We start from the raw sequence: 115,343 nt of genomic DNA on the forward strand, positions 1-115,343 counted from the left end.
ATTGATGGTGGATCTACTACTGTGTATCCAAGTGATTCTGCTCTTTCACGCTGACTTTCTGTAATCCAAATAGCTGGAAGATGGAATGAAGGCTCAAAAGTAGGAATACCTGTAATTTCCTCTTCTACGTAACCTGGATTCATGGCCATGTAATGATCAAAAAGGATTTCTCCTTCTGTTACCTGTATACCCTTAATCTTAATAATGTATTGATTTGGATTAAGCTGAATATTATCTCGCAATCGAATAATTGGAACTACAGTACCTAATTCAAGTGCAATCTGTCGCCTAATCATAACAACTCGGTCCAACAAATCGCCGCCTTGATTAACATCCGCAAGTGGGATAATACCGTAACCAAACTCTAGCTCGATTGGATCAACCTGAAGCAATGAAACAACATTTTCCGGCTTTCGAATTTCCTCTGCCTCTGTTTCTTCTGCAGCAACCTCCTGCTCTATCTCCTCCTCGCCAAGAGTCTTTGAAATAGAATATCCTGTGATAATAAAGGCTGCACCAAATGCAAGGAATAATACCCAGTTAAGAGGTGTGGCTATTCCTAAGAAAACCATAGCTCCACCAACTATATATAAAACCTTTGGTATTCCAAATAACTGCTTTACCAAAGTGCCAGAGAAATCTGCTGCCTTTGAGCCCTTTGTAACAAGAATACCTGTTGAAAGAGATATCAAAAGTGAAGGAATCTGAGATACAAGGCCATCACCGATTGTAAGAATACCAAACTGCTGAATTGCCTCAGCAAATGGAAGGCCCTGGTTCATAATGCCAAGTACTGTACCACCAGCAAGGTTGATAACTGTAATAATAAGACCTGCTGTAGCATCTCCCTTTACGTACTTTGTAGCACCGTCCATAGCTCCGAAGAATGCTGATTCTTCTTGAATCTTGTCTCTTCGTCTTTTGGCCTCTGCATCATCAATGGCTCCGGTGTTCAAATCCGCATCGATAGCCATCTGCTTACCAGGCATAGCGTCCAAAGTGAATCGTGCTGATACTTCAGCTACACGCTCAGAACCTTTATTGATAACCATAAACTGGATGATAATCAAAATAAGGAAAATGATGGCACCAATGACAAGGTTATTACCACCAACGAAACTACCGAATGTTGATACAACGTTTCCTGGATCACCTGTTGAAAGAATCAATCTGGTAGATGAAACGTTAAGTGAAATTCTAAAAATAGTAGTAAAAAGCAAAAGTGTAGGGAAGAATGACATATCCAAAACTTCCTGCACAAACAATACATTCATCAATATAATGAGTGCTATTGAAATGTTGAAAGCAATCATTATATCAAGGATAAAATTGGGGATAGGAATTACAAAGAATGTAACTGCAGCTAGCAAATACAATGCAATACCAACGTCAGCCTTTTTAACTGAAGCAGTTAAATCCATAAGCATCCCCCTTTCTCAAAAATTATTTCTAAACAGCTTTATTTCGCTGTGTATATACAACTGCAAGGATTTCAGCAACAGCCTGATATAGCTCTGGAGGAATAACCTCATCCACATCTACCGTTGCATATAGCGCTCTGGCAAGTGGCTTATTTTCCATGATTGGGACATCATTTTCTGCTGCCACTTCTTTGATTCGTTTTGCTAAATAGTCTTCACCTTTAGCCACAACCTTTGGCGCTTCATCCTTTTCATTGTCATATAAAATTGCAACAGCCAAGTGTGTAGGGTTTGTAATAACTACATCAGCCTGAGGCACATTTTGCATCATACGCCTTTGCGAGCTTTCCATCATCCTACGTCTCTGCTGTCCTTTAATCTGAGGATCTCCCTCGGAATTCTTATACTCATCTTTGACTTCTTGCTTGGTCATTTTCATATCATCATTAAATTTCCAGCGTTGATATGCATAATCAGCAAAGCCAAGAACTATATACACTATACTAATCTTCATACCAGTATCCACGATAATCTGGAAAATAAGGCTCAGCGCTTGTTTTAAAGCAACATCATATAAAATAAATAAGTTATTAGCCTGATCCTTAATACTGGTATAAGCAATATAAACTATCAAAAATATCTTTGCCAATGCCATCAAAAGGTTAACAATTGATTGCTTTGAAAAAATACGTTTAAATCCACTGACTGGATTAAATTTATTAAGCTTTGGTTCCAATGGTTTCATAGTAGGCTTCCATCCTACCTGCACAAGATTAGCAACAAATCCTGTCACAAAACCTATAGCTAAAAATGGTAAAAGAACAATAAAAGTCTTCGCTACAAGGATTCTAAATATTCCACTTATTGTGCCAATAGTCATACCATCACCATTCATAGCTACTATATCTGGTATTATAGCATATATCCAAGCAAATATATCTTCTATACGTGTTCCAGCAAATCCAAGGAACAATCTAAGTCCCAAAAAGAATCCCAGCAACGCAATACCATTAACAATTTCCTTACTTTTTGCAACCTTGCCTTCTTTTCTAGCATCAGAAAGCTTTTTACTGGTAGGTTGTTCAGTCTTCTCTCCGCCTTCACCATCTGGAGCAAAGAATTGAAGATTATATGGAATTAAAACCTGATAATTATCCCTCATCAATAAAGCCCCTGAATAAATAGAGTTTGCATCTTTTTCATTTCTTTGAAAATAAATGCAGCAACGTCTGGTAATAGGAAAATTGTTAAGAACAATACTACAAAACCAACGATAATTTTAAGCTGTGCACCAACAGAAAACATATGAATCTGTGGAGCAACCTTAACCATAATTCCAAGTATTGCATTAAGTATCATAATTACAGCAAATACTGGAAGAATAATTCTAAATGCTATTACAAATATTTCTGTAATAAACATAATGGTAGAACTAAGAAGGGAATCCCATCTAAAAATTGTTCCACCAATTGGAATCAGTGTGTACGCATCACAAAATGTCTTAAAGATATATCTATGCATTCCAGACAATACAAGAAAAATCATAATGAAATTGTTGTATAAGGTACCTGTAACAGAAACCTCTGTCTGAAGTGTTGGATCATACTCCTGAGCCATAGATAGACCTATATTCATGTCTATCATGTTACCAGCCAACAGGATAATGAAATTGCAGCAATATGTACTGAATCCAATTAATAGCCCTGTTATTGCTTCTTGAACAACTAAAAAAGCATATCCTGTAACAGTAGAATAATCCAAGGCGCTAAAATCAACTACGAAATAAAGAAGCAGTGAAACAAGTGCCGAAAAACCAATTTTTACTCTGGCCGGCGTATTACTTGTGTTGAAAAAAGGCGCCACTACTACAAACATGGATATGCGGGTAAGGAGCAATAAAAAGTATTCAAAATTTTGTAATGTAAAATCAATACTAAACATCCATCTAGCCTAAGTAAATACTAAAATTAGCCCATAATTGTGTGATATATTCCGTCAAAACTGTAAGCATCCATGGGCCGAAAAACATAAGCGCAGCAAATACTCCTACTATCTTTGGAATAAAGGTGAGAGTCTGCTCTTGAATAGATGTGACCGTTTGAAAAATACTGATTATAAGACCGATTACTAGAGACACTAGTAAAAGTGGTAATGATGTAATCAGAAGAATGTATATAGCATTCCTGATAATGTCCAAGACCTGTCCTTCAGTCATAACCTATTCTCTCCTTAATAATTCTAATAGAATGTCTTGACTAACCCGCCAATAACAAGATTCCATCCATCAACCAATATAAACAACAATATCTTGAAAGGTAAGGATATTGTGGTAGGCGGAAGCATCATCATACCCATTGACATAAGTACAGATGCAACAACCATATCTATAACAATGAATGGAACATAAATTAGAAATCCAATAATAAAAGCTGTTCTAAGCTCAGATAAAATAAAAGCTGGAACAACGACAGTAAATGGTACAGAATCGTAGTCATCTACCTCATACGAAATGCCAGCAATGTCACAGAACAAATCCAAATCCTTTGTCTGTGTCTGACCATACATGAACTCCCTAACAGGTGCAATTGCATTGTCTATTGCTTCATCCTGAGTGATTTCGCCTGCATCAAATGGATCAATCGCTTCTGTCTTAATCTGCGTAAGTACAGGCGACATAATGAACAAAGTTAAAAACAACGCCAACCCAATCAAAATCTGATTTGGAGGCGCTGTATTGGTTCCAATAGCAGCGCGGACAAAATGTAAAACAATTACGCATCTGGTAAAGGATGTTAGCATTATCAGAATCGAAGGGGATAACGTAATGATTGTAAGAACTAACAGCATTCTAAGAGTAGCCGTAAAGTTTCCATCTTCGCCATCAAAGCTAAGCGTAAATCCTCCGCCTCCAACAACCTCGTCTGAAGCATTTGGTGCATTATCTGTTGCACCGTAATCCTCATTGTCTGCCCCATATTCTGCACTATATTCAGTTGCATGTACAGTTGTACTACTCATAAAAAGGGCGTAACAACCAACCATAGCTGTGATGACCAAGCTAAAGATTACGTACGCCTTCTTGAATTTACTCATAACATTCTGCCCAATCAGTTAATTTTTCTTTCTTGAAAGATTATCTAAAATCGATTTGAAATCTACCGGCATCTGTACAGATGTATCAGTAGCATCCAGTTCTTTAAGTTCAGATGAGGATAATTCCCCTAAAAGGGTAACTTCGTCTTTGCCAACTGCAACCACGAAATATCTATCCTCACCTGCCCTAATAATCTGAACATATTTATTGGTTGCAAGTCTGATGCCCTCTACAATCTCAAGATTTCTATTGAGACCCTGGGACTTTTGATAACCTGCAATCCACTTAGTGACAAACGCAGTAAGTGCAAGCACTCCTACGAATACCACTAAAGCAAAAATCAATTGAAAGATGCTCTCTCCAACCGCTGAAAGAAATAGCATGATTAACCGATAACCTTCTTAACAGCCTCAAGAACACGCTCAGCCTGGAATGGCTTAACGATGAAATCCTTGGCACCAGACTGAATAGCCTCGATAACCATTGCCTGCTGTCCCATTGCAGAGCACATGATAACGCATGCATTAGGATCCTTTTCCTTGATAGCCTTAAGAGCCCCGATACCATCCATTTCTGGCATTGTGATGTCAAGAAGAACGAGATCTGGAGAAAGCTCTGAATACTTTTCAACAGCAATCTTTCCGTTCTCAGCCTCTCCGACTACGTTGTAGCCATTCTTTGTGAGAATGTCCTTAATCATCATTCTCATGAAAGCAGCGTCATCACAGATTAAAATGTTTTTTGCCATGTCTTCATCTCCTTAAATATATTTATTCTTTGATAATTTCTGTTATTCGTACGCCAAAAGACTCTTCGATAACTACTACCTCGCCTTTTGCCACATACTTGCCATTAACAAGTACATCTATTGGTTCACCGGCTATTTTATTAAGCTCGATGATGGTACCTGGTGCAAAATCCAAAATATCTTGGATTGTTTTGTTTGTACGACCTAATTCTACTGTAACTTCCAAAGGAACGTCAAGAATCAAGTCGATATTCTCCTGAGCGAACTGAGCTGCAAAGCCTGGTCCAAACGGAGTAAACTGTGCCGGTTGTACATTTACCTGAGGTCCAGGAGCGTACATATATGGCATCATAGGTTGTCCCTGCATTGGCTGTCCTTGCATCATATTTGGGTCCATCTGAGGTGGTGCCTGCATTTGAGGTGCAGCCTGTGGAGCAGGTGCTGGTTCTGGAGCAGGTGTTGGTGCTGGTGCAGCTTCTGCAACACCGTCATCAACTGTCGAATTGGAATCAGATTCCATATTGTTCAGAACAGAACCACACATTTCCTTGGCAAGTGAGATTGGATACAACTGCATCATCTCACTGTCTACCAATGTTCCAATTTCCATCTTGAAAGCAATTCTTACGAAATTGTGTTTCAAGAATTCATCTATCTCTCCACCGTCTATCGTAGCTAAATCTGTAAGCTGCGCTGTTGGTGGTGAAATATCTACCATTTTGTTCAGCATTGATGACAGTGAGGTTGCACTAGCTCCCATCATCTGATTCATCGCCTCTGAAATAGCTGATAAATGAAGATCAGAAATTTCACCATCTGTATTGGTTCCATCTCCGCCCATCATCAGGTCGGTAATGACCTTAACATCATTTTCTTTTAATACAAGAACGTTGCTACCATCAATACCCTTTGTATATCCAATACGAACAACTACACAAGAGTTGTCGTAACCAGATGCTAATTCCTGCCAGTTTGTTTCGCTAACAACTGGTGTTGAAATCTCAACCTTTTGATTAACAAGAGAAAATAAAGTTGTGGCCGCACTTCCCATGCTTATGTTGGCAACTTCACCGATTGTATCGATTTCCTGCTCTGAAAGCTCTCCGCCACCAGATGATGGCTCGCCAGCAGGGGCATCGGGGATTCCGCCACTAAGTAGTGCATTTATCTCATCCTGTGATAATACACCATCGCCCATTCTACTGTTCCTCCCTTATAATTTGTGTCACTCTAACCGCATAATCTTTGCCTGATGCTCCCGGAAGGGCTTGGAACTTCTTAATATCTCCCACGAAAACATCCAACTCATCGTCGACTTTTGTATCAAGTCTGACTATATCTCCAACCTGAAGCTGTGAAAAATCCGCAACGGTAATTGTGCTATTGCCAAGAACTGCCTTTACAGGTATCTTAGCATGATTAATTAAAGCTTCCACAGCATCTGAATAGCTTTCACCTGTTTTCTCCTTCTGACTACTATACCAGAACTTTGTGTTCAATTTGTCCATAACTGGCTCTAATGTAATAAAAGGTAAACAAATATTCATAAGACCTTCTACATCGCCAATTTTAATATTGACTGTAACAATAGCAATCATCTCTGAAGGAGAGATAATCTGAGCAAACTGTGAATTTGTTTCAATTCGCTCAAGTCTTGGATGTACATCCAAAACGTTTTCCCATGGTTCCCTAAGCAAGTCTACGCATGATGTCATTACTCTCTCAATAATGAGAAGCTCTATTTCTGAAAAGTCTCTAATCTTATCAAGAGGTTCGCCCTCTCCGCCAAGCATTCTGTCTACCATGGCAAAGCCAAGATTAGAAGCCATTTCTACGATAATATTTCCCTCAAGGGGAGAAAAATCTACAATACCTAAAAGAACTGGATTTGATAGAGAGTTTGAAAACTCCATGTATGTAACAGCTTCCGAGTTCATAACCTCTACCTGTATATTCTTTCTGAGGAATATAGGCAAGTTTGTTGATAACAATCTGCCATAATGCTCAAAAATAATTTCCATTGTTCTAAGGTGTTCCTTAGAAAACTTAGAAGGTCTAGCAAAATCGTAGTTCTTTACTGGTTTTTCTTTATTATTTTTAATCTCCTCGGCGTCAAGCTCACCGCTGGTCAACGCATTAAGCAGATTATCTATTTCGTTTTGTGAAAGAACGTCTCCCAAGCTTTCTCACCACCATTCGTCCCAATAATTTCTACTTACAGATTACTGTTTCTGATAAGTAGCACTAGAGAAGTTCACTCTAACGATAAATGAAGATTTAAATAGAGTCTGAAGCTCTTCAAGAATCTCTTCTTTGATTTCATCTTCATTATCTATCATTTCCTGAACTGTATGCTTTTTGATAACTGAATTTATTTTATCACTAATGATATTATCCTGGGCTGTTAAAGTTCCATCAGCTGCATAAGTAGCGTAATCTTCGTTTGTGCTGTCAAGTGATAATGATATACCAAGCACTGCATATCCATCAACAAGGTTGATTGTAAGTGTCTCACCACCATTAACAGGATAATCTACCATATCAGCCACATCAATACTAAGAGATCCAGCTGTATCTCCTGCTTGCAAATCCAAATCGATTGCAGAGCACACCTTTGTGATCAGCTCATTGGCCTTTTGTGTCTCAGGAATAATAGTAATTGTAAGAACCGCTGTAAGAACAAGATTCACAACAACAAGTGCCAGTATAATTACTGTAATCAAATTCTTTTTCATGATTTGCCTTTCTACTCGGCTATATCTGACGAGTATGAATTATATATTTTGATTTCAACGCGTCTATTTCTAGCGCGTCCTTCTGCTGTACTGTTGTCAGCAATAGGTACATACTCTCCTCGTCCAGCTGATTTGATGTATGCTGGATTCAAATCTGTGACTTCTCTGATTCTATCTGCAACATAAAGTGCACGATACATTGAAAGCACATCATTGTTTTCATAAGTTCCAGATGACATTGGAACATTATCTGTATGACCTTCTACCTCGATGATATTGTTATCATACTGAGCGAGTATCTTTGAAAGATTATCTACAATAGTAAGGGCATCATCTGTAAGAACTGCCTTACCTGAATCAAACAGTAACGCACCATTGATGGTAATCATTACATAGTTTGCATTAAAATCTACTTCTACCTGGTCTTGAAGACCATATTCACTAAGCTGAGACTCGATTTCTTCTGCGATCGATTCGCTTTCGCCTGCACCAGCTTGTTCAAGGGCTTCCTGAGCTTCCTCTACAGAAACTCCATTAGAACTAACATCCCCTTCATTTGTAGCGGAGCCGTCCTCTGATTGTTCTCCCTCGTTTTCATTTTCACTTGCGCCTTCTTTTTCATACTGTTCATCATCACCATCATGAACACTATTGAAATAGTCGTCAAACATCTCAAGCTGACTGATACCTGATGATATCATCTGGCCCTCACCAATTGAGGTGCCGCCCTGAGAAAAAATACTAAAGCTAGACTGAATACTTGCAATAACTTCCTGAAACTTTTCTGTATCTGTACTAGACATAGAGAAAAGTAATACGAAGAAACATAGTAGCAAGTTCATCAAGTCTGAGAAGGTGGCCATCCAGGCAGGAGAACCAGCAGGAGCTTCCTCTTGCTTTTGCTTCTTTGCCATTAGCCCTCACCTCCTCCTTCGCCTTCGCCGATAGCACCACGAGATGCAGGTGGCAAGAAGGATTTAAGCTTTTCTTCTATTACACGTGGGTTTTCACCGGCTTGAATTGAAAGTAAGCCTTCCACAGTAATACTCTTTGTCATAACCTCGAGAGAATGATTAACACCAAGCTTTGTACCAACTGGGCCTGTAAGCCAGTTTGCAATCAGTGAACCGTACAAAGTTGTAAGCAACGCAACCGCCATGTTAGGACCGATTGTTGATGCATCCTCAAGGTTCTTTAACATGTTTACCAGACCAACCAGTGTACCAATCATTCCCCAGGCAGGTCCCATTTCACCCCATTTAGACCAGAAGTTAATAGTTACTTTATGTCTATCCTCCATACAGTCCAAATCAGTTTCAAGAATAGCACGAACCAATTCAGGATCAGTACCATCTACAACCAGATTGATTCCCTTTTTAAGGAACTCATCTTCTATTCCATTGGCAGCTTCTTCAAGTGCCAATATACCTTCTTTTCTGGAAATATTTGCAAGATTTATAATCTGAGATATGCTATCAGCTGGGCTACCAACCTTTGGTTCGTTGATAGCTAGTGTGATACCCTTTAATCCTCCGATAAAGTCCGGCATTTTGTTACATGCCATACAAGAAGACAAAGAACCACCGATAGTAATAATAACTGATGGAACATCTATGAAGTTTGCCATGGCTGCGACACCACCAGAAGACACGATACCGAAGATAACCATTACGACACCGAGTACTAAACCAGCTAAAGAAGCTATATCCAAAGCAATCACCATCCTATAAAAAATTGAGTAAAAACTAGTAAAATGTATAGAAATACACGGTATACACTTTTGTGATTATTTTACTAGATTTATAAATTATTGTCTACTTTTATCAGTAAAATCGTCTCATATTATTGTGTTTTTTCCATGTCCAAACCACAAAATATAGTTTCTTCACAGAATTTTTAGATTTTCAGCAAAAAAGCCAAGCCTTAACGACTTGGCTTTTAGAGACTATAAATTATTAACGCTTAAGATTAATAAGTTCCTCAAGCATTGTATCTGATACTGTGATAATACGTGAGTTTGCCTGGAAACCACGCTGTGTAGTAATCATATCAGTAAACTCTGCAGACAAATCAACGTTAGACATTTCAAGCTGTCCTGTGTTCATTGCAGAACCATCAGCTGAAACTACAAGTCCAATACCATCGAACTCGCCTGAGTTAAGTGTTGTCTTATAGCAGTTATCTCCCATTTCCTCAAGACCAGATGCGTTAGCAAACTGCGCCACTGGAATCTGTCCCAAAAGAACTGTATTACCATTGCTATATGAACCATAAATTTCACCATTGCTTGAAACAGAAAGACCTGTCATTGTACCAAGCTTCTTACCTGCTCCATTAGAAGCATCCTCAGATGTACCTCTGTTACCAACTGCTGTAGATGTTCCACCGTTGTCGTACATTGTAAGAAGTGAAAAATCAATTGTAACATCTGCTAATGCAGCATCAGCTCTATTAGGTCTATTAGGTCCAAGTAAAGAAGTGTTCATTACAAGCTGTGACTGTCCACGTTCTCCTGCAAATGTAAGATCACCTTTGCTTGTATCAAACTTAAGATCATAGCTTATAGTAGTTGTTGTAATAGTAAGTGTAGAATCACTTGCATAAGCAACTCCTGTAACAGTGTCATCAGCTGACAAACCTGCTACTGCAGATGCCAAAGGAATTGTTGTAGTTCCATTGCTAAATGTCTGAGAAGCTGCATCGTAAAGATATGGAACAGTTGTATCTCCATTTACATAAAGAGCTAAATCGCCAGTAGTAGTGTTACCGAATGTGTAGCCACTACCATCTGCTGCCGAATATATATGATCTACAGGGTTTGTAGTACCAAAAATATCTGACTTGTTTCCGCCAGCAGCTACATATTCTGCAAGCAAATCATTATTATCCTGATCGTATAAGTTAGTAAGCTCTACAGTGTATTCGCCTGTTGTTCCATTTACAAGCTTAAATGAGAACTTAGCTGTGTATGAATAACCAAGGTTATCATAGATAGTAAATGAACGAACATAACCATTTGTAGAGCTAAACTGTGTATCATTCTTATCGATTACACCGCTGAAGTTAGCCTGTGTTGTTGCTTCTGGTGCACTTGTAAGATTTTCAGGGGCCATAACTCTAAGTGGAGAAACTGTATCTTGTACAATAACAGGTGTACCACTAGAAGTATCTGTCTGCCATCCCATTACAAGATAGCCTGTTGTTGTCATAGCAAGGTTACCATTTCCATCAATATAGAATGAACCAGCTCTTGTAAATACGTTTTCAGAACCGTTATTAACGATAAAGAAATTTGTTGAGTTTGTATCAGAAAGTCTGATATCAAGAGCATCACCAGTAGACTGAGCAGCACCTGATGAAGTAATGGAAATCTTTGTAGCTCCATTAGTAACACCAAGACCTATTTGCTTAGCATTTGTACCACCACGGTTTTCTGTAGCGCCTGATGCCTGTGAAGTTGTCTGATACATAATATCAGAAAAAGTGGTTGAAGATGATTTGAACGCAACTGTGTTTACGTTGGAGATGTTATTACCAATAACATCCATCTTTGTCTGGTGTGTCTTAAGACCTGCAACACCAGAGAAAAGTGATCTCATCATAATGAATGACCTCCTCAAAGCATAATGCTATTGAGGTGACTGTTTGTTCCTTCTGTCAGTCGGGAACAATTAGCTTCCATAAGGTCCAGCTAAACTATAACAGCACCGTCAATATTTGTAAAAATGTTTTCGTCTGATTCAGTCTGATCCATAGCTGTAACTACGGTTTGATTAGGTACATTAACGATAAATGCCAATGTATCAACTAATACTAAAGAATCAGTAATTCCCTTTTCTGAGGCTTTCTGTACGCCTTCTTCAAGTCTAAGGGATTGTTCCTCAGAAAGCTTAATATTTCTATCATCAAGTCTCTGAGTGGCATGCTTTGAAAACTTAAGCTCTGAAGCGCTTTCAAGCTTCTGCTTAAAAATATCCTCAAAGGATGCACCGTTAAGGTTGCCCAGTGGTCTGGACTCTTGGGCTGGATTAAGATATGTTCCAGCTACCTGCTCAATGGAGGTGAAATTTGGATTAATATTTAAATTGCTCATTTTATCCCTCCTAATTAAGCTTCTTCTACTGCCGCCTCTTCACTTTCTTTATCGGCAGCTTCTTTTGCAGATTTTAGTTTTTCAAACTGTGAAACTACTTCGTTGTACTTTTTGATTAAGTCTTCGTTAACAAATGAAAGACTATATGCATCCATTGCATTAACGTAACCAGTTGCTGTAGCAATCTTCTCTTCGTCCTTGAGAGTAACTTCCTCTACCTTTGGAAGTGCATTAATAGCATCTGTCAAAAGACTTGAAAGATACTTAGCAGTGTAGTACTCCTCATCAACAACAGAATCGATTTTAGACATGTCATACAACTTTCCATTTACAGAAACCTTCATGACATCATCATCGTCTTTTGTGACGTAATCAACCTTGCCTTCAACAGTTTTACCATCAGATGTAAGTGAAACAACCTTTCCAACCATACTGTTGGCCTGAAGGCTTTCCATACTAGATTTAACTGTCTGAAGTGTTTCAATCTGTGTAAATGATGCAAGCTGTGTAACGTACTGACTGTTATCTGTTGGCTCCAATGGATCCTGATACTGCATTTCTGCTGTCAAAAGCTTTAAAAACATTTCCTGATTATATTCAGTACCGTTGTTTTTAGATGCTGTTTTTGAAGTAGAATTTGTAGTTTCGCTTTTAGTTGCTTCTGTTGAAGCAGTTGTCTTTTTGTACTGCCCATTAGTAAGCGCACCAACTAATAAATCTTCCGCCATTTATTTCCTCCTCCCGTTATGCTTGGAAATCTAATGTATTACCATTATCTTTCATCATCTGAGCTATAAGAATATCTTCTTCCGACATGAGCCCTGTCAAATCATCCATGCTGTTAAGATTAATTCTGTTGCTTCGTTTTTCTGACTGATTTGCCTGTTCATCACGTCTTTGCTCATTTCTAGCATCTTCTTCAAGATTCTTTTCAAACTCATGTGTTCCAACCGAAACCTCAATGGAAGTAACCTTAGCGGAACTATTCTGAGTCATCTCTACACGAAGATTTGCCATTTGAGACTCTAGCGCCTGTTTAACTGCATCGTTCTCAGTGAAAATTCTTGCAGTTATTTCATCACCCTTTTGAGTGACCTCCATGAAAATCTTTCCTAATCCCTCTGGGTTAAGAGTCATTTCCATTGTTGTAGATTCTGCCTCATTAAGAATTCTAGCCTGTTCAACTAACTGGTTAACAATTTCCTCAGATGAAACTGTCTGACCTGTAGGAAGTGATACCAACTGTTCTTCTGGTGAGAATTGAATCTCGATTCTTGGCTCTCCAAAAATCATTCCATCATTTCGAATAATTGGTTCTGAAGGCTTTGTAGTCTGTCTTAAAACTACGTTTTCTTGAGTTTTAGCATTAGGCTGTTCAAAAGATGAATCTTCTGAATCAGACTGCTTTGCATCAACATTTTCTTTTAATGTGATTTGCTGACTTGGCTCTGCATCTTCTGATACAAAATCTGTACTTTCAGAGCTATCCTCAGGCTTAACAATAGTTGTTTCAACCTGAACTGCCACTGACTCCTCTGGAATGTCTTCAGCAACCTCAAGAACCTCTTCAGGATTAACCTGGGTAAGGCTTTCGTCCTTAGGCACATCCACATCAATCATTTCCTGTGAAGCATAAGAAATAACAATATCCTTTACCTCAACAAAGGAAATACCTGTTTCTTCAAATAGCTGATTTGTGAGTTCATTAACTACATCAAGAATACCTTTAAATTCATCGCTCATTACTAATGCGATAGAATCATCCTCGCCTGTAAGTGTAGCTACAAGCTGAGCTAAATCCTGAGGATTTAATAAATCGATAACCGTAAGCCCTAAAGTTTCCATTGCTTTTTCAATGTCTTCTTCAGTAACATCCAGCTCTTCCTCAATCACCGCCTTAACTTTGTCTACCGCTTCATTTACCTTCTCAACAACTTCTTCATTTACTGTATCAGGCTTTTCTTCGGCTTTGATAACCTTTGGTTCCTTTGATACACTGAAGGATTTGTTGCTTGCATCTGCTTGACTAGAATTATCCGCAGGTGCAGGTACATCACTAGGCTTGATGGCATTCTGCAATGTTTTGTCAAATCCAAATCCTGATTTTGGAAGCTCTGTTTTAGCATCCACAAGATCCACATTGACATTTCCCACTTGAACCAGCAAGTTAGAAACATTGCTACTTGTCATGTGTTGTCCTCCTTTCTTATATTCTCTTTTCAAATTGCAAATATAAGACTAAGGCTCCATCATCTTGGTTATAATAGCTGCATTTTCTTCGGACATAGCAGCTAAAATATCTGCCCTTGTACTAGCGTCCATAGCTGAGAGAATCTCGCATACAAGATCAAAATCATCTGTCATAGTATCAAATATGGCAGCTGCATCTTTGGCTTTCATGCTTGAATATGCCTTAACATAATCTTCGATTTCTTCATCCGTTTGGATTTGAGAAACCACCTGTTTATAGATAGCTTCAGCATTCTCAGGCTCTATAGACTCATAGTAAGTCTTATATTCATTTATATCGGGTGCATTATCCGAAAAAACAACCTCTTCATAAAATTTTTCTTTAGTTTCTTCGAATGCTGCCTCGTTGGCCTTGTATTCAGCAAGTTCTGCTGAAGCCGCCTCTAATTCTGCAATATAATCACTATTTTGTGTGCCTGTTTCCTTGAGTTCTTCTATTTCCACCTCAAGCTCTTTGATTCGATCTACAGCCTCTTCAACTGTAGTATAAGCTGCATATTCATCTTCTTCTGCCGGGATATATTCCTCAATACCAGGTAAGATTCGATTAACATATGGTACATCCTTTAAAACAGGAAATAGCACTGTCGAACCAAATCCACCAACATCCATCTTTACAAGGAACGCAAAAATAACAAGCCAAATCAGAATAATCAACAGCACAACAAAGCCCATGATAAGTTTTCCGCCAATACCTAAGCTTTCCTCATCATCAGCTCCCTCTTCGCCGTTATTCTTAGCATCTTTTTTAGCCTGTTTCTCAGCTTTTTTTGCTTCTTTTTCAGCTTTCTTTGCAGCCTTTGGATCTTCTTCAGTAGTGCTTCCTACTTCTTCTGTTACATCTGCCATAACTTACTCTTCCTCTTTCTCTGCATTAAAATATGAATAACTAACCAACTCATCTGTAATCTTGCTCTCTTCATAATCAAGCTCATCCAGGAACTCCTCAAACGCATGCTCTCTAAGCTTTTCATGCATCTTTCGCTCCATCATAACTTCATTAAGCTTTTTTCTAGCAACTTCCATTGCTTTTTGGGCCTTTGAAAGCTCTATCATTTGATCACGAAGGGCAACCTTCATCGAAGAAATTGCATTTTTACAGGTTTTGATTTTACTAATATCAATATCACCAATAGAAAGCTCTTTTAACTGTCTTTCATAGCCTGCCTGCTTAATCATCAACTCTCGTAGCTTTTGCTGCTCTTCGTTGAACCTGGCAGTAGCCATTCCAAAATTAGCTTTCTCTTGTTCTTCGATTTTCTGTTTTAGCTCTAGAATGTTTTGCATTCTGTAAACAAACTTCGCCATAATTCACTCCTTATTAATCCTGGAATATAGCTGTCATTTGCTCAATAATATCATCATACTCAAATCTATCGTGTGTCTGCTGTAACAAGAATTCGTTAACAGCATCAATCTTTTTAATAGCATAATCAATAGATTTGTTTGAACCATTTTTGTATGCACCAATATTAATCAAATCTTCTGCTTCCTGATAGGTGGCAAGAACATTTTTAAGCTTACCTGCCACAGCTTTATGCTCTGGTGTAGCTACAGCAGACATAACTCTGGAAATAGACTGCAGCACATCAATAGCTGGGTAATGATTCTTTTGAGCCAACTTTCTGTTAAGCATAATATGTCCATCCAAAATTGAACGGGCTGTATCAGTGATAGGTTCGTTGAAATCATCACCATCAACAAGTACGGTATAAAGACCTGTAATTGAACCAACAGCAGAATTACCTGCTCTTTCCAAAAGACGAGGCATTTCAGAATATACTGAAGGTGGATATCCTCGTGTAACAGGAGGCTCACCCGATGCAAGGCCGATTTCTCTTTGTGCCATAGAAAAACGAGTCAGTGAATCCATCATAAGAAGGACGTCTTTTCCCTGGTCTCTAAAGTATTCAGCAATAGCTGTAGCTGTCAATGCAGCCTTCTTTCTGATTAAGGCCGGCTTATCAGAGGTAGCACAAACTACTACGGAACGAGCCATGCCTTCTGGGCCCAAATCATTTTCTACGAATTCTCTAACCTCTCGTCCACGCTCTCCAATAAGAGCGATAACATTTATTTCAGCCTTTGTATTTCTAGCGAACATACCCATAAGTGTAGATTTACCAACACCTGAGCCAGCAAAAATACCAATTCTCTGTCCCTTACCTACAGTAATCAAACCATCAACGGCCTTTACTCCTAAAGACAAAGGCTCCTTTATGATTACACGAGACATTGGATCTGGTGGATCAGCTTCTGCTGGATAATTAACCATGTTGTCAAACTGAGTTAAATCATCAACATCCGATGGCACTCCAAGTCCATCAACCAAATGGCCTAATAACTCATTTCCAACAGCAACCTCCAGAGGATGCCCGGTATTTTCAACCATACATCCTACGCCGATTCCCTCTACATTCTCATAAGGCATCAAAAGCAGACGTTTATCTTTAAAACCGACAACCTCTGCTTTTATTCTTTCCTCAGAGCCTTCTACAATGATTTCACATAAATCACGTAGCTTGGCCTCAGGCCCAACTGATTCAATTGTAAGTCCAACTACTTTAACCACCTTGCCGAGAGATTTAAAATAATCCTTTTCAACAAGCTGCATTAGTGAATTTTGGTCCAAATCATTCTCCTTAGTTCAAGGCTTTTATCTCTCTAATAAGATTGTCCAGTTCGGTATCGATACTACAGTCGAAAATTCCACCATCAGTCTCGATAATGCACTGGTCATCATTCAAAAGGGGATCTGCGATAATATCAAGTCCTACCTCAGCTCCTACCTTTCCTTGAATCTCATCTTTTTTGCTCTTTATATATTCTGCATTTGCATCGCTGACCTTGATTTGCATCTGGCCAGTACGCTCAATTTTCATAATACAATGATCTAAAAGATGATATATTACATCCTTTCGACCTGACAACTCTGCAGCAAACACATGCTCAAATACAGGAAGACACATTTCAACGATTTCGCGCTCCATTTGAAGCTGACGCTCCATATACTCATTTTGAACACGTTCAACCTCTGCTCTCATTTGAACTTGAGCATCCTGAAGCTCCAACGCCGCTCTTTGAGTACCTTCGTTGTATCCTTCCTTTTCTCCATCCTGACGAGCAAGATTTTTCATAGCATCAGCATTAAGCTGAGCTGCATTGAGAATCTCCTGTGCCTGGGCGTTAGCATCATCAATAATAGCCTGCGCTTGATTTCTGGCATCTTCTAAAAGCTCTTCTACCTGAGCAGATACATCCGGCTCATCCTTTTGCATGATAGTATCGGCTAAGCCTAAGAACTCATCAGCATCCATTCCATCAGGAATTTCCTCGCCAGCTTCACGCATAGCAGCTAAACGACGCTCTCGCTCTTCTTCGAGAAGCTTCGCTTTATATTCTCTTTCTTGTTTAAGAATCAGCTGCTTAGCTAATTCATTTGAGTCAATTACAAGCTGCTCAGTTTCGCCTTCCTCATCTGGAAGATTTGGTGCAACCTGGAAGCCGTAAATGACATTATTACTAGACAACAAGCTCGTCTCCTCCACCTCTTGAAATTACAATCTCTGCGGAATCCTCCAGCTTTCTGATTATACCTACAATCTTCTGCTGTGCTTCCTCTACATCTTTCATACGTACAGGGCCCATGAATTCCATATCTTCCTTGATCATTGCAGCAAGACGAGAAGAAAGGTTCTTGAATATAGCCGCCTGAACCTCATCATTTGCTCCCTTAAGAGCCACACCAAGATCAGAGTTATCAACATCCCTAAGAACACGCTGAATAGCTCTATCATCAAGAAGCAAGATATCCTCGAATACGAACATCTTCTTTCTGATTTCTTCAGCAAGCTCTGGCTCTTCGATTTCCAGAGACTCCATGATACGCTTTTCTGTACCACGGTCTACTGTATTTAAAATGTTTACTACCGCATCTACACCGCCGGCGATAGTGTAATCCTGATTGATAAGTGAAGAAAGCTTTCTTTCAAGCACTCGCTCAACCTCTTTAATAACTTCAGGACTGGTTCTATCCATCATAGCAATACGCTTTGCAACATCAGCCTGCTTTTCTGGAGGCAAAGCACCGATAATAAGGGATGCCTGACCAGCAGACAGATATGACAGAATCATAGCAATTGTCTGTGGATGTTCGTCCTGTATGAAGTTCAACACCTGAGAAGGCTCGGTCTTTCGAATGAACTCGAATGGTCGAACCTGCAAAGATGCAGTAAGCTTTGTGATAACGTCCTGAGCCCTGTCGTCGCCAAGAGCCTTTTCCAAAAGCTCTTTTGCGTAGCCAATACCACCTTCTGCGATATATTGCTGTGCAAGACAAACCTGATAGAACTCTTCTATAACTTCTTCCTTCAAGGCAGGAGAAATGCTCCTGGTATTAGCAATCTCAAGTGTTAATTCTTCGATTTCCTCTTCCTTGAGATGTTTAAATATCTGAGCAGACTTCTCCGGACCAAGAGCGATGAGAAGTATAGCCGCTTTTTGTACGCCATTTAAATCTTCAGTAGCCATAGCTTATCCCCAATCCTCGTTTAGCCAATTTCTCAAAAGCTGTGCTACAGCCTCTGGTTTTTCGTCTACGAATTTTTCTATTAATATTCGAGCTTCGGACTTCTCTGTATAACCGATATCCTCAAGCTCTTCTTCCTCTTCCTGTGTAGAAGCAATCAAATCATCAATTGTAAGCTCCTGCTCCACAGGCTCCTCTTCTTCTGTACGAATACTTCTGAATACAACAAAGCCAAGCATTAAGAAGATAAGTGCTGCAAGTACAATCTGAAGGATATCTGTAAGCCCAATTCCTGAACCCTCAGAATACTGGAACATTGGAATCTCGTAAGCTACGATTTTAACGCTTGATGTTGGGAATCCTGTAGCCTGTGCAACTACTTCCACAATATCATCTGTAACCTCAAGCTGAACTGGATCAGAATTTTCTTTTACAAATTCATCAAATGTCTGTCCCAATTCCTCGAGAGTACCGTCGTCTTCCATCTTGTCCTGATTGTAGATTGCATATGTTTTACAGGTAACAGAAATTGAAGAATTATCAAGCTCTCTCTTACCCATTTCATCTGTGTGATTTGTGATAGTTTCATCTGGAAGATAATCTCTGTAGAATTCTTCTGTTGTGCTTTCAGACTGAGTACCATCCTCGATTACATAAGTAGTATCGTCGTCATTTGAATCTGTACCAGGCACGCCACCAGCACCTGAAGTGTTGGTTGAGTTTGAACCTGACTCACTATCTAAATAGCCTTCTGTACGACCTTCATCTACTGAATAATCGTAAGTAACAGAGCTATTTTCATCGAAATTCATTGAAAGATTAACGCCTACAGAAATATCATCATAAAGGTTTGTGCCTTCCAAAACAGTATGTACTCTATCTACGATTTCATTACTAGCTCTCTCTCGAACATCCTGATTTGCGCTAGCATTTCCTGCAGCTGAAACTGCGTCACCACCGGAGAATAAAACATTACCATTTGTATCCATGATAAAGATATTCTCTGTATCATCATTTCCAAGATTGACAGCAAGCGCTCTAGCTAAGCCAGCAGCTGTATCTCCTGAAATCTGTGAATTTAAATCAAGTGTAACATTGGCGTATGAATCTGCTTCTCTAGCAAGAATTGTTCCATCCTGCTCAGGAATAGTAAGAATAACTGTTGCAGAATTAACAGCAGTCTGAGACTCCAACATTTCCTCAAACTGATTTTCAAGATAAAGCTTATATTTCTTTTGTTTGTCAGCCTCGGTTGTAGAAAAGCTTCCGTCTACAACATCGTTGATAGAGTATCCTGAACTAGGAATGTCATTAGATCCAAGTAAAACATTGGCATTAGCTTTATCCTTGTCCTCAATATAGAAAGTAAAGCCATCCTCACTTGTCTCGTATGCGATTCCTTCGTCGTCAAGGAGCTGTTTAACCGATGCTGCCTGCACTCCGTCCTCACACTGGATTAACTGAACCATAGTAGGACGAGAAATAATCACTCCTAATATTATAAATGACACAATAACAACAGCAGTAATTGATACTATCAACACCTGCTGTCTTCTAGTAAACTTTCTCCACCATTCAAGTATTCGATTAATGATAGCTTGAATTTGTTCTGGCATATTGTTCTCCCTTTAATAATACCTAATTAGACCTGCATCTGCATAATCTGCTGATAAGCCTCAAGCACTCTATCACGAACTGCTACAGTATACTGTAATGCAATGTTTGCCTTCTGCTCTGCAATCATCAAATCATGAGTGTTGTCTGTCTCACCAAGCTGAAACGCAACTTCTTCTTTATGAGCCTGTTGAATCTGTGAGTTTGTATCCTCTAATAAGCTCATAACAGAATTAAGCATGCTTTGAAATCCTGTATCTGCGTTTACTTTTGTTTCGCTTGATGTAACTGGCGTTGCGCCATATAAACTCTGAATAGAACTAACGTCCATTTAATTCTCCTTTAATATCATCCCTGTCCAATTGAAATACCGCTTGTCGCCATTGACTTAATAGCCTGGAATGCAGTGGTATTTGCTTCGTATGCACGGCTGGCATCGATAAGGTTAGTCATCTCTGTAACAGTGTTTACATTTGGATAGCGAACGTATCCATTTTCGTCAGCATCTGGATGAGATGGATCGTACTCCATGATGTAGTCTGTCTCTGTATCCTCAGATACCTTCGAAACCTTTACACCATTTCCATTGTATGCAGCTGTACTCTCTTTGAGAATATTTCTAAAAGAAGGAGTGCCTGCCTTTAACTGTTTTTCCTGAAATGTAACTATTTTACGTGTGTAAGGGCCACCATTCTCTGTACGAGTGGTGTTGACATTTGCAATATTTTCAGCGATAACATCCATTCTGAAACGCTGTGCTGTCATACCTGATGCAGCAATGTCAAAAGGTTGAAATAATCCCATAGCCTTTCCTCCGTTTATTTAACAATCATGCTTATGAAATAACTGACTTGAAACGTCCAACTTCGTTGTTGACACTAGTTGTAAGAGTTTGATATCTGATTTGTTCAGAAGCAAGCTCTACGTTTTCTGTGTCCATGTCAACATTGTTGCCATCAAGTCTGTAAGAATAATTCTCGTAATCTGTATATTCAATGCCATCAACATGATTTCCATCATCGTCTAAGACATTAACCGCTCTTTCCAAGGAACGCTCATGAGTATTGATAAGTTCTTTTCTAAGAACACTCTCAAACTCTATATCCTGTCTCTTATAACCAGGAGTTGTAGCGTTTGCAATGTTATTCATAATAAGTGTCTGGCGCTGCCAGCTCACATCTGCTGTATTATCAAGTAAGTTGATATATCCAAATGCATCTGAACTAATCATATATACAATCCTCCTAGACTAATTTAATTATAAATTATATGTAAAAAAACACAAGGCTTTTTTACATCATGTAGTATATTTTATAAAATCTAAACACAAGAAATAGTGTCCTTCATTCATTTACTCAATTGCCATTAATAGTGTTGTATTTCGCGAATATTGTGGAAATATAGAATACAAATCTCCATCTTATAATCACTTTCATCATAAAATAATTTTGTGTTTAAGTTATGAATTATAACAAAAAAGGGACCTACAAATGTAAGTCCCTTTAAAAGAATCCTAATTATTTATTTTTCTTGATCTCGTTAAGCTCATCAAATACAACGTCGTTGAGAACCTTGATGTATGTACCCTTCATACCAGATGAACGAGATTCAATTACACCAGCTGACTCAAACTTACGAAGAGCATTTACGATAACTGATCTTGTTATACCAACTCTGTCAGCAATCTTTGAAGCAACGAGAACGCCTTCGTTTCCATCAAGCTCATCAAAGATATGGATGATAGCTTCAAGCTCTGAGTATGAAAGTGTAGAAATAGCACTCTTAACAACCTGGAGCTTTCTGTTCTCTTCTGCAGACTCTTCGTTTACTGAACGCATCATCTCAAGTCCTACTACTGTTGTACCGTACTCTGTAAGGATGATGTCATCGATATCGTACTGCTTATCGAATCTGTATACAAAAAGTGTTCCAAGTCTTTCACCAGCTATATCAATTGGTGCGATGATTGCTGAGTACATATCAATATCAGACTTTTCAAAACCTAATGTCTTTAAGTTAACATTTTCCTTTGTTGAAAGAATTGAAAGTAATCTCTCGTTTAAAAGTGGATCAATAAATCCGCCAACCTCGTCAACGATTAACTCACCGATTTCTGTTGTGTTTGGTAAGTGTGAAAGTCCAAGGACCTTACCCTTCTTAGAAATAACAAGTACTGAAGAATCCAAAATCTCTGTAAGTACAGAGCAAATGTCGTTGAAAACAACCTTTGATGAATTGTTATTGTGAAGAAGTTTTCCAATCTTTCTTGTCTTGTCTAATAACTGTACGCTCATTTAAAATGTATTCCTCCTGAATCTAAACACTGTATTGTGCCAAATCAATCTAACTGACGTCCCCGAACTAATGTGAAATTTGTACCAATTATAGCACCGATTAGAACAAATCGCAATAAATTTCAGAAAATTTACTACTATTTATTCTGATTTTCTACAAATCTACAATCATCATTTGCACAAACAAGTTTATTACCCTTTTCCACCATATAAGTTCCGCACTTTGGACACTTCTCAGTGGTTGGCTTTGACCAGCTAATAAAGTCACATTCAGGATGATTTGCACATCCGAAGAATTTTCTTCCCTTTTGAGACTTTCTAATAACTACATCGCCGCCGCACTTAGGGCATGGCACTCCTATCTTTTCAAGGAATGGTTTTGTATTTCTACATTCTGGAAATCCTGGACAAGCTAAGAATTTACCATGAGGCCCAAACTTAATTACCATGTTTCTTCCGCACTCTTCGCAGATAACATCAGTAACTTCATCATGAATCTCAACTTTTGCAAGTTCCTCTTCTGCCACTTCAACTGCCTTTTCAAGGTCTGGGTAGAAGTTTCTTACAACAGATTTCCATTCAACTGTTCCCTCTTCAACACCGTCAAGCAGTAATTCCAAGTTTGCAGTAAATTTATCATCAACAATTATAGGGAATGAAGCCTCCATAATTGAATTGACTACTTCGCCAAGCTCTGTAACAAAAAGGTTTTTAGCCTCTTTGGTAATATAATGACGCTTTAAAAGAGTTGTAATGGTAGGTGAATAGGTAGATGGTCTACCGATTCCAAGCTCTTCCAATGTCTTTACAAGAGATGCTTCTGTAAAATGAGGCGCTGGCTGTGTAAAATGCTGCTTTTCCTCAAAAGAATTAAATCCAAGCTTTGTATCTTCTGTAAGCTTTGATAATGGATGTGTCTTTGACTCTGCCTCATCATCTGCTGAAACATAAATCATCATAAATCCATCAAACTTAATTGAAGAATCAGATGCTGTAAATACATGATTCTTTGCTTGAACATTTAATGAAACTGTATCATAAACAGCATTAGCCATCTGGCTTGCCACAAATCTCTTCCATACAAGCTGATACAATCTAAACTGATCTCTAGTAAGACTTTCTTTAATCTCAGATGGAATCAATTCGATATTAGCAGGACGGATTGCTTCATGAGCATCCTGAACCTTGCCATTATTTTTCTTACCTGCATTTACAGGGGCTGATAAATATTCCTGACCGTAATTGCCAGTAATAAATTGTTCTGCTGCTGCTCTTGCTTCATCTGATACTCTTGTTGAATCAGTACGAAGATAAGTGATAAGACCGATTGTTCCGTGTCCCTTAACGCTAACACCTTCATAAAGCTGCTGAGCAACGCTCATTGTCTTTTGAATTGAGAAATTCAAAGCCTTTGATGCCTCTTGCTGCATTGTAGATGTAGTAAAAGGTAATGGAGCTTTCTTTTCCCTTGTTCCACGCTTGATTGAAGCAATATTAAAATCAGCGCCCTTTAAATCAGACATGATTTTATCAAGGCTTTCCTTGTCAGAAATATCCTTCTTGCCAGATGTATCACCATAATACTTAGCCACTATAGGCTTTTTCGCATCCTTTGCATCAAGCAATACATCAAGAGTGTAATATTCCTGTGGAATAAATTGTTCAATTTCCTTTTCTCTGTCGCAAATAATGCGAAGAGCAACAGACTGTACACGACCTGCTGAAAGGCCACGTTTAACCTTTGCCCAAAGAAGTGGTGAAATCTTGTATCCAACCATTCTATCAAGCATACGTCTCGCCTGCTGTGCATCAACTAAATCCATATCAATTTCTCTAGGATTCTTAAGTGAATTCTTTACAGCAGTCTTTGTAATCTCATTAAAGGTAATTCGATATACCTTTTTATCTTGTAAGTTGAGTGCGTGAGTAAGATGCCATGAAATAGCCTCTCCCTCACGGTCGGGATCAGTTGCGAGATAAATCTTATCTGCTTTCTTCACTTCTTTACGAAGTGCAGCAAGAAGCTCGCCCTTTCCACGAATTGTTATATATTTAGGTTCAAAATCATTCTCAGGGTCAAAGCCAAGCTGGCTTTTAGGCATATCACGAACGTGGCCCTGGGATGCCATTACCTCGTAATTGCTACCTAAAAACTTTTTGATTGTATGCACCTTTGCTGGTGACTCCACAATGACTAGATTTTTTGCCATGTTTTTTGCTCCTATTCACAAAGAAATCGAAAATCACTATACAACATTATTTTTTTCTTTTCAAGGAAAATTTTACCTATTGACAAAACAATTTAATAATTTTCATATAAAATCCATCAACAAATCACGCTGTTTTTACGTAATTATTTTTGAACACTTCAGAAAGCAATTCAAGCCGTTCTAACGAAAGCACAACAGACAATAAATTGAGATAATCCATGCCACTTTCCTCTATAACTGTGGAAATGCTTTTAGGATAATCATCAAACAATTTATATACCCTTTTCTGCTCCTCCGATAGAATAATTTTAGGCTTCTTTTCGGTGTTAATTTTCTTCGGATTTAGTCCATAAAAATTTGTTATATCAGCTATAAACTGATCTGTGTCGTATATGATTCCTGCCCCTTGGGCAATAAGTTTGTTGGTTCCAGCGCTTAATGAATCCCCTATTCTTCCAGGAGTAACAAAAATATCTTTGCCTTGCTCTAATGCAAAATCTGCCGTAATTAAAGAACCAGATTTCTCTCTTGCTTCAATTACAACAACAATATCTGAAAGAGCTGAAACTATCCTATTTCGTCTAGGAAAATTCATTGCTACCGGGCTTGTTCCCATCTGATATTCAGAAATAATTGCTCCACCAGATGAAACTATCTCTTCATATAATAATCTATTAGCAGTAGGATAAATCACATCACAGCCACTTCCTAAAACTGCTATAGTTTTACCCCCTGCATCTATACATCCTTTATGGCCATAAGCATCAATTCCTCTGGCCATTCCACTAATAACAGTGTATCCATTTTGTCCAAGCTTCTCTCCAATTTGGAGAGCAAGTCTTTTGCCGTAAGCGCTACATTGCCTAGCCCCTACAATGGAAATCGCCCTTTCAAAAGAAGGCATTTTCCCAACATAATAAAGGCCATATGGCTTGTCATAGATGTTTCTTAGCTTATCTGGATATGTCACATCCTCCATCGTTACAAAAGAAAAAGGTGAATGCGAAAACTCCTCATACTCTTTGGATAAGTCAAACTTTGCTCGATTGTTTATAAAAACATCGGCTGTTTTATTATCCACAAGTCCTGAATCCACCAAATCCTTTTTCGTTGCAAAATAGATATTATAACTATCGTAGAAATAATCAATAAGTTTATGCTTCTTTGAATACGTTATATCTTCGTTTCGCATAAACCAATACTGGTAAAGGTGTTTATCCATCAGATTCCCTCCTCCCAGTAATGCTTATCTAGGCCTCGATAGCAAATAGCCTCTTGAAGATGTAAAAGACTAATGTCCTCGCAGCCATCCATATCCGCTATAGTTCTAGCCACTCTCAGTACCTTGTGATAGGTTCTGGCTGTAAGGGAGTACTTTTCATACATCTCTTCCATATATTTAGCTTCTTCAGCCTTCAGTGGACAAAACATATCTATATGGCTACTAGGAATCTGACTGTTAAACTTAAAGTCATAATTCTTGTATCGCTTACGTTGAATTTCGTGAACACGCTCAACTCTGAGTCTTATATCAGCAGATGATTCGTTTTTCTGACGTAAGGCAATCTGTGCAAAATTCAAAGTAGGCGCTTCTACACAAATATCTATTCTATCAAGTAGCGGTTGAGATATCTTGGCCAAATATCTTTGAATTGACATCCTGCTACAATGACATCTGTTCAAATCCGGATAATATCCGCAAGAACAAGGATTCATTGCAGCCACCATTACAAAATCTGCCGGGAAGGTGAAGCTTCCTGATGCCCTAGAAATATTGACCTTTTTATCCTCAAGAGGCTGTCTAAGCATTTCTATGGTGGACTTTGTAAACTCAGTAAGCTCGTCTAAGAACAGGACGCCTCCATGAGCCAAGGATATTTCCCCTGGTTTTGGATTCTGTCCTCCACCAACTAATCCTTGAGGGGACACTGTATGATGTGGGCTTCTAAATGGTCTTTTCTTCATAAGACCGCCACGCTCATCAAACATACCACACACAGAATAAATCTTTGATAATTCTAACTGCTCATCTGAATCCATAGCAGGTAATATAGAAGGAATACATTTCGCTATCATGGATTTCCCTGCTCCTGGCGGTCCAACCATAAGCATATTATGCATGCCTGAAATAGCTACCTCGCAAGCCCTTCTTAAGGCCTGCTGTCCATTAATCATGGAAAAATCGTACTCCATGACTTCCTGAGATGTTTCTTCTATTTCAAGTGCTTCTCCTTTAGCTTCGAAGACACCTTCATTTAGTAGCTCGATTACCTCTGAAATCTGGCTTACGCCAATTGTTGTCAAATCGTTTACCAACCTAGCTTCCACTAAGTTATCTTTAGGAACAATCATTATCTGCAAATTATTCCTTCTGGCCTCCATAGCCATGGATAATACGCCATTTACAGGCTGAATTTTGCCATCTAAGCCTATTTCACCACACAGACATATAGATGGAAGCTTCTCGCAATTAATTATTCCAATAGCAGATAAAATAGCCACAGCAATAGGCAAATCAAAGCCTGCTCCTGTTTTTCTAATACTTGCTGGTGATAAATTGACCGTGATTCGCTTTATAGGAAGTGCATAGCCTGCATTCTTTAATGCAGCTCTCACCCTTTCCTTCGCTTCCTTCACTTCTGATGAAAGATAACCCACCATCTCAAAAATGGGCATACCTTCAGATATATCTGCTTCCACAGATATAAGTTTAGAATCAATACCGAAAATAGTAGCGGTATTTACAATACTATACAATTAAACTCCTCTGGAATTAAAATTGAAAATAGAAAAAGACAGGAGCTATCATAGCACACTCCTGTCTTAAAAACAATATCATTATTATCTAATCATCTCTGTTAAACCAAGCTTCTTGTGAACCTTGCGAAGAGTTTTATTTGCAAAATAAGATGCCTTTTCAGCGTTCTCCTTAATGCAACCGTCGATATATGCCTTATCCTTCTCAAGCTCTGCACAACGAACATGGAATGGTTCAAGCATATCTGCTACTGCTTCACCAACAGCAAGCTTGAAATCACCGTATCCTTTGCCCTCAAATTCCTTAGCAACTTCATCCATAGACTTGCCAGTAACAACGCCGTAGATTTCCATAAGATTTGATACGCCTGGCTTATTTTCAACATCATATCTTACTTCAGCATCTGAATCTGTAACAGCTTTCTTAAACTTACGGATAATAGTATCCTTGTCATCAATAAGATAGATTGTAGCATTAACATTCTCGTCTGACTTAGACATTTTCTTTGTTGGCTCAGCAAGAGACATAATTCTTGCACCTGCCTTAGGGAAGTACCCCTCAGGAATAGTAAATACATCACCATAGATGTTGTTGAAGCGCTCTGCAACGTCTCTACAGATTTCCAAATGCTGCTTCTGATCTGCCCCGATTGGAACTAAATCAGCCTGATATAAAAGAATATCTGCAGCCATTAATGCAGGATATGTAAATAGACCAGCGTTGATATTATCTGCATGCTTTGCAGACTTATCCTTGAACTGAGTCATACGGTTGAGCTCGCCCATGTATGTGTAGCAGTCAAGAATCCAACCTAACTGAGCATGTGCTGGCACATGTGACTGAAAATAAATACAGTTTTTCTGAGGATCAAGTCCTGCAGCCACATACTGTGTATAGATTCTTCTTGCATTTTGTCTAAATTCTGTAGGATTCTGTCTAACTGTAAGGGAATGTAAATCCATAACACCAAAGAAGCAATCATAATCCTCATGAAGATTTACCCAGTTCTTTAATGCTCCTATATAATTGCCAATGGTAAGCTTTCCTGTTGCCTGCATACCTGAATATAATACTTTCTTCTCTTTTTCCATAATGTTATCTCCAAATTACTTTTTATTCTTTAGTATATTTTTACGAATGTATTCGTTTGTCGCACTCTCACCGTGTTCAGCAAGATATGTAAGCATATCTTCCAATAAAGCCGCTGTTTTAGGATGCATCATATATCGGCCCTTGCCCCTATTGTAGTATTCCAAGGCACTAGCATCATTATACTTTTCCTTTTGATAAGTTTTGCAGGCTGCCACTCTATCACAATACATTTCAACCACGTATTTAACAGGCATTTCCATGCCAGTCATGTGATGATGCTCATCTAAACTATAATCTATCCAATATTCAAAGTGATGTTTGTTTCGACCCTTGTGATGAAGCCAGGCCATAGAAACTCCTGTCTCTAATCTTTCAGCATTATTAGGGCTTTGTGTCCCCTGATAATACTTAGCTCCCACTCTGAATTCAACCCATGAATACTTAGATAAATCATGTAGAAGCCCTTGCATATATAAACCTACAGCAAAGCATCCTTTTCTAACTAAACGACGATGATGGGTGATTGTTTTAAAATGCTCCCAAGCCTTCATTAATTACCTCTTTCCTAGCTTTACCCCAACAAGCACGCTGATGGAATTGCCTGGAACATTGATTGACTGTTGGTCATGTATAGGCTTTGGTTCAAAATCATCAGTATATTTAGCCGTGTTAAAGCACAAACGCCATCGTTTTCCTGGAGCCAAAAGCGGAAGTGCCATATCTACAGCATCATAGTGGAAGTTATAGCAAACAAATACTTCCTCTTCTTCATCAACATAAGCGCCATTATAAAGGACGCCCAATGCCTTTTGCTCCTCACCGATAGACATCATCCATGGCTCAGTACCATGAAATGACATATCTGGAAGACCTAAATGTCTGTAGTCGTTCATTAAAAATGGACTTTCAACTCTAAGACATTTATGGTTCTTTCTAAACTCAATTAAGTTTTTGACAAAGCTTGTAAGTGAATCCTTGCTCTTTGTCTTCGTAAAACAAGTGTATCCAACCTTATTATCCTGGCAATATGGATTGTTATTTCCAAGATGTGTAGCTGCAGCTTCATCTGCTGCCACAAACAATGGAACACTTTGAGAAAGCATCAACGCTGCAAAAGCATTTCGCATCTCTCTGAATCTATTAGCATTGATGGTCTTGTTTGTAGTCTTTCCTTCAACTCCATAGTTGAAAGAATAATTGTTGTTAGTACCATCTCTGTTATCTTCGCCATTATCCCAGTTGTGTTTTTCACCGTATGAATATGAATCCCACAATGAGAATCCGTTAACATTTGCCATGTAATTAACAAATCCATAGGCACTGTTTTGTCTGCGCATATGATTTGCAAACTGAACCATACTTCCGTTCATATGGTTTTCTATCTGACGAGTCACATTCATAAATGAATCGTTGTATACAAACAAATGCTTTTTACCTTTTTCGTTACAAAGGATTTCCTCTGGAATAAATTCGTAGAATATCTTTGTATCTGCTAAATAAGGCTCAGATGCAATACGTCCTATTGGAGCATTACATCCTACTATATGAAATCCATCTATGTGGAAATACTTAACATAATATTTTAAACATTCTAAGATAAGATCATCTGATGTTTCAGCAGCAAAAGCCATCTCCATAATGACTTCAAAACCACTGTTATGAAGATTGCTCACCATGTTGCGCAGGCCTTCGCATGCATTGGAAGCCCCACCAAAATAAGATGCCTTTGGTGCAAAATAATTAGCAATTCCGAATCCCCAATAGTTCTTCTTACCAGAGAATTCTTTTGTCTCGGTAATCATTCCCTTTGAGGATATCAGCATTTTATTATCTAAAAATAGCTCTTCAAAATCATAGAGAGGCATAAGCTCAATACTGGTAACGCCAATACTTTTCAGATAGGATTTTTTCGAAAGGAGCCCATTGAAATTGCCTACCTTAGATGCTGCCATATTAAATCCAGCAGTAAATCCGCGCATATGAAGCTTATAAAGAATCATATCCGATGGTGCAACCTCCACCTTTGTATCCTTCCACTTCTTCTCCACATGAGAGATTCCAGAATATACCGCAAACTCTTTTGTCTGACGCTCTTTTACATCTCCCCATTTATCGCGGCCTACAACTGCTGTGCAATATGGATCAAGTGCAGTTTTATCATCTTCTTTTATGAGATAACAAATCTTATCAATCTCTATACCAGTAACCTCAACAGAATATACTCTTCCAACGGCAAACTCTGGTAAAAGCTCTATTTCATGTAGCTGCTTTTTAGTCTTAATATCAAATAAAAGAATGGATGCTTTTTCCGTAGTAGATTTGATTGCTACTGTGAAAACAACACCATCCTTTGAACTTATCCTTGGACCATATTCTCTAAAATCGCCCCTCAATACCTTCATAACTATGCCTCGATTCCAAAAAGCTGTATATTAAACTCAATAAATAATTAATTTTACTAGACAATATTCCTGATGAATTATATCATAAGGACATGCCTTAAACAAATAAAATAAACAAAAGGAGTATAGAATGGACGAAAATCAGGTATTTCCAGTTGACAATGAAGATGATGATGTTGTTGTCACTTTAAGTTTGGATGATGGCTCAGAAGTAACATGTGAAATTCTCACAATCTTCGACATAGGCGATCAGGACTATATTGTACTTCTTCCTCTCGATGAAAACGGCGAGGAAAATTCTGAGGGACAGGTTTACATCTATCGTTATTTTGAGGATGAAACAGGCGCTCCTTCTCTTGACAACATCGAGTCTGATGAAGAATACGATGCTGTAGCTAAAAAGTTCGATGAGCTTTACGGTGAAGCATTAGACGAAGAATAATTCAGCTCATCTAAGAATCGGGATTTATCCCGGTTCTTTTTATTTGTATAGGTCAAATACAGATTCCTTTTTGTCCTGGTAATTCCAACATAGAACAATCGACGCTCTGCCTCCATCTCCTCCTTAGAATCAGCTTTATTGCTAGGGATTATTCCATCATTTACGCCTATTATAAATACATTTTCAAACTCCAAGCCCTTGCTAGAGTGCAACGTATAAAGTCCGATTTTATTCTTTTTATCTATCACCTTTGTCTTGTTTTCATAATCCACTTTAAGCCTCATAATATTTAGCTTATCAATCGCCTGCTTTATAGTCTTGCAGTCCTTTGTCATTTCAATAAAAAAATCCAAGACATCATAGTATTCGCTAACATCTGCATTCTGCTTTACTGCCTCTTCCCTCAAGAAGCTATCATAGCCCATCACATTCTTTATGTAATTAACAGCAGCGCATGGGGACATTTTACTTATCAAATTTACGTCCGCGATCAACGCTTCTGTAGCCCTTAGGCAGCCTGGATTATCGTTATAGAAGGATTTCATCCCCTGTAAATTTCCTCTGTACTCTACACTTCTTCTGTGCAGGAAGCGATTTGGGCGATTAAGGATAGATAAAAGCCTGGCTCTCGTTTCATTTCCAATAGCAATTTGAAAATATGCTTCCAAATCTGAAATGATGAAATGAGAATAAATATTAGGCATTTTCTCTTTTAGATAAAATGGTATTTTTGACTCCAGTAGTTTATCAACTATGTACCTTGCGTCAGAATGATTACGATACAGAATTGATATTTCATCAAAGGATGTTCCCTTAGCAGAAAGCTCATTAATCTTTGAAATAATGTATTCTGCTTCATCGCCCTCGGATTTAAGTTCTTTAATACACAAATTCCCCTCATCAGCAGTAGCCATAATTTTCTTTGGAAAGCGCATTGTATTTTTTGATATTAAATTTCCTGCTTTTTCCACAATATTGGTAGGATTTCTATAGTTGTAATCAAGTACCACAACCTTAGAATCCGGATAATGATTTCTAAAATCCTCCATTAATTTAGGATTCGCACCTCTGAAGCCATATATAGACTGGTCATCATCTCCAACGCAAAAAATATTATTAGTCCTGGCGGATAACATTTTAATCAGTTGAAACTGCAAATCGTTCATATCCTGCATTTCATCTACAAGAAAATATGAAAACCGATTCTGCCATTTTTTAAGAATTTCTGGTTTTTGTAAAAAAATCTCGTAAGCCTTCTTTAGCATGTCATCAAAATCTATGACATGATATTTAGCCTTAAGATTTTCGTAGGCTAAAACAAAATCTCTAAGTTCTTTCTTATCAACAGCCTTTGGCAGATAATTATCCATTCCTCCCACTCGATTATTTATCACCGATAGTTCCGACGAAAAGCTTTTTACAAGCAAACTATCATCATGGTCCAAGTTAACCTTTGCCATTGCCTCTCTGATAATTTTCGTTCTGGTATTTCCAAGGATAATATCTGTAGATTTAAAGCCAATTTCTTTTTGTAGAATTCCCCAAAATAAAGAATGGAACGTTCCAAAAGTCACAGGATGAATATCATCTGATAACCTTTCGAAACGTTCCTTCATTTCTAAAGCTGCAGCCTTGGTAAATGTAATCACCAGGATTTCTCGAGCCGGTACACCAGATTCTATAAGAGCACAAACACGCCTTGTAAGCACAGCAGTCTTGCCACTGCCTGGACCTGCCAAAACAAGACAAGGTCCATTCTTGTGTGAAACTGCTTTTTGCTGGCTATCATTAAGATTCATAATTTATTGATAACCGTGTTTCTATATAGAGGTTTCCCAACTCTATCTGCAAGTATTTAATTATTTAGACAGCTTCTCGATAGCTGCTTTGATTCGTTTAATTGACTCTTCTTTTCCAAGAATCTCCATGAGCTCAGTTGCACCACCAGGAGTCATCTGCTTACCTGAAACAGCTGTACGTACTGGCCAAAGCACATATCCATTCTTGTATTCATGCTCTGTAGCAAATCCAGAAAGAAGTGCATATAAAGCATCATTTGAGTAATCATCCTGTGCCTCAAGTACAGGAAGAAGCTCTTTCAAAACTGCAAGTGAAGACTCTTCGTTTGTCTTCATCTTTTTATGAGTATACATTGAGCTATCATACTCAGGTACTGCATCGAAGAAATCAACATGATCCTTGATATCAGGGAAGATTTCAATTCTAGTCTGAACCATCTTTGCAATCTTCTTTAAATCATAATCACCCTTGATGTATTCCTTGAGATAAGGCTCAGCCATCTCATAGAACTTATCAAAATCCATAGCCTTCATGTATTCGCCATTCATCCACTTAAGCTTTGTAATATCAAAGACTGCTGGTGACTTTGAAATACGATGATAATCAAACTCCTTAACAAGCTCTTCTAATGAGAAGATTTCGTTATCATTTTCTGGTGACCATCCAAGTAGAGCAACAAAGTTGACAACTGCTTCTGTCAAGAATCCCTGCTCAATTAAATCTTCATAAGATGAATGACCTGAACGCTTTGAAAGCTTCTGGTGCTCCTCATTTGTGATAAGTGGGCAGTGAATATACTTTGGAACTTCCCAACCAAATGCTTCGTAAAGACGATTGTACTTTGGTGAAGAAGAAATATATTCATTACCACGAACAACGTGTGTAATACCCATAAGGTGATCATCAACAACGTTTGCAAAATTGTAAGTAGGATATCCATCAGACTTGATAAGAATCATATCATCAAGCTCTGCATTATCTACTGTAATATCTCCGTACAACTCATCTACAAATGTAGTTGTACCTGTACGAGGATTGTTCTGACGAATAACATAAGGCTTTCCAGCAGCAAGATTTGCTTCTACCTCTTCCTTTGAAAGGTTTAAGCAATGCTTGTCATAAATGTGGATTTCCTTACCACCAATAACCTGCTTGCACTCTTCAAGGCGCTTATCATCACAGAAGCAATAATATGCCTCTCCTTTTTCAACAAGCTGCTTTGCATATTCAAGATAGATGCCCTGTGCCTGACGCTCAGACTGAACGTAAGGGCCAAAGCCTTTATCCTTATCTGGTCCCTCATCATGGATAAGACCTGTAGCAGCAAGTGTTCTATAAATAATATCTACAGCACCTTCAACAAGACGCTCCTGGTCTGTATCTTCGATTCTAAGAAGAAAATCTCCTCCCTCGTGCTTTGCTACTAAGTAAGCATAAAGAGCTGTACGAAGATTACCTACATGCATTCTTCCTGTAGGTGATGGTGCGAAACGTGTTCTAACCTTACTCATTTTATACCTCGCATAAAATCAAATTAATTTAAGACTTACATAAAATTGCAGTCCTAAACTATTCTATACTAATTTTGTAAATTTTCAAGTATATACCGTTACGTTATATAATGTAACGTTGTGTATAATAATATCCTGTCGTATAATCAGATTTATGGTGACTCGTAAAATTAGAAAAGATGAATTGAATAATTTCTACCAATCCAAATTTGATTATTTCAGGGTTGTCAGTGGCTATTCCGCTATCTTAATTGGTCTTTTAGAGATGACCTATTTCATCTCCGATTGCATTTTATATGGAAGGTTTGCAACAGAAACCGTCATCCCTCGATTTTCAATTGTAATCCCTCTTATCCTATTTCTGATTTTGTATCCAAGGATAGTTGATTACAAATGGGGAACTCTCCTATATTATTTGATGCCACATGCAGCTATGTGGTGTACAATATGGGCCATTTATCATCTTGAAAACCGAGACTATGCTCGTGAAGGCTTCATCATTATGCACTTTGCTTTCCTGGCCATTGGCTTTGCTACACCTCTGAAGTACCACATAGTTTTGCACGCTCTTTTGATGGCCAACATCATCGTTTCAAATATGTGGAATCATTATGAGTATTACACCATCATGTTAGCACTTGCAATTCCGCTTTATATCGGTGTTGTTATTATGCTTTGGATTTTGGAAAACTCATACGCTGATCAATACCTTGTTAAAAAGCAGTTGGAAATAAGCTCTGTATCAGATGAGCTCACAGGCGTAAATAACCGTTACATTATCAATGAAATAATCGATAATAAAACAGACAGAATTATACTCAACAAAGACATAGTAATTCTTATGTTTGATATAGATTTCTTCAAAAATGTCAACGATACCTACGGTCATGAAGCTGGCGATGAGATATTAAAATATGTATCAGCAAAAATTAAAAATCAACTTTCAAAAGATGATTATATTATTCGTTGGGGCGGAGAAGAATTCATAATAATCCTTGTAGATTACTCAACGGATAAAGCCCTAGAGCTAGCTGAAAAACTTCGTTCTGATGTTGAACAATCAGATAATGGCATTTGCCCTGTAACAATCTCTATGGGCCTTTGCAAATACAATAAAAACGAAACATATCATCAATGTGTGGACAAAGCCGACAAGGCTTTATACTACGCAAAGAATCACGGTCGTAATCAAATTATTAACTATAATGACTTATAAAACTAAAGCCATCTAGCTTCTAACTAGATGGCTTAATTTATATCATTATAAAGTATTTACAAATCTCATAAATGCTTCCATTCCTTCTTCTGTGCACTTATATACTCCAGCACACTCAAGAACTTCACAGAAGACCTTACCAATCTCCTGCTGAAGGATTTCATTTACATTGCTTTCATCAATCTTATCGTAATTCTTTGAAAAGCTTTCAACCCAATCAGCATGTTTTTCAAGTGCTTCATCTGCTCTTAAATCCTTGCCATTAACAATATAATCAGCAAGCTGCTCCATTTCACCTTTAAGACGGCTAGGAAGAACTGCAAGTCCCATTACCTCGATTAGACCAATGTTTTCCTTCTTAATATGATGTAAGTGAGCATGTGGATGATAAACTCCAAGAGGATGTTCCTCTGTTGTAATATTGTTTCTAAGAGCTAAATCAAGCTCAAACAAATCTCCTCTTTTTCTAGCAATAGGAGTAATTGTATTGTGCTTTTCTCCATCTGTTTCTGCAAATATAAATGCTGATTCGTCTGTATATCCTCTCCATGCATTTAAGATATGTTCAGCAAAATCAATGATTCTCTTTTCATCCTTGCACTGAAGACGAATAACTGAAAGTGGCCACTTAACTATGCCTGCTTTCACATCCTCATATCCCTTTACAGAGAACTCCTTAATAATAGGAGCTTTTTCCATTGCAAATGTATAATGACCACCCTGGAAATGATCATGGCTAAGGATAGAACCACCAACAATAGGAAGGTCTGCATTACTTCCAAGGAAATAATGTGGGAAAAGCTTTACAAAATCAAAAAGCTTTACAAATGTAGCACGTTCGATTTTCATTGGTGTATGCTCACCGTTGAATACGATGCAGTGCTCATTGTAGTAAACATAAGGACTGTACTGGAATCCCCACTTGCTATCATTAATAGTGATAGGAATTATACGATGATTCTCTCTAGCAGGATGATTTGTACGTCCTGCGTATCCCTCGTTTTCCATGCAAAGCTGACACTTAGGATATGCTGATTGCTTTGCATTCTTTGCAGCCGCAATAGCCTTTGGATCCTTTTCAGGCTTTGATAGGTTGATAGTGATATCAAGTGTTCCGTAATCGGTTTCTGTGGTCCACTTTAAATCCTTCTTTACTCTATATGTACGAATATAGTCAGAATTACGACTCATATTATAGAAGAAATCTGTAGCAGCCTCTGGCCCTTCGTTCTTATATATATCATTGAATTTATCAATAACCTGTGATGGTCTTGGGCAAAGCTGATTCATAAGCTTTGTATCAAACAAATCTCTGTATGTAATGGAATCTTCTATAATTCCTCTTTTGACCGCTTCATCAAGTAAATCCTTTAACACATCTTCTAATACTATATTAGATAAATCACAATCAGGATCAGTGTACTCATCTTCCTTCATGCACTCTAGCAAAAGATTTGTTGTGTAGATTCTTTCACTCTCTGGTGTAAGTCCTGTATCAATTCCATACTGAACTAATTTCTTTATACTTTCCTGCAACATATTTCCCCTCCGAATCTAATGAAATAATAACTATGAAGATTGTCCATCTGGAAACTATTTTACACCTTTTCGGTTTTCTACTTCAAGTATTCTTGCAGGGAAAAATTGCAAAAACGACCATTCAAAAAATCCACTCATCAACTCGCAGTTGAGCAACATAAACAAATTGGAGATAAAAAATTGTGCAAAAACACTATACATAGTTATAAAACCATGTTAATATTGCGACTCGTGTTTCAAGTATAACTTAAAACACTGATAGCAATAACATGTTCATTATTCACGGAGGAATAAAATGAAAAAAACAACAACACAGAAAACAAAACAACAGAGCGTAAGAACAAAACTTATCTCTGTTATGCTCTTAGTATCAATTGTTCCTTTGTTAGTTGCCGTAGCAATCAGCTATAACAGCTCAACTAACAGTGCAGAGGAAACAGCAAAGCAGAATTTGAACTGGCAGGCAAAATACATTGAGTCTGAAGTAGACAAGATGTTAATCAAAGCTGAGACTTCACTTGGAAGCTTCGCTTCTTCTCCAGAGACAATCGCTTTCTTAAAGGGCGAGCTTGAAGATTCATCAGTAGTAAAGGCTCAGATGGTACAGATTAATGAGTCATTCAACGATGACAATACTATCGTTATGTCAAATGCAAACGGTGATATGGTACTTCGTAGTGATGATGGCGAATTAAAGAACATCGGCGAAAGAGATTACTTCCAGGCTGCAATCAAGGGCGAAACTTACGTATCAAATGTATTCGTAAGCTCAGTTACAAACTCAAGAAACATTTGTGTAGCCGTACCTATCTATGATACAAACGGTACTACAGTTCTCGGTGTTGTACATAAAACATTAAACCCAGATGATATTCATACATTATTAGCAGAAGAAGCTGATGAAGCATTCGTTGTAGATAAAAACGCAGATATGGTTGCTCACTCAGATTTCGAAATCGCAGCAACAGACGAAGCACAGAACTTCTCTTCTTCACCATATATGACATCAGAAGATGAAACTGGCTTCTATATTAGTACAGCAAAGGGTTATCCTGTATATGTAAGCTATGTAAGAAATGCTTCATCAGGATACGTAATCTGCGCAGCTGAAGCTCAGAAGGACATTGTTGCCGAAGCTAGACAGGGCGCAATGATAATTATTATGACTGGTATCGCTATGGTTATAGCTGTATTAGTTCTTTCTATCATTATTGCAAACAACTTTACAAAGCCAATGCTTGAGGTAAACAAGTTATTATCAGCATTAGCTAACGGTGAGTTTAAGAAAACAGATAAATTTACAAAGCGTACAGACGAATTTGGTCAGATGATCAACAACGCAAACTCTCTTATTGATAAGCTTTCAGCTATCGTAGGTCATATTAAGGATTCTACAAACACTGTAGGCGAGTCATCAGACGAGTTATCAGAGATGGCAAACCAGATTGCTGCTACTACAGAATCAGTTGCTGTTGCAGTTCAGCAGATTGCTAGTGGCGCTGTAGAGCAGGCTGAGGAAATCCAGTCAGCTGCAGATAGCACAAACCAGATTACAACAGCTGTAGACAACGTACAGTCTTCTACAAACGATATGTCTAACCTTGCAGATCGTATGAAGTCAGCATCAGAAGCATCAAGCAACTCTCTTGCTACACTTCAGGCTACAAGCTCTGAAATGACATCTAAGATTGAAGAGATTTCTTCTAAGATTTCTTCAACACAGAACGCTGTTGCAAACATCAACGAACGTGTTGAGGGTATTTCTGGCATCGCTGCTCAGACTAACCTTCTTTCACTTAACGCTTCTATCGAAGCTGCAAGAGCTGGTGAGGCTGGTAAGGGCTTCGCAGTAGTTGCTGAGGAAATCAGAAAGCTTGCTGATGATTCAGAAAACCTTGCATCAGAAATTAGAATTCTTATGGATCAGCTTTTAGCTGAGGCTGAGCAGGCTGTTACAGCTGCTGCTCTTGTTATGAACGGAAATGAAGAACAACAGAAGGCCCTTGGCGAGACACTTTTCGCTGTAGAGGGAATGCTTCAGGATATCGAAGAAACTGTAGCTAGCGTTTCAAAGATTTCTGGTGAAGCAAATAATTGTGTAAACTCAAACACAGTAGTAGCAAACGCTATGTCATCACTCTCTGCTATTTCAGAGGAAAACGCAGCATCATCAGAAACAACAGGTGCTTCAGTTGAAGAGCTTTCAGCTACAGTTACAAACCTTGCAGAATCTGCAACTAATCTTAGAGACATCGCTGAGCAGTTAAATGAAGAGATGAAGTTCTTCAAGTAAGGTAATTATAGTCATTTGGAGGATTAGAAATGTCTAATTTAATTACTAAAACAGATAATAATGTTGACGAAAAGCAATATATTATTTTCACTTTAAATAACGAGTTTTACGGTATCGACATCATCAATATCAACACTATTATTATGATGCCAGAGATTACTGATGTACCTCTCGCTCCTGATTATATTAAGGGAATGATTAGCTTACGTGGACACGTAATTCCTGTAATTGATTTGCATAAGCGTATGAATTACGGCGAAGAAATCATCACAAAGGATACACGTGTTATCGTATTCAACATCAACGAAAACGAGCAGGTTGGCATCGTAGTTGATTCCGTTAAGGAAGTAATGGTTATTTCTGGTGAAGAAATCGATTACCCATCTCCTTTTATTAAGTCTGATGAATCATTCATCTCAGGTGTAGGTAAAAAGACAGATATGCTTATATCTATTCTTGATATCAACTCACTTGTTGATGAAAAGGCTATTGAGGAATGTGTAGCATAATATAAGAAAAACGCCTAGAGCAAATGCTCTAGGCGTTTTTTATATTATGTTCATATTATTTACTATCATAGCAATTCCAGAGATAATCAAGAAAATAATTACAAGCTTCTTTATCAGCTTTTCATCCATGATATCTCCAGCCTTCATGCCCATCCATAAACCAATAATCATTACAGGAACAAGGCATATTGCCTTTATAAGGCTATCAAAAGTCATTACACCTAGAAATATGTATGTAATAAACCTAAAGGTGTTTTCTGCTATGAATACTAGGCTTAGATTAGCTTTAAACTCTGTGCTAGTCTTTGTAACTTTGCTTACAAATGCTGCCAAAAGCACACCTACACCGAACATTCCACACATAGCACCTGCAAGAATTCCTATTACAATATCGAATACTTTATGACTCCTTCCCGATGATGGCTTGTACTCTCGGTACATCATATTTATACCTACAAGTGTAACCATAACACCAAATATCATTTTAACGATATTCGCATTTACGTATCTAAGAACTACGGCTCCAGGAATGCTTCCTAATATAACTACTATAATTAACGGAATTACGATATTTTTATTAATATGTTTTCTATTTTTATAAACTAATGTGATATTTGCAGGATACCCTAGAATAAGTTCCACTGGAGAAATATTTACATTGTTTACTCCAAATCCCAGGATTGTATCGAATACTAACGTATTTGCGAATCCACATAACCCTTTAACAAAGAAAGCGCAAAAGGCTGCTAAAATCCATAAAAACATTTAAATAACCACCTAATCTATATTAAATCAAAAATGCTCATCTGATTATCAATCCAAGACTTTTGATTAGCCTCATGGATTTCATCTCCCTCTCGAAATCCTCCAATTAAAAATGGAGAATTAACGTCGTGGAGTTTTTCATTTATTCTTACCTGACTTAAGTCATTATTTGCATAACAGTATTTGCAAAAATGTCTGCAAGTATCGTATGCTCCTATGTCCGCACCAAGGTAACAAGCACAAGTTGCTCTGGCAGGCTTAACATTTGATTTAGGCACATTCAAATGAGCAGAAATGGCCTTTTCATACATATCCACAGTCATGCAACCACTGCAATCAGCTCCGTATTTAGCAAGGAAATCTCCTTCGGCGCATGGCTTTACAACCATATTGTTGGCTTTTGCGATACGAATAATCTCCTGTCCCAAACGTATCTTATCCTCTGCAGATACAGCCATTGCGTCAGGAAAGTTCTTCTTTACCTTTTCATAAATATCAATAAAGCTGATTACCACATGATTCGTATATCCTTTAAGATTTTCAGCCATCTTTGTGAAGGCTTCAATATGAAAATCGACTGTATATTTTTCATTTACAAAGATTGGATCATATCGCCAGCCAATGCGATTAATCCCCAACGTTTTAGAGAGTAATTTAAAGGACTCCATTACCTCTTTTTTATCTGGAACACCTGGCTCAATATCCTTGCCATAGGGTGTGATTGTCACATACCAATACTGACCATAGTCTTTTACTAAATCCAAATACGAAAAAAAAGGTGCTGGATTCTTTGTGCAAAAGCCAATAGCATCCACCACCTGTGGGTTTAAAATATATTTATTTACTGAACTTTGATTGTAAGGATTGCGCACACATACATAGCCTTCTTTCAAGCGATTGGCAAACCATTCCGGAAAGAATGCAGGTATGTCAGTGCGCTGCCCTGTATTAATAATCATTTATTATCCTTTATAGATCGTCGATAGCGTCCTTTATTTTATCAGCAAAGCCCTTCTTCTTTTTCTCAGCCTTTACTGACTTTGGACCGCCAACTGTTGTGTTGCCTGTAAGCTCATCGAACTTGCGAAGTGCTTCCTTAGCTTCCTTAGAAAGTCCTGTAGGAACCTGTACAACAAGTGTAACATACTGGTCACCACGAACATTTCTATTTCTAAGTGAAGGAATACCCTTTCCACGAAGTCTGATTGTTGTATCAGTCTGTGTACCAGGCTTAACCTCGTATGATACCTTGCCGTCGAGAGTATCAATGATAACCTCTCCACCAAGAGTAGCCTGCGCAAATGAAATAGGTGCTGATGAGTATACATCCATATCTCTACGCTGGAAAATAGGATGATTTTTAACGATTACTTCTACAAGTAAATCACCTCTAGGGCCACCATTTCTACCTGGCTCACCCTTCTCACGAATACGAACGCTCTGTCCGTTGTCGATACCAGCTGGAATAGAAACAGAAATCTTCTTCTTGCGAGCAACATATCCAGTACCATTACAATCAGGACATGGAGTATCAATAACCTCACCTGTTCCCTGACAATCAGGACATGTTGTAACATTCTGAACCATACCAAAGAGTGATTGCTGAGACATCATTACACGTCCCTTACCACCACACTTTGTACATGTACGCTTGCTTGTACCAGGCTTTGCGCCTGTGCCATGACAAGCTGCACACTCATCCTTAAGAACGATTTCAAGCTCTTTCTCACAACCGAAAGCTGCTTCTTCAAAAGTGATATGCACTGCTGCTCTAAGGTTGGCACCACGCATTGGACCATTTGAAGCACGGCCACCGCCGCCTCCAAAGAAGCTACCAAAGATGTCGCCAAAGATATCGCCGAAGTCCATACCAGAGAAATCAAAGCCACCAGCTCCGCCACCGCCGTTTTCGAATGCTGCGTGACCAAACTGATCATACTGACGTCTCTTGTCTGCATCAGAAAGAACAGCATATGCTTCAGAAGCTTCTTTGAATTTCTTCTCAGCTTCTGCATCACCTGGATTCATATCAGGGTGATACTTCTTAGCAAGCTTTCTATATGCACTTTTGATCTCACTATCTGAGGCTGTCTTAGAAACTCCAAGCACCTCATAGTAATCACGTTTTTGTTCTGCCATTTTTATCAATCCTTTATTACACTATAAGCTCCCCCGAAGGGGAGCTATTATTTATTATTTAGACTTCTTTGAAGTCAGCGTCTACGACATCGTCGTTTGCTGGACCTGACTGTGCACCTGCACCAGCGCCTGCGCCTGTGAACTGGCTCATATCTGGGCCTGCACCAGCTGCTCCCTGAGCTGCCTGTGACTGCTCATACATCTTTGCAAATACCTTCTGAGCTGACTCTGTAAGCTTCTCCTGAGCTGCCTTAAGCTCACCAATCTGTGAATCGCTCATCTCCTCTGGAGTCTGGTACTGATCAAGAAGCTTCTGAGCGGCTTCGATGTCAGCCTCAACTGCTGCCTTGTCAGCTGCATCAATCTTATCACCTACTTCATCAAGAGCCTTCTTTGTCTGGAATACAAAGCTCTCAACATCGTTTCTTGTATCAACAGCTTCCTTACGCTTCTTATCCTGAGCCTCATACTCCTGAGCCTCTTTAACTGCCTTATCGATATCCTCATCAGACATGTTAGAACCAGCTGTAATTGTGATGTGCTGCTCCTTACCTGTTCCAAGATCCTTAGCAGATACGTTTACAATACCGTTTGCATCAATATCGAATGTAACCTCGATCTGTGGTACACCTCTCATTGCTGGTGGGATACCATCAAGTCTGAACTGTCCAAGTGACTTGTTATCCTTAGCGAACTGACGCTCACCCTGTACAACGTTGATATCAACTGCTGTCTGATTATCAGCTGCTGTAGAGAAAATCTGGCTCTTCTTTGTAGGGATAGTTGTGTTTCTCTCGATAAGTCTTGTAGCAATACCACCCATTGTCTCGATTGAAAGTGAAAGTGGTGTTACATCAAGAAGAAGGATATCGCCTGCACCGGCATCACCAGCGAGCTTACCACCCTGGATTGAAGCACCGATAGCTACACACTCATCTGGGTTAAGAGTCTTGCTTGGCTCGTGACCTGTAAGAGCCTTTACCTTATCCTGAACTGCTGGGATTCTTGTAGAACCACCAACAAGAAGTACCTTTGAAAGGTCTGAAGCGTTAAGACCAGCATCCTTAAGTGCCTGGTTAACAGGACCTGCTGTAGCTTCTACTAAATCATGTGTTAATTCATCAAACTTAGCACGTGTAAGGTTCATATCAAAGTGCTTTGGACCTTCTGCTGTAGCTGTGATGAATGGAAGGTTGATGTTTGTAGTTGTAGCAGATGAAAGCTCTTTCTTAGCCTTCTCAGCTGCTTCCTTAAGTCTCTGAAGTGCCATCTTATCTGTTGAAAGATCTACGCCCTCAGCTGCCTTAAACTCTGCAAGCATCCAATCTGTAATCTTCTGATCGAAATCATCACCACCAAGTCTGTTGTTACCAGCTGTAGCAAGTACTTCGATAACGCCATCACCGATTTCAATGATAGATACATCAAATGTACCACCACCAAGATCGTATACCATAATCTTCTGCTCCTGCTCGTTATCAAGACCATAAGCAAGTGCAGCTGCTGTAGGCTCGTTGATGATACGCTTTACATCAAGACCTGCAATCTTACCAGCATCCTTTGTAGCCTGACGCTGAGCATCGTTGAAGTAAGCTGGAACTGTGATAACTGCCTCTGAAACTGTCTCACCAAGGTAGTTCTCAGCATCACTCTTAAGCTTCTGAAGAATCATAGCTGAAATCTGCTGTGGGCTGTACTTCTTATCGTCGATGATACGACCATTGTCTGTACCCATATCTCTCTTAATTGAAGAGATTGTCTTTTCTGCATTTGTAACAGCCTGACGCTTTGCTGGCTCACCAACAAGTCTCTCACCTGTCTTTGTAAATGCTACGATAGATGGTGTTGTTCTAGCACCTTCTGTATTTGCGATAACGGTAGGCTTTCCACCTTCCATAACAGCAACACAGCTGTTAGTTGTTCCTAAATCGATACCAATAATCTTTCCCATGATTTATATCCTCCTAAATTACTTAATTTGCAACCTTAACCATTGAATGACGAACTACTGAATCGTTGTACATGTAGCCCTTTTGGAATTCTTCTACGACGATGTTCTCGCCAACTTCCTCATCCTCAACATGCATTACTGCATTGTGGAAATCAGGATTGAATTCCTTTCCTACAGCCTCGATAGGCTTAACACCTGCTTCCTCGAGAGTTGTAAGTAACTGCTTGTATATCATGAGCATTCCATCAGCAAATGGATCTGCTCCCTCCTCAACTGTAGCAAGACCTCTTTCGAAGTTATCAACTACAGGAAGAACCTTTTCAATGATGGCCTTTGCGCCATTTCCAAACATCTGAGCCTTTTCCTGCTCTGTACGACGACGGAAGTTTTCGAATTCTGCCATCTGACGAGTAACTCTATCAGTAAGCTGCTCTATCTGCTCATCACGCTTATCTTTTTTCTTTTCTTTTTTCTTGAATGGCTTCTTGCCATCCTTTTCCTCTTTTGAAGATTCTTCTGAAGTGTTTTCCTCAGAAGCTTCTGTCACTTCAGCTTCGGCTTCTTCAGCCATCGCTTCCGCATTTTCCATAGCTTCTTTAACTGCTTCTTCAGTAGAGAACTCTTCCATTTTTTCTTTATTCTCTGCCACGAATTTACATCTCCTTAATTTCTTTTATCCTTTATTTCTGTCAGCTTCCTGTTTCAGTAATTTATCTAGCTGACCTTTAAGACTTTTTATATTGTCAACAACATTTTCGTAGTCCATACGCTTTGGACCAACGATACCAATTGTACCTTTGACTCCATCGCCAAGCTCGTATGTTGCTGTAACAATCGAACAATCCTTCATAGTTGATATTGGAGATTCGTCTCCGATATATACCTGAATTCCTGTGCTCTCATTTTCACTTGAGCTATCATTAAGAAGCTCTATAAGTGATTGTTTTTCTTCGAATGTATCTAATAATTCAGAAGCCTTCTTTGAATCTGCAAGCTCTGGATACTTGAAGATGTTGGTAGCACCTGAAGTATAAACCTGTAAATCATCGCCTTCAGTGATTGTCTCTGCTACGGTATCGAGTACCTGCTCTACAATCTCATCATGGATACCTGCCTGCTCCTTTAATCTGGATATAACTGCCAGATTAATCTGGTCAACTGTCAGGCCGTTAAGATTTGTGTTAAGAAGCATGTTAAGCTTTAACATTGTTTCATTATCAAGTGGCTTATCCACATTAATGATTTTGTTCTTAACGATGTTGCCATCCATGACAACTACTGAAAGTACCTGGTGTTCATCAACAGCTGAAAGCTGAACGAACTTTAATCTATTTGAAACAACTGAAGGAGCTGAAACTAATGTGGCATACTGGGTATTGTTTGCAAGTGTTTTTGCTACATTCTTGAGAAGGCTTTCCATCTTTTCAGTCTTCTCAATCATCCACTCCTGCATGTCAGCAACTTCTTTGTCCTTCTCAGCTATCAGGTTGTTTACGTAGAATCTGTAACCTTTATCTGAAGGAATACGACCTGCCGATGTATGTGGCTGAACTATATAGCCTAAATCCTCAAGATCTGACATCTCGTTTCGGATGGTAGCTGAACTAAGATTCAAATCAGTGTATTTTGATATTGTTCTTGAACCAACTGGCTCACCAGTTTCAAGGTAATTCTTAATGATTGCATTTAAGATTTTAACTTTTCTCTCATCTAGTTCGATATCAGCCATACATTCACCTCACTCCCACTCAGTTTTATGTTGTTAGCACTCATCTGATTGGAGTGCTAATCATTTTCTGATGTTAATTTACACCTAGGGTCCCCTTTTGTCAACCGCCTTAAGATATTTTTTATACTTTCTTTATTAATGTTATATAATTGTTATTTTTCCTAAGCTTTGGTAATATATGAGGGCAATCATTTTTGTAAATATCATCGTTTTTTGCAAAAATAATTACATTAATATAGAGGTGTTTTATGGATCAAAGTAAAATCAGAAATTTTTGCATTGTTGCACATATCGATCACGGCAAATCAACCCTTGCCGATCGTATCATACAGATGACTGGCACTCTTACTGAGCGTGAAATGCAAGCCCAGGTCCTTGATAACATGGATTTGGAGCGTGAGCGTGGAATCACAATCAAATCACAGGCTGTACGAATCATTTATAAAGCCGATGATGGAAATGAATACATTTTCAATCTTATTGATACACCAGGTCACGTGGATTTTAATTACGAAGTTTCTCGTTCTCTCGCTGCTTGCGATGGTGCGATTCTCGTTGTTGATGCAGCTCAAGGTATTGAAGCGCAGACTCTTGCCAATGTTTACCTTGCACTTGATCACGATTTGGATGTTATTCCTGTCATCAACAAAATCGATTTGCCATCTGCAGATCCTGAACGAGTAATCGAAGAAATTGAAGATGTCATTGGTCTTGAGGCACAGGATGCTCCACAGATTTCTGCCAAGACTGGTCTTAATATACATGATGTTCTAGAAGCAATAGTTAATCAATTGCCACCACCATCAGGGGATGTTAACGCACCTCTTCAGGCACTGATTTTCGATTCACTGTATGACCCTTACAAGGGCGTTATCGTATTTTGTCGAGTAAAAGAAGGCACATTAAAGGTTGGCGACAGCGTCAAAATGATGGCTACTGGTGCAGAATTTGATGTTGTAGAAGTAGGCTACTTCGGTGCCGGTCAGTTCATTCCTTGCGATGAACTCCCAGCTGGAATGGTAGGTTATATGACTGCTTCCATCAAAAACGTTCGCGACACTCGTGTTGGTGATACAATCACTCACGCTGATGCTCCTGCTGCCGCGCCACTTCCAGGATACAAAAAAGTTAATCCTATGGTTTACTGTGGTCTTTATCCTGCAGATGGCGCTAAGTATCCAGATCTTCGTGATGCACTTGAAAAGCTTCAGCTTAATGATGCAGCTTTGCAGTTCGAGCCAGAGACATCAGTTGCACTTGGTTTTGGATTCCGTTGTGGTTTCCTTGGACTTCTTCATTTGGAAATCATCCAGGAGCGTCTCGAGCGAGAATATAATCTAGACCTTGTTACTACTGCTCCAGGCGTAGTTTACAGAGTTTACAAAACAGATGGCACAATGATAGAGCTTACAAACCCAAGTAATCTCCCTGATCCTAGTGAGATTGAATACATGGAAGAGCCAATCGTTGAGGCTGAAATCATGGTTACTAGCGAATACATTGGTGCAATCATGGACCTTTGCCAGGAGCGCCGAGGCCAGTATATTTCAATGGAATACATGGAAGAAACCAGAGCACTTATCAAGTACACTCTTCCACTCAATGAAATTATCTATGATTTCTTTGATGCTCTAAAGAGTCGTTCTAGAGGATACGCTTCATTTGACTATGAAATGAAGGGATACATGAAGTCTGACTTAGTTAAGCTTGATATTCTTATTAATAAAGAAGAAGTTGATGCACTTTCATTCATCGTCTTCTCTGGTACTGCTTACGAGCGTGGACGTAAAATGTGCGAAAAACTTAAAGAAGAGATTCCACGTCACCTTTTCGAAATTCCTATCCAGGCTGCAGTTGGTTCAAAGGTTATTGCCAGGGAAACTGTTAAGGCTATGCGTAAGGACGTTTTAGCAAAATGCTACGGTGGTGATATTTCCCGTAAGAAAAAGCTTCTTGAAAAGCAAAAGGAAGGTAAAAAACGAATGCGTCAGGTTGGCAATGTAGAAATTCCACAGGAAGCCTTCATGAGTGTTCTTAAATTGGACGAGGATTAAAATGACTCCTATCGAACTATATATTCATATACCATTCTGTGTAAAAAAATGTTTATATTGCGACTTCCTTTCAGGAGTGTTTGATGAAAAAATGCAGCGGCGTTATGTCGCTGCTTTGTGCACTGAAATAAAATATATGGCAAGCCAAGTCCACGGTGTTGAAATAGCTACTATTTATGTTGGCGGTGGCACCCCATCTTGGCTTTCTGAGGATTTGATGGATTCAATTATTACCACCGTCAAATCATCCTTTAGAGTCAATCCATTGGCTGAAATATCTGTTGAGTGTAACCCGGGAACATTATCAGCTGAAAAGCTCAATGTATACCGTAGCGTCGGAATCAACAGACTATCCATTGGTCTGCAGTCAGCAAATGACGATGAATTAAAGGAGCTTGGACGAATCCACGACTACAATCGTTTTCTTCACACATTTGATTTAGTTCGAAAGGCAGGTTTTGATAATGTAAATGTGGATATCATGACAGGATTGCCTCACCAGACAGTGGAAAAACTCGAACGTACCCTAAACGCAGTCACTATGCTTCGACCAGAACATATCTCTGCGTACTCTTTGATTATCGAGGAAGGCACTCCATTCTACGATAAATATAAGTTTGATGCTGTTAAGCAGCATGCAGGCATGGAAACCGAGGATTTACCTACCGACGAAGAGTCTTATCATTTGTATAAATACACAATGGACTATCTTGAAAAGAAAGGATATAAACGTTACGAAATCTCCAATTATGCCCGCGGTGGAAAGGTTTGCCACCACAATATTGGCTATTGGGACCGTGTTCCTTATTTAGGACTTGGCCTTGGCGCTGCTACCCTGTATCAAAACAGACGTGCAGACAACATTCGTGACATATACAAATACTGCGAAATTGCCGAGCAAATCGCTGAAGGCAAGGAAATATCTACTGAGCTTTCCTCTCCTTTCTATGACAATGAAGAAACCCTTTCCAAAAAAGAGGCCATGGAAGAATTCATGTTCCTTGGTCTTAGAAAAATCGATGGTGTCAATCGTTCTGACTTCTTTAATATGTTCGGAATTGATATCGAAGCAATATATGGTCCAATCATTACTGCCCTTAGAAACCAGGGATTTATGGACGCAAAAGAAGGTCGTTTGTTCCTTACCGACATAGGAATAGATGTAAGTAATCAGGTTCTTGCCCAGTTTTTATTAGATAAGTAGAAATATTTACATTATTTCAATAAAAATATTCTCAAACTATTGACAACTTGGGATTCATTAACTATTATATTTGAGTATGCGTTGAACTGTCCGTGTCCGGCTACAACGTATTTAATTTGAACATTTTATAATTATACAAATTGGAGGTGTAGCAACACATGGCAAATATTAAGTCTGCTAAGAAGCGTGTTCAGGTAACAGCTATCAGAACAGAGCGTAATAAGGCAATCAGATCAGAGGTTAAGACATACGTTAAGCGTGTTGAGGCTGCTGTAGAGTCTGGAGATAAGGCTGTTGCAGAGGCTGAGCTTAAGGCTGCTATCAAGGTTATCGAGATGGCTGGTTCTAAGGGCGTTTACCACGACAACACAGTTAGCCGTAAGGTATCTCGTCTTTCAAAGCTTGTAAACACACTTGCTTAATTTAAATACGAAATAATAAAAAGCATCGGTCCCGTCAGCCGATGCTTTTTTTTGTTGTTATTTTATTCTTATTCTTCATCTTCTTCAGATTTACTAATCTCTTCTGCTATATCTTCTTTCCAGAACTCTCCTGTTTTAACACGTTTTATACCTGACTGATTGCTCTTTCCTCTAATAGCCTCTATTTGCTTTGTTGCAATATATCTTTGTAGAAAAGCTGCATGGTCTGATGAAATAGTGCATCCACTAAAAACGCCACCATTCTCATCTTCCTTTTGATTGATAATCCTTCCAAAAAACTTTCCTACTTCTCTCTCTCCATCATCTGTATCCTCAAGAAGATGCAGTATGAACTCTCGATTCGGGTCAATTTGAGAACCTAAAGGCTCCACAAAGCCCACACCGCAATATGATAAATCTCGAACGATAACCGAATACGTTATATCGTCCTGCTCTACATCCATTACCTTATCAATATTGATGCGCACTCCACGACGTCGATTATATTTATTTCCCTCTTCTAATAATGGTAATACAACGTGGATTGCACGACCTGATGAAAATGTAAATTTATATATTTTAATATTTTCCCAAATAAAAACACCTTGATCATTCACTACAATCAAATCAAGTTTTGAAACGCTTCCAGTAAAATCTACTTCTCTAACTGAGTTTTGCCACATCTGAATAATATTCTCAATAGGAATGCCCTTATTGCCAAACTTAGTAGTAAACTCTTCTTGCTCCTTTTCATCTAAAACAGCATACTCTGTCGGCAACTCCAACTTTTTATTTTCAAGAGTTGCTTGCACTGAGATGCGCGCCTTTTCTGTCACCTCTGAAATATGTAATTTCGTAATTGTTTTTTCTTTATTCATACTTTAATTTTAGCAAAGAAAAAAGTTCCTGACTACTAAAGAATTACCGGCAATATATGGTTTCTTTCGTAACAAATACTTCACAAAATTTGCATGATTTATCGTACAGTATTATGTATATTTAAAGAGGGAGTATAAAAACGCAATGAGGGCGATAATTTGAAACAATATAATTTTGAACTAGAGAATATATCTCATCTAGAAAATGCACTCGATTCTTTACACAAAGACATCGACAATGATTCATATTCATCTATTCTATTCCATATATATACAAACGGTATCGACAAATCAGAAATAGACATTGTTAAATCTGAGATTCTTGATGCTTTTCCAACTGCGTCTATTGGTGGAACAAGTACAAATGGAGGCATTTGCGATGGCCATCTAGTTGACGAAGGAATGGTTATTTCTGTCTCCGTTTTTGAAAGCACCTCAACTCAGGTCAAATTATTCAATTGCATTCCAGGAAATGAAGACATTGTAGGGAAAAGCATATCAGATTTTATAGATTCAACGGAAAATATCGTAGCAGCAGAATTGCTCATAACACTCAAATCAATTAACAGTCATATTATTTTAAATAATGTAGAAAAGTGTCATAAGGATATTTTCGTATTCGGCGGAGGAAGTGCCGCCGTCACAATATCTGATGAAAATACCTGTGTAATAGATGAGAATGACATCTCTCCTAATGGTGTCCTTGTGATAACCTATTCCGGTCCAGATTTTCATATCGATGTGCACCATGCAATAGGCTGGAAGGCATTAGGCAAGGAATTAAAAGTCACCAAAATAAAGGGCAAACAGCTATTTGAAATCAATAATACCCCTGCCGGCAAAGTATATAGCAAGTACTTGGATATCCAGGCTGACGAAAACTTCTTTTCAAACATACTTGAATTTCCAATAATGTCTCATCAGCATGGCAATGAAGTATTACGATTACCATTTTCATGTAATCACGAAGATAACTCTATTATTCTTGCAGCAGATATCGACCCGGGAACTCCAATCAATCTTTCCTACGGAGACCCTGATGTAATCAAGGAAGACGTAATTGCTCTTATAAAAAAAGTAAAGGCCTTCGCACCACAAGCAATATTCTTGTACAGCTGTGGTGTACGACGACTCTATTGGAAATACCTTATAAACAAGGAAACAGCTCCATTTGCAGCCATCTCTCCAACCTCTGGATTCTACTCAAGCGGAGAGATTATGCGTATGGGAGACCACATCATCGAGCATCATGTCACACTAATAGCAATCGGAATGCGTGAAGGTGAAAAGGCTTTTGTTCAGCCATCATTTAATGGCGACAAAGCTCTGCCTATACCAGAAGAGCAAAAAATGCACAGTCAGGTTTCTATGGTACGTCGTTTGGCCAACTTTATTAACGTCACAGCTGCTGAGCTTCAGGAGGCCAACGAAAAGCTACAAGAGATTGCAGATACTGACGAACTAACAGGATTATATAATCGCAGAATGCTCAACAAGCTTGTTTCAAACGCTATTGATAGAGCGAATAAAAACGGCTTTGATATGATTATCGGTATTGCGGATATTGATAATTTCAAAGAAATAAACGACACCTACGGCCATGTAATGGGTGATAAGGTACTGGTAGAGCTAGCTAAGCAGCTGGATAATGAAGTCGAAAAACTTCCTAGTGGAATTATCGGACGCTGGGGCGGCGAAGAATTCATGTTTATCGCCCCTACATTAAAGCTAGATGATGTTCTATCCAATATTGAAGAAGCCAGAAAACGAGTCTCCAGCATCAAATTTGATGGAATAGACTCTCCTACTATAAGTCTTGGCCTCACTGCTTTCGTTATGGGCGACACTGCCGAATCAGTATTTAAACGAGCTGATGCTGCCTTATACGAAGCCAAGGAAACAGGAAAAAACAAGACATGCGTAAAATAAAATAAAGCCCTGTCCCACACATAGGGACAGGGCCATTTTTATTTACCTGCGTATTTCATAATAATAAGTTCTACTGCAAGCTTTTCATCCAAGCGACCAGTCTTAAACTGCTCCTCAAAATCAGCCGCATCATTTAATAGATTAGTAATTTCCTTTGCAGAAAAATTGTTAGCCAACTGCATTGTTCGTCTGACAGCAAAATCTGGCATTCCAACTTTGCTTGCTATCGTTCCTGCATTGTTGCCATATGCCGACAACTCCTTGATAACCTTCATCTGCCTGAACTGGCGAACTATCATAGTCAGAATTCGCATAGGAGGCTCCTTCGCAGAAAGCATATCCTGATACAAATCCAATGTCTTTTTCAAATCCTTGGCAGAAATAGCATTTAGCATATCGAAAATCTTTGTCTCTACTCGGGCAATACAAATAGCATTGACGTCCTCCAAAGTTATCTGATTCCTATCCCCTACATAAGAAACAAGCTTATCAAGCTCCGTAGCCATATTATCCATTGAATCGTGGGTCATGTTCAAAAACTGAGACCATGCGTCTCTTTTCATTTGTTTGCCAGCAGCATTTAGCTGACCACCAACCCATTTAGCCAAAACACTTTCATTAGGCATATTCATCTCTATGTCTCGACCTGCGGCTTTTGCTGCCTTATATAGCTTTCCTCTTTTATCTGCAGAAGGCTCTACAAATATAAAGATGGTAAAATCAGGGATGTTTGCTAAATAGTTTCCTAAATCCTCAGGCATCTTTTTACCAAATCCGCTATTCTCAATGAGTATAACTCTGTGCTCAGCAAAAAATGGCATTGTCTCAGCCTGGTCAATTACCTGGCCTACATTGATGCCATTGTCCTCGTATTTGGTGAAGTTCATATTATCACCTTCATTTACAAGTGCCTTCAAAAGCTTGTTCTTGTATTGAAGCTTTAAATAGTCTTCCTCGCCATAAAGCAAATATATATTTTGAAATTGTCCTGAACTAATATCTTCATCTATACGTCTCATAGGTAAAAGTATAGCCTAAATCCAGATTAACTACTAGTGAATATTGAAAAGAAATAATATTCTATAAACTAATCCCATTCGTTAGAAAACTCTGGAATAAAGCTCTCCTTCGCAACTTTTCTATCCTGTATAAAGGCGTTTTCTATGCCCAAATCCAAAGCGTAATTAATAAGGCTATCGTATTCACGTTTAGTAACTCTTCTGTTTAATTCAGGGTATTTTGAAGCTATATGAGGCATCGGTGTATACTGGCTCATCATGCTGATAAAAATACTATCCTGATAGTTATCAAACAAATATTTAATAATTGCTTTGGCGTCATTTACATGGCCTGGCAATAAAAGCTGTCTAACTATAACGCCGGATTTAACAAACCCCTGCTCATCAAACTCCACCGTTGGACACTGGCGAACCATCTCATCAATAGCCGCTTTTACTACCTCAGGATAATCTGATGCATGTGAATATTTTCCGGCCAATGCTTCATCCATATATTTAAAATCTGGCAGATATACATCTACTACTCCTTTTAGAAGCTTTAATGATTCAACCTTCTCATAGCCACTGGTATTGTAAATTACAGGGATTTCAAGACGACTACCATCTTCCAAACCAGCTTTAGCCAGATTCACCGCTTGAACAATCTGTGGGATATAGTGGGTACCTGTTACAAGATTTATATTGTTTGCACCTTGTTTTTGAAGCTTAACAAACTGACGCGCCAACTCTTCTACAGAGATTTCCTTGCCAACCTTTCCATGGCTTATCTCTTCATTCTGACAAAACACGCAGTGAAGATTACATCCTGAAAAAAACACAGCTCCGCTGCCGCTTTCCCCTGAAATACATGGTTCTTCCCAATAATGCAAGGCGATTCTGGCTATCTTAAGCTTATCAGATACCTGACATATCCCTCTTGAATTTACTCTATTAACTTTGCAATCTCTAGGGCAAAGCCTACATTCATTCATAATTTCCATAATAAACAAAAAGTGCCTGGCATAATAAATACCAGGCACCCTATCTTTTAATTATTTATTGCGACCCTTTGTCTTGATTTCATTAACAATAAGCTCTACAAACTCATCAAATGAAACTGTTGTAGTGCCCTGCTCGCCGTGAAGTCTGTATGAAACTGTTCCTTCAGCTTCCTCATTCTTACCAAGTACAGCAAGATAAGGAACCTTCTGAATCTGTGCTTCACGCATCTTGTATCCAAGCTTCTCTGAACGAGTATCAAACTCAACACGAACATCTGCATCATTGAGTGCATCAACAAGCTTCTGCGCGTATGCATTAAGCTCTTCATCATCATTCTTTACTGGAAGCACCTTAACCTGTGTAGGTGCAAGCCAAAGTGGAAGATTTCCCTTTGTCTCCTCAAGAATGTAAGCCATAAATCTATCAAGTGAACCAAGGATAGCTCTATGGATAACTACAGGTGTCTGCTTGTTAGACTCTGCATCTGTGTATGTAAGGTCAAACTTAGCTGGTAAGCAGAAGTCAAGCTGGCATGTAGAAAGTGTAATCTCGTTACCAATAGCTGGCTTAACGTTAACATCAAGCTTTGGTCCGTAGAATGCTGCCTCGCCGATTTCCTCTGTGAACTCAATACCGATTTCTGTAAGAGTCTCACGAAGAGCCTGCTCTGCAGTGTTCCACATATCATCATCCTGGTGATACTTCTTTGTATCAGCTGGATCACGAAGAGAAAGAACACATCTGTAATCTGTTATGCCGAAATCTTCGTATGTGCTGAAGATAAGATCACAAACGCTCTTAACCTCGTCCTTAATCTGCTCCTGTGTACAGAAGATATGTGAATCGTTCTGGCAGAAGTGACGTCCTCTCTCAATACCCTTAAGTGTTCCTGAAGACTCGAAACGGAAATCGTGAGCAATTTCAGCGATACGAATTGGAAGCTCCTTGTATGAGTGTGGACGGTTAGCGAAGATTCTCATGTGGTGTGGGCAGTTCATTGGACGAAGAACAAAGTTTTCTCCCTCAACTTCCATAGCTGGGAACATGTTCTCCTTGTAGTGATCCCAGTGACCAGATGTCTGGTAAAGCTGAACTGTACCAACACATGGTGTCATAACGTGAAGGTAACCAAGCTTACGCTCTTTATTACGGATGTAATTCTCAAGCTCTGTCCAGATTGTGTAACCATTTGGAAGGTACATTGGAAGTCCACGACCAATTAAATCGTCAGCCATGAAAAGCTGCATATCCTTGCCAATCTTTCTGTGATCACGCTCTTTTGCTTCCTCAAGAAGTGCAAGATGTTCATCAAGCTGCTCCTGTGTTGGGAAGCAAACACCATATACACGGTTAAGTACCTGATTCTCAGCATCGCCCTTCCAATATGCACCAGAGTGCTTGATAAGCTTGAAGTAACGGCAAAGCTTTACATTGTCAACGTGAGGTCCACGGCAAAGATCAGTGAAATCGCCCTGATCATAGCAAGAAATTACTGTTGAATCCTCATCCATATTATTGATAAGGTCTACCTTGTAAGGATCGTCCTTGAACTCTTCTAATGCCTCAGCCTTAGAAATCTCACGACGATAAATCTTGGCTCCTGTCTTAGCGACCTTCTTCATTTCTTTTTCGATTTTTGCGATATCCTCATCTGTAAGCATAACATCGCCAAGATCCATATCATAGTAGAATCCTTCCTCTACAACTGGACCAACCCAAAACTTAGCGTTTGGATAAAGATGCTTTACAGCCTGTGCCATCATATGAGCACATGAGTGATTGAGAGTGTTTAATGCCTCATCTTCTTTGAAATTAACCATTGCTTTTCTCCTTTTAAAATGTAATGAAATCTGTACATTACCAAGGGTGTAAAATAAAAAACACCCATAGGAAAGCTACTTCTAGCAATCCTAAGGGTGCATCATTCATTTTAATACACGGTTCCACCTTAGTGTTTCACTCATTTTGTCTTTAACGGAACTACCCGGAGGCGCTTCACCAAAAGGCTTCTACGCTCAGCTCGAGAATGGTGTTCATAAATGCTTCCGCTAGACGCTTCCAGCCTAGGCGTCCTCTCTCTTAGCTTTCACAAATACTACTGTTTCTGTCATCGCTTTTCGTGTCTTATCCTACCACAAAAATACTGTTAAATCAATAAAACAGTTTGGTTATCTTATATTCATTAAAGTCGCTCTATAACTCTTTTTGCCCAGTCAAGCTCCCATTTGATTCTTACGTTTAGAATTTCTATCTGCTGATTTATTAGATTCTCTAGCGTATCCTCTTTTGATGTAAGCCCCTTCATAGTTTCTATAGAATCAAACATGTTATCATACTGTGACACCTTGTTTCTATATTCATTTTTTAGCATTGATGGTACATTATCCATCTCAAATAAACTCTGAGCTTTGTCATGTACCTGTACCATTTTGCTGTGTAATTCTTCTAGTTTTGTCATATTTATTTTATGTCCTTCAAAATTATTAATACTGCTATCATATAGCTAATAAGATTCATGTGGAATTTAAATTACTGTTATGCATCAAGGAATCAATTAATAAATTAAATATACTATTATTCATATATAGTTTGAATAAGATTATCATGACTGTCATACACCAATTTAATCGAGAAGAACTCACACTTCCTCTCTTGGTCTTGGTTCATAAGAATCTTCAGGAAAGCCTTATCCCCCTCCCAAAGATTTAGGTCCATCACTTTATCAATATCAACCCAAGTCAGCTCACCTTCGCTACAAGATTCTGCCAAATTCCCAGAGAAATCATCGCTGGTGAAAAGTATAGCATGCTCAGTCTCATCTCCCATAACGAAAGTGATATAGCCTCGCATTTTTACAGAATTTAGTGTCAATCCAGTCTCTTCCATTACCTCTCGCTTAATGCAATCAGTAGGAGACTCTCCCTCTTCAACATGTCCACCAACACCAATATATTTTCCAGCATTGATATCATGCTCCTTCTTGGTGCGATGAAGCATCAAATATTTATTATCTTTTATTAAATAGCATAAAGTTGTAAGTGTCATATTTTTCCTATTCTATATACTCCAGTAACTTTTTGCAGCGCTCCATTGTGACACTGGCATAAGTATCATTATATGCAACAGACGCAAAGCTACCACCATCATATTCGTCCGCTGACTCTTGTGCTTTAGCATCTCTGTCCTTTAACCATTGCCTCTGTTCTTCAAGAATCTTGTTAAATTCAGCCTCATCTGTGTTGTACTTTATTACTCTCCAAATATTATTGAGGCAATCATCACTAATTCTTACCTGTGAAGAAGTTATTTCAACCATATCAGCAGTAGTTAACGCTTCAGAGAGCATATCGCCATAATAATCATAGCTGTTTTCTGTTGTATTATAGAAACCTTCAGCTTCTTTCTTTGCAGATATTCTCTCACTGCTAACAATACCTTGATTTTCTGCTACATTTACTAATGCCAAATTGTCTAATGTATCCTGCTGCTCTTGATAGTCTATGAATAACCATCTCTGTACTTGTTCATCAATTTCCGAAACAGGTTTACCTGGCATATAAATATCAACCTCATCTGCACCACTAAGGGCATATGGCGAAAGTGGAACATATTTCACTCCATCAGCAATATACTCCTTATCATCATTAAGAATTGTAATATCCTTCATCTGCATTTTATAAGTATATTCATCCACCTTTTGAATGTTCTCAAAATGTCCTTCGTAGTCACAATAATATCGAATGCCGTCTGGATAGTCTTCACCAGTATCACCCATATCAGAATCGTGATAACTGCCATGAAAATATCCATCTTTTTCAATATCAAAATCATCTTCCCAACCACCAGCTCCGCTGGAAAACGAATAGCTATACTTCGCTAAATCTGCAAATGTGATTGTAGAATCATCAATATCTTCGCTAGTTTCTGAAACGTTGCCATTATCACCACTTGAATCCTTCGAGCTCTCTACCTGAATCTCGTTATTTCCATTTAGCTCTGTAGCTGTATCATCTGATTCTTTTCTATTTAATATGAAGAAAATGCAACCTCCAGCTAGTAATAATAAAACAAAGTCAATTATCAAAATAGTCCTAATTCTTTTTTTCTTTCTTTTCTTATGTTGTGTATTCATCTAGCATTCTCCCTTTCTGTTTACAACATTACTAAAGACATTGTATTACAAACAATTTATTATTTCATCCAAGAACCACCGAACAATTACTTAATTTAGATTACATGCAATATGAACTACAACAAAAATAACTTAATTTTATGCTCAATCAAATTCACATCCAAATTTATTCCATAGGCTTCTGTAGATATTATTAGATTTTCTCCGGTAATAATTCCAGATTTCTCATATCTTGCAAGCTTTTCTAGATTTTTATCTGAATATGTATTATCGGATGTTAAGCCAAAATGTTCCCAAAAATAAGTCTTCCTTTCTCGTAAGTTCAATAAAACAAAATCTGGATAGCACTTAATCCCATTTTGTAGGATTATCTCAGGCTCATATTGATAAATAACACCATATTGGTAAAACAAATCAGCAAGAATCTTTTCTGATTTAGACCTCACCTCCTCACCATTGTTTGTCGTATAAGATGATGACTTGTCATATTTATTTTGTGCTCCACAATACTTCTCATACCACTCTTTAATATAATCAGCATCTGATTTGATAATAGGATATATCAATTGTTTTCTTCCAACAGATAACTTTTCATACAAATTACTAACACTAGTACAATTATATTTTAATATAAATCTTTTTATGGCCATCTCCTGCCCATGAAGATTTGTTAGCATTTTCTCATAATAATCTTTCTGCGCTAAACGTTTTGCTATATCCTTATCCGCTGCAGGAATATACTCTAAATCATCATCTGCATCCCTATAATAATATTGGTAAATTCCATTGCTTTTCTTCAATACAAGAGTTTTATCTAGAAGATCACTATAATTTGATAGTTCATTCAATACAAATTTTTTCTGTTCTGTAATTTGTGTTAGTTCCTCTTTTAATACTTCTATATTCATACTTTTAATTCCTTTCTTTTATCAAAATTACTATTTTTCCACAAAATAGTAAGCATTCACTCATGTCCTACTATCTAAATCTAGTTTTTCTCATTAGATAGTAAGAAATCTGTCATAGCTTACTATCTATAACTCTTTTTTCTTACTAGATAGTAAGAATCCACCAGTTCATTACTATCTAAATATTGTTTTCACCATCAGATAGTAAGAAACTTGTCATGGCTTACTATCTATAGCTCCTTTTTCTTACTAGATAGTAAGAATTCACCAGTTCATTACTATCTAAATATTGTTTTCGCCATCAGATAGTAAGAACCAGCTCATCCCCTACTATCCAAGCGCAAAAATCAACTATAGGTTTTTGTTTTTCATCAGAAAAACAAGAACCGGACATAGACCAATATTTTCTGAAAGAAAATATTGCTTGGCGAAGCCAAGTTCTTGTGGGCTTTTTCCTTAAGTAGCCCACAAGAAGTCATAGATAGTAGTTCATCCAGAATAGGCATAACTACTGTATAAACACATCAACTCCCCCTACCCTCGCTCTCACGCGGCCTGAGTCCATGGTGTAATAAATGCTTCCCGCCGCGGCCTCAATGCGTTCGACGGCTTCGGCAGCTGGATGGCCGTAGCGATTTACCTTGGCGCAACTGATAACAGCAACATCAGGTGACAGAAGGGACAAAAAATCTGAATCAGAGCTGAATCGGCTGCCATGGTGGCTAACTTTAAGTAAATCAACATGTCCCACATTTCCCGACTGGGCAATAGCTATCTCTTGCTCAGCACCTAAATCTCCTCCAAAGAATCCTGAGTAATCAACAGTTCCGTCACCATCCTTGTCATACTCCATCAACAGTGCCAATGACAGTGCATTAATGTCATCGCTGACCAATCCATCAAAGGGATAGATGCAAGTAAATGAGAGATGTCTACTGCCACACTTATCTCCCTGATTCATGTATAGAACATTGGTGCCATTAGCTCTACATAATTCCAGTAACCGGCTCAAAGTATCGTCGCTAGGTATCTCTGCTGAAAGCACAATATTATCGATTCTATACCCAGACTCAAGTAGTTCTAATACACCGGATACGTGATCCATGTCCATATGAGACAGAAACCAATAATCAATATGGCTGGCTCCTTTATATTTAAGAAAAGGAAGCAACGTATATTTTCCAACAGCATCGGAGCTGGTGCTTCCTCCATCTATGAAAAATCTCACACCATCCTGAGAGGAAATATATATGCCATCCCCCTGTCCTACATCTAAAATATCTACCTCAAATGATTGTTTAGAAGGGATGAACCACGTGCAAATCACTACTATGAAAAGCCCCATTGTAACAAGCATTTTCCTTCGTATATACGATATTCTGGTTCTTGGATTAATTAGCTCAGCATCGATATGGCTATTAAACAATTCAGAAAGACGCCATGCCACAAATATTAATCCATAATAAATGACAATTCTTATAATTCCACGGTGCCCAACAATTGCATTAGCATTTGGTAGCTTCGAAAACATTGACGCTATCATCTCAAAAATGTAAATAACAAAATGACATGGCATCAGAATAAGCTTTCCCAGTGGTAAATAGATTAGTCCAAGAAATCCACCAAGCAAACCTAGCCCAAGCAGCACCGGCATAAGTGGCAAGATTAATAAATTAAGCATTGAAGAATAAACCGGAGTTTCATGATACATTTGAGTGACAATGGGAAGCATGACCCCGTATATACCAATAGAAAAAATAAAGCTAGATACGAAATATTCAACAATAACTCTATGGATTGGCTTTTTAATTGCTGTTCCAAAGCCCTCATCTGATTTCATAAGCTTCTTTCTTTCGTTACAATACTTTCCATATATCCCACTTAAAGGCAGCGCTACATACCAAATACCAAGAATTGCTCCAAAGGAAAAAATAAAGCTTCCATTTCTGATAAGCAATGGATTTCCCAGAAGTAGAAAATCTGCCACAACTGCCAGCGCTGTCAAAGAATCATATGCCTCTCCTAAAATGTCCGCCAAAAGAAATATCAGAAACATGCAAATCGCTCTCACTGAAGATATACTTCCTCCTGTAAATAATCCGTAAAAAACAGCCACTATTCCAGCAAGGATTCCAGCACAAATAAAGCTTTTTCCTCGTCGTCTCAGAAGTTTATAGAATGACATGCACACCACTGATACATGAAGCCCCGAAACAGCAAGCACGTGAGCCACTCCTACCGTTTGAAAAAGCTCTCTTAGGTCTCCTAATAAATCACCTTTATTACCAATAGCAATGCTTGATAAAAATCCAGCTTCTTCACCTGGTAGCGCCCAGTGATAAACTGCATCCAGTGCTTTGCTAAGCTTATATAAAATATCTTTTCCTGATAATAAGCCACAGCTGTATCCTAAAACTTCAGGATTAGACAGCTCAAAATACAGCCCCATTGATAGATAATAATTGTTCATATCAAAAGCGCCATCATTTCTGGCAGTCATAAAATGACTAACCTTACCTTTAATATTTAGTTTGCAATAATTTGGGATTTCATCTGAATTAAATTTGAAAATAAAAGATGTATTTGAAAGCCTACCTATTTCAGAGTCCACGGTAGCATTTCTTACATAATAGAGTACACTGTCGTTTTTGATTTCCTTATGATAAACCATGCCAACAGCCTGCACCTGGATGCCATCCGGCATACAATCAGCTGCATTAGCTTTTGTATAGACCCCCAGATAATCCCAGGGGCCATGTACACTAAAAGCAATCGTTATTATTATCAACAAGGAAATCTTACAAAGTCTTCGACCTCGTAACATATGTCCTCCTTGTTAAGAATTATTCTTCTGTTTCTGTATAGTCGAAATCGCTATCATCTTCTAGATATAACTCTTCGTCCTCTTCCTCTTGATCAGCAAGCTCATTGATAATATCTTCATTGCGAGAAATTGATGAAGATAAATCTACATCAACATTTGAGATGTGAGGGGTATCTCCATTAACAAGAATCTGCACTTGCTTGATATTATCCAGTTCTGTCAAAGAGTTTACAATTGAGTACACAGTAACATTTTCAGTGACACCTGTTACTGTAGACTCAATAGCAGCGTCAAAGTTTACTATACACACTCCATTTTCTGAAACAGAAATTGAGTTTAATTTTGTTCCTGGTGGAATTGCTGAAAGAAGCTCATCGGAATCAGGCCCCTTCAGTAATTGTTCTATGACAAGTCGCTCAATTGTAACATTACGACTGTAGTACACTTCTCTCGTTTCTGCCACTGTAGACATACCATCTGCACTAGCAAAATATAATGTAAGATTTGTAGAAAGAAGCGAGTCTGTCTCCTGACCAAAATCCTCGATGAAAGTATCTGCAGTCATTGCACCAATGCTATCGCCATTTGAATCAGCAAGTGGCGCATCATTTACGTAGATAGAAACAGATTCTACACCATCGATTTGCACTAACGTTTTTACGATAGCTGCTCTAACAAGTATCTCTGTATAAGTATCTAACGAATCATAGCCGCCAACTAAATACAGACTAAGGTTTCCATCATTAATCTCCCAGCTTTTAGCTTCAACCTCTGATGGGATTGTATTGATGTAGTCTATGTCATCTGGCGATTCAGCCAACTCGTTGATAGCCTCTTCCACCATTTCTGCAGTGTCATCGGACTGGAATGTATAAGCAGTTGGAACGATTCCAGCTTTGTCAGATTTCAAGTAATAGATCTGATAGTCCGACTCTTCATTCTTTGAACCACATGAAACCATAGAGAGTGCTAATGTAATTGTAAGAATTAAGCTAATTAGTCTTTTCATTAGTGCACCTCCTTTTCAATGTAGTTAAGAGGAATTCGCACATCAAATGTAGATCCTTCATTAAGCTTTGAACGAACCTTAATTTCACCATTGTGCATAGCGATAGCGCTCTTAGTAATTGCCAAACCAAGACCTGTTCCACCAATTTCTCTAGAATGAGATTTGTCTGCACGATAAAATCTTTCAAAAATATGTTCCACTGAATCCTCAGGGATTCCAAGACCATTGTCTTCTACCTTGATATAGAAGAATTGATGATCTGAGTTCAAAGAAATATGAACCCATCCACCTTCGTTATTATATTTAATAGCGTTTTCAACAAGATTTGTAACTACCAGTGTAAACTTAACTTCATCAACTTCAGCAACAACTGGTCTGAAGGATTCATATACAACCTCAATATCAGACTTCTCTGCAATAGGCTTAAGTCTCTTTAAGATATGCTCAATAAGCTCGTTGATATTTACAGCTGTAACATTAAGCTGCGCACCACTCTTATCCATTCTAACAAGACTGAGAAGATCATTGATAATCTTGGTTTCTCTGTCGATTTCATCACCAATATCAAGCATGAATTCCTTGTACATTTCTATAGGTACATCTTCTGATCCATTTAAAGAATCCGCCAAAACCTTCATAGATGTAAGTGGTGTCTTAAGCTCATGGGATACGTTTGAAACAAACTCCTGACGAGACTCATCTATGGAATGTAGTTTACCAATTACTTCGTTGAACTTAGAAGAAATATCCTGTAGCTCTGTGAATGAATCTTCCTCCGGCATCTCACTTGTATATTCACGAACAATAGCATCCAACGACTTAGACATTCGCTTTATTGGCTTTGTAAAATGAATATGAGAAAATACCGCTACTATAAGTGTCAATGAAACAATAATGATCTCGCCTATCAACATGTAAGAAAGGAAAGTATCTTCATTTGTAAGGATGTAATCCATTGATTTGTTAATAACCAAAACACCTACAGTCTCCCCCTCTGAGCTGGTGAGAGGAACTGTAACTATAAGATAATTGGTCAACTTATCATAGTAATACAATGACTGTCCCTGCATTGAATAAATGATATTTTCCCAAATAACAGTCTTTCCCACATCTGCAGAAAAAGAATCTCTCACTATCTTTAAGGTAGAGTTCACCACAAGAATTCGACCATTGTAACTCTCCGCTACAGCCTTAAGCTGAGTGTCAAGAAGTGAATTCTCATCACCTGTAAGATAACCACTTGTTACTATTTGATTATTGTAGGAAATGGCCTGTGCCATAAGATTTGTGGCATCAGTTCTGATTGAAACTGATTCATATGCACGCATAGAAATAGGCACGCAAACCACAAATGGAATGATGCCTACGCAAATGATAATAAATGCTATTTTAAAACCTATACTGCGAAAATAACCGTGACTAAATAACTTTTTCATTAACAACCCACTTTACATATAATAATAGCCAACGCCCCATTTTGTGCGAACGTATTTTGGCTCCTTTGGATTTGGCTCTATCTTTTCTCTAAGACGTCTAACATGAACATCTACTGTTCTTTCATCACCAGGATAGTCCTCTCCCCAGATAGTATGGAGCAAATCCTCTCTTGAAAATACTTTCTTAGGATTTGTGACAAGCAAAAGAAGCATGTCAAATTCCTTTGAAGTAAGATTATATTCAACACCAAGAATTGTAAGACGGCGATTACTCTTATCTAAAACTAAATCGCCATTTTCTACGATATTTTCCTCAGCTTTATGATCTGTAGCAACAGGCTGTCCCAAAGCTGCTCTTCTCATAATGGCTTTGATACGTGCTTTTACTTCAAGGATGTTAAAAGGCTTAGTAATGTAGTCATCTGCACCATATTCGAGGCCAAGAATCTTATCCATATCGTCACCCTTAGCAGTAAGCATAACAATAGGAACATTAGAAAACTCTCTAATGCTTTGGCATACCTCAAATCCATCAAGCTTTGGAAGCATAACATCAAGAAGAATCATATCGTATGAATTGGCTGAAGCTAAATCAAGAGCTTCCTGTCCATCATATGCACAATCCACTTCCATGCCATCCTGCTCAAGTGAAAATCTAATTCCCTTTACGATTAGTTTTTCATCATCAACTACTAAAACTTTTTTAGCCATAACAATCCTCTATACTGTTCTTTATATTTTGATAAGTGAATTAATTTGGTTGAAAATACCATCGCCAATTCCTGAAACATTTTTAATATCCTCTACCGAAGAAAAATCTCCGTTAGCCTCTCTGTAGGATACTATCTGTTTTGCTTTAGCCTCCCCTATTCCAGGCAATGACTGAAGCTCAGCGGCGCTGGCTGTATTAATATTGACAAGTCCGTCGTCCTGCTGTGACGAAGCAATCATCTCTTGCTTTAACGCTTCGGATTCTTCTACCGTATATACGTATAGCTTCTGTCCGTCCTCAAGCACTGATGCCTGATTGATGTCGCTATCATCTGCTGAATCTAACAGACCTCCTGCAGCTTCTATTGCTGCATAGACTCTGGAGCCAACTGGTAATTCATATACATCTGGATTTTCAACAGCACCTGCAACCTGAACAAAAATAGTTTCCGGCAATAATTCCTCAACCATCTCGTCCTCTTTAGGTGTCTCTTCTGTGGAATCCACAAGCTCCGTTGATTGAAAATATGATGCTTGACCGCATCCTGTAAATAAAAAAATGCTACAACAAGCAATAAATAAAAATCTCTTCATGTAATCTCCTATAATTCTCTGTAGGAGACTCCAATATCGTCCTGCTTATTGTAGCTAATTTTTCCATATATTACAATAGTTTTACAAAATATCGAAATATTAAAATATTTTTGACATAATTTGACTATCACCAGTAGCATAGTCGATTGTTATCCCCGGTTGCACATTGTAACAATATACGTTAAACATGACACCGGCTCCCTGGTCTTCCACTGAGTAGGCTTCCATCTGAACACCGGAAGCCACCAAGTTATCGCCTTCGAATACAGGCGTGACTCTATACAAAACATGATTACCTGTCTCTTCTACATATTCAGCCACCTCATTTTCAAAAGGAAGCATCCCCTCCACATTTAGATATCTAGTTCCAGTAATAAGATTCTTCTCATTAGCATTTTCTCCAGTTAGCTGATATCCAATGAGATGGCATCTATTATATAGGTAATTTCCATCTACATATTCATGATAGTTTACAGTATGCCATCCACTAGGCTTTACACTTCCTATTTCGCCTCGCTCTTCTGTAGGCATAAGTTCCTGACAAATATTTGCATATGCCACTCCGCATCTGCCTAAAGAATCCAGTTCACTATATGTTTCAAAAGCATCAGTACGAGTCAAATCTTCCTCTGAAAAATATGGGACATTGTCCTTTACAACTGAATAAGGACTGGCAGTATAATCTTCATCAAGTTGAACTTTATCATTTGTATCATTACCTGCATTGCTAGTTCCATAGTACAAATAATCTGCTATGCATAACACTGATACAATCAAAAACATATATAGTTTTTTCTTTCTCATTCTTGTCGCTCCTTGTTGTCTTGTCTTATATCTAATCATAACATATGATACAATTCCAATATCAGACTTGACATGAAAATCAAAGGATATACAACGTTGAAGGATTTTGAAACATTAAAAGAAAAGTGCATAGATGAAGTTACTCATCTTGGAATCAAATTAGGAAACATTTCTTCTTGGAAAATTAACACTAGAGCCAAAACTCGTTGGGGACTTTGTAAATTGAATCCAGATGGTAGCTACTCCATAGAAATAGCTGCCAGACTTTTAGAAGATGATAGAATTTCTGAAACAGCCTGCAAAGAAACTATAATTCATGAATTACTTCATACCTGCAAAGGATGTATGCGTCATACTGGAAAGTGGAAATATTATGCAGAGGTTGTTAACCAAGTGTACGGTTACAACATAAAGCGCGTTACTCAAGGTATAGAAAAAGGCGTTGAAAACTACGAAAGTAAAGAAATGAATGTAAAATATGTCTTCACTTGCGGCAACTGTGGAGCCACAATCTACCGCAAGCGAGACTCTAAATTCACTAGATATTACAGATACTATGGCTGTGCCAGATGCGGCGCTACAGCCTGGTCTAGAAAAACTGTAGGCTAGTACATTTTCATCTCTTCTCTAAATATAAACAAACAGCATACATATCATCAGGAATCCTATATTCTAATGCACCATTTTTTAGAGAAATTTGCTCCTCCTGATATGAGTAATAATTTACTAAATGATAATCACAATTAAGATTTATCTGTACTTGTACCCCTTTGGCTTGATTGAAACCATGTATTACAATATAAGCTTTACTTTCATCTATACTTTCTCTAAATATCGCCTGCCAGCCTTTTGGATGTCGAAAGCTGCTTATCTTATCTCCATAAAAATAAGTCTTTCCATCTTTGATTATTGGAGAGATTTTCTTATAAAAGGAAATACCTTCATCTATCACCTTCCACTGTGGTTCATCCAATGAACACACGTCACCTGATAGGCACATTCTTCCTAAAAACGTATTTGCGATAGAATATGCTATTCGCTTTAAAGAATCATCCTGCCGTATAACGGCCCAAATTTGGCTTTGTCTTGGCAGAATCACTCTGTGAAGATTTGCCGCAATAATAGGAATTTCCGGGCACTCATGGGCATCTGAAAATGAGGCCATGCTACAAAGCGACATCATCAATGGTTCAAGTTTATGTCCACCAGAAGCACAGTTTTCTAAGATAATTCCAGGTATTTCTTTCTTTACTCTCTGAATGAACTTAATAGATTGCTCTTGATTTTGGCGAAGGCCTTCTCCCAAGGATTCAGCCCCATCACATCCGATTCCAACAGTATCATTGCAATCCATTTTCATGTATTCAAACCCATACTGTTTTAATGTACCAATTACTTTTTCTCTTAAGTATTCCTGCACATATTCCTGACGCAAATCCCAAAACCTTCTCATGGTTGTTGTTAATGGATATCCATCCCGCTTTAGCAAATGTTCTGTATCATTATAGGCTTTTGATTTTTCTCCAACATTGTCTATTTCGAACCATATGCCCGGCTTCATTCCAGCATCTTTAATAACCTGAACAGTCTTATCTAAGCCATCCTTAAAGAGTTCCTTTGATACATCATAATCTCCCATAGACACATCCCATGGAATCCCCTCTTGCTTATACCAACCGCAATCAATTACAAAGTACTCGAAGCCCTTGTCTTTAATTGCATTAACTATCTCACATATATTCTCATGACTTGGATTTCCCCATGTGGTGCAATATTCATTAAACATCACAGGCAAGCTCTGCTCCGACTTTGGTCCTTCATTCACCACACTGTTTAATGACGAAGTAAGACGACGATATACTTCTTCCTCCTCATCCTGACATACAGAAATAATTGCTTCAGGAGTATAAAACTCTTCTTGTGGCCTTATTTTTTTAGACCAATGTCCATACTCACGATCTGCTATACCGCCTGATATTTGAACGTAATCCCCTCTTCTATAAACCTCCATTTGCCATGAAGCATTGTGCATAAGTTGAGCACCCCAAAAGATTTGGTTCTTAGAATCTTCCAACACCATAATAGGGAAGAACTTATTAACTGGAAGTGATCCGATAGACCCGAATCTTTCACATCTGACAGCGTGACCTCCCCATGAAGGCTCCAGTTGAAGATCTTCGAGAGAAAGTGTCTCCTTTCTTCCTTCCATGCTCCAAACACTTCGAATCCTATGAAGCTTTAAAGTATCAGCACCATCCCCATCCATCAATGGAGAAATCTTTCCCAATGAAAAACTTGAGATTGATTCCAAGGATACTTCTTTGTCACTATTATTCTTAAAGCTAGAATATGTTCTAATAACCTTTTCACCTTCTGTATATTTAAGATGATGACATAATAGGTACCCTCTAGAATCTTCCAGGATTGTAGCGATTTCAGTGGTATCTTCAACGAATTTTACAGTCTGGTCCTTGTATTTAAAACCAATCACGGATGGACTTTGACGCATAGTAACACCAGGAGCATACCCGCCATTATATGTATCCCCCATAATCTTAATTTGAACCAGAGAATCAATATATGGTTTTTCTTTTTGGGAGTCCATGTCCTTATATTCAATTCCAGCTGGCAGTAAAACAAGTTCTACATTAGCTGTATCTTCATCAATAAGATATGTTGCATTCATATCCCCCAAAACATAAGTGTTTAAAATACTTTGCATAGTTATTCCCCCAATTTAAACAAGCATATAAAAAGCACCGTTTTCATTATATCTGAAAACGATGCTTTTTTGATTACACAAATTGCTCAAATACTTTTTCAATCTTCTCTTTGAACAAATCGATGTCCTGTTCATTTATAACAAGTGGTGGAAGTAAGCGCAGTACATCAGCACCTGCTGAAAGTACAACCAAATGCTGCTCTAACAATGCTTTACTTACAACCTCTTTTACCGGAATTGTAAGCACAAGTCCCTGCATCAAGCCCATTCCTCTACGCTCTGTAATAAAATCGTATTTATTAACAAGATTATCAAGAACCTGCTCCAAATAAGGTGTAATCTCCTTTACATGGTCGATAAGTTTATAATCCTCAAACATATCAAACACTTGAGAAACTGCTGCGGTGCAAAGTGGATTTCCACCATAGGTTGTGCCATGATCTCCCGGCTCCAGAGAGCTCTGGGCCACCTTGTCTGTAACGGCAAATGCTCCAATTGGAACACCGTTACCAAGTGCCTTTGCAGTAGTGAGAATATCAGGCTTAATACCATACTGTTGGAACGCATACATGCTTCCTGTTCTTCCCATGCCGCACTGAACTTCATCGAGAATCAAAAGTATATCTTCCTCGTCGCAAAGCTCACGCACTTTTTTCAAGAAAGTCTCATCAGCTGGATATAGACCGCCCTCTCCCTGAACAGTCTCCATTATAATGGCGCATGTATTGTCACTTAGATTTGCAAGAACACTACCAAAGTCATTAAATGTTGCAAATTTAACTCCAGCCATCAAAGGATAAAATGGCTCACGGTAATGCTCAGTACCTGTGACAGAAAGAGAACCAACGGTGCGACCATGGAACGAATTTTCCATGGCAATGATTTCATAATCCCCTGGGCCTTTCTTCGTATATGCGTATTTCTTTGCAGTCTTAAGTGCACCTTCTATTGCTTCTGCACCTGAATTTGTAAAGAAAACCTTATCCATTCCAGATGCCTTTGTCAGTTTTTGTGCAGCCTCTATCATAGGTACATGATAATAAAGGTTTGATGTATGAGTAATGCGTTTCAGTTGAGTTGTAAGTGCTGCCTCATAATCCTCATTACCATATCCAAATGCCATAACCCCTATTCCAGATGCGAAATCCAAATATTTCTCATCTAACTCATCATATAAATACACACCTTTTCCATAGTCAAATATAACAGGAAATCTATTATATACGTGTAATAGACAGTTATCCGCTGCCTCTATATATTCCTTTTTATTCATTGTAATACCTCGTGTCCTTGTCTCCGATAATCGCTGTTCCAATTCCCTTGTTAGTAAAGATTTCAAGAAGAAGGCAATGTGCTATTCTTCCATCTAAAATATGCACACGGCTAACTCCCTGTTCGATAGCTTCGATGCAATTGTTAAGCTTTGGAAGCATTCCGCCACCAATGTATCCATCCCCAATTAAATCCTTTGCTTCCTCAACTGTAAGCTCGGAAATAAGTGAATCTGGATCATCTTTATCTTTATAAACTCCCTCGATATCTGTAAGAAATGCAAGCTTCTCTGCGTTTACCGCTTTTGCGATAGCACATGCAGCATCATCTGCATTGATATTATATGTAACAAAGTTCTCATCCATTCCAATAGGGCAAACGATTGGAAGGAAATCATTTTCAAGCAAATCCATAATAATCTTTGGATTTACTTCTGTAATCTCTCCTACAAAACCAATATCCTGGCCATCTGAAAGCTTCTTTTGAACCTTTAATAGTCCACCATCTTTTCCAGATACGCCAACTGCATTAACACCAAGAGACTGGACATTCTGAACAAGAGATTTATTAACCTTGTTTAAAACCATTTCTGCTATTTCCATTGTGGCTTCATCTGTTTTACGAAGACCATTAATGAATTCAGGTTCCATTCCTGTCTTCTCTACCCAGCGGCTGATTTCCTTGCCACCACCATGTACGATGATTGGCTTGAAACCAACAAGCTTAAGCAAAGTAACATCCTGGATAACCTGCTTTTTAAGCTCCTCATCAATCATGGCGCTTCCACCATATTTAACAACAATAATCTTGCGGTTAAATCGCTGAATATATGGCAACGCCTCTATTAAAACTTCCGCTTTGTCCATAACCGCTAACATGCTCTTGTCCATTGTGTTTTCCTCCAGTTCTATTATGAGCGATAATCTGCATTAATCTTTACGTAATCATAGGTCAAATCACAGCCCCATGCTGTAGCCTCTGCTTCACCTTCATGCATATCTACAAATACTGTAACAGCATCAGCCTTCATGATTTTAAGGGCCTCTTCCTCATCGAATACAATAGGTGTTCCCTTATCAAAAACCTTTAACTCTCCATTTGCACTTTTGAAAAAAAGCTCCACGTCATTCTGGTCAAAATCTGCTCCAGAATATCCCATTGCACAAAGGAAACGACCAAAGTTTGCATCGCATCCAAAGATTGCAGCTTTTGAAAGATTGGAACCAACTATCGCACGTGCCAATGTCTTTGCATCTTCTTTCGACTTGGCATTTACGATAGTAGCTTCGAAAAGCTTGCTTGCTCCCTCTCCATCAGCAGCCATTGTTTTAGCAAGAGTAGTACATACATAAGAAAGAGCTTCTTTAAAAGCTTCATAGCTTTCATCTTTAGATGTAATTTTCTTGTTGCCAGCTAAACCATTTGCCATGCAGATAAGTGTGTCATTTGTGGATGTATCTCCATCAACTGTAATCATGTTAAAGCTATCTGCAACCACATCGCTGACTGCTTCCTGCAGAAGCGCCTTTTCAATATCAAGATCTGTGCCAAGGAAAGCAAGCATTGTACACATATTAGGATGAATCATTCCTGAGCCTTTGCTCATTCCACCAAGCTTTACTTCTACACCATCTATCTCAAATGAAACTGCAATCTCCTTATTTACAGTATCAGTAGTCATGATTGCTTTTGATGCTTCTGTTCCTGCATTTACACTTCCATCAAGCTTTGGTGCCATAGCTTTTACACCAGCCACAAGCTTATCAACAGGAAGCTGCATTCCGATTACACCAGTAGATGCCACTGCTACAGTATCGTAAGGTACACCAAGAACCTCCTGAACACCTCTTGCCGTAGCTTCACATGCATTAAAGCCTTCCTGACCTGTACAGGCATTTGCAATACCTGAATTTATAACAACTGCCTGAACTGGCTTGTCAGATTTTACAATCTTCATATCCCACTGAACACATGCCGCCTTTACCACATTAGTTGTGAATGTTCCAGCAGATACACATGGCACCTTCGAATAAACCATTGCCATGTCAGTACGTCCCTGATATTTAATCCCTGCTGCTGTGCTTGCTGCCTCAAAACCTTGTGCCGCTGTTATGCCACCATCTATAACCTTCATTACATGTACTCCTTAACTATTAAATTTGATTATATTCTCGTCATTTAAAACAAAATCGTATGTGTTGTAATCTTCACGCTCTCTCCATCCCTCTGCATGCCAGAAATGATTTCCAATTTCATTTCCAGAAAAGGCAACCAACTGAACCTTATTGATTCCTTCGTTTTTCAGACGAACCATTGCCGATGTAACCATAGCTTTACCTATACCGTGTTTGCGATAATCCTCATGAACACAAACATGATAAAAGCTTCCATGACGACCATCATGTCCAGCAAGAATAGAACCAACTATTTTGCCATCTACAACTGCAACTACAGATGTGTTTGGATTTCTCTTAATGAACTTTAAGATTCCCTCTTTTGAATCATCAAGGCTTCGCATTGCAAATCCATGAATTGTTGTCCAAAGTTCATAAACCTCTTCATAATCAGACTCTTCCATGGTGCGAATTTGATACTCTGTATATACACCTAAATCCATAGAAATCTTAAAATTTTCCTGTACAACCATACTTACTACCCCTATTACCTATGGGAACATTGGTGCAAAATCAAGTCCCATCTTCTCATCTAAACCAAAAATAATATTCATATTCTGAACAGCCTGCCCTGCAGCGCCCTTAACAAGATTATCAAGAGCACCCATCATAACGATTCGGCCTGTTCTTTCATCAATCTTGCAGCTAACATCTACAAAATTACTTCCTTCAACCCACTTTGTTTCAGGACACTCACCATACTCAAGAACTCTCACAAAGAATTCATCATCATACATGTCGTGGTAGGCCTTCATTACCTGCTCTTTTGTAGGAAGCTTTCCATCCTTTTTAACAAGTGTTGCATACTCTGTAGCAAGAATACCTCTATTCATAGGAACCAGATGTGGAGTGAAATTAATCATAATCTCCTGCCCACATGCATAACCAAGCTGCTCTTCGATTTCAGGTGTGTGGCGATGAGATGTAACTCCATATGCCTTAATGCTTTCATTTACCTCGCAATAAAGATTAGGAAGCTTTGCTCCACGTCCTGCACCACTGGTTCCTGACTTTGCATCAATAATCAAAGTAGATGGATCAATCAGTCCTGCCTTAACAAGTGGATAAGCTGTAAGTATCGAGCATGTTGTGTAGCAACCAGGATTTGCAATAAGTCTTGCTCCTACTTCCTTATCTCTATTGATTTCACATAAACCATAAACCGCTTCATCAATAAACTGTGGACTCTTGTGCTCAATGCCATACCACTTTTCATATGTAGCAACATCCTTAATACGATAATCAGCAGATAAATCGATTACTTTACAATTGCTAAGAATTTCTTCTGTAAGAACCCCAGCCAAATATCCCTGAGGGGTTGCTGTAAAAATAACATCTACTTGCTTTGAAAGCTCAAGTATATTGTCATCTAAGCATTTATCATCTACCAAGGTGAACATGTTCTTATATATAGAAGCAAATCTCTCATCCACATATGAACGTGAGCCATACCATACGATTTCAGCCTCTGGATGACTATATAGAATTCTTACAATTTCTGCTCCAGCATATCCTGTAGCACCGATAATACCTACTTTAATCATAATTATGCATTTCCTTCTCTTTTATTTTTGTACAACTGCATTCATTGTATAACTTTACTTTCACGAAGTAAAGTGCTGTAGCGTAAAAATATGAATTAATATTGCATAAATATACATTATATATTTCGGTATTTCAACGTTAAAATTGACTAAATTTATTTTTATGCTATTTTCATGTATAAATAACCCTTGAATTTATCACTTTATTGTAGTACAGTATTTTCAGACTATAGAACAATAAATTCAAAAGGAGATATACATTATGGCACAGGAAAAAGTTGTACTTGCATATTCAGGTGGTCTTGATACCACAGCTATCATTCCATGGCTTAAGGAAAACTATGGATACGAAGTAATCTGCTGCTGTATCGATTGCGGACAGGGCGAGGAATTGGATGGCCTTTCAGAAAGAGCAAAAGCATCTGGCGCTTCTAAATTATATATAGAAGATATTGTTGACGATTTCTGCGACAACTACATCGTACCTTGTGTACAGGCAGGAGCTATTTACGAAAACAAATACTTACTTGGAACTGCTATGGCTCGTCCAGGTATTGCTGCAAAGCTTGTTGAAATTGCCAGAAAAGAAGGAGCTGTTGCTATCTGCCATGGTGCTACAGGAAAAGGAAACGATCAGATTCGTTTCGAGCTTGGAATCAAAGCCCTTGCACCTGACATCAAAGTAATTGCTCCATGGAGAAGTGACAAATGGAAGCTTCAATCTCGTCAGGACGAAATTGACTACTGTAAAGCTCATGGCATTAATCTTCCATTCTCAACAGATCAGTCTTACAGCCGTGACAGAAATCTCTGGCACATCAGCCACGAAGGACTTGAGCTTGAAGATCCATCTCAGGAACCAAACTACGAGCACTTACTCATGCTCACTACTCCACCTGAGAAGGCTCCAGACAAGCCTGAATATGTCACAATGACTTTCGAAAAGGGTGTTCCAACATCAGTTAATGGAAAGAAAATGAAGGTATCAGATATCATCAAGGAATTAAATGAAATTGGTGGTAGAAACGGGGTTGGTATTGTAGATATAGTAGAAAACCGTGTTGTAGGTATGAAGTCTCGTGGCGTTTACGAGACACCAGGCGGCACTATCCTCATGGAGGCTCACGCTCAGCTTGAAGAGCTTTGTCTCGACCGCGCGACAATGGAAATGAAAAAAGAAATGGGTGCCAAGCTTGCACAGGTTTGCTACGAAGGCAAATGGTTCACACCACTTTGCGACGCCATCCAGGCATTCGTAAAGTCTACACAGGAATACGTTACAGGCGAAGTTAAGTTCAAGCTCTACAAAGGCAACATCATCAAGGCAGGCACAACTTCACCATACTCACTCTACTCAGAGTCACTGGCATCCTTCACAACTGGCGACCTTTACGATCACCACGACGCCGAAGGCTTCATCACACTTTGGGGCCTCCCACTCAAGGTCCGCGCCATGAAGCTTGCCGAAAACCAAAAGACTAAGTAAACCTAAAGTACCATCCGCACCCCGGGGCCTGCGCCCCTTGCATGGGTGTGGATGGTACTTTTTTTACTCCACGTCTTGGAGGGCTGCAAAGTCTTCTTCGCCGGTGCGGATCTTGACTACCTGCTCCACGTCGTATACGAATATTTTGCCGTCGCCGATGTGGCCAGTGTAAAGGACCTTCTTGGCGGTGTCAATTACCTGCTGTACAGGTACTTTGCATACTACTACGTCTACACGGATTTTTGGTAGAAGGGCTGGCTCTAAAGCTACGCCTCTGTAGTATTCTGGTGCGCCTTTCTGTACACCACATCCCATAACGTGAGATACAGTCATTCCTGTGATACCTAACTTCATAAGTGAGTTCTTAAGCTTTTCAAGGTTGCGTTCCTTGCAAAGAATTTCAATCTTAGTCATTCTAGGCTTGCCAGCTGCAGTGATTTGTGATGGAGCGTACTCTACTTCTACTGCCTCATCAAGTGAAGCAAGTCCTGCTGCTTCAAGTGTTTCTGTGATGAGGTTAGCTGTCTCATCGTCAAGCTCATCAGTATCAAAGTCGTCTTCAAGCATGTTGAATCCAGAGTATGCAGATGGTAAACCATGCTCTGTTCTGTCTAAGCCTACGATTTCCTCTTCTGCTGATGCACGAAGACCGATTGTAGCTTTGATTACCGAAAATGCGATAGTGATTGTTACTGCTGCCCAAGCGCCTACTGTTAATACGCCAAGTAACTGTATGCCTAATAACTTAAATCCTCCCCCATAAAAAAGACCAGCTAATTCGCTTTGTGGTGCTGATGTTGTTGCGAAAAGTCCAACTGCGATTGTTCCCCAAATACCATTCATCATATGGACTGCAACAGCTCCAACTGGATCATCAACACGAAGCTTGTTGTCTAAAAGCCACACACCGAAAACTACTAAAAATCCAGAAACAATACCGATGATAATTGCACCAAGTGCATCTGTTACGTCGCATGGGGCTGTGATTGCTACAAGACCAGCAAGTGATGCATTTAATGACATAGATACATCTGGCTTACCATATTTAATCCATGTATAAGACATTGTTGTTACTGTAGCCACTGCTGGTGCAATTGTTGTAGTTACAAAGATTGATGCAAGCTGCTCAAGTGATGTTGCAGCTGCTCCGTTGAAACCATACCAGCCAAGCCAAAGGATAAATACACCAAGTGCACCAAGTGCAATGTTGTGTCCTGGGAATGCATTTACCTTCTTAATCTTGCCTTTGCTGTCACGTGTAAATTTACCAATTCTAGGTCCAAGGATTTTTGCACCAATAAGGGCGCAGATACCACCTACCATGTGGATTGCACATGAACCTGCGAAATCATGGAAGCCAATCTGAGAAAGCCATCCACCACCCCAAATCCAATGAGCCTCAATTGGATAAATTACAAGTGAAATAATTCCAGAATATACACAGTAGCTGATAAACTTTGTTCTTTCTGCCATGGCACCACTTACGATTGTTGCTGTTGTAGCGCAGAACACAAGGTTAAATACAAAGTTGCTCCAGTCAAAGTTTGCATAGTCTGTAAATATTCCTAATGTTGGTCTTCCTACTAATCCAAAGAGGCAATCCTCTCCAAACATAAGACCAAATCCTAAAACAATAAACATTACTGTACCAATACAGAAATCCATCAGGTTTTTCATAATGATGTTTCCTGTATTTTTTGCTCTGGTAAAACCAGCCTCTACCATTGCAAATCCCGCTTGCATCCAAAATACAAGGGCAGCTCCTATAAGGAACCAGACTCCAAATAACATGCTTGAATAAGCTTCCATAATATTTTCCTCCTTGGGGTTTATTTATAGAGAAAGGGGCGCAGTTCTTTGTATGAACTGTGCCCCTTTGCACTCATCAATATATTTATTTTACAGAATATAAGATTTCTCCGTATGTTGGGTATGGCCAGATATCACTTGGTACTACTGTTTCAAGCTCATCAACCACCTCTCTAAGCTCATTCATATCTGCAAAGATTACATCATGATGGAACTTAGCCAAATCATATGTCTCAGTTAATTCTTTTGCCTTATCAATGTCTGCTTCAAGCTTCTCAAGTCTTTCATCCATTGATGTTGTTAACTTAGCTGCCTGCTCCAATCTCTTCTTTTCCACTGAAGAATCAACTGGAAGTCCTGTAGCTTCCTTTGCGTTAAGAGTTTCTGCAAGTGTAAACTGATAATCACTAGCAGCTGCCATAATGTCTTTCTTAACCATAGCATCCATTGTAAGGGCTTCGATATCAATTACCTTGTAGTAATTCTCAAGCTGGATGTCATATCGGCTGTAAAGCTCCTGCTCCGTAAATACGTTATGCTTTGTAAATACATCAATTGCCTTCTTATCTACGAATGCTGGGAGGGCATCTACAGTAGACTTAAGATTCTTAAGACCTCTTCTCTCAGCTTCCTTTACCCACTCATCAGAATAACCATTGCCATTAAAGATGATTCTCTTGTGTGCTGTAAGCTCTCTCTTAAGGAGCTCTGCAAGTGCCTTATCGAAATCAGCTGCCTTCTCAAGCTCTTCTGAGAACTTATCAAGTTCTTCTGCAACAATTGTATTTAATACAACGTTTGGACCTGAAATAGATGCTGCAGAACCAAGTGATCTAAACTCAAACTTATTACCTGTAAAGGCAAATGGTGATGTTCTGTTTCTATCTGTTGTATCCTGTGAAATGCTAGGAATAACAGCTGCACCAATTGACATCTTCTTCTTTTTAATGTCTTCATAATCAGTTCCATCGATGATTGACTCTACAATAGCCTCAAGCTCATCTCCAAGGAACATTGAGATAATTGCTGGTGGTGCCTCGTTTGCTCCAAGTCTATGATCATTTCCAGCAGAAGCAACCGATACTCGGAGTAATTCCTGATACTCGTCTACAGCCTTAATTACTGCTGTTAAGAACAACAAGAACTGAGTGTTCTGGGAAGGAGTAGCACCTGGTTCTAACAGGTTTACTCCTGTATCGGTTGATATAGACCAGTTGTTGTGCTTGCCCGAACCATTTACACCTGCAAAAGGCTTTTCATGAAGTAAGCAAGTCATTCCGTGACGTCCAGCTACGACCTTCATCATCTCCATTGTAAGCTGGTTATGATCTGTTGCTATATTAGTGGTTGAGTACACTGGTGCAAGCTCATGCTGAGCTGGCGCAACTTCATTATGCTTTGTCTTTGCAAGTACACCTAGTTTCCACAACTCCTCGTCTAACTCTTTCATGTAAGCAGAAACTCTTGGCTTAATAGTTCCAAAATAGTGATCCTCAAGTTCCTGTCCCTTTGGAGGCTTAGCTCCAAATAATGTACGTCCTGTATAAATCAAATCTGGACGCTTGTTATACATTTCTGTATCTATTAAAAAGTATTCCTGCTCTGGTCCAACTGTTGTAATAACTCTCTTTACATCCTCGTGACCGAAAAGCTTAAGTGCTCTAACTGCTGATTTATCGAGTGCTTCCATTGAACGAAGTAATGGAGTCTTTTTATCAAGTGCTTCACCTGAATATGAACAAAAGGCTGTTGGAATACAAAGTGTATCATCCTTGATAAATACATAGCTTGTTGGGTCCCATGCTGTATATCCTCTTGCCTCAAATGTAGCTCTTAATCCACCTGATGGGAATGAAGATGCATCAGGCTCACCTTTGATTAATTCCTTTCCTGAGAAAGTCATGATAACCTTGCCACCTTCTTCAGGCTGAATAAATGAATCATGCTTTTCAGCTGTAACACCTGTCATTGGCTGGAACCAATGTGTGAAATGTGTAGCTCCAAGTTCAATTGCCCATTCTTTCATAGCATGTGCAATTACATTTGCAAGCTCTCTGTCAAGAGGACGTCCCTCTTCAATGGTCTTCTTAAGAGCCTTATATGCATCCTTAGGAAGACGTTCCTTCATAGTCTCGTCATTAAAAACTTTGCTTCCGAAAATCTCTGTAACCTTGCTCATTTCTTATCCTCCTCTTATACTCCGCTAGCGCCGTAGTTTGCAAGTACGCGTGCGGATGGATCATCAACATCGCATCCCTCCCAAGCCTTGTTTGGCATCCAAAAGTCTACAACCATCTGTGCCTGGCCTGGATAGTACTTCTCAAATAAATCTCTATACAAAAGTGATTCCTTTGTAAAAGGTGTTGCAAATTCGTATTTGCGATACGCATTCTTTACATCCTCATCACTGTATAAGCTATTAGCATATTCCTTCAGGTAATCTACCATTGAATGTCCAACTGCATCTGAGAACGCTGCTTTCTCTCTGAACAATATGTCATGTGGTAAGTAATCGCCCTCCTCAAATGCATGTCTCAATAAATACTTGCCTTTGTTGTATTTATTCATCTTGATTTCAGGATTTACGCTCATTACATAATCCACAAAATCTAAATCACCAAATGGAACTCTTGCCTCCATTGAATGAACTGAAATACATCTGTCAGCCCTCAGTACATCGTACATGTAAAGCTCTCTAAGTCTCTTTTCTGCTTCCTTCTGAAACTCTTCTGCATTTGGAGCAAAATCTGTGTATTTATAACCGAAGATTTCATCTGATATCTCACCAGTAAGAAGAACTCTTATCTCTGGGAACTGTTTCTTGATTCCCTTGCAGATTAAATACATTCCCATGCTGGCTCGGATTGTTGTTATGTCGTATGTACCAAGTGCTGCAACAACTTCCTCCAAAGACTCAATAACGATGTCTTTATTGATTATGATTTCGTGATGCTCTGAACCAATGTAATCTGCAACTTCCTTTGCATACTTTAAATCGATTGCATCCTCGTTCATGCCAATTGCAAATGTTTTAATGGGCTTATCCATCATCTTTTGCGCTATTGCACAAACAAGTGATGAATCAAGTCCACCAGAAAGAAGAAATCCTACAGGAGCATCTGCATCAAGTCGTTTCTCAACACCAGCTACAAGCTTTTCTTTAATGTTTGCTGCAACCTCTTCCACCCCGTCTAATCTGTATGTCTGCCGCTTCGCCAAATCTCTATAGCATGTAAACACACCCTTGTAATAATAATGTCCTGGTGGAAATGGCTTAACCTCATCTGTAAGACCAACCAAGTTCTTTGCTTCTGATGCAAACATTATTGAACCTTCACTGTCGTATCCGTAAAACAAAGGTCTAATTCCGATTGGATCTCTTGCTGCTACCAAATCATCTATTTCCTTGTCGTAAATAACCATTGCAAATTCTGCATCAAGTTTTTCGAACATCTTTGTTCCGTATTTACGATACATTGGTAAAATGATTTCGCAATCACTGTCGCTTAAGAATTTGTATCCCTCTTCTTTCAAGCTCTCTCGCTCTTTTTTGAATCCATACAACTCTCCGTTGCATATTACATAATTTCCATCAAGTTCAAACGGTTGCATTCCTGCTTCTGTCAAACCCATAATTGATAATCTTTGAAAGCCAAGCACCGAATCATTTACGGTTATAACTCGTTGCATGTCTGGCCCTCTAGAAACCGTTTTTGCAAATGCCGCTTCGAAGTCTTTCATCTCCACATGGCATTTACTTAAAGCCATAATCGAACACATAAAATCACCTTCCCATAGGAACAAGAAAAGGCGTCGTAGATTTAGCTTTTCAAGCTAAATCTACGACGCCTTTGTCGTTTATTTGTTCCATTGATTTTTATTTGTTAAGAATAATATTCTTTTGACAATTGTTTGTCAATAACATTTTTTATATTTTTTAAAATAAATTTTGGATTAAATTTTCCAAACCTAAAATTATAGATTTGTATAACCCATCAAGAACTCATCTACTTCTCGAGCACAATCGCGGCCCTGTCTAATAGCCTTTACAACCAGTGACTGACCTGTGTGCATATCACCTGCAGTAAATACCTTAGGCACATTTGTAGCGAATGAATTCGTATTTACGGATGCAACATTGGTGCGTCCATCCAGCTCCACCTTGAAAGCGTCTGCCACATATTTCTGCGCTCCAAGAAATCCTGCTGCAATCAGACAAAGCTGGCAAGGCACTTCTTTCTCAGTACCTTCCACTGGCACCATCATTCTGCGTCCTGTTTTCTTGTCAGTTTTAGACTCAAGTGAAACTAAAACAACAGACTTCAAATCACCATTCTTATCTGTCTTGAATTCCTTGACAGTTGTAGTGTAGATTCTAGGATCATGACCGAACTTGGCAATAGCCTCCTCCTGACCATAGTCAGTTTTACATACAAGAGGCCACTGAGGCCATGGATTTGATTCAGCTCTCACATCTGGTGCCTTTGGCATCATTTCAAGCTGTGTTACAGACTTACATCCATGACGTATTGCAGTACCAACACAATCGTTACCTGTGTCTCCACCACCGATGATGATAACATCCTTACCTTTGGCAGAAATATACTGTCCCTCTACAAGCTTCATATCGTTGGCCCAGAGGCACTTAGTAGTGGATGTAAGGAAATCCACAGCAAAATAGATACCCTTAGCATCTTTTCTACCTGTAGCCTGAATATCACGTGGATTAGATGAACCGCAGCAAAGAACTACCGCATCGTACTTCTTTGTCAAATCGGACGCCTTAACATCAACACCTACATTGGCATTAACTACAAAGCTTACACCTTCCTCCTCCATGATTTTAATTTTACGGTCAATAATCTGCTTTTCGAGCTTCATGTTAGGAATACCGTAGCGAAGTAATCCACCTACATTGTCATTGCGCTCGTACACAGTTACATTGTGACCGCGTCTGTTTAATTGATCTGCCACTGCAAGACCAGATGGGCCTGAGCCAATTACCGCAACAGATTTACCTGTACGAACCTCTACAGGCTTTGCATCTGCCAATCCATTGGCATAAGCATACTCAATAATAGCTTTCTCATTTTCCCTTGTAGATACAGCATCACCATTAAGTCCGCAGGTACATGCTTTCTCACAAAGTGCAGGACATACCCTGCATGTAAACTCAGGGAAATTGCTAGTCTTGTGAAGCCTCTTATAGGCCATCTCATAATTTCCCTGATATACAAGCTCATTCCACTCAGGAATAAGGTTGTTCAGAGGACAACCAGAAGTCATCCCCTTAATTGTCATGCCTGACTGGCAGAATGGTACACCACAATCCATGCATCTTCCGCCTTGTCTTCTCTGCTCCTCTTTTGAAAGAGGCTCATGAAACTCATTAAAATTCTTTATTCTGGCAAGAGGGCTAACCGCTTCAGCCTCTACTCGCTCATACTCTAAAAATCCAGTTGGCTTTCCCATGGTTCCCTCCTACTTGTTTAATAAATTAAATGCTTCTATCTGTGCCTGCTCAGAAGATAATCCCTTTTCCTCCATTTGCACAATTGTCTGCATCATCTTTTTGTAATCAAAAGGTACAATACGCTTGAACTTAGGTAGATACTCGCTAAAGTTATCGTAGATTTCCTTGCCCTTTGCGGAGCCAGTAGCAGCCACGTGCTCTGCGATTATTTCCTTAAGCTCTAATACATCGTATTTGTCAGTAACTGTCTCCAGTGAAACCATAGATTTGTTTAGTCTCTTGTATAAAGATGCGTCTTCATCAAGCACATATGCAATACCACCAGACATACCTGCTGCAAAGTTCTTGCCAGTCTCACCAAGTACTACAACTCGTCCACCTGTCATATATTCGCATCCATGATCTCCACAGCCTTCTACAACTGCTGTAGCACCTGAATTACGTACTGCGAAACGCTCGCCTGCCACACCGTTGATAAAAGCTTTACCACTGGTTGCACCATACAAAGCCACATTACCTATGATGATATTCTCATCCTGCTTGTAGGTCGCCTTAGCAGATGGGTATACAACAAGCTTTCCGCCTGATAATCCCTTACCGAAATAGTCGTTAGAATCTCCCTCCAGGTTAAGTGTAAGTCCCTTAGGTATAAATGCACCAAATGACTGTCCACCTGCACCCTGGCAGTTAATTACATAGGTATCTTCCTCCAGATTTTCTCCATGGTTTCTGGTAATCTCTGCTCCAAACAATGTACCAAATGAACGGTCCACATTTGAAACCTCAAGACTTACCTCTCCCTTCTTACCAGAGGCTATTGCACTCTTTAGCTTTTTAAGAAGAACCTTTTCATCAAGTGTCTTTTCTAGCTCAAAGTTGAATACATTCTTTTTATCATATTCAATCTTCTCATAAGGATTTGGATTAGAGATTACAGCAGATAAATCTACCTTTTCTCTACGTCCACTTCCAGCCACATTCTTAAGAGTAAGCAAGTCATATCTACCACAAAGCTCATCTACAGTTTTGCATCCAAGCTCTGCCATGTATTCACGAAGCTCCTGAGCTATAAAGCGCATAAAGTTAACTACGTATTCTGGCTTACCTGTAAATCTCTTTCTAAGCTCTGGGTTCTGAGTTGCAACACCTACAGGACAAGTATCCAAGTTACATACTCTCATCATTACACATCCCATAGTTACAAGTGGTGCTGTTGCAAAGCCAAATTCTTCTGCTCCAAGTGCACAGGCGATTGCAACGTCACGGCCGCTCATAAGCTTACCATCTGTCTCAATAACAACCTTATTACGTAATCCGTTCTGAGCAAGTGTCTGATGTGCTTCAGCCAAGCCTAATTCCCATGGAAGTCCTGCATTATGAATAGACGACTTAGGAGCTGCACCTGTACCACCGTCGTATCCAGAGATAAGGATAACCTGAGCACCTGCCTTGGCAACACCGCTAGCAATTGTACCTACTCCTGCCTCTGATACAAGCTTTACTGATATACGTGCATCCTTGTTGGCATTCTTTAAATCATATATGAGCTCAGCCAAATCTTCGATTGAATAAATATCGTGATGAGGTGGTGGCGAAATAAGAGCTACACCTGGTGTAGAAAGACGAGTCTTTGCTATCCATGGATATACCTTCTTTCCTGGTAGATGTCCACCTTCACCTGGCTTTGCACCCTGAGCCATTTTAATCTGTATTTCCTTTGCAGATACCAGGTATTTGCTTGTAACACCAAATCGACCTGATGCCACCTGCTTAATTGCAGAGCAACGGTTAAGACCATCAGGACCAACCTCATATCTAGCTTCCTCTTCACCACCTTCACCAGAATTTGATTTTCCGTGAAGCATATTCATGGCGATAGCCATTGTCTCATGGGCTTCCTTAGAAATCGAGCCGTAACTCATAGCACCAGTTTTAAATCTCTTTACAATTGAATCTACTGACTCAACTTCATCGATGCTGATTCCCTTCTTAGGGTATTTAAAGTCTATAAGGCCACGAAGATTTCGAACTGCATCTTCATCATTAATTAAAGCTGTATACTCTTTGAATGTGTTATAGTCACCTGTTCTTGTGGCAAGCTGAAGTAAATGAATGGTAGCAGGATTATATAAGTGTTCCTCTGCTCCCGCTCTCATCTTATGTACACCCTTCGAATCAAGTGTCTTATCTACAGACAATCCTAGTGGATCAAATGCCATAGAATGCTGTCTTTCCACATCAGCCTGAATATCCTCAATAGTGATTCCACCAATACGGCTAATTGTGCCAGTGAAATACTTATCGATTACATCGGAGCTGATTCCTATTGCCTCAAATATCTTTGCACCTTGATATGACTGAACTGTGGAAATACCCATCTTTGATGCAATCTTAATGATGCCTGTAATAATAGCCTCGTTGTATGAATCAATGGCTGCATGTACATCCTTCTGCAACTGCCCCTTCTCCACAAGTTCTTCGATTGTTTCCTGGGCAAGGTATGGGTTGATTGCAGATGCACCGTAACCAAGCAACGTTGCAAAATGATGCACCTCTCTAGGCTCGCCCGACTCGAGAATAAGTGAAAGGCTTGTTCTCTTTTTGGTCTGTACCAAGTGATGCTGTACTGCTGCTACTGCAAGAAGTGATGGTATTGCAACATGATTCTCATCCACACCCCTATCAGATAGGATGATAATATTTGCACCCTCTCTGTTAACTCTATCCACCTCTACATACAGGTGCTCGATAGCCTTAGCCAATGATGTATTTTTATAATATGTGATAGGTACAGTTTCTGCCTTTAGTCCTGGCACCTTCATAGATTTAATCTTCATCAAATCTGTCACTGTAAGAATAGGGTTGTTAATCTGCAACATATTGCAGTTTTCTTCCTTTTCCTCCAATACATTGCCAGCTGTACCGATGTATACAGTTGTTGCTGTAACAATCTCCTCACGGATTGAATCGATTGGTGGATTTGTTACCTGGGCAAAAAGCTGCTTGAAGTAATTAAATAATGGCTGATGCCGATTTGAAAGAACTGCAAGCGGAGTATCAATACCCATAGCAGCTGTACTTTCCACACCATTAAGGGCCATTGGAAGAATTGATTCCTTCACCTCACCATATCCATATCCAAAAGCCTTCTGAAGTCTGTCACGCTCTTCCTGTGAATGCTTTGGAACAGGCTCGTTAGGAATCTTGATATCAGCTAAATGAGCAAGATTTGCATCAAGCCACTGACCATAAGGCTGGCTGTTAGCATATTTCTCCTTAAGCTTTGCATCGTCGATAAGCTTTCCTGCAACAGTATCTACAAGAAGCATTTTTCCTGGACGAAGTCTATCCTTCTTAACTATTCTCTCCTCCTCAACAGGAAGTACACCAACTTCTGAAGAAAGAATTAGATAATCGTCGTTTGTAATATAATAGCGGCTTGGACGAAGACCATTTCTATCAAGGACAGCACCCATAATATCGCCATCAGAAAACAGGATAGACGCTGGGCCATCCCATGGCTCCATCATTGTTGAATAGTACTGATAGAAATCTCGTCTTGCCTGGTCCATAGCCTTATTTTTATACCAAGGCTCAGGAATAGTAATCATTACCGCAAGAGGAAGTGGCATGCCATTCATTACCAAAAACTCTAGCGCATTATCAAGCATTGCCGAGTCAGAACCAGACTGATTGCAAACTGGAGTAATCTTTGACATCTCTGGCTCAAGTACCTGAGATACCATTGTCTCCTCACGGGAAAGCATTTTATCTGCGTTACCCTTGATAGTATTAATCTCACCATTATGAACTATAAATCTATTTGGATGCGCTCTCTCCCATGATGGATTTGTGTTTGTTGAGAAACGTGAATGTACTGTAGCAATAGCTGACTCATAATCTGGATCCTCAAGATCTTCGAAAAACAATCTAAGCTGATTAACAAGGAACATTCCCTTATATACAATAGTTCTACTAGAAAGAGATGCTACATAAGTATCCTCTGCTGTCTGTTCAAATACACGTCTTGCCACGTAAAGCCTTCTATCAAAAGCCAATCCCTTTTCACAATCTGCAGGCTTCTTAATAAATGCCTGGCAGATATATGGCATGCAGTCTAAGGCCATCTTTCCTAATATTTCAGATATAGTAGGAACTTTACGCCATCCTAAGAATTCAAGTCCTTCCTTCTCGACACTGATTTCAAACATCTTCATTGCCTGTTTTCTCTTCAACTCATCCTGAGGGAAGAAAAACATACCAATTCCATATTCTCGCTCATTGCCGATTGCAATCTTTTCTTTTTCACAAACCTTCTTGAAAAATTTATGAGATATCTGAAGTAGGATTCCAACACCATCGCCAGTCTCACCTGATGCATCCTTGCCAGCTCGATGCTCCAAGTTTTCTACAATCTTTAATGCATCTGACACAGTCTGATGGGTCTTGATTCCCTTAATAGATACAACTGCACCTATACCACAGTTGTCATGCTCAAAAGATGGGTCATAAAGACCTTGCATTTGATTACCCATGTTAGCTACTCCTTCCACATAGTAGTTTTAATAAACAAAAAAAGAAAAGGCATCTAAAGAGACTCCCCATAAGGGAATTTCTTTAGACGCCTTTGTCTTGAGAAAAAATATACAACTATTTAAAAGATAATGCAAGCACTTTTTTAATTTAATGTGCTAAAGCATCCTTAATTTTCTGTCCAGTTACTGTTCCAGCGACTCCACCTTTACCAGTTTCCTTTATATTAGGATTCATGTCTTTTCCAACGGCGCTCATAGCATCAAACACTTCATCTGCAGGAATTCGACTTTCAATACCAGCCATAGTAAGCTCTGCTGATGTAACTGCATTCATAGCGCCACAAACATTTCGCTTAACACATGGAACCTCTACTAGGCCTGCCACTGGATCGCATGCAAGACCAAGAAGATTTTTTAAAGCAAGTGCTGCCGCATTAGCACTCTTTCTTCCATCTCCGCCGCGAAGATATACAAGTCCTGCTGCCGCCATTGAGCTGGCTGCTCCGATTTCCGCCTGACAGCCACCTTCAGCACCGGCAAGTGATGCTCTGGCTGCTATTACCTCACCAACTCCTGCTGCTACAAAAAGAGCCTCTGTCATCTTTTCATCAGTAAGTCCTAATTTCTCCTGGGCTGCTATAAATACTGCTGGAACAACTCCACATGAACCGGCTGTAGGTGCAGCAACAATTCGTTTCATACAGGCATTGCCCTCAGCAACACGAAGAGCCAATTCCATGACACGTCCTGCAAAATCGCCAACTAAAGCATTACCACTGTCAAGGTATTCTCTAAGAAGACCTGCCTCGCCACCTACTAAGCCACTGTTGCTTCTCACTGTCTTGTCGTAATTAAGGGCAGACTCCTTCATTGCTGTGTACATGCGCTTCATATTTTCAAAGGATTCTTCCTCTGAAACTGCGCGTTCTTTGCAATCGTCCTGCTGAACTATCTTCCAGAAAGGAACTCCGCTATTCTCTTCTAATTTACAAATCTCTTCTACTGAATCAAACATCTATAATCCTCTACTCTGGACAGTAATATGAAACCTTCATAATACCTTCTAGTTTTTCTAATTCCTTGATTGTGCTATCTGGTACACACTCATCACACTCAATTACCATAACTGCTTCTCCACCACGCTTTTTACGATAGAGCTGCATAGTGGCAATATTAATATGTTCTATACCAAGAAGTCTTGTAACCTCAGTAATGTATCCTGGCTTATCAACATTATGAACTATAAGTGTAGGGCTTTCTCCGGAGAAATTAGCTTTTACTCCATCAAGCATAACTACCTGAATACGTCCGCCACCAATAGATGATGCCACTACCTCCAAGCTATGGCCTGACACGCCGTGCATAATCACCTTTGCTGTGTTTGGATGAACATCTCCCAAGTCAGCTGCCTGTATTGTATATTTAAAGCCCAGCTCCTGTGCCACTGTAAAGCTATCTGGCAAACGCTCATCGTCACAGGCCATTCCTAGCAAACCACCTACGATAGCCCTGTCCGTACCGTGACCTTTGCCTGTTTCAGCAAAAGAACCGTGCAAATAAATCTCAGCACTTTCGATTTTTTCTGCCATAAGTTTATTGCAGACATTTCCAATTTTGGCTGCTCCTGCTGTGTGAGAGCTGGAAGGACCTACCATAACCGGTCCAATAATATCAAATAGATTCATTAAAAAATCTCCTAATAGTTTTTAAGCTCACCTGCAATATTTAAAGAAAAATAATCCTTTATTTCAGATGGATTGCTCGTCTTACCAAGAATCCACATAAGCTTTGTAAGGGCCGCTTCACTTGTCATATCCTGAGCCTGGAGTACTCCGCTTTCGAGAGCTCTCTTACCAGTCTCATAAACATCCATCTTTGAGCCTTCGTATCTACACTGAGTACCAACTACAACAGTCATACCATCAGCAATAACCTTCTCGATTGTGCTGATAAAATCATGCTTTAAAAATGGCATGCCACCGATTCCAAATGCCTCAATGTAAAGTCCCTTATATCCCTGTGCAGCAATTGATTCAACAAGGCTTCTATGAATACCTGGGAACATTTTCAGCATACAAACTTCTGTAGAATAATTGTTTTCTAGATGGAATACACCGTTTCTAACAGGGATTGTGCTGTCATCAATATTCATACCAAGTGAGCTGATTTCAGCTACATTTGGATAATTGATGCTTTCAAAAGCATCAAAGCTAAGTGAACGAACCTTAGAAGCACGACATCCAAGCATTACCTTGCGATTGAATGCAACAAACACTCCTGCTCTGCCACTTGCTGCCATATGGATGGCACAGCGTAAATTTTCCATAGCATCTGCAATTGGATTTGTAATAGAAAGCTGTGAGCCAGTAATTACAACCGGAATATTTATGTTTTGAAGCATAAAAGAAAGCATAGATGATGTATATGCAAGTGTATCTGTTCCGTGGATTACAACAATGCCATCATAGTCATTACGTATACCACCAATATGCTCAGCAAGCTTGCTCCAATCCTCTGGGAAAATATTGGCACTATCAACAGCCATAAAATCTTCTATTTCAAAATTAATATCACCTGACACCACGTGCAATTCACGCTTCATATCCTGTGTGGAAAGTCCTGGTGCCAAGCCACTTTCCTTCATAACTGAAGACAAAGTTCCACCCGTATTAATAATAAGTATGTTCCTACTCAATGATTTATCTCCTTCGCTGTATCACAAATGATATCAACGCATTTTTCGAGCCCAAGTGTTGAGCTCTTTAAGCACAAATCATAAAACTCAGCATTGCCGAATTCCGTTCCAGTGTAGTGCTTGCAGTATTTCTTTCTTGCCTTGTCCACATTGTGAAGCTCCTCACGAACCTTTTCCTCTGTGGTGCCTGGCATTTTCTCCATCATTCGCTTAACACGGAAGTGCTCTGTACCTGAAACGAATACATGAAGAGAATGATCAAATTCCTTAAGAATGATGTTGGCATTTCTGCCGACTATTACACAATTGCCTTTTTCAGCAACCTTTCTGATTGCTTCCTTTTGAGCATTGTAAAGACGCTCATCAAGTGGCTTATTGTAGAAGTCAAATAGACTCTGTCCCAAGCCAAACTCTCTTGGTACCTTCTCATCAAAGTATCTAACTTCTTCAGGACTAAGATTACCTGATTCGATTGCTGCTCTGATAATCATATCCTTATCACAGTAATAGTAGCCTAAACGCTCAGCTACCTCTTTACCGATTGTACCGCCTCCAGCACCAAACTGACGGCTGATTGTAATTATGTTTTTCATACGCCCCTCTTATAATACTTTATTTAAGAAATCGATGGTTCTAGCTTCCTTTGGATTAAGCAATACCTCTGAAGGTGTGCCTTCCTCGATGATGTAGCCACCATCCATAAAGATTACTCTATCTGCTACTTCTCTAGCAAATCCCATCTCATGAGTAACAATAACCATTGTCATGCCATCTGCTGCCAAATCCTTCATAACCTGAAGAACCTCTCCTACCATTTCTGGATCAAGAGCTGATGTTGGCTCATCGAAAAGCATAATATCTGGCTCCATGCAAAGTGCACGAGCGATAGCAACACGCTGCTTCTGTCCACCTGAAAGCTGACTAGGGAAGCTTGAAGCCTTATCTTCAAGACCAACCTTTGCAAGCATCTTTTTAGCGCGCTCCTCTGCCTCAGCCTTAGAACACTTCTTAAGCTGAACAGGTGCAAGTGTAAGGTTATCAAGTATGTTTAAGTTGTTGAAAAGGTTGAAATGCTGGAATACCATTCCAATGTTTTCTCTAACTTTATTGATATTGATATGCTTATCTGTGATGTTGTTTCCGTCAACAACAATTGAGCCTGCAGTAACAGTCTCAAGTCTATTTAAGCAACGTAAGAATGTAGACTTACCAGAGCCTGAAGGACCAATTACACAAACAACCTCGCCCTTAGTAACATCTGTGGAGATATCCTTTAATACCTCTAAGTCGCCATAGCACTTCTTAAGATTTTTAACACTGATTTTAATTTCTTTATCTGCCAACGTTTAATCTCCTTTCAAGAACCTTTGCACTACGTGAAAGGATTGTAATAACTATAAGATACATAACACCAACAATAGCCCATGTCTGGAATGACATGAATGTGTTTGCCTGTACGTTCTTTGCTGTGTTAACAAGTTCTGGGAAACCGATAACTGAAAGAATTGAGGTATCCTTAAGTGTAATAATGAACTGGTTGATGAATGTAGGAATCATAGTCTTGATAGCCTGAGGTAATACGACTTTGCGCATAGCCTGTCCATATGTAAGACCAAGAGATCTGGCAGCTTCCATCTGACCTTTATCAACAGATTGAATACCTGCTCTAATAATTTCTGCCATATAAGCACCACAGTTTAAAGCAAGACAGATTGTACCTGCCTGAAGAGCTGTCAAACTAACAGAGAAACCTCCAATGATGGTATTAAATAAGTAAGGAATACCAAAATATACAAAGAAGGCTAATACAATCATCGGAACTCCTCTGATTACATCAACAAAAATCTGTGAGATTACATTGCTTACTCTGTTCTTAACTACACCCATAATACCGAAAAGCATACCGATAATGCAGGCAAAGAATAAGCCTAGTAATGCGAGAAGCAATGTTCTGCCCATAGCAATTAGAAGCATAGGACCATAAACTGAAATAATAGTTAACATAAATAATAAACCCTTTCTAACTGGTTTTATAAATAATAAGGGCAGGTAAACCCCTGCCCCTTTAATCTAATACTATTCGCCTAAGTACTTTGCAATGATTTCATCGTATGTGCCATTTGCCTTGATATTTGCAAGACCTGCATTAAACATATCAATAAGCTCCTGGTTGTCTGAGTTGAAAATTGCAAATCCGTATTCAGCAGGATCGTTACCAGTGTTCTCAAGAATCTTCATTGAGATACCAGTATCTTTAATATTGGAAGCCATAATTGGAGTGTCATCGAAGCAAGCTGCAACCTGACCACCTACAACTGCCTGATACATTGTAGGAGAATCCTCAAAGTATGTAACAGTGAAGCCATACTCACTTGAAAGGCTCTCAGCATAAGAAGCACTCATTGTACCTGTCTTAACTGCAACTGACTGTCCCTTTAAATCTTCAAAACCTGCAATATCAGAAGATGCCTCTACAGCCATAGACTGATTTGCATCATAATATCCATCAGAGAAAACCCATCCAGATGCCTTTCTTTCATCTGTAATAGAAGCACCTGCAATCATTCCATCAGCCTGTCCTGCCTGGCATGCTGCAATTGAAGCATCCCATCCAAGAGACTTAAGCTCGTAATCGAATCCCTGATCCTCAGCGATAGCTGCAAGGATATCTACATCAATACCTACGAAATCCCCATTGTCATCTGTGTACTCAAATGGCTTGAATGAAGTATCTGTAGCGATAACCCATTTCTTATCTGAACTAGTAGCAGCATCTGCACCTTGTTCAGTTGCGCCCTGTTCTGATGCGTTTCCACATCCAACCATTGCAAACATTGTTGCAAATGCCATTAATAATGCTAGTGACTTTTTCTTCATTTCAAAATCTCCTTCCTGAAAACTGTGTTAATAAACACAGAAATTATTTTAGCATTTTTGTAGCTTTAATGCACTACTATTGCTAATTTTAGAAAAAGCGCCTGCTAAACCTATAGCAGACGCCTTTGTCTTCGTTACGCAATAATATACCTTTTTTTAGAAAGGATTTCAACCCAAATTTATTTCATAACTTATTTAATTACTGGTCTAACTCTTCTTGCAAGTACAAGTGCAAGTGCAAGCTTTACTAAATCAGGAATGATGAATGGGAAAACACACCATGAAAGTGCTGTCATTGCCCCAATTGCACCAGCATCCCTAGAGTAAACAACCATGAACCAAACTGTTCCAAGTGCATAGCAAGCTGCAAGTCCAATGACAAGTGCTACGATTTCAACTAAAAGTGTCTTCTTGAAGAGCTTAGTAGCCACAATGTATACAAGACCTGTAAGTAAGAAACCAATAATGTAGCCACCTGTTGAACCAAGAACTACACCAATTCCCCCCGAAAAACCAGCAAATACTGGAGCACCTACTGCTCCGATTAAAATGTAAACCAATACTGAGAGTGTTCCTCTCTTGCCCCCAAGAAGGGAAAGCATAGCAAATACTGCAAATGTCTGTAGAGTAAATGGCACTGTTGTAGGAATGCTAATCCATGAGCATACTGCAATAAGTGCTGCTCCAAGAGCAATATATGCAATATCAAGTGTTTTAAATGCTGATTCTTTTGTTGTTAATGTGCTTGTGTTATCCATATTGCCTCCCTGTAATACTTTAATTTTTTCACCTGAATAACAATATCAAAACACTAGCTCATTGTCAACCATATATATTATTAAGGGTGACAATCTGCATTAAGCAATGAAGTTTTCAATCATATTTTTTCCATTAGAAGTCAAAATTGATTCTGGATGAAACTGTAATCCATATACTTCATATTCCTTATGAGCAACAGCCATAATCTCCCCATCTTTAGTAATTGCAACGGCTTTAAGCATCTCTGGTAAAGAGTCTTTATCTGCAGCTAACGAGTGATATCTGGCAACATCCACTGTATCTGGAAGCCCCTTAAATAACTTGCAGCTATTGTCAACCTGAACCCTGGATTGTTTACCATGCATTAATTCTTTTGCATAGGTAACATTTGCGCCAAAGGCTTCGCAGATAGCCTGATGTCCCAAACACACCCCCAGAATTGGTATCTTTCCTGCAAAATAGGTGACAATCTCCTCGCAAATTCCGGCTTCACTAGGCTTACCTGGTCCCGGTGAAATAATAATATGGCTAGGATTTAGTTTTTCAATATCGGAAATACGAATTTCATCATTTCGGCAAACCTTAATATCTGGCTCAATTTCCCCTACCAGCTGAAAAAGATTGTATGAAAAACTATCATAATTATCTATTAGTAAAATCATGCCAAACCTCCCTCGGCCAGGCTAACAGCATTTACTACAGCCTTTGCCTTATTGATACATTCAATTGCTTCGTTTTCTGGAACTGAATCATAGACAATGCCTGCTCCTGAACGAATACAAATCTTATCGTTCTTTTTATATACAAGTCTTATTGCTATGCACACATCAAGATTTCCTGAGAAATCTATGTACCCCAGTGCTCCACCGTAAATACCGCGCTTACTCTGTTCCAGCTCTTCGATTATCTGGCAGGCTCTAAACTTTGGCGCACCTGACAATGTGCCTGCTGGTAGAATTGCGTCCACTGCATCAATAGCATCCTTATCATCTGCCAAGTGTCCAACAACTGTGGAACCTATATGCATTACATGGGAATACCTTTCTATTTCCATATATTTTTCCACATTTACAGAACCAATACTGCTTATTTTTCCAATGTCATTTCTACCTAAATCAACAAGCATATTATGTTCTGCACGTTCCTTATCATCTGCCAAAAGCTCTTTCTCAAGAGCTATGTCCTCTTCCTGATTTTTTCCTCTTGGTCTTGTTCCAGCAAGAGGGAATGTGCTCACCTGCTTTTGTTCTACCTTGACCAGTGTCTCTGGGGATGCACCAGCAATTTCGATATCATCACTTGAAAAATAAAACATGTATGGAGATGGATTGCTGGCTCTTAGAAGACGGTATGTGTCAAACAGACTTCCCTCTGCTTTTGCTGTAAGGGGATTTGAAAGAACAACCTGAAAAATATCACCTTCTTTTATGTAATTCTTTGCCTTTTTTACCATCTCACTGTACTCTTTATTAGTGAATTTAGGCTTGATATCCGTTATAAGCGAAAGAGGCTGAAATTGTTCTTTCTTTCCACTCTGCAATAGGCTTTTTATCTTTTCCAGTCGAGTTTTAGCTTCATTATATAAGCTTTCCAAATCATCCGATTCATCCAGCATTACGCCAGTAATCAAATAGATTTTCTGCTTGAAATTATCAAATACAATTACATCGTTAAAAAGCATCAAATCCATATCTTTAAAATCGTCTTCTCCATGATTTTCAAGCTTTAGCTTTGGCTCAGCATATTTGATGTAATCATATGAAAAATAACCTACTAATCCACCTGTAAAGGTTGGAAAACCTGATAACACAGGGCTCTTGTATTTCTTTATAATTTCACGTAGTGTTTCACCTGGATGTGCTACTGTTTTCTCCTGAATTAGGACTTTACTGCCACCCTTATTTTCCTTTATTAATAGATGTCCGTCTTGGCAGGTCACCTCAAAGTTAGGATTGAATCCAAGAAACGAATATCTTCCCCAGGTTTCTGTCTGACTTGCACTCTCCAATAAATAACACTGATGACTGGCAGCTTTCAGTATTCGTACCATTTCTATTGGCGTGAAACTATCGGAAAGCATTTCTATCATTACAGGAATCCTTCTGTAATCACCACTTTTCACAAGTTCTTTAACCTGCTCTAAACTAGGATGCATGATATGCCTCCTTCATTGACTTAACAAACTCTCCCACATGTTTTGGAGCCTCTTTACCGTACTCCTCTACAACTCTAACAATTGCAGAACCAACAATGGCTCCATCCGATATATCAGCCATCTTGGCAGCCTGCTCTGGAGTTGATATACCAAATCCTACCGCACAAGGTACATCTGTGTTTTTTCTAACTCTATCAACTACTGTTTTGATGCCTTCACTAAGCTCGCTTCTTGTACCTGTCACCCCAAGGCTGGAAACAATATAAATAAATCCCTTTGCTTCTTTTGTAATCATATCAATTCTATCCTCAGAAGTAGGTGCAACCATCGATATAAAGTCTACGCCATATTCAGATGCCACTCCTTCAAACTCTTCCTTCTCTTCGAAAGGAACATCCGGAAGGATGATGCCATCAATTCCAACCTCCTGGCACTTGCCAAAAAATCTGTCTGAGCCATAAGAAAATACAACATTCGCATATGTCATAAAGCAAAGTGGAATCTTCACTTCCTTTCTGACCTCTCTAACCATTTCAAATACATCATCTGTTGTGATTTTATTCTTCAAAGCTCTAATATTTGCACCCTGTATTACAGGACCTTCAGCAGTTGGATCAGAAAAAGGTATTCCAAGTTCAATCAAGTCTGCGCCGTTTATCTCTAGCTCCTTGATTATTTCTTTAGTTGTCTCTAAATCAGGATCTCCACATGTAATAAATGGAATGAATGCCTTTTTATTCTTGAATGCTTCTGAAATCTTACTCATGGATATCCTCCCCTCTGTAACGTGCAATTGCTGCACAATCCTTATCTCCTCTACCTGAAACAGTAACTATAATAATCTGGTCTTTTCTCATTGTTGGAGCAAGCTTCTTCGCATATGCGATAGCGTGACTTGACTCTATAGCAGCAATTATTCCCTCTGTCTTTGCAATATACTCAAAAGCATCAACAGCTTCGTCATCAGTGACTGGCACATATTTTGCGCGTCCAATGTCGTGCAGATAAGCATGCTCTGGACCAACACCAGGATAATCAAGGCCTGCAGAAATAGAATATACAGGAGCTATCTGACCATATTCGTCCTGGCAGAAATATGATTTCATTCCATGGAAAATACCAACCTTTCCAGTATTTACAGTTGCTGCAGTTTCAAATGTATCTATTCCTCTACCTGCTGCCTCACAGCCTATCAGCTCCACATCCTTGTCATTGATATAGTGATAAAAGCTTCCAATGGCATTGCTTCCACCACCTACGCAAGCAATGACAGCATCTGGAAGTCTTCCTTCTTTCTCAAGAATCTGAGCTCTGCTTTCCCTGGAAATAACTGCCTGGAAATCTCTAACAATTGTAGGAAATGGATGAGGTCCCATTACTGAACCAAGGCAATAATGAGTATCATCAATACGTGTTGTCCATTCTCTCATGGCCTCTGAAACTGCATCCTTCAATGTGGCAGTACCGCTTGTTACAGGGATAACTTCTGCTCCAAGAAGTCTCATTCTATATACATTAAGTGCCTGACGCTCTGTATCTTCCTTGCCCATAAATACAACGCACTCCATTCCAAGAAGTGCCGCAGCTGTGGCGGTTGCCACACCATGCTGTCCAGCTCCTGTTTCTGCAATGAGTCTTGTCTTGCCCATCTTTTTAGCAAGAAGAGCCTGTCCCAATACATTGTTAATTTTGTGGCTTCCAGTATGATTTAAATCCTCACGCTTAAGATAGATTTTTGCTCCGCCCAGGTCTTCAGTCATCTTCTTTGCGTAGTATAAAAGGCTTGGTCTTCCCGCATACTCATCAAGAAGCTCCTTCAACTCTCTGTTAAACTCTGGATCATCCTTGTAGTGATTGTATGCTTCCTCCAGCTCCATAACTGCATTCATGAGAGTCTCTGGAATATACTGGCCACCGTGAACACCAAATCTACCTTTGCTCTTTGCTGGAACCACATCCTCTCTTACCGCTTTTACGAATTGATCCATCTTGTATCCATCTTTAAGATGGTCTGTCTCAATACCAGAACTAACATCAACGCCATATGGTTTTACAGTATCAATTGCTTCAGCAACGTTCTCCTGGTTTAATCCGCCTGCAAGAATAAAAGGTCTATCTATATAGGTGAGAAGATTTAAATCCTTGATACGATTACCCTCTCCATTTCCTGCATCAAACATAATCATGTCTGCGCTGGACTTTTCAGCCTTTATAAGCTCCTCTGCAGATGTAACCTTGAAAGTTTTGATAACAGGAATATTGTTATCCATAAGTGATTTAATGTAATCTTCATCCTCATTTCCGTGAAGCTGGGCCACATCAATAATGTTTTCTTCAAATAAGCTTTCAACTTCCTGCTCTGGTGCATCAACAAATACACCTACAGCTTTTATTTCAGGATTTAACATACTCTTTAGCTTTTTTGCCTGCTTACGACTAACGTTTCTTTTGCTTTTCTCACAAAAAACAAATCCAACGTACTCAGGCTTAAGCTCATTTGCCTTTATGATATCTTCTTCTCTTGTAAGACCACATAGTTTAATAGTTGTCATCTTCATCACCTCTTAATTCTTTAAGCTTTTCCTTCTTGTCAGTTGCTTTCATAAGTGTTTCACCAATTAAAACTGCATCAACACCTGCTTCTTTCAGCTGAGATATATCCTCTGCTGTTTTAATTCCACTCTCTGATACAAATATCACCTTGTCATCTACAAGTGCTTTTAATCTCCTGCTATTTCCCGTATCTACTGAAAAATCCCTAAGATTTCTGTTATTTACACCTATTATTCTAGCCCCTGCCTTTGCTGCCATCTTTACTTCCGCATCATCATGGGCCTCCACCAAAGCACTGATTCCAAGACTATCGCATATACGAATGTATTCTCTAATTTGCTCTTCTGTCAGGATGCTACAGATTAGAAGTACAGCGCTAGCGCCTAATACCTTTGCCTCGTATATCATGTACTCATCTACAGTGAAATCTTTTCTTATAATCGGAATTGAAACCGCATTTGCGATATCCTCTAGATACTTGTCACTTCCCAAAAACCACTTTGGTTCAGTCAAAACAGATATGCAATCAGCTCCTGCTTCTTCATATGCCCTGGCTATATCTAAATAGTCGAATTTCTCGGCTATGATTCCTTTTGATGGAGAAGCTTTTTTGCATTCACAGATAAAGCTTATCCCCGGCTTTGCCAATGCTTTTTCAAATTCAAAAGCTCCCTTTGGAAGAGTTAATGCTTCTGCTTTTATTTCTTCAAGTGACTTATTCTTTTTATTTTCTTCAACACGAAACCTAGCATGCTCCGCTAACTGCTCCAGTATGTTCATCGCTATTGTCCTCTGAAATCTTGTTGCTTAATAGTATGAATTTCTCCAATGTCTCAAGTGCTTTTCCGGAATCAATTATTTCTCCTGCAAGCTCTACTCCAGCTTTAAAACTTTCAGCTTTTCCACCGATGTAAAGAGCTGCTCCTGCATTAAGAAGAACTGCATTTCTTTTATGTCCCTTTACTCCATTTAAAATGTCCCTTGTAATCTTTGCATTTTCTTCTGGAGTACCACCCTTCAAATCTTCTTTAGCGCATTTTTCAAATCCAAAATCCTCTGGCTCAATGATGTAAGTTTTATACCATCCATCTCTAATCTCACAAATCTTTGTTTGACTGCTTAAAGAAATCTCATCTAGCTTATCCAGGCCATAAACTACCATGCCACGCTTAACCCCAAGGTTGATAAGTACCTGCGCAAGTGGCTCAACTAAATATTCGTCGTAAACACCAAGCAACTGCATTGTAGGAACAGCCGGATTTGTAAGAGGTCCCAGGATATTAAATACTGTTCTAAATCCAAGCTCTTTTCTAATTGCCCCTACGTATTTCATTGATGTGTGATACTTCTGCGCAAAGAAGAAGCACATCCCCACTTCCTTAAGAAGCTCTACACATTTTTCTGGGTCCTGGCTAATGTTAACTCCCAATGCTTCTAAGCAATCTGCTGTACCACATAGTGAAGAGGCCGCTCTGTTTCCATGCTTTGCTACCTTCATTCCACCGGCCGCTGCCACTAGTGCTGATGTTGTTGAAATGTTGAAGCTATGTGCATTGTCTCCACCCGTACCAACAATCTCAAACACATCCATGCCAGTATCAACCTTAACAGCATGCTCTCTCATAGCAGCAGCACAACCAGCAATTTCATCTGTTGTCTCAGCTCTTGCACTTTTTGTAGAAAGTGCAGCCAAAAAAGCCGCGTTCTGTGTAGGTGAGCTTTCGCCATTCATAATCTCATTCATTACAGTGTAGGCTTCCTCGTATGTAAGGTCCCCCTTGTTTACAATTTTCTCGATTGCTTCCTTAATCATCTCGTAATCTCCTTCCCTTCTGTCATGGACTTTTTTTCCAAAAGTGCCAGTAGATAACAAGCTCTTGGTGTTACTCAAGGAGCCAATCTCGCGACGGAGTAATACCAAGGCTTGTAATCGTAACTGGCATTTGGGCAATAAAAAAGTCCCTGACAGAAACCATTAATAGTTTCCATCAAGGACGAAAATTCTTTTCCGCGGTGCCACCTTGAATTCATAGGATAATCCTATGCGCTTAACAGGATACCATCATATCCCTGGCAACTAACGTATGCCTTACGTCGTGCAATACTCTGACCAAAGTCATTTCCTCACGCCCTCAGGAGTCCATTCCCAAATTGCTATCATACCGCATCCCACCATCGCGGCTCTCTCCTATGAATCACAAAGAGGTACTCCTCTCCCTCATCGGTTTATTACTTTATTGTGTTGAAGTAATACTACCATTCCGTAATTCTGTTGTCAACAACTAATTTTTCCATCTAGATCCATTTACTTTGATACTACCAAGCTCACAATCTAAATCAAAATCTACTTTGTTTGCATCAGGAACATTAATATCAATGTCTCCCATCTCACAGCTAGCTGTAATCTTTTCAAAATTTCCGTCAATATCAATGCTTCCCATATCAGCATCAAATGTGCCACTTGTTGCAGTAACATCATCCATTTCAACAGCCCCTGCGTCTGTGGTTACCTTTACTGTTTCAAAAACAGATTTACTAACATCTATGTCGCCTGCATCTGCATCTATAACAAAATCATTTGCAGTTACCTCATTGATATCGATATCCCCAGCATCTGCATCAATCTTCAAAGTATCAAAGTTAACACCATTAATATCAATATCTCCTGCGCTAGCAGTAATATCAGCTGTGTCAATCACTGTACCCTTAGGTAAAGTAATTTTGATGTAGCAATCTTTCAGATTTCTTACGTTAACAGAATATTTCTGCTCGATTGTTAAACATTCATCTTCCAATGTAACCTTTGGTTCAACATTCTTTTGATAGTTTGTATTTACCTTAAACTCATCACCATATTCAATATATAAATCTGCGGCATCTGCATCCACTTTTACAGTTGCTACACTGTATTTAGAAAAATCATATTCTGACTCTTCACTACGACCACTTGAAAAAGGAGCAAATCGAATAATGCAAGAGCCAACAACAATAATCAGAGTAACAATCCATATTATTAACTGAAATTTCTTTGTAGTCATTTCTTAATCCTCCTTTACAAGTGCAATCTTAAATACTTTATGAGCAATAGCTGCTATAACCCAAATTATCCATGTAGAACCCCAATTAAAGGTTGTGAAACTGATAATAAGATATAGGCATGTAACTATTGACCAATAAGATTCCATGAGAATCTTTGCACCTTTGCTTACATATTCTACATCTTCCTCATTTCCATTTGACTTTATGTCTTTGTGAACAACATTGCCAGCATCTAACAAAGTATCAAAGCTGCTATTAATAATTCCAGAATATACAAACAACCATACACCTATGCCAACCATGATAAATATAAAAGTTGCAAATATATCGATATCGAAAATCATAATTGGCACAACAGCGCATATGCACAAAGCACATCCAAGTGTTATTGCAGCAGCTGTAATAGGCTTAAACTCAGCTTTCTTTTCTTTAATCATATCTGTTGTAGCCATATCCATCTGGCATGGCTCTTTTCTAAGAAAACTGAAATCAGAACTAACAAAACTACTATAAATGAACAATCCTACACCAACTGCTATCCATACAAACATCATAGCTGCGCCATAATTGTCGATATTCATAAAGCCCCAAACAGCATCTGTAACTATTGGCCAGCATACACATGTGATGCAAAGTAAAACGCCTGTAGCTACTAGAAGAGCTCTCTTTTTCTCAGCTTTAATAAACTCAATAGCCTCATCCATTGAAACGAATCTCTTAGGCTGCTGCTCTCTCTCGTGAACTTCCTCAACCTCTTTAGTAAGCCCTAAATCCTCAGCCAACTCATCAAGATTGCCAAACTCAGAAATAACTGTACCAACAGCAGTGTTTTCACTAACACCCTCTGCGATCAGCTCGTTATACTTATCCTCCATCATTGAAAAAAGCTCAGCCTTTGCTTTTTTAACCTCAGGAGTGTTTGGCATACTACTAAACATTGCATCTAAATAGCTCTTAATTGTTTCCATATCTTCTCTCCTATTTTGAAATAAACTTTTCAACTACTTCTTTTGTAAGCTCCCACTCATCACACTTATCAATGTAATACTCTTTTCCTTTATCCGTGATTCTATAATAGGTCCTTTTCTTTCCATTTCCCTCAGGATCCGGATTAGCCACAAATGATTCAATAAAACCATTCTTTTCCATTCTGGTAAAAGCCGAATACAGAGTCGTTTCTTTAATAACATATTTCTCTTCCGAAATACTCTTTATCTGCTTAGAAATCTCATAACCATAAGAAGGCTCCTTCATAAGAATGGAAAGTATCATGGTGTCATTGTAGCCTCTAATTACATCACTACTTATTTCACCCATATAATCCTCCTACGTCTATCGTACTATGTCTGCCGTACTACGTCTGTCGTAGTACGTTTGATGTAGTAAATATACTACGACTGTCGAAGTAAGTCAACCCCTTTCACAAAAAAATTACATTCCTCCATAGCAATGTAGGTATATGACCTCCTACTTTATGTAACCGAGCACCCTTACTTATTTACGCCGACAGCGCAAGGATTATAGTTTTTCTTAGCATCACAAGGGAGCATTAAGTGCGTGTCCTTTAATTGGTTTTGCACTTCGAAGCCACTGTAGGTAGAGGGCAGACACATGAAGTCTACATATTAATCTCCACACAAGGCTTAGGATAATTGCGCTCATACTCCGTTTGCCAAGAAAATTTAGAAAGGGGATTTTGGATGCTTAGGCGCCGCCCTTTAACTCAGTCCGTTTCGTTGTCAGGCTCTCGGCGCCGTCCGTGGCGCCTCACGCCTATTCATCGCAAAATACCCCTTTCTAATTTTCTAGGCTCACTACAAATGTCGCGGCAATTATTCCTAAGCTTGCTGCGGAGATTAATACTCATAAATAGTGTGTGTCTGCCCACTCTACCAACAGCGGTGTTAGAAGTGCAAAGAATTTAAAGAACACGCACCATAAAAAATGCGACACGTGATGCATAGAAAAACATAATCCGCAGACGATGCAAGTAAATAAGTAAGGGCGCTCGGTTACTACATAAAGTAGGAAGTCACTAGAATGATTAGGCTATGGAGGGATGGAATGTAGACCCGGCTGGGGTTGACTTGGGGCGTACGGGCAATAAAAAAGGCACTGCGTAATGCAGTGCCTGTAAGGTTTGATTATTATTTTTTGATTGAGTTCATGAAGTCTGGCATTTTGATGTTTAATTCAGGTACAGTGCTCTCTGTAGGTACAGTTGGAGCTGTTGGACGCTGAATTGGAGTTGTAGCAACAGGTGTAGGTGTAACAGGTCTGTTAACTACAGGAGGTGTATTTGTAACACCTGACTGGCTAGCTGGAGCAGCTGATCCTCTCATACCTGCAAGTAAGTCAGCGCTTGACTGTCTAGGCTGCGAGCCATAAACCATACCTGTTGAGCTGCGGAATGCGCCTGTTGTAGCTGTGTTTGGCTCGCCAAGTCCAGTAGCGATAACTGTAACTGTAACTTCATCGTCCATTGTGTCATCTTCTGTAACACCGAGGATGATGTTAGCATCAGCACCAGTCATATCCTGAACATAAGATGTAGCCTCTGATGTGTCGTTAAGTCCAACATCACCACAGATGTTGACGATGACATCAGTAGCACCCTGAATGCTTGTCTCAAGAAGAGGTGAAGCAACAGCCTGCTTAACAGCCTCAAGAGCTTTTTCGTCACCCTTAGCTGAACCGATACCAATATGTGCAAGACCCTTGTCCTTCATAACTGTCTGAACATCAGCGAAGTCAAGGTTAATAAGCGAATTCTTTGTGATAAGATCTGTGATACCCTGTACAGACTGGTGAAGTACCTGATCTGCAATACGGAAGCTCTCACCGATTCCCATGCTCTTGTTTGTGATTTCAACAAGCTTCTGGTTAGGAATTACGATAAGTGTATCAACGTTTTCTTTTAATCTCTCAATACCATTTAAGGCATTGTTCATACGTGGCTTTCCTTCAAACTGGAAAGGCTTTGTAACGATACCTACAGTAAGGATACCCTGCTCCTTTGCAATTTTAGCAACAACTGGAGCTGCACCTGTACCAGTGCCGCCACCCATACCACAAGTAACGAATACCATATCTGCACCCTTGATAGCTGCAGAAATATCCTCTGCACTCTCCTCTGCAGAACGCATGCCAACCTCAGGGTTAGCACCAGCACCCTTTCCACCTGTAGTCTTCTCACCTATAGCTAAAAGAGTAGGCGCTTTACATAAATCAAGTGCCTGCTTATCAGTGTTGATTCCAATGAACTCAACTCCCCCAATACCCTCTTCAACCATACGCTTTACTGCATTGTTGCCAGCTCCGCCGACACCAACAACAATGATTCTGACAGGAGCCCCTGTCTCGTCAGTCGTAATGTTAATCAAAACCATATCCTCCTTTTATTAAACCTCGAAGGGAGGTCGAAAATCTCTAATACCAAAAAAGCATACTATACTTGTACACTAATAACATATTATAGTTTTTCACCTTATTTCGCAACTGTTTTTTACCAAAAATTGCATTTTATTCGACCACCTCAGTATCTTTTTCGAATACAATATCTGTGTTTTGGGTTGAGTAATTCTCAAGATGTAGTGTACCCTGCAATCCTTCGATTTGTGGAAGAATCTTTAATGCGCGGTCTATCTTCTCTTCCAGGTAAACGCTACTTCCCAGTGAAATATTGTATGTGTCATATTTAAGCGTAATATGGCTATTTTCATCATATGAAACCACATTAGGCATAATATCATTTTTTTGAAGAATCTTTATCAGCGATGTAAGATATCCTATTTGGTCATCACCGATAGGGAGTGTCATTCCTACTTCTGGTTCCTCGCAAGTAACTCCTTCGACCTGCATATATCCTCGGTCAATATAGCTCTCGCTAATTTCTGTGATAGAACCATCATAATTGAAATATATGTATTTGCCATCTTCTTGACTAATGTAGCCTAGAATTGGCTTTTCATTACAAACAATTGTAATGCTATGCATTCCTGTTATCTTTACATCAAATGACTCAATAAACTCAGCATCTCCCTTTGGAAACAGCTTGTTTTTCAAAAATGCATATATCGTATTAGTCGAATACTTGTCATCTAAAATATATTCTGAAACCTGATCAGAAGTATATAAATCAGTGCCTTCTACTGATACATCCGTTAAAGGACATAAGAAATAGGCTAAAATACCAAGTATAACTAACAGCAATATCAATGAAAATATAATCTCAATAATAGCCAAAATATGGCTTTTTCTTCTTTTACGGCGTCTAGACATCTTCATCACCTTCGAATTCCATATTCTTTGATACGCTAAGCGCCAAGCCCAGTTCCGTTAAAAGTATGGCTACAGATGTACCACCATAACTAATAAGCGGCAAAATAACACCTGTGTTAGGTATTGAATTTGTAACAACGGCAAGGTTTAAAATAACCTGAAGAGCAATATGACTCATAATGCCAATACAAATATAAGAACCAAACATGTCCTTTGAATGATTGGCTATATATAAAAGTCTGTACAGGAGCAAAATATAAAGAAGAATAATACAAACTGCTCCAAATACACCTAGCTCTTCGCAAATGATAGAAAAAATCATATCGTTTTGGGCCTCTGGAACAATGTACTTTTGCATACTCTCTCCTAAGCCCTTTCCAAAAAGACCGCCACTACCAATAGCATAAAGTCCCTGAAGTGTCTGGAAACCAGATCCTGTGACATAATCCTCTGGATGAAGCCATGTGGCAACACGATCAGAACGATAACTAGCTAATGAAATATATAAAATAATGAGTAAAACTCCTCCTGCAGCTGCCCCCACAAAATACCAAAACTTTGGAGATGCAATAAATACCATTATGAAAGAAATACCCATAATGATAATAGCTGTAGAAAGGTTGTTATAAGCAACTACTGCGAAAATTGGAAGAACAAGACACATAGTCTTGATGGAACCTTCAAATGTTCTTTGAGCTTTTGGTGCTCTGTCTATTACATTGGCCAGTAGCAAAATAACAGCTACCTTCGCAATCTCCGATGGCTGAATTGAAAGCCCACCAATGCTAAGCCAACGTGCCTGACCATTGATTGTTGTACCTACGAAGATAACCATGACACAGAGAACCATTGAACCAATATAAAATGGCCAAACAAAATGAGACCATCTACGGTAGTCTATCTTTGTAGAAAAAAACATACCTACAAATCCTAAGCCAGAGGCAAACATCTGACGCTTAAGATAATATGCCGAATCTCCTTTTTTCAAAGATGCAGCATAAGCTGATGTACTGTAAAGCATAACTAGTCCTAATGCAAGGATGAATATTATGATTAGTAAAAGCGTATAGTCAAAGTTTAATAGCTTTTTAATTTTCTTACGCCGCTTTGCTTCTTTTCTAGAAGCAACCAGCTCTTGATCTCTTACCATAAACTCTTCCCCATCCCTTTAGACCATGTAGTATGCAAGCACGCACAAGAAAATAGTAACGGTAGTAAATACAGCAACTACCTTTACTTCAGACCAGCCACCTAATTCATAGTGATGATGAATAGGAGCCATTCTAAATATTCTTTTACCATGAGTAAGCTTGAAATAACCTACCTGAAGAATTACAGATAAAACTTCTACTAAATAGATAATAGCAACAATAATAATGAAAATAGGCATCTGAAGCATATAAGCGCAACTTGCAACAAAGGCGCCAAGTGCCAAAGAACCTGTATCTCCCATAAAGATTTTTGCTGGGTGAACATTAAACATTAAGAAACCAAACAATGCACCAATCATGGCAGCTATTGCTGGTGTGATATCTGAATAAAGCTGTACTGAAGCAATTCCAAAGAATGCTGCTATTGCAAGAGTTACAGATGTAGCAAGACCATCCATACCATCTGTAAAGTTAGCACCGTTTACTGTACCAAGAACTGCAAGATATAAAAGTGCGATAGCAACCCAACTGATGTCAACAAATGCTCCTGTAACTGGAATTCTAAGTTCAAGTGAAACATCTGAAAACTTAACCATATATACAGCGAAGCAAGTTGTAAGACCGATTTGACCAAGCATCTTCTGCCAAGCCTTTAAGCCATCTGAGCTTTTCTTGAGAGCTTTTAATAAGTCATCAACAAAACCTAAAACACCAAACCCTAATGTCAACAATACCACTGGATAAATGTGAGGTGCCTTTGGTGCATAGTAAAGACCTACAATTGCAAATGCAATAAGAATCATAATTCCACCCATAGAAGGTGTTCCATTTTTTACCTTGTGCTCTTTGATATACTCTCTTTCTGTATTTCCCATCTTAAGGCGTCTTAAAACAGGTATGCATATTGGTCCTAAAATAAGCACAATAACAAAAGATACCAACATTGGTAAAAAAACTTCTAACATAATAAAACTCCAATTCTCTAACTTTAATTCTCTAAAAATTCTCTATTGTTCCTCTTCGACTTCAGGAGTCTCTGCAGGATCTGCTGTAGATTCTGAGCCTTCAGGTGTATCCTCTGTTCCACCTTCGTCTTCTGTAGCCTGAGCAGCTTCAGTAAGACTAGCTGCAGCTGCAGCCTCCTCTTCCTCTGTCAAAGAAGATTCGATTCCCATGTATGGGAGAATCTGTTCAAATATATTATGACAAATCTGCTGAGCGAAACTACTGTGGGCCTGATTATCACCAACAGCACCTACACCAGGTTCATCAACAATTACATATACTACAACCTGTGGATTATCAACAGGAGCAAAACCAATAAATGAAACTAAATATTTGTGGTTTCCACGAGGAAGTTTCTCGGCAGTACCTGTCTTACCACCAATGCGATAACCATCAACACCAGCAGTCTTTCCTGTACCATCAGAAACAACGTACTCAAGGTAGCTTTTAAGAAGATCACCAGTCTCCTCTGAAATAGTTCTCTTTAAAATAGTAGGTTCAACCTCTTCTACTGTATTACCGTTAGGGTCGGTAATCTTTGTAACAAGGTGAGGCTCATAGAGATATCCACCATTGATAAGTGAACTAAAGCCACTTGCCAGCTGAACCATTGTAGTATTAAAGTTCTGGCCGAATGAATTTGTTGCAAGGTTGATAGCTGAATTCAAATCCTCTTCGCTATAGATAAGACCTGCTGTACTAGCCTCTCCTGTAAGATCAATACCAGTCTTTTGACCAAAGCCAAAAATTGACTGATAGTCAGCAAAAGTCTCTGGGCCAATAACTCTAACCATCTGCATCAATGCATCGTTGCAAGAATTTGAAAGTGCTTCTGCAATAGTCTGTGTTCCATGGCCACCTTTTCTATAGGCAACGCACTTAACCAGATTTGGATAACCTGTAATCATCTCTCCACCATCGCAGTAGTATGTCTCATCGCCTGTAAGAACTCCAGTCTCAAGGCCCATTGCAACAGTGAAAGGCTTGAAAGTAGAACCTGGCTCGTATGTGTATGTGATACAGAAATTCTGCCAGATTTGGTTCAACGCATCCATCTTTTCATCTGTAGTCATCACTTCCAAATCTTCGTCTGAATAATAACCTGTCAAATCTCTAGGATTGTTCAAATCGAATGTAGGATACTGAGCCATAGCAAGAATCTCGCCATTGTTTGGATTCATAACAAGCACTGCTGTGTGTTTAGATCCAAATGATTCTGGCTCATCAGGATGTTCTGCATTGTAAGCAGTCATTGTTTCATTGTTCCAATCCTCAACAGCCTTCTCGACTATTGTCTGGATATTAACATCTAGGGAGAGAACAATGTTATTACCATTTGTGGCATCGATTGTAGTCTGTTCAAGGTTACTATCGGAATTTAAATAGCCATAGGTACGACCATTAACTCCGTTAAGGACACTGGAATATTTATTTTCCAGACCGATAACACCTACATTACCACCACTGGCATATCCGATTGTAGCTGCAGCCAAGCTGCCATATGGATACTGTCTGATGTATTCCTTTTCAAACCAAATACCAAAAACCTTGCCTTTGTACGACTCTGTTGTTTTGAGCTCTTCGAAAGCTGCCATCTCTTCATAGGAAACCTTCTTAGCAAGGATATAATACTGAGATGTAGGATTGTCTGTAAGCTGTGTTTTAACTGTATCCGCATCTATTTCGTCGAAACATTCTGTAATAGCACTGATTGTAGTACTGATAGCATCCTCATTTGCATTAAGCACCTTACAATCCAAAATTACATTGTAAACATCTACGCTGGTAGCAAGAACTGTTCCTCTTGCATCAATGATATTGCCTCGCTGAAAAGGGATAGTTGTACTATCGTAATCCTGCTGGGCAAGAACGATTTTTTCGTATTTGTCACCACTAGTGTGCTGAATGTACATTACTCTGCCTATCAGAACGACAAAAAGAATACAAACAATTCCAAATACTACCCAGAGCTTGCGTTGCATTCTTTTTAAAATCTTATTATTCGGTTTTACTCTTCGTCTTTTATTCTCAGCCATTTTGTATCTCTATTCTTATGGAATATCCTGGTACTGACTCATGTAGTCCGAACCATCTACACTATAATACACTATTTGGCTGCTAGTTGCATACACCATACCAAGGTCATTTATGGCTTTATCCTTAATATCTGAAAGATTGGTAGTTGTCGCAATTCTGCTCTCTGCTGCGCTGTTGTCAGCGTTTAATGTTGAAAGCTCGTTCTCTAAATCTGCGATTCTGCTCATTCTAGTAGTAACGTTTGTCTGTAATGCTACATAGCCAACAAGCATAACGCATGTTAACATAACTGCTACAATCATATAACCAGTTAATAATCTATTCTTTCTAAGGGCTGCTGCGCGTTTTCTATCTGTAATCTTCTGACGACGGATAGCATCCTCGCGTTTCTCACGCTCGCGCTGCTCTCTTGTAGGTAAAACACGAACTGGACGATATGGCTGTGCATAAGGATCAACTTCCTTGCGTACTGCATTTCCCTGGTTGTAATAATATGTCTGTAACTGTTGCATTCTCTAACTCCTCATTCTCGCAATTAAAACTAGCATTATTCCCCATTACTTTTGTCTTATCCGATTAGCTATCTTTTCTCTCAAAAACCCTGAGCTTTGCGCTCTTTGATCTGGAATTCTCTTCCAGCTCCTTCTCACTAGGTAAGATTGGCTTTCTCGTAACCACCTTACCTTTTGATTTCTTACCACATACACATACAGGAAAATCCTTTGGACATGTACATGGGTCTTCATTTCTTTTAAATGCCACTTTCGTGATTCTATCTTCCAGCGAATGGAAAGTGATGATGCATAACCTTCCATCTGGATTAAGCAAATCGATCATGTCATCGATGTGGTCTTCTAAAACAGTAAGCTCTCTGTTGAGCTCAATTCGAAGTGCCTGGTAGGTTCTTTTAGAAGGATGACCCTGACCTACCTGAGCTTTCTTCGGAATACTTTCAGCTATTATTTTATTTAACTGTCCGGCTGTAAGTATTGGTGCGATTTCTCGCTGTTTAATAATGTTTTTAACAATTTGCTTGGAAAACTTTTCCTCGCCATATGTAAACAGGACTCTGGTCAAATCCTCAGCTGAATAAGTATTAACTATATCAGCTGCCGTCATAGGATTATCCTTGTCCATTCTCATATCAAGTGGTGCATCGTCAACTCTGTAGGTGAATCCTCTGTCTGCTTCATCAAGCTGGAAGCTTGATACTCCAAGGTCAAGCATGATTCCGTCTACTTTTGTAACGCCCTGCTCTAAAAGCTTTTCTTTCATGAATTCATAGTTGCTGTGAATTCTGGTGACTTTGTCACCAAACTCTTTAAGTCTTTCACCAGCTGCTTTAAGAGCGTCTGTATCCTGATCAAATCCATAAAGATGACCAGTGGTGAGGCGTTTTGCTATTTCATAAGAATGACCGCCGCCTCCCAGTGTTCCGTCAACGTAGATTCCGTCAGGTTTAATATTCAAATTATCAATTGTCTCATTTAAGAGAACTGAATAATGATTAAATTCCATTTGACTCCTAAATTCCAAGGCCAAGCTCAGCCATGTGTTCTGCTATCTCATCCATATCATCGTAAGTGCCTTCATCTGACCATCTCTCCTTAGACCAGATTTCAATTCGGTTCAAGACACCAACAGAAACAACTTCCTTATCAATTCCTGCGTATTCCTTAAGGTTACCAGGAATAAGTACTCTTCCCTGTTTGTCGATATCGCATTCTGCCGCTCCTGCAAAGAAGAAACGAGAGAACTTTCTAGCATCTTTGGTGGTAAGTGGAATCTCTCTAAATTTTTCTTCGATGGTCTTCCATTCGCTCATAGGATAAACGAACAAGCATCCATCAAGTCCCTTAGTGGCTACGAAGTGCTCTCCCAACTGTTCACGAAACTTTGCAGGCATAATAAGACGGTTCTTCGCGTCTATATTGTGACTGTATTCACCCATGAACATGAAAGCCGTTCCTCCTTTCCACCACTTTGTGACACTTTTCTTCCACTTTCCTCCACTTTTAAATACATTTTATACCATTTCCCCTTATTGTGCAACCCAAAAACCGTGAAAAATCAATGTTTTTCGGCATTTTCTATATGTGGTATAAGGTGGAGGGCCAGACCACAAAAAGTGCAATTTTTGATAAAAAATGGCATAAAAAAAGACATTGGAAAGTCCAATGTCTTTAAAAAAATACAATTTCTTATGAATTTATCTCCTGTGGGGTGGAAAGTGGATGATTCTTTTTATAGTAAAAAAACAATCCACTACCAAGAACAATACATACAGCAGCTATAAGCTGAGATACTGCAAGATTTGTTCCCCAGAGCTTAAGCTGGTCTGTTCTAACTCCTTCTATCCAGAAACGGCCAGCACCATATACTATGAGGTATGTAAAGAATACATAACCATTAAATGTTTTCTTTTTTCTAGTAAGCAATAAAAAGATTAATAAGGCAAGATTCCACAATGACTCATACAAGAATGTTGGATGAACACTGATGTAAGTAACACCATCAATCTGCACCAGATTAGCAAGCATTTCAGCAGTCACATCGCTCTGCGAACGAATTGCATCGATAGGAAGTAACATTGCAAACAAGCCATCTGTATACTGTCCAAAAACCTCTCTATTAAAGAAATTGCCCCATCTGCCAAATATCTGACCGATGATTACGCCAAAGATAGCTACATCCATTACCTTGAGGAAGTCAAGCTTCTTTCTTTTAGAAAGGATATACACACAAGCTATACCAGCAAGCACGCCACCATAGATTGCAAGACCGCCCTGCCTGATATTGAGTACACTAATAGGATTGTCCTTGTAGTAATCCCAGGCAAATATAACATAATAAATACGAGCACCGATAACGCCCACTATAATAGTGATAATGCAAATATCTAGAAATGAATCTTCATCAAATCCTACTCGTTTTGCCTCTTTTAAAATAAAACCTACCCCAACCAGCATACCAATTGCGATAATAACTCCGTAAAAAGCAATGAAAAAGGATCCAATATAGAATCCTTTTCCAACATTATCTAATGTGATATGCAAATTAGGGAAAATAATACTTGTATTCACAGCAATTCTCCCTGTTAATAATTACTCTGCGTTGCTAAATAACTGATAGATTTCAATCTTGAGAGCATCAGTATCTGTCATTCCAACAAAGATACATCCATACTCATACATACCATCTTCAAGCTTGTTTACACGGACAACCTTGAAAACTGTGTCGATTGTTTCTTTTGTCCAAATCTGAATTCGAGCATCAAAGCATGCTCCTTCTTCAAATTCAACATCCTTTACTCTAAAAGCTAAACCAGTCTTTGAGATATTGGTAACTTCTACCTCCATGTATTTAACGGTGGTAATGTTAGCCTCATCGATACGTTCGATTTCGACCTTTACATCAATATCCAAACGCTTATTTCTTCTCTTCTCTTCCATGCTCCTGACCTCCCAATCTTATTTTGTAGATTACATCTTAAGATTAATGCCTTTGTTCTTAAGCTTTTCAATGATATCATCGACTACCTTCTGTACTTCGTCATGTGTAAGAGTTCTCTCATCATCACCAAAGAGAAGTCTAACTGTAATCGACTTTCCAGTGCTATCAGAATATACATCGGCAACTCCTACCTTTTTCAATATATTCTGTGCGCTCTCTTTTATTGTATCATTTATCTCAGAAAATTTCTCTGCTACAAATGATAAATCTACTTCAATTGAAGGA

At 39.0% G+C, this 115,343-nt stretch carries 103 protein-coding genes, 2 pseudogenes and 1 other annotated feature (2 of these 106 running past the window's edge); of the genes and pseudogenes, 10 read left to right on the top strand and 95 right to left on the bottom strand.

Features of this window, described 5'->3' with window-relative positions; genetic code table 11:
• The 32 genes from flhA to BMY66_RS02670 form a co-directional block, all read right to left on the bottom strand.
• A protein-coding gene (gene flhA, locus BMY66_RS02515) for a flagellar biosynthesis protein FlhA (RefSeq protein ID WP_044934148.1) crosses the window boundary here: on the bottom strand, positions 1-1,421 show its 5' portion. It extends 631 nt beyond the left edge of the window; only the first 1,421 of its 2,052 coding nucleotides appear in the window; the start codon lies at positions 1,419-1,421; its stop codon lies off the left edge, out of view.
• A gap of 28 nt (positions 1,422-1,449) precedes the next feature.
• Positions 1,450-2,583 (bottom strand): flagellar biosynthesis protein FlhB, encoded by a 1,134-nt coding sequence (gene flhB / locus BMY66_RS02520; protein ID WP_090394028.1) that lies wholly within the window; start codon positions 2,581-2,583, stop codon positions 1,450-1,452.
• Positions 2,583-3,362 (bottom strand): flagellar biosynthetic protein FliR, encoded by a 780-nt coding sequence (locus BMY66_RS02525; RefSeq protein ID WP_044934144.1) that lies wholly within the window; start codon positions 3,360-3,362, stop codon positions 2,583-2,585. The genes flhB and BMY66_RS02525 overlap by 1 nt, the downstream gene beginning before the upstream one ends.
• Positions 3,363-3,366: 4 nt before the next feature.
• A complete protein-coding gene (gene fliQ, locus BMY66_RS02530) occupies positions 3,367-3,636 on the bottom strand; it encodes a flagellar biosynthesis protein FliQ (RefSeq protein ID WP_044934142.1) in 270 nt (89 codons plus the stop codon).
• A gap of 23 nt (positions 3,637-3,659) precedes the next feature.
• Positions 3,660-4,514: a flagellar type III secretion system pore protein FliP gene (fliP, locus tag BMY66_RS02535; RefSeq protein WP_044934139.1), complete on the bottom strand. Its 855-nt coding sequence runs from the start codon at positions 4,512-4,514 to the stop codon at positions 3,660-3,662.
• 18 nt (positions 4,515-4,532) lie between these two features.
• A complete protein-coding gene (locus tag BMY66_RS02540; protein ID WP_090394029.1) occupies positions 4,533-4,898 on the bottom strand; it encodes a flagellar biosynthetic protein FliO in 366 nt (121 codons plus the stop codon).
• Positions 4,899-4,900: 2 nt separating this feature from the next.
• Positions 4,901-5,263 (bottom strand): response regulator, encoded by a 363-nt coding sequence (locus BMY66_RS02545; protein ID WP_044934133.1) that lies wholly within the window; start codon positions 5,261-5,263, stop codon positions 4,901-4,903.
• A gap of 22 nt (positions 5,264-5,285) precedes the next feature.
• Entirely contained in the window at positions 5,286-6,461 is a 1,176-nt protein-coding gene (gene fliY / locus BMY66_RS02550) for a flagellar motor switch phosphatase FliY (RefSeq protein ID WP_090394030.1), read from the bottom strand.
• 1 nt (position 6,462) lies between these two features.
• On the bottom strand, positions 6,463-7,443 hold the full coding sequence (fliM, locus tag BMY66_RS02555) for a flagellar motor switch protein FliM (protein ID WP_033153980.1): 981 nt from the start codon (positions 7,441-7,443) through the stop codon (positions 6,463-6,465).
• A 42-nt stretch (positions 7,444-7,485) separates the two neighbouring features.
• Entirely contained in the window at positions 7,486-7,998 is a 513-nt protein-coding gene (locus BMY66_RS02560; protein WP_044934128.1) for an SPFH domain-containing protein, read from the bottom strand.
• 11 nt (positions 7,999-8,009) lie between these two features.
• Positions 8,010-8,912 (bottom strand): OmpA/MotB family protein, encoded by a 903-nt coding sequence (locus tag BMY66_RS02565; protein ID WP_044934126.1) that lies wholly within the window; start codon positions 8,910-8,912, stop codon positions 8,010-8,012.
• Positions 8,912-9,709, bottom strand: coding sequence for a motility protein A (locus BMY66_RS02570; RefSeq protein WP_044934124.1), 798 nt, complete (start codon positions 9,707-9,709; stop codon positions 8,912-8,914). The genes BMY66_RS02565 and BMY66_RS02570 overlap by 1 nt, the downstream gene beginning before the upstream one ends.
• Before the next feature lie 244 nt (positions 9,710-9,953).
• Positions 9,954-11,600, bottom strand: coding sequence for a flagellar hook protein FlgE (locus tag BMY66_RS02575; protein ID WP_090394031.1), 1,647 nt, complete (start codon positions 11,598-11,600; stop codon positions 9,954-9,956).
• Between the two features lie 89 nt (positions 11,601-11,689).
• The gene (locus tag BMY66_RS02580; protein ID WP_044934120.1) at positions 11,690-12,091 is read right to left on the bottom strand and encodes a TIGR02530 family flagellar biosynthesis protein; all 402 of its coding nucleotides are present in this window, start codon (positions 12,089-12,091) and stop codon (positions 11,690-11,692) included.
• Between the two features lie 14 nt (positions 12,092-12,105).
• Positions 12,106-12,819, bottom strand: coding sequence for a flagellar hook assembly protein FlgD (locus tag BMY66_RS02585; protein ID WP_090394032.1), 714 nt, complete (start codon positions 12,817-12,819; stop codon positions 12,106-12,108).
• A 16-nt stretch (positions 12,820-12,835) separates the two neighbouring features.
• On the bottom strand, positions 12,836-14,281 hold the full coding sequence (locus BMY66_RS02590; protein ID WP_090394033.1) for a flagellar hook-length control protein FliK: 1,446 nt from the start codon (positions 14,279-14,281) through the stop codon (positions 12,836-12,838).
• Positions 14,282-14,329: 48 nt separating this feature from the next.
• Positions 14,330-15,190, bottom strand: a complete 861-nt coding sequence (locus tag BMY66_RS02595) for a MotE family protein (RefSeq protein ID WP_044934118.1) — start codon at positions 15,188-15,190, stop codon at positions 14,330-14,332.
• Between the two features lie 3 nt (positions 15,191-15,193).
• Entirely contained in the window at positions 15,194-15,649 is a 456-nt protein-coding gene (fliJ, locus tag BMY66_RS02600) for a flagellar export protein FliJ (RefSeq protein ID WP_044934116.1), read from the bottom strand.
• Positions 15,650-15,662: 13 nt separating this feature from the next.
• Entirely contained in the window at positions 15,663-16,973 is a 1,311-nt protein-coding gene (gene fliI / locus BMY66_RS02605; protein ID WP_305809632.1) for a flagellar protein export ATPase FliI, read from the bottom strand.
• 10 nt (positions 16,974-16,983) lie between these two features.
• Entirely contained in the window at positions 16,984-17,871 is an 888-nt protein-coding gene (locus BMY66_RS02610; RefSeq protein ID WP_090394034.1) for a FliH/SctL family protein, read from the bottom strand.
• Positions 17,864-18,871: a flagellar motor switch protein FliG gene (fliG, locus tag BMY66_RS02615; protein ID WP_033153970.1), complete on the bottom strand. Its 1,008-nt coding sequence runs from the start codon at positions 18,869-18,871 to the stop codon at positions 17,864-17,866. The genes BMY66_RS02610 and fliG overlap by 8 nt, the downstream gene beginning before the upstream one ends.
• Before the next feature lie 3 nt (positions 18,872-18,874).
• A complete protein-coding gene (locus BMY66_RS02620) occupies positions 18,875-20,485 on the bottom strand; it encodes a flagellar M-ring protein FliF C-terminal domain-containing protein (RefSeq protein ID WP_090394035.1) in 1,611 nt (536 codons plus the stop codon).
• 26 nt (positions 20,486-20,511) lie between these two features.
• Positions 20,512-20,814, bottom strand: coding sequence for a flagellar hook-basal body complex protein FliE (gene fliE, locus BMY66_RS02625; protein WP_033153968.1), 303 nt, complete (start codon positions 20,812-20,814; stop codon positions 20,512-20,514).
• A 17-nt stretch (positions 20,815-20,831) separates the two neighbouring features.
• Positions 20,832-21,287: a flagellar basal body rod protein FlgC gene (gene flgC, locus BMY66_RS02630; protein WP_033153967.1), complete on the bottom strand. Its 456-nt coding sequence runs from the start codon at positions 21,285-21,287 to the stop codon at positions 20,832-20,834.
• Between the two features lie 31 nt (positions 21,288-21,318).
• A complete protein-coding gene (gene flgB / locus BMY66_RS02635) occupies positions 21,319-21,714 on the bottom strand; it encodes a flagellar basal body rod protein FlgB (protein ID WP_033153966.1) in 396 nt (131 codons plus the stop codon).
• 286 nt (positions 21,715-22,000) lie between these two features.
• Entirely contained in the window at positions 22,001-22,777 is a 777-nt protein-coding gene (gene codY, locus BMY66_RS02640) for a GTP-sensing pleiotropic transcriptional regulator CodY (RefSeq protein WP_044934105.1), read from the bottom strand.
• Positions 22,778-22,914: 137 nt separating this feature from the next.
• Positions 22,915-24,987 carry a type I DNA topoisomerase gene (gene topA / locus BMY66_RS02645; protein ID WP_090394036.1) on the bottom strand — a complete coding sequence of 691 codons (2,073 nt, stop codon included), beginning with the start codon at positions 24,985-24,987 and terminating at the stop codon, positions 22,915-22,917.
• A gap of 124 nt (positions 24,988-25,111) precedes the next feature.
• Entirely contained in the window at positions 25,112-26,209 is a 1,098-nt protein-coding gene (gene dprA, locus BMY66_RS02650; protein ID WP_044934101.1) for a DNA-processing protein DprA, read from the bottom strand.
• A complete protein-coding gene (locus tag BMY66_RS02655; protein WP_090394037.1) occupies positions 26,209-27,744 on the bottom strand; it encodes a YifB family Mg chelatase-like AAA ATPase in 1,536 nt (511 codons plus the stop codon). The genes dprA and BMY66_RS02655 overlap by 1 nt, the downstream gene beginning before the upstream one ends.
• Positions 27,745-27,828: 84 nt before the next feature.
• Positions 27,829-28,836, bottom strand: a complete 1,008-nt coding sequence (trpS, locus tag BMY66_RS02660; RefSeq protein ID WP_044934097.1) for a tryptophan--tRNA ligase — start codon at positions 28,834-28,836, stop codon at positions 27,829-27,831.
• Positions 28,837-28,851: 15 nt separating this feature from the next.
• A complete protein-coding gene (locus tag BMY66_RS02665) occupies positions 28,852-29,388 on the bottom strand; it encodes a DUF5662 family protein (RefSeq protein WP_044934095.1) in 537 nt (178 codons plus the stop codon).
• A gap of 3 nt (positions 29,389-29,391) precedes the next feature.
• Entirely contained in the window at positions 29,392-31,239 is a 1,848-nt protein-coding gene (locus BMY66_RS02670) for a GlgX family protein (protein WP_090394038.1), read from the bottom strand.
• 130 nt (positions 31,240-31,369) lie between these two features.
• Between BMY66_RS02670 and BMY66_RS02675 the strand changes: the two genes are divergently transcribed.
• Complete coding sequence (locus BMY66_RS02675) at positions 31,370-31,681, top strand: DUF1292 domain-containing protein (protein WP_074790351.1); 312 nt, start codon at positions 31,370-31,372, stop codon at positions 31,679-31,681.
• Here the strand turns inward: BMY66_RS02675 and BMY66_RS02680 are convergent.
• Positions 31,654-33,480 carry an ATP-dependent helicase gene (locus BMY66_RS02680; protein ID WP_090394039.1) on the bottom strand — a complete coding sequence of 609 codons (1,827 nt, stop codon included), beginning with the start codon at positions 33,478-33,480 and terminating at the stop codon, positions 31,654-31,656. The genes BMY66_RS02675 and BMY66_RS02680 overlap by 28 nt on opposite strands.
• A gap of 60 nt (positions 33,481-33,540) precedes the next feature.
• Positions 33,541-34,992: a glutamate--tRNA ligase gene (gene gltX, locus BMY66_RS02685; RefSeq protein ID WP_090394040.1), complete on the bottom strand. Its 1,452-nt coding sequence runs from the start codon at positions 34,990-34,992 to the stop codon at positions 33,541-33,543.
• Between the two features lie 154 nt (positions 34,993-35,146).
• Here gltX and BMY66_RS02690 point away from each other — a divergent pair, with 154 nt between their 5' ends.
• The gene (locus tag BMY66_RS02690) at positions 35,147-36,208 is read left to right on the top strand and encodes a GGDEF domain-containing protein (protein ID WP_081821929.1); all 1,062 of its coding nucleotides are present in this window, start codon (positions 35,147-35,149) and stop codon (positions 36,206-36,208) included.
• Between the two features lie 45 nt (positions 36,209-36,253).
• Here BMY66_RS02690 and galT read toward each other — a convergent pair whose 3' ends face one another.
• Positions 36,254-37,747: a UDP-glucose--hexose-1-phosphate uridylyltransferase gene (gene galT, locus BMY66_RS02695; protein ID WP_090394041.1), complete on the bottom strand. Its 1,494-nt coding sequence runs from the start codon at positions 37,745-37,747 to the stop codon at positions 36,254-36,256.
• A gap of 295 nt (positions 37,748-38,042) precedes the next feature.
• Between galT and BMY66_RS02700 the strand changes: the two genes are divergently transcribed.
• Positions 38,043-40,040 carry a methyl-accepting chemotaxis protein gene (locus BMY66_RS02700; RefSeq protein ID WP_090394042.1) on the top strand — a complete coding sequence of 666 codons (1,998 nt, stop codon included), beginning with the start codon at positions 38,043-38,045 and terminating at the stop codon, positions 40,038-40,040.
• A 29-nt stretch (positions 40,041-40,069) separates the two neighbouring features.
• Positions 40,070-40,549: a chemotaxis protein CheW gene (locus BMY66_RS02705; protein ID WP_044934081.1), complete on the top strand. Its 480-nt coding sequence runs from the start codon at positions 40,070-40,072 to the stop codon at positions 40,547-40,549.
• 39 nt (positions 40,550-40,588) lie between these two features.
• On the opposite strand, the gene BMY66_RS02710 is transcribed toward BMY66_RS02705, so the two are convergent.
• Genes BMY66_RS02710 through hrcA form a run of 6 tightly spaced genes read right to left on the bottom strand, consistent with a single transcriptional unit; the run spans position 40,589 to position 47,133 of the window.
• Positions 40,589-41,314 carry a sulfite exporter TauE/SafE family protein gene (locus tag BMY66_RS02710; RefSeq protein ID WP_090394043.1) on the bottom strand — a complete coding sequence of 242 codons (726 nt, stop codon included), beginning with the start codon at positions 41,312-41,314 and terminating at the stop codon, positions 40,589-40,591.
• Positions 41,315-41,331: 17 nt separating this feature from the next.
• Positions 41,332-42,273 carry a DUF1848 domain-containing protein gene (locus BMY66_RS02715; RefSeq protein ID WP_090394044.1) on the bottom strand — a complete coding sequence of 314 codons (942 nt, stop codon included), beginning with the start codon at positions 42,271-42,273 and terminating at the stop codon, positions 41,332-41,334.
• A 10-nt stretch (positions 42,274-42,283) separates the two neighbouring features.
• Complete coding sequence (gene dnaJ / locus BMY66_RS02720) at positions 42,284-43,453, bottom strand: molecular chaperone DnaJ (protein WP_033153950.1); 1,170 nt, start codon at positions 43,451-43,453, stop codon at positions 42,284-42,286.
• 58 nt (positions 43,454-43,511) lie between these two features.
• Positions 43,512-45,404: a molecular chaperone DnaK gene (dnaK, locus tag BMY66_RS02725; protein WP_044934063.1), complete on the bottom strand. Its 1,893-nt coding sequence runs from the start codon at positions 45,402-45,404 to the stop codon at positions 43,512-43,514.
• A gap of 22 nt (positions 45,405-45,426) precedes the next feature.
• Positions 45,427-46,032 carry a nucleotide exchange factor GrpE gene (grpE, locus tag BMY66_RS02730; RefSeq protein ID WP_044934935.1) on the bottom strand — a complete coding sequence of 202 codons (606 nt, stop codon included), beginning with the start codon at positions 46,030-46,032 and terminating at the stop codon, positions 45,427-45,429.
• A 45-nt stretch (positions 46,033-46,077) separates the two neighbouring features.
• Positions 46,078-47,133, bottom strand: coding sequence for a heat-inducible transcriptional repressor HrcA (hrcA, locus tag BMY66_RS02735; protein ID WP_044934060.1), 1,056 nt, complete (start codon positions 47,131-47,133; stop codon positions 46,078-46,080).
• 248 nt (positions 47,134-47,381) lie between these two features.
• Here hrcA and lepA point away from each other — a divergent pair, with 248 nt between their 5' ends.
• The 3 genes from lepA to rpsT all read left to right on the top strand — a co-directional run bounded on the left by lepA (position 47,382) and on the right by rpsT (position 50,813).
• Positions 47,382-49,187 carry a translation elongation factor 4 gene (gene lepA / locus BMY66_RS02740; protein ID WP_090394045.1) on the top strand — a complete coding sequence of 602 codons (1,806 nt, stop codon included), beginning with the start codon at positions 47,382-47,384 and terminating at the stop codon, positions 49,185-49,187.
• A 1-nt stretch (position 49,188) separates the two neighbouring features.
• Complete coding sequence (gene hemW, locus BMY66_RS02745; RefSeq protein WP_090394046.1) at positions 49,189-50,391, top strand: radical SAM family heme chaperone HemW; 1,203 nt, start codon at positions 49,189-49,191, stop codon at positions 50,389-50,391.
• 158 nt (positions 50,392-50,549) lie between these two features.
• Positions 50,550-50,813, top strand: coding sequence for a 30S ribosomal protein S20 (gene rpsT, locus BMY66_RS02750; protein ID WP_044934054.1), 264 nt, complete (start codon positions 50,550-50,552; stop codon positions 50,811-50,813).
• 68 nt (positions 50,814-50,881) lie between these two features.
• On the opposite strand, the gene BMY66_RS02755 is transcribed toward rpsT, so the two are convergent.
• Positions 50,882-51,691: a PilZ domain-containing protein gene (locus BMY66_RS02755; RefSeq protein WP_090394047.1), complete on the bottom strand. Its 810-nt coding sequence runs from the start codon at positions 51,689-51,691 to the stop codon at positions 50,882-50,884.
• A 159-nt stretch (positions 51,692-51,850) separates the two neighbouring features.
• On the opposite strand from BMY66_RS02755, the gene BMY66_RS02760 reads away from it, so the two are divergent.
• Entirely contained in the window at positions 51,851-53,620 is a 1,770-nt protein-coding gene (locus BMY66_RS02760) for a sensor domain-containing diguanylate cyclase (protein WP_090394048.1), read from the top strand.
• 38 nt (positions 53,621-53,658) lie between these two features.
• Here BMY66_RS02760 and holA read toward each other — a convergent pair whose 3' ends face one another.
• The 13 genes and pseudogenes from holA to BMY66_RS02825 all read right to left on the bottom strand — a co-directional run.
• Complete coding sequence (gene holA, locus BMY66_RS02765) at positions 53,659-54,639, bottom strand: DNA polymerase III subunit delta (protein WP_090394049.1); 981 nt, start codon at positions 54,637-54,639, stop codon at positions 53,659-53,661.
• Positions 54,640-54,707: 68 nt separating this feature from the next.
• On the bottom strand, positions 54,708-55,619 hold the full coding sequence (locus BMY66_RS02770; protein WP_090394184.1) for a radical SAM protein: 912 nt from the start codon (positions 55,617-55,619) through the stop codon (positions 54,708-54,710).
• Between the two features lie 51 nt (positions 55,620-55,670).
• A complete protein-coding gene (thrS, locus tag BMY66_RS02775; RefSeq protein ID WP_074790319.1) occupies positions 55,671-57,440 on the bottom strand; it encodes a threonine--tRNA ligase in 1,770 nt (589 codons plus the stop codon).
• A gap of 362 nt (positions 57,441-57,802) precedes the next feature.
• Positions 57,803-58,078, bottom strand: a complete 276-nt coding sequence (locus BMY66_RS02780) for a hypothetical protein (protein WP_090394050.1) — start codon at positions 58,076-58,078, stop codon at positions 57,803-57,805.
• Positions 58,079-58,194: 116 nt separating this feature from the next.
• On the bottom strand, positions 58,195-58,665 hold the full coding sequence (locus tag BMY66_RS02785; RefSeq protein ID WP_090394051.1) for an NUDIX hydrolase: 471 nt from the start codon (positions 58,663-58,665) through the stop codon (positions 58,195-58,197).
• A gap of 7 nt (positions 58,666-58,672) precedes the next feature.
• On the bottom strand, positions 58,673-59,752 hold the full coding sequence (locus BMY66_RS02790; protein ID WP_090394052.1) for a lysozyme inhibitor LprI family protein: 1,080 nt from the start codon (positions 59,750-59,752) through the stop codon (positions 58,673-58,675).
• Positions 59,753-59,868: 116 nt separating this feature from the next.
• Positions 59,869-60,660 carry a hypothetical protein gene (locus BMY66_RS02795; RefSeq protein WP_090394053.1) on the bottom strand — a complete coding sequence of 264 codons (792 nt, stop codon included), beginning with the start codon at positions 60,658-60,660 and terminating at the stop codon, positions 59,869-59,871.
• Positions 60,661-61,168: 508 nt separating this feature from the next.
• Positions 61,169-63,484 carry a DNA internalization-related competence protein ComEC/Rec2 gene (locus BMY66_RS02800; protein WP_090394054.1) on the bottom strand — a complete coding sequence of 772 codons (2,316 nt, stop codon included), beginning with the start codon at positions 63,482-63,484 and terminating at the stop codon, positions 61,169-61,171.
• Positions 63,485-63,503: 19 nt separating this feature from the next.
• Positions 63,504-64,493, bottom strand: coding sequence for a GerMN domain-containing protein (locus BMY66_RS02805; protein ID WP_090394055.1), 990 nt, complete (start codon positions 64,491-64,493; stop codon positions 63,504-63,506).
• Positions 64,493-65,929, bottom strand: coding sequence for a sensor histidine kinase (locus BMY66_RS02810; protein WP_044934035.1), 1,437 nt, complete (start codon positions 65,927-65,929; stop codon positions 64,493-64,495). The genes BMY66_RS02805 and BMY66_RS02810 overlap by 1 nt, the downstream gene beginning before the upstream one ends.
• Positions 65,930-65,941: 12 nt before the next feature.
• The gene (locus BMY66_RS02815; protein WP_033153935.1) at positions 65,942-66,640 is read right to left on the bottom strand and encodes a response regulator transcription factor; all 699 of its coding nucleotides are present in this window, start codon (positions 66,638-66,640) and stop codon (positions 65,942-65,944) included.
• 21 nt (positions 66,641-66,661) lie between these two features.
• On the bottom strand, positions 66,662-67,234 hold the full coding sequence (locus BMY66_RS02820; RefSeq protein ID WP_074790306.1) for a ComEA family DNA-binding protein: 573 nt from the start codon (positions 67,232-67,234) through the stop codon (positions 66,662-66,664).
• A 120-nt stretch (positions 67,235-67,354) separates the two neighbouring features.
• Positions 67,355-67,915, bottom strand: a pseudogene (locus BMY66_RS02825) (DNA/RNA non-specific endonuclease); the annotation flags it as partial.
• A 195-nt stretch (positions 67,916-68,110) separates the two neighbouring features.
• On the opposite strand from BMY66_RS02825, the gene BMY66_RS02830 reads away from it, so the two are divergent.
• The gene (locus tag BMY66_RS02830) at positions 68,111-68,647 is read left to right on the top strand and encodes a SprT-like domain-containing protein (protein ID WP_090394057.1); all 537 of its coding nucleotides are present in this window, start codon (positions 68,111-68,113) and stop codon (positions 68,645-68,647) included.
• Between the two features lie 7 nt (positions 68,648-68,654).
• Here BMY66_RS02830 and BMY66_RS02835 read toward each other — a convergent pair whose 3' ends face one another.
• From BMY66_RS02835 to argC, 6 genes are all read right to left on the bottom strand, one after another.
• Complete coding sequence (locus BMY66_RS02835; protein WP_090394058.1) at positions 68,655-70,760, bottom strand: glycoside hydrolase family 36 protein; 2,106 nt, start codon at positions 70,758-70,760, stop codon at positions 68,655-68,657.
• A 73-nt stretch (positions 70,761-70,833) separates the two neighbouring features.
• Positions 70,834-72,033: an aspartate aminotransferase family protein gene (locus tag BMY66_RS02840; protein WP_090394059.1), complete on the bottom strand. Its 1,200-nt coding sequence runs from the start codon at positions 72,031-72,033 to the stop codon at positions 70,834-70,836.
• The gene (gene argB / locus BMY66_RS02845) at positions 72,026-72,922 is read right to left on the bottom strand and encodes an acetylglutamate kinase (RefSeq protein WP_033153932.1); all 897 of its coding nucleotides are present in this window, start codon (positions 72,920-72,922) and stop codon (positions 72,026-72,028) included. Before argB ends, BMY66_RS02840 begins: the two co-directional genes overlap by 8 nt.
• Before the next feature lie 20 nt (positions 72,923-72,942).
• Positions 72,943-74,166 (bottom strand): bifunctional glutamate N-acetyltransferase/amino-acid acetyltransferase ArgJ, encoded by a 1,224-nt coding sequence (gene argJ, locus BMY66_RS02850; protein WP_090394060.1) that lies wholly within the window; start codon positions 74,164-74,166, stop codon positions 72,943-72,945.
• Positions 74,167-74,178: 12 nt separating this feature from the next.
• Entirely contained in the window at positions 74,179-74,679 is a 501-nt protein-coding gene (locus BMY66_RS02855; RefSeq protein ID WP_242839250.1) for a GNAT family N-acetyltransferase, read from the bottom strand.
• 18 nt (positions 74,680-74,697) lie between these two features.
• Positions 74,698-75,750: an N-acetyl-gamma-glutamyl-phosphate reductase gene (argC, locus tag BMY66_RS02860; RefSeq protein ID WP_090394061.1), complete on the bottom strand. Its 1,053-nt coding sequence runs from the start codon at positions 75,748-75,750 to the stop codon at positions 74,698-74,700.
• Between the two features lie 262 nt (positions 75,751-76,012).
• On the opposite strand from argC, the gene BMY66_RS02865 reads away from it, so the two are divergent.
• Positions 76,013-77,236 (top strand): argininosuccinate synthase, encoded by a 1,224-nt coding sequence (locus BMY66_RS02865; RefSeq protein WP_044934013.1) that lies wholly within the window; start codon positions 76,013-76,015, stop codon positions 77,234-77,236.
• A 63-nt stretch (positions 77,237-77,299) separates the two neighbouring features.
• Here BMY66_RS02865 and BMY66_RS02870 read toward each other — a convergent pair whose 3' ends face one another.
• The 34 genes and pseudogenes from BMY66_RS02870 to pheT all read right to left on the bottom strand — a co-directional run.
• Complete coding sequence (locus BMY66_RS02870; protein WP_090394062.1) at positions 77,300-79,045, bottom strand: ammonium transporter; 1,746 nt, start codon at positions 79,043-79,045, stop codon at positions 77,300-77,302.
• Between the two features lie 85 nt (positions 79,046-79,130).
• Positions 79,131-81,224 carry a glutamine synthetase III family protein gene (locus BMY66_RS02875; RefSeq protein ID WP_090394063.1) on the bottom strand — a complete coding sequence of 698 codons (2,094 nt, stop codon included), beginning with the start codon at positions 81,222-81,224 and terminating at the stop codon, positions 79,131-79,133.
• 14 nt (positions 81,225-81,238) lie between these two features.
• Complete coding sequence (asnB, locus tag BMY66_RS02880; RefSeq protein WP_090394064.1) at positions 81,239-82,825, bottom strand: asparagine synthase B; 1,587 nt, start codon at positions 82,823-82,825, stop codon at positions 81,239-81,241.
• A 195-nt stretch (positions 82,826-83,020) separates the two neighbouring features.
• Positions 83,021-84,517 carry a glutamate synthase subunit beta gene (locus BMY66_RS02885; protein ID WP_090394065.1) on the bottom strand — a complete coding sequence of 499 codons (1,497 nt, stop codon included), beginning with the start codon at positions 84,515-84,517 and terminating at the stop codon, positions 83,021-83,023.
• Between the two features lie 9 nt (positions 84,518-84,526).
• The gene (gltB, locus tag BMY66_RS02890) at positions 84,527-89,053 is read right to left on the bottom strand and encodes a glutamate synthase large subunit (protein WP_090394066.1); all 4,527 of its coding nucleotides are present in this window, start codon (positions 89,051-89,053) and stop codon (positions 84,527-84,529) included.
• A 148-nt stretch (positions 89,054-89,201) separates the two neighbouring features.
• The gene (gene sdaAA, locus BMY66_RS02895) at positions 89,202-90,068 is read right to left on the bottom strand and encodes an L-serine ammonia-lyase, iron-sulfur-dependent, subunit alpha (protein WP_090394067.1); all 867 of its coding nucleotides are present in this window, start codon (positions 90,066-90,068) and stop codon (positions 89,202-89,204) included.
• A gap of 10 nt (positions 90,069-90,078) precedes the next feature.
• The gene (sdaAB, locus tag BMY66_RS02900; RefSeq protein ID WP_090394068.1) at positions 90,079-90,738 is read right to left on the bottom strand and encodes an L-serine ammonia-lyase, iron-sulfur-dependent subunit beta; all 660 of its coding nucleotides are present in this window, start codon (positions 90,736-90,738) and stop codon (positions 90,079-90,081) included.
• Positions 90,739-90,749: 11 nt separating this feature from the next.
• Positions 90,750-91,748 (bottom strand): asparaginase, encoded by a 999-nt coding sequence (locus BMY66_RS02905; protein WP_044933997.1) that lies wholly within the window; start codon positions 91,746-91,748, stop codon positions 90,750-90,752.
• Complete coding sequence (locus BMY66_RS02910; RefSeq protein WP_033153925.1) at positions 91,745-92,341, bottom strand: cytidylate kinase-like family protein; 597 nt, start codon at positions 92,339-92,341, stop codon at positions 91,745-91,747. The genes BMY66_RS02905 and BMY66_RS02910 overlap by 4 nt, the downstream gene beginning before the upstream one ends.
• A 9-nt stretch (positions 92,342-92,350) precedes the next feature.
• On the bottom strand, positions 92,351-93,091 hold the full coding sequence (locus tag BMY66_RS02915) for an amino acid ABC transporter ATP-binding protein (RefSeq protein WP_074790579.1): 741 nt from the start codon (positions 93,089-93,091) through the stop codon (positions 92,351-92,353).
• The gene (locus BMY66_RS02920) at positions 93,081-93,752 is read right to left on the bottom strand and encodes an amino acid ABC transporter permease (RefSeq protein ID WP_033153923.1); all 672 of its coding nucleotides are present in this window, start codon (positions 93,750-93,752) and stop codon (positions 93,081-93,083) included. The genes BMY66_RS02915 and BMY66_RS02920 overlap by 11 nt, the downstream gene beginning before the upstream one ends.
• 72 nt (positions 93,753-93,824) lie before the next feature.
• Positions 93,825-94,625 carry a transporter substrate-binding domain-containing protein gene (locus BMY66_RS02925; RefSeq protein ID WP_044933991.1) on the bottom strand — a complete coding sequence of 267 codons (801 nt, stop codon included), beginning with the start codon at positions 94,623-94,625 and terminating at the stop codon, positions 93,825-93,827.
• Between the two features lie 191 nt (positions 94,626-94,816).
• A complete protein-coding gene (locus BMY66_RS02930) occupies positions 94,817-95,383 on the bottom strand; it encodes a biotin transporter BioY (RefSeq protein ID WP_090394069.1) in 567 nt (188 codons plus the stop codon).
• A 99-nt stretch (positions 95,384-95,482) separates the two neighbouring features.
• The gene (locus BMY66_RS02935) at positions 95,483-96,046 is read right to left on the bottom strand and encodes an anthranilate synthase component II (RefSeq protein ID WP_090394070.1); all 564 of its coding nucleotides are present in this window, start codon (positions 96,044-96,046) and stop codon (positions 95,483-95,485) included.
• Entirely contained in the window at positions 96,043-97,539 is a 1,497-nt protein-coding gene (gene trpE, locus BMY66_RS02940) for an anthranilate synthase component I (protein WP_090394071.1), read from the bottom strand. The genes BMY66_RS02935 and trpE overlap by 4 nt, the downstream gene beginning before the upstream one ends.
• The gene (gene trpA / locus BMY66_RS02945) at positions 97,529-98,305 is read right to left on the bottom strand and encodes a tryptophan synthase subunit alpha (RefSeq protein ID WP_090394072.1); all 777 of its coding nucleotides are present in this window, start codon (positions 98,303-98,305) and stop codon (positions 97,529-97,531) included. Before trpA ends, trpE begins: the two co-directional genes overlap by 11 nt.
• Positions 98,298-99,527 carry a tryptophan synthase subunit beta gene (gene trpB / locus BMY66_RS02950; RefSeq protein ID WP_044934926.1) on the bottom strand — a complete coding sequence of 410 codons (1,230 nt, stop codon included), beginning with the start codon at positions 99,525-99,527 and terminating at the stop codon, positions 98,298-98,300. Before trpB ends, trpA begins: the two co-directional genes overlap by 8 nt.
• A pseudogene (locus BMY66_RS13975) lies at positions 99,522-100,097 on the bottom strand (phosphoribosylanthranilate isomerase); the annotation flags it as partial. The gene trpB and the pseudogene BMY66_RS13975, both read right to left, overlap by 6 nt.
• Entirely contained in the window at positions 100,078-100,872 is a 795-nt protein-coding gene (gene trpC / locus BMY66_RS02955) for an indole-3-glycerol phosphate synthase TrpC (protein WP_044933982.1), read from the bottom strand. The pseudogene BMY66_RS13975 and the gene trpC, both read right to left, overlap by 20 nt.
• Positions 100,838-101,905, bottom strand: coding sequence for an anthranilate phosphoribosyltransferase (gene trpD, locus BMY66_RS02960; protein ID WP_090394073.1), 1,068 nt, complete (start codon positions 101,903-101,905; stop codon positions 100,838-100,840). The genes trpC and trpD overlap by 35 nt, the downstream gene beginning before the upstream one ends.
• A 174-nt stretch (positions 101,906-102,079) precedes the next feature.
• Positions 102,080-102,323 (bottom strand) — a binding site (T-box leader).
• Between the two features lie 51 nt (positions 102,324-102,374).
• A complete protein-coding gene (locus BMY66_RS02965; protein WP_090394074.1) occupies positions 102,375-103,130 on the bottom strand; it encodes a DUF4097 family beta strand repeat-containing protein in 756 nt (251 codons plus the stop codon).
• Positions 103,131-103,133: 3 nt separating this feature from the next.
• The gene (locus BMY66_RS02970; protein WP_090394075.1) at positions 103,134-104,099 is read right to left on the bottom strand and encodes a permease prefix domain 1-containing protein; all 966 of its coding nucleotides are present in this window, start codon (positions 104,097-104,099) and stop codon (positions 103,134-103,136) included.
• A gap of 10 nt (positions 104,100-104,109) precedes the next feature.
• Positions 104,110-104,448, bottom strand: coding sequence for a PadR family transcriptional regulator (locus BMY66_RS02975; RefSeq protein ID WP_090394076.1), 339 nt, complete (start codon positions 104,446-104,448; stop codon positions 104,110-104,112).
• An 830-nt stretch (positions 104,449-105,278) separates the two neighbouring features.
• Entirely contained in the window at positions 105,279-106,514 is a 1,236-nt protein-coding gene (gene ftsZ, locus BMY66_RS02980; protein WP_044934923.1) for a cell division protein FtsZ, read from the bottom strand.
• A gap of 139 nt (positions 106,515-106,653) precedes the next feature.
• Positions 106,654-107,418, bottom strand: coding sequence for a cell division protein FtsQ/DivIB (locus tag BMY66_RS02985; protein ID WP_177175563.1), 765 nt, complete (start codon positions 107,416-107,418; stop codon positions 106,654-106,656).
• Positions 107,405-108,562, bottom strand: a complete 1,158-nt coding sequence (locus BMY66_RS02990) for an FtsW/RodA/SpoVE family cell cycle protein (RefSeq protein ID WP_177175564.1) — start codon at positions 108,560-108,562, stop codon at positions 107,405-107,407. The genes BMY66_RS02985 and BMY66_RS02990 overlap by 14 nt, the downstream gene beginning before the upstream one ends.
• 18 nt (positions 108,563-108,580) lie before the next feature.
• A complete protein-coding gene (mraY, locus tag BMY66_RS02995; RefSeq protein ID WP_044933969.1) occupies positions 108,581-109,528 on the bottom strand; it encodes a phospho-N-acetylmuramoyl-pentapeptide-transferase in 948 nt (315 codons plus the stop codon).
• A 42-nt stretch (positions 109,529-109,570) separates the two neighbouring features.
• Entirely contained in the window at positions 109,571-111,604 is a 2,034-nt protein-coding gene (locus BMY66_RS03000) for a peptidoglycan D,D-transpeptidase FtsI family protein (RefSeq protein WP_090394079.1), read from the bottom strand.
• A 15-nt stretch (positions 111,605-111,619) separates the two neighbouring features.
• Entirely contained in the window at positions 111,620-112,117 is a 498-nt protein-coding gene (locus BMY66_RS03005) for a hypothetical protein (RefSeq protein ID WP_044933965.1), read from the bottom strand.
• Between the two features lie 64 nt (positions 112,118-112,181).
• Positions 112,182-113,123, bottom strand: coding sequence for a 16S rRNA (cytosine(1402)-N(4))-methyltransferase RsmH (gene rsmH / locus BMY66_RS03010; protein ID WP_044933963.1), 942 nt, complete (start codon positions 113,121-113,123; stop codon positions 112,182-112,184).
• Between the two features lie 7 nt (positions 113,124-113,130).
• A complete protein-coding gene (gene mraZ, locus BMY66_RS03015) occupies positions 113,131-113,562 on the bottom strand; it encodes a division/cell wall cluster transcriptional repressor MraZ (RefSeq protein WP_044933961.1) in 432 nt (143 codons plus the stop codon).
• Positions 113,563-113,806: 244 nt separating this feature from the next.
• Positions 113,807-114,688 carry a prolipoprotein diacylglyceryl transferase gene (lgt, locus tag BMY66_RS03020; RefSeq protein WP_090394080.1) on the bottom strand — a complete coding sequence of 294 codons (882 nt, stop codon included), beginning with the start codon at positions 114,686-114,688 and terminating at the stop codon, positions 113,807-113,809.
• A 21-nt stretch (positions 114,689-114,709) separates the two neighbouring features.
• Complete coding sequence (locus BMY66_RS03025; protein WP_044933957.1) at positions 114,710-115,057, bottom strand: PilZ domain-containing protein; 348 nt, start codon at positions 115,055-115,057, stop codon at positions 114,710-114,712.
• Positions 115,058-115,087: 30 nt separating this feature from the next.
• Positions 115,088-115,343, bottom strand: partial view of a phenylalanine--tRNA ligase subunit beta gene (gene pheT, locus BMY66_RS03030; protein WP_090394081.1) — the final stretch only. Its footprint extends 2,105 nt past the window's final position; the window shows 256 of its 2,361 coding nt (coding positions 2,106-2,361); the start codon falls outside the window, past its right edge; the stop codon is at positions 115,088-115,090.

This window comes from Pseudobutyrivibrio sp. C4 (genome assembly GCF_900111635.1).
GTDB lineage: Bacteria > Bacillota > Clostridia > Lachnospirales > Lachnospiraceae > Pseudobutyrivibrio > Pseudobutyrivibrio ruminis.

Coding starts and splice junctions, on each gene's coding strand:
- trpE (WP_090394071.1), bottom strand. CDS start 97,539: ATGCATCCTAGTTTAGAGCAGGTTAAAGAACTTGTGAAAAGTGGTGAT.
- fliJ (WP_044934116.1), bottom strand. CDS start 15,649: ATGGCGAAGTTTGTTTACAGAATGCAAAACATTCTAGAGCTAAAACAG.
- fliG (WP_033153970.1), bottom strand. CDS start 18,871: ATGGCTACTGAAGATTTAAATGGCGTACAAAAAGCGGCTATACTTCTC.
- BMY66_RS03005 (WP_044933965.1), bottom strand. CDS start 112,117: ATGCAACAGTTACAGACATATTATTACAACCAGGGAAATGCAGTACGC.
- BMY66_RS02790 (WP_090394052.1), bottom strand. CDS start 59,752: ATGAATACACAACATAAGAAAAGAAAGAAAAAAAGAATTAGGACTATT.
- flgB (WP_033153966.1), bottom strand. CDS start 21,714: ATGATTAGTTCAGATGCATTTGGATATATCAACTTACTTGATAATACA.
- BMY66_RS02930 (WP_090394069.1), bottom strand. CDS start 95,383: ATGGATAACACAAGCACATTAACAACAAAAGAATCAGCATTTAAAACA.
- BMY66_RS03000 (WP_090394079.1), bottom strand. CDS start 111,604: ATGGCTGAGAATAAAAGACGAAGAGTAAAACCGAATAATAAGATTTTA.
- BMY66_RS02875 (WP_090394063.1), bottom strand. CDS start 81,224: ATGAGCAAGGTTACAGAGATTTTCGGAAGCAAAGTTTTTAATGACGAG.
- BMY66_RS02840 (WP_090394059.1), bottom strand. CDS start 72,033: ATGAATAAAAAGGAATATATAGAGGCAGCGGATAACTGTCTATTACAC.
- BMY66_RS02990 (WP_177175564.1), bottom strand. CDS start 108,562: ATGGTAAGAGATCAAGAGCTGGTTGCTTCTAGAAAAGAAGCAAAGCGG.
- hrcA (WP_044934060.1), bottom strand. CDS start 47,133: ATGGCTGATATCGAACTAGATGAGAGAAAAGTTAAAATCTTAAATGCA.
- BMY66_RS02920 (WP_033153923.1), bottom strand. CDS start 93,752: ATGTTAACTATTATTTCAGTTTATGGTCCTATGCTTCTAATTGCTATG.
- BMY66_RS02855 (WP_242839250.1), bottom strand. CDS start 74,679: ATGGTTGTACAGGAAAATTTTAAGATTTCTATGGATTTAGGTGTATAT.
- BMY66_RS02670 (WP_090394038.1), bottom strand. CDS start 31,239: ATGAAGGTATTGAGGGGCGATTTTAGAGAATATGGTCCAAGGATAAGT.
- BMY66_RS02910 (WP_033153925.1), bottom strand. CDS start 92,341: ATGAAAAACATAATTACAATCAGCCGTCAGTTTGGTGCTGGAGGCGGT.
- sdaAA (WP_090394067.1), bottom strand. CDS start 90,068: ATGTTTGATTCAGTAGAAGAGATTTGTAAATTAGAAGAGAATAGCGGA.
- BMY66_RS02755 (WP_090394047.1), bottom strand. CDS start 51,691: ATGAATAAAGAAAAAACAATTACGAAATTACATATTTCAGAGGTGACA.
- BMY66_RS03025 (WP_044933957.1), bottom strand. CDS start 115,057: ATGGAAGAGAAGAGAAGAAATAAGCGTTTGGATATTGATGTAAAGGTC.
- hemW (WP_090394046.1), top strand. CDS start 49,189: ATGACTCCTATCGAACTATATATTCATATACCATTCTGTGTAAAAAAA.
- rsmH (WP_044933963.1), bottom strand. CDS start 113,123: ATGGAATTTAATCATTATTCAGTTCTCTTAAATGAGACAATTGATAAT.
- dnaJ (WP_033153950.1), bottom strand. CDS start 43,453: ATGGCAGAACAAAAACGTGATTACTATGAGGTGCTTGGAGTTTCTAAG.
- BMY66_RS02590 (WP_090394033.1), bottom strand. CDS start 14,281: ATGACAAGTAGCAATGTTTCTAACTTGCTGGTTCAAGTGGGAAATGTC.
- BMY66_RS02800 (WP_090394054.1), bottom strand. CDS start 63,484: ATGTTACGAGGTCGAAGACTTTGTAAGATTTCCTTGTTGATAATAATA.
- BMY66_RS02700 (WP_090394042.1), top strand. CDS start 38,043: ATGAAAAAAACAACAACACAGAAAACAAAACAACAGAGCGTAAGAACA.
- gltX (WP_090394040.1), bottom strand. CDS start 34,992: ATGAGTAAGGTTAGAACACGTTTCGCACCATCACCTACAGGAAGAATG.
- BMY66_RS02585 (WP_090394032.1), bottom strand. CDS start 12,819: ATGGCGGAAGATTTATTAGTTGGTGCGCTTACTAATGGGCAGTACAAA.
- BMY66_RS02710 (WP_090394043.1), bottom strand. CDS start 41,314: ATGTTTTTATGGATTTTAGCAGCCTTTTGCGCTTTCTTTGTTAAAGGG.
- dprA (WP_044934101.1), bottom strand. CDS start 26,209: ATGGATAAACACCTTTACCAGTATTGGTTTATGCGAAACGAAGATATA.
- mraZ (WP_044933961.1), bottom strand. CDS start 113,562: ATGTTCATGGGTGAATACAGTCACAATATAGACGCGAAGAACCGTCTT.
- BMY66_RS02785 (WP_090394051.1), bottom strand. CDS start 58,665: ATGACACTTACAACTTTATGCTATTTAATAAAAGATAATAAATATTTG.
- BMY66_RS02565 (WP_044934126.1), bottom strand. CDS start 8,912: ATGGCAAAGAAGCAAAAGCAAGAGGAAGCTCCTGCTGGTTCTCCTGCC.
- BMY66_RS02770 (WP_090394184.1), bottom strand. CDS start 55,619: ATGGAAATTATGAATGAATGTAGGCTTTGCCCTAGAGATTGCAAAGTT.
- lepA (WP_090394045.1), top strand. CDS start 47,382: ATGGATCAAAGTAAAATCAGAAATTTTTGCATTGTTGCACATATCGAT.
- BMY66_RS02575 (WP_090394031.1), bottom strand. CDS start 11,600: ATGATGAGATCACTTTTCTCTGGTGTTGCAGGTCTTAAGACACACCAG.
- BMY66_RS02815 (WP_033153935.1), bottom strand. CDS start 66,640: ATGGCTAAAAAAGTTTTAGTAGTTGATGATGAAAAACTAATCGTAAAG.
- argC (WP_090394061.1), bottom strand. CDS start 75,750: ATGATTAAAGTAGGTATTATCGGTGCTACAGGATATGCTGGAGCAGAA.
- gltB (WP_090394066.1), bottom strand. CDS start 89,053: ATGGGTAATCAAATGCAAGGTCTTTATGACCCATCTTTTGAGCATGAC.
- BMY66_RS02870 (WP_090394062.1), bottom strand. CDS start 79,045: ATGGAAGCTTATTCAAGCATGTTATTTGGAGTCTGGTTCCTTATAGGA.
- BMY66_RS02830 (WP_090394057.1), top strand. CDS start 68,111: ATGAAAATCAAAGGATATACAACGTTGAAGGATTTTGAAACATTAAAA.
- flgC (WP_033153967.1), bottom strand. CDS start 21,287: ATGGGATTATTTCAACCTTTTGACATTGCTGCATCAGGTATGACAGCA.
- BMY66_RS02540 (WP_090394029.1), bottom strand. CDS start 4,898: ATGCTATTTCTTTCAGCGGTTGGAGAGAGCATCTTTCAATTGATTTTT.
- trpA (WP_090394072.1), bottom strand. CDS start 98,305: ATGAGTAAGATTTCAGAAGCATTCAAGAATAAAAAGGCATTCATTCCA.
- BMY66_RS02680 (WP_090394039.1), bottom strand. CDS start 33,480: ATGAATCTTAATGATAGCCAGCAAAAAGCAGTTTCACACAAGAATGGA.
- BMY66_RS02595 (WP_044934118.1), bottom strand. CDS start 15,190: ATGGCAGATGTAACAGAAGAAGTAGGAAGCACTACTGAAGAAGATCCA.
- BMY66_RS02985 (WP_177175563.1), bottom strand. CDS start 107,418: ATGAAGATGTCTAGACGCCGTAAAAGAAGAAAAAGCCATATTTTGGCT.
- BMY66_RS02580 (WP_044934120.1), bottom strand. CDS start 12,091: ATGAGCAATTTAAATATTAATCCAAATTTCACCTCCATTGAGCAGGTA.
- BMY66_RS02975 (WP_090394076.1), bottom strand. CDS start 104,448: ATGGGTGAAATAAGTAGTGATGTAATTAGAGGCTACAATGACACCATG.
- BMY66_RS02885 (WP_090394065.1), bottom strand. CDS start 84,517: ATGGGAAAGCCAACTGGATTTTTAGAGTATGAGCGAGTAGAGGCTGAA.
- BMY66_RS02970 (WP_090394075.1), bottom strand. CDS start 104,099: ATGGAAACAATTAAGAGCTATTTAGATGCAATGTTTAGTAGTATGCCA.
- trpS (WP_044934097.1), bottom strand. CDS start 28,836: ATGGAAAAAGAGAAGAAAGTATTATATTCAGGTATGCAGGCAACAGGA.
- BMY66_RS02525 (WP_044934144.1), bottom strand. CDS start 3,362: ATGTTTAGTATTGATTTTACATTACAAAATTTTGAATACTTTTTATTG.
- BMY66_RS02835 (WP_090394058.1), bottom strand. CDS start 70,760: ATGCAAAGTATTTTAAACACTTATGTTTTGGGGGATATGAATGCAACA.
- trpD (WP_090394073.1), bottom strand. CDS start 101,905: ATGATTAAGGAAGCAATCGAGAAAATTGTAAACAAGGGGGACCTTACA.
- BMY66_RS02820 (WP_074790306.1), bottom strand. CDS start 67,234: ATGAAGAGATTTTTATTTATTGCTTGTTGTAGCATTTTTTTATTTACA.
- sdaAB (WP_090394068.1), bottom strand. CDS start 90,738: ATGAATCTATTTGATATTATTGGACCGGTTATGGTAGGTCCTTCCAGC.
- argJ (WP_090394060.1), bottom strand. CDS start 74,166: ATGAAGGTTATAGATGGTGGCATAACAGCGGCACAAGGTTTTGAGGCA.
- trpC (WP_044933982.1), bottom strand. CDS start 100,872: ATGAACATACTGGAGCAGTTAGCGGAGCATGCTAGGTTTCGTGTTGAA.
- BMY66_RS02715 (WP_090394044.1), bottom strand. CDS start 42,273: ATGATTATTAATACAGGGCAGCGCACTGACATACCTGCATTCTTTCCG.
- holA (WP_090394049.1), bottom strand. CDS start 54,639: ATGAGACGTATAGATGAAGATATTAGTTCAGGACAATTTCAAAATATA.
- grpE (WP_044934935.1), bottom strand. CDS start 46,032: ATGGAAGAGTTCTCTACTGAAGAAGCAGTTAAAGAAGCTATGGAAAAT.
- galT (WP_090394041.1), bottom strand. CDS start 37,747: ATGTTGCAGGAAAGTATAAAGAAATTAGTTCAGTATGGAATTGATACA.
- mraY (WP_044933969.1), bottom strand. CDS start 109,528: ATGTTAGAAGTTTTTTTACCAATGTTGGTATCTTTTGTTATTGTGCTT.
- rpsT (WP_044934054.1), top strand. CDS start 50,550: ATGGCAAATATTAAGTCTGCTAAGAAGCGTGTTCAGGTAACAGCTATC.
- BMY66_RS02805 (WP_090394055.1), bottom strand. CDS start 64,493: ATGAAAAGACTAATTAGCTTAATTCTTACAATTACATTAGCACTCTCT.
- topA (WP_090394036.1), bottom strand. CDS start 24,987: ATGGCAAAAAATCTAGTCATTGTGGAGTCACCAGCAAAGGTGCATACA.
- thrS (WP_074790319.1), bottom strand. CDS start 57,440: ATGGTTAATTTCAAAGAAGATGAGGCATTAAACACTCTCAATCACTCA.
- fliE (WP_033153968.1), bottom strand. CDS start 20,814: ATGGACGTTAGTTCTATTCAGAGTTTATATGGCGCAACGCCAGTTACA.
- fliQ (WP_044934142.1), bottom strand. CDS start 3,636: ATGACTGAAGGACAGGTCTTGGACATTATCAGGAATGCTATATACATT.
- trpB (WP_044934926.1), bottom strand. CDS start 99,527: ATGGATCAATTCGTAAAAGCGGTAAGAGAGGATGTGGTTCCAGCAAAG.
- BMY66_RS02780 (WP_090394050.1), bottom strand. CDS start 58,078: ATGACAAAACTAGAAGAATTACACAGCAAAATGGTACAGGTACATGAC.
- BMY66_RS02620 (WP_090394035.1), bottom strand. CDS start 20,485: ATGCCAGAACAAATTCAAGCTATCATTAATCGAATACTTGAATGGTGG.
- BMY66_RS02810 (WP_044934035.1), bottom strand. CDS start 65,929: ATGAAAAAGTTATTTAGTCACGGTTATTTTCGCAGTATAGGTTTTAAA.
- BMY66_RS02545 (WP_044934133.1), bottom strand. CDS start 5,263: ATGGCAAAAAACATTTTAATCTGTGATGACGCTGCTTTCATGAGAATG.
- BMY66_RS02865 (WP_044934013.1), top strand. CDS start 76,013: ATGGCACAGGAAAAAGTTGTACTTGCATATTCAGGTGGTCTTGATACC.
- asnB (WP_090394064.1), bottom strand. CDS start 82,825: ATGTGTTCGATTATGGCTTTAAGTAAATGCCATGTGGAGATGAAAGAC.
- BMY66_RS02965 (WP_090394074.1), bottom strand. CDS start 103,130: ATGACTACAAAGAAATTTCAGTTAATAATATGGATTGTTACTCTGATT.
- argB (WP_033153932.1), bottom strand. CDS start 72,922: ATGGACAAGAGCATGTTAGCGGTTATGGACAAAGCGGAAGTTTTAATA.
- fliY (WP_090394030.1), bottom strand. CDS start 6,461: ATGGGCGATGGTGTATTATCACAGGATGAGATAAATGCACTACTTAGT.
- BMY66_RS02935 (WP_090394070.1), bottom strand. CDS start 96,046: ATGATTTTACTAATAGATAATTATGATAGTTTTTCATACAATCTTTTT.
- BMY66_RS02665 (WP_044934095.1), bottom strand. CDS start 29,388: ATGAAGGCTTGGGAGCATTTTAAAACAATCACCCATCATCGTCGTTTA.
- dnaK (WP_044934063.1), bottom strand. CDS start 45,404: ATGGGAAAGATTATTGGTATCGATTTAGGAACAACTAACAGCTGTGTT.
- BMY66_RS02675 (WP_074790351.1), top strand. CDS start 31,370: ATGGACGAAAATCAGGTATTTCCAGTTGACAATGAAGATGATGATGTT.
- BMY66_RS02560 (WP_044934128.1), bottom strand. CDS start 7,998: ATGAAAAAGAATTTGATTACAGTAATTATACTGGCACTTGTTGTTGTG.
- codY (WP_044934105.1), bottom strand. CDS start 22,777: ATGAGCGTACAGTTATTAGACAAGACAAGAAAGATTGGAAAACTTCTT.
- BMY66_RS02690 (WP_081821929.1), top strand. CDS start 35,147: ATGGTGACTCGTAAAATTAGAAAAGATGAATTGAATAATTTCTACCAA.
- BMY66_RS02925 (WP_044933991.1), bottom strand. CDS start 94,625: ATGAAGAAAAAGTCACTAGCATTATTAATGGCATTTGCAACAATGTTT.
- BMY66_RS02705 (WP_044934081.1), top strand. CDS start 40,070: ATGTCTAATTTAATTACTAAAACAGATAATAATGTTGACGAAAAGCAA.
- BMY66_RS02795 (WP_090394053.1), bottom strand. CDS start 60,660: ATGAATATAGAAGTATTAAAAGAGGAACTAACACAAATTACAGAACAG.
- fliP (WP_044934139.1), bottom strand. CDS start 4,514: ATGAGTAAATTCAAGAAGGCGTACGTAATCTTTAGCTTGGTCATCACA.
- flhB (WP_090394028.1), bottom strand. CDS start 2,583: ATGAGGGATAATTATCAGGTTTTAATTCCATATAATCTTCAATTCTTT.